General features: G+C 64.6%; 99 protein-coding genes and 1 tRNA gene (2 of these 100 running past the window's edge). 47 read left to right on the top strand and 53 right to left on the bottom strand.

The window, feature by feature from the left end:
• A protein-coding gene (locus AACH40_RS05375; RefSeq protein WP_338644516.1) for a hypothetical protein crosses the window boundary here: on the bottom strand, nt 1-191 show its beginning. Its footprint begins 448 nt before the window's first position; only the first 191 of its 639 coding nucleotides appear in the window; its start codon is at nt 189-191; its stop codon lies beyond the left edge, outside the window.
• Nucleotides 192-505: 314 nt separating this feature from the next.
• Between AACH40_RS05375 and AACH40_RS05380 the strand changes: the two genes are divergently transcribed.
• Entirely contained in the window at nt 506-1,750 is a 1,245-nt protein-coding gene (locus AACH40_RS05380) for a hypothetical protein (protein ID WP_338644518.1), read from the top strand.
• A gap of 90 nt (nt 1,751-1,840) precedes the next feature.
• On the opposite strand, the gene AACH40_RS18880 is transcribed toward AACH40_RS05380, so the two are convergent.
• Together AACH40_RS18880 and AACH40_RS05385 are read right to left on the bottom strand one after the other, a co-directional pair.
• Nucleotides 1,841-2,023 (bottom strand): HGGxSTG domain-containing protein, encoded by a 183-nt coding sequence (locus AACH40_RS18880; protein WP_422394883.1) that lies wholly within the window; start codon nt 2,021-2,023, stop codon nt 1,841-1,843.
• Entirely contained in the window at nt 2,004-3,521 is a 1,518-nt protein-coding gene (locus tag AACH40_RS05385; protein WP_338644520.1) for a terminase, read from the bottom strand. Before AACH40_RS05385 ends, AACH40_RS18880 begins: the two co-directional genes overlap by 20 nt.
• A 190-nt stretch (nt 3,522-3,711) precedes the next feature.
• Between AACH40_RS05385 and AACH40_RS05390 the strand changes: the two genes are divergently transcribed.
• Nucleotides 3,712-4,893 carry a DUF6161 domain-containing protein gene (locus AACH40_RS05390; RefSeq protein ID WP_338644522.1) on the top strand — a complete coding sequence of 394 codons (1,182 nt, stop codon included), beginning with the start codon at nt 3,712-3,714 and terminating at the stop codon, nt 4,891-4,893.
• Between the two features lie 85 nt (nt 4,894-4,978).
• On the opposite strand, the gene AACH40_RS05395 is transcribed toward AACH40_RS05390, so the two are convergent.
• The gene (locus tag AACH40_RS05395) at nt 4,979-5,443 is read right to left on the bottom strand and encodes a surface-adhesin E family protein (protein WP_338644524.1); all 465 of its coding nucleotides are present in this window, start codon (nt 5,441-5,443) and stop codon (nt 4,979-4,981) included.
• Nucleotides 5,444-5,557: 114 nt separating this feature from the next.
• Here AACH40_RS05395 and AACH40_RS05400 point away from each other — a divergent pair, with 114 nt between their 5' ends.
• Complete coding sequence (locus AACH40_RS05400) at nt 5,558-6,139, top strand: recombinase family protein (protein ID WP_338644526.1); 582 nt, start codon at nt 5,558-5,560, stop codon at nt 6,137-6,139.
• Here the strand turns inward: AACH40_RS05400 and AACH40_RS05405 are convergent.
• The 3 genes from AACH40_RS05405 to AACH40_RS05415 all read right to left on the bottom strand — a co-directional run bounded on the left by AACH40_RS05405 (nt 6,136) and on the right by AACH40_RS05415 (nt 9,535).
• Entirely contained in the window at nt 6,136-6,432 is a 297-nt protein-coding gene (locus tag AACH40_RS05405) for a DUF5681 domain-containing protein (protein ID WP_338644528.1), read from the bottom strand. The two genes, AACH40_RS05400 and AACH40_RS05405, sit on opposite strands and share 4 nt — an antisense overlap.
• Nucleotides 6,433-6,620: 188 nt before the next feature.
• Nucleotides 6,621-8,945 carry a bifunctional DNA primase/polymerase gene (locus AACH40_RS05410; RefSeq protein WP_338644530.1) on the bottom strand — a complete coding sequence of 775 codons (2,325 nt, stop codon included), beginning with the start codon at nt 8,943-8,945 and terminating at the stop codon, nt 6,621-6,623.
• Nucleotides 8,946-9,346: 401 nt separating this feature from the next.
• Complete coding sequence (locus AACH40_RS05415) at nt 9,347-9,535, bottom strand: helix-turn-helix domain-containing protein (RefSeq protein ID WP_338644532.1); 189 nt, start codon at nt 9,533-9,535, stop codon at nt 9,347-9,349.
• Nucleotides 9,536-9,645: 110 nt separating this feature from the next.
• Here AACH40_RS05415 and AACH40_RS05420 point away from each other — a divergent pair, with 110 nt between their 5' ends.
• Nucleotides 9,646-9,861, top strand: coding sequence for a hypothetical protein (locus tag AACH40_RS05420; protein ID WP_338644534.1), 216 nt, complete (start codon nt 9,646-9,648; stop codon nt 9,859-9,861).
• Nucleotides 9,862-10,435: 574 nt separating this feature from the next.
• Here AACH40_RS05420 and AACH40_RS05425 read toward each other — a convergent pair.
• The gene (locus AACH40_RS05425; RefSeq protein ID WP_338644536.1) at nt 10,436-10,723 is read right to left on the bottom strand and encodes a hypothetical protein; all 288 of its coding nucleotides are present in this window, start codon (nt 10,721-10,723) and stop codon (nt 10,436-10,438) included.
• Nucleotides 10,724-10,868: 145 nt separating this feature from the next.
• Nucleotides 10,869-11,045 carry a helix-turn-helix domain-containing protein gene (locus tag AACH40_RS05430; RefSeq protein ID WP_338644538.1) on the bottom strand — a complete coding sequence of 59 codons (177 nt, stop codon included), beginning with the start codon at nt 11,043-11,045 and terminating at the stop codon, nt 10,869-10,871.
• Between the two features lie 24 nt (nt 11,046-11,069).
• Between AACH40_RS05430 and AACH40_RS05435 the strand changes: the two genes are divergently transcribed.
• The 5 genes from AACH40_RS05435 to AACH40_RS05455 all read left to right on the top strand — a co-directional run bounded on the left by AACH40_RS05435 (nt 11,070) and on the right by AACH40_RS05455 (nt 17,669).
• Nucleotides 11,070-11,753: a hypothetical protein gene (locus tag AACH40_RS05435; protein ID WP_338644540.1), complete on the top strand. Its 684-nt coding sequence runs from the start codon at nt 11,070-11,072 to the stop codon at nt 11,751-11,753.
• Nucleotides 11,740-12,897: a site-specific integrase gene (locus AACH40_RS05440; protein ID WP_338644542.1), complete on the top strand. Its 1,158-nt coding sequence runs from the start codon at nt 11,740-11,742 to the stop codon at nt 12,895-12,897. The genes AACH40_RS05435 and AACH40_RS05440 overlap by 14 nt, the downstream gene beginning before the upstream one ends.
• A 428-nt stretch (nt 12,898-13,325) precedes the next feature.
• Nucleotides 13,326-15,308 carry a putative nucleotide-diphospho-sugar transferase gene (locus tag AACH40_RS05445; RefSeq protein ID WP_338644544.1) on the top strand — a complete coding sequence of 661 codons (1,983 nt, stop codon included), beginning with the start codon at nt 13,326-13,328 and terminating at the stop codon, nt 15,306-15,308.
• Complete coding sequence (locus AACH40_RS05450; protein ID WP_338644546.1) at nt 15,305-16,105, top strand: hypothetical protein; 801 nt, start codon at nt 15,305-15,307, stop codon at nt 16,103-16,105. The genes AACH40_RS05445 and AACH40_RS05450 overlap by 4 nt, the downstream gene beginning before the upstream one ends.
• A 130-nt stretch (nt 16,106-16,235) precedes the next feature.
• The gene (locus AACH40_RS05455; RefSeq protein WP_338644548.1) at nt 16,236-17,669 is read left to right on the top strand and encodes an amino acid permease; all 1,434 of its coding nucleotides are present in this window, start codon (nt 16,236-16,238) and stop codon (nt 17,667-17,669) included.
• Between the two features lie 70 nt (nt 17,670-17,739).
• Here AACH40_RS05455 and AACH40_RS05460 read toward each other — a convergent pair whose 3' ends face one another.
• Nucleotides 17,740-20,055, bottom strand: coding sequence for a TonB-dependent receptor (locus tag AACH40_RS05460; RefSeq protein WP_338644550.1), 2,316 nt, complete (start codon nt 20,053-20,055; stop codon nt 17,740-17,742).
• Nucleotides 20,056-20,433: 378 nt separating this feature from the next.
• Between AACH40_RS05460 and AACH40_RS05465 the strand changes: the two genes are divergently transcribed.
• Nucleotides 20,434-21,507, top strand: a complete 1,074-nt coding sequence (locus AACH40_RS05465) for a TauD/TfdA family dioxygenase (protein WP_420874030.1) — start codon at nt 20,434-20,436, stop codon at nt 21,505-21,507.
• Between the two features lie 4 nt (nt 21,508-21,511).
• Here the strand turns inward: AACH40_RS05465 and AACH40_RS05470 are convergent, their stop codons facing one another.
• From AACH40_RS05470 to AACH40_RS05485, 4 genes are read right to left on the bottom strand one after another with little or no spacing between them, the layout of a single operon-like run.
• A complete protein-coding gene (locus tag AACH40_RS05470) occupies nt 21,512-22,738 on the bottom strand; it encodes an MFS transporter (RefSeq protein WP_338644553.1) in 1,227 nt (408 codons plus the stop codon).
• The gene (locus AACH40_RS05475; protein ID WP_338644555.1) at nt 22,735-23,550 is read right to left on the bottom strand and encodes a TauD/TfdA dioxygenase family protein; all 816 of its coding nucleotides are present in this window, start codon (nt 23,548-23,550) and stop codon (nt 22,735-22,737) included. The genes AACH40_RS05470 and AACH40_RS05475 overlap by 4 nt, the downstream gene beginning before the upstream one ends.
• 48 nt (nt 23,551-23,598) lie before the next feature.
• On the bottom strand, nt 23,599-24,972 hold the full coding sequence (locus AACH40_RS05480) for an amidohydrolase family protein (protein ID WP_338644557.1): 1,374 nt from the start codon (nt 24,970-24,972) through the stop codon (nt 23,599-23,601).
• Nucleotides 24,973-24,989: 17 nt separating this feature from the next.
• Nucleotides 24,990-25,799 (bottom strand): class III extradiol ring-cleavage dioxygenase, encoded by an 810-nt coding sequence (locus tag AACH40_RS05485; RefSeq protein ID WP_338644559.1) that lies wholly within the window; start codon nt 25,797-25,799, stop codon nt 24,990-24,992.
• Nucleotides 25,800-26,058: 259 nt separating this feature from the next.
• Here AACH40_RS05485 and AACH40_RS05490 point away from each other — a divergent pair, with 259 nt between their 5' ends.
• Nucleotides 26,059-27,330, top strand: a complete 1,272-nt coding sequence (locus AACH40_RS05490) for an MFS transporter (RefSeq protein ID WP_338644561.1) — start codon at nt 26,059-26,061, stop codon at nt 27,328-27,330.
• Nucleotides 27,327-28,232: a ribokinase gene (locus tag AACH40_RS05495; RefSeq protein WP_338644563.1), complete on the top strand. Its 906-nt coding sequence runs from the start codon at nt 27,327-27,329 to the stop codon at nt 28,230-28,232. The genes AACH40_RS05490 and AACH40_RS05495 overlap by 4 nt, the downstream gene beginning before the upstream one ends.
• A gap of 17 nt (nt 28,233-28,249) precedes the next feature.
• Here the strand turns inward: AACH40_RS05495 and AACH40_RS05500 are convergent, their stop codons facing one another.
• Nucleotides 28,250-29,341, bottom strand: a complete 1,092-nt coding sequence (locus AACH40_RS05500; protein ID WP_169492640.1) for an acetamidase/formamidase family protein — start codon at nt 29,339-29,341, stop codon at nt 28,250-28,252.
• A gap of 220 nt (nt 29,342-29,561) precedes the next feature.
• On the opposite strand from AACH40_RS05500, the gene AACH40_RS05505 reads away from it, so the two are divergent.
• The 3 genes from AACH40_RS05505 (at nt 29,562) to AACH40_RS05515 (ending at nt 33,895) form a co-directional block, all read left to right on the top strand.
• Nucleotides 29,562-30,053: a VOC family protein gene (locus AACH40_RS05505; RefSeq protein WP_338644566.1), complete on the top strand. Its 492-nt coding sequence runs from the start codon at nt 29,562-29,564 to the stop codon at nt 30,051-30,053.
• A 156-nt stretch (nt 30,054-30,209) separates the two neighbouring features.
• Complete coding sequence (locus AACH40_RS05510) at nt 30,210-31,409, top strand: aromatic ring-hydroxylating oxygenase subunit alpha (protein ID WP_338644568.1); 1,200 nt, start codon at nt 30,210-30,212, stop codon at nt 31,407-31,409.
• A gap of 146 nt (nt 31,410-31,555) precedes the next feature.
• Nucleotides 31,556-33,895: an acetamidase/formamidase family protein gene (locus tag AACH40_RS05515; protein WP_169492643.1), complete on the top strand. Its 2,340-nt coding sequence runs from the start codon at nt 31,556-31,558 to the stop codon at nt 33,893-33,895.
• A gap of 51 nt (nt 33,896-33,946) precedes the next feature.
• Here the strand turns inward: AACH40_RS05515 and AACH40_RS05520 are convergent, their stop codons facing one another.
• Complete coding sequence (locus tag AACH40_RS05520) at nt 33,947-34,795, bottom strand: oxidoreductase (protein WP_338644570.1); 849 nt, start codon at nt 34,793-34,795, stop codon at nt 33,947-33,949.
• On the bottom strand, nt 34,789-35,481 hold the full coding sequence (locus AACH40_RS05525) for a cysteine hydrolase (RefSeq protein WP_338644572.1): 693 nt from the start codon (nt 35,479-35,481) through the stop codon (nt 34,789-34,791). Before AACH40_RS05525 ends, AACH40_RS05520 begins: the two co-directional genes overlap by 7 nt.
• A 199-nt stretch (nt 35,482-35,680) precedes the next feature.
• On the opposite strand from AACH40_RS05525, the gene AACH40_RS05530 reads away from it, so the two are divergent.
• From AACH40_RS05530 to AACH40_RS05545, 4 genes are all read left to right on the top strand, one after another.
• A complete protein-coding gene (locus tag AACH40_RS05530) occupies nt 35,681-36,811 on the top strand; it encodes an LLM class flavin-dependent oxidoreductase (RefSeq protein WP_338644574.1) in 1,131 nt (376 codons plus the stop codon).
• Nucleotides 36,804-37,460 carry a cysteine hydrolase family protein gene (locus tag AACH40_RS05535; protein WP_240959443.1) on the top strand — a complete coding sequence of 219 codons (657 nt, stop codon included), beginning with the start codon at nt 36,804-36,806 and terminating at the stop codon, nt 37,458-37,460. Before AACH40_RS05530 ends, AACH40_RS05535 begins: the two co-directional genes overlap by 8 nt.
• A 1-nt stretch (nt 37,461) precedes the next feature.
• Entirely contained in the window at nt 37,462-38,889 is a 1,428-nt protein-coding gene (locus tag AACH40_RS05540; protein WP_338644577.1) for an amidohydrolase family protein, read from the top strand.
• Nucleotides 38,890-38,999: 110 nt separating this feature from the next.
• Nucleotides 39,000-40,199 (top strand): CynX/NimT family MFS transporter, encoded by a 1,200-nt coding sequence (locus AACH40_RS05545; protein WP_338644579.1) that lies wholly within the window; start codon nt 39,000-39,002, stop codon nt 40,197-40,199.
• A gap of 33 nt (nt 40,200-40,232) precedes the next feature.
• Here the strand turns inward: AACH40_RS05545 and AACH40_RS05550 are convergent, their stop codons facing one another.
• Together AACH40_RS05550 and AACH40_RS05555 are read right to left on the bottom strand one after the other, a co-directional pair.
• Nucleotides 40,233-41,381 carry an AI-2E family transporter gene (locus AACH40_RS05550; protein ID WP_338644581.1) on the bottom strand — a complete coding sequence of 383 codons (1,149 nt, stop codon included), beginning with the start codon at nt 41,379-41,381 and terminating at the stop codon, nt 40,233-40,235.
• Nucleotides 41,382-41,595: 214 nt separating this feature from the next.
• Nucleotides 41,596-41,790, bottom strand: a complete 195-nt coding sequence (locus AACH40_RS05555; RefSeq protein ID WP_169492649.1) for a hypothetical protein — start codon at nt 41,788-41,790, stop codon at nt 41,596-41,598.
• 421 nt (nt 41,791-42,211) lie between these two features.
• Between AACH40_RS05555 and AACH40_RS05560 the strand changes: the two genes are divergently transcribed.
• The 8 genes from AACH40_RS05560 (at nt 42,212) to AACH40_RS05595 (ending at nt 48,511) form a co-directional block, all read left to right on the top strand.
• Nucleotides 42,212-43,105, top strand: coding sequence for a sensor domain-containing diguanylate cyclase (locus tag AACH40_RS05560; protein WP_338644585.1), 894 nt, complete (start codon nt 42,212-42,214; stop codon nt 43,103-43,105).
• A gap of 92 nt (nt 43,106-43,197) precedes the next feature.
• Nucleotides 43,198-43,509, top strand: coding sequence for an FtsB family cell division protein (locus AACH40_RS05565; protein WP_169492651.1), 312 nt, complete (start codon nt 43,198-43,200; stop codon nt 43,507-43,509).
• Nucleotides 43,510-43,636: 127 nt separating this feature from the next.
• Entirely contained in the window at nt 43,637-45,127 is a 1,491-nt protein-coding gene (locus AACH40_RS05570; protein WP_338644591.1) for a phospholipase D-like domain-containing protein, read from the top strand.
• A 26-nt stretch (nt 45,128-45,153) separates the two neighbouring features.
• Entirely contained in the window at nt 45,154-45,771 is a 618-nt protein-coding gene (folE, locus tag AACH40_RS05575) for a GTP cyclohydrolase I FolE (RefSeq protein WP_169492652.1), read from the top strand.
• Nucleotide 45,772: 1 nt separating this feature from the next.
• A complete protein-coding gene (locus AACH40_RS05580) occupies nt 45,773-46,201 on the top strand; it encodes a PaaI family thioesterase (RefSeq protein WP_338644594.1) in 429 nt (142 codons plus the stop codon).
• Nucleotides 46,202-46,303: 102 nt separating this feature from the next.
• Entirely contained in the window at nt 46,304-46,777 is a 474-nt protein-coding gene (locus tag AACH40_RS05585; RefSeq protein WP_338644596.1) for a hypothetical protein, read from the top strand.
• Between the two features lie 4 nt (nt 46,778-46,781).
• Entirely contained in the window at nt 46,782-47,525 is a 744-nt protein-coding gene (locus AACH40_RS05590; protein ID WP_338644598.1) for a TorF family putative porin, read from the top strand.
• A gap of 89 nt (nt 47,526-47,614) precedes the next feature.
• Nucleotides 47,615-48,511, top strand: a complete 897-nt coding sequence (locus AACH40_RS05595; protein ID WP_338644600.1) for an alpha/beta hydrolase family protein — start codon at nt 47,615-47,617, stop codon at nt 48,509-48,511.
• 7 nt (nt 48,512-48,518) lie between these two features.
• On the opposite strand, the gene AACH40_RS05600 is transcribed toward AACH40_RS05595, so the two are convergent.
• The gene (locus tag AACH40_RS05600; RefSeq protein WP_338644602.1) at nt 48,519-50,093 is read right to left on the bottom strand and encodes a peptidase S10; all 1,575 of its coding nucleotides are present in this window, start codon (nt 50,091-50,093) and stop codon (nt 48,519-48,521) included.
• A 154-nt stretch (nt 50,094-50,247) separates the two neighbouring features.
• Nucleotides 50,248-50,727 (bottom strand): peroxiredoxin, encoded by a 480-nt coding sequence (locus tag AACH40_RS05605; RefSeq protein WP_169492657.1) that lies wholly within the window; start codon nt 50,725-50,727, stop codon nt 50,248-50,250.
• A gap of 186 nt (nt 50,728-50,913) precedes the next feature.
• Here AACH40_RS05605 and ahcY point away from each other — a divergent pair, with 186 nt between their 5' ends.
• The 9 genes from ahcY to AACH40_RS05650 all read left to right on the top strand — a co-directional run bounded on the left by ahcY (nt 50,914) and on the right by AACH40_RS05650 (nt 65,603).
• Nucleotides 50,914-52,371, top strand: coding sequence for an adenosylhomocysteinase (gene ahcY, locus AACH40_RS05610; RefSeq protein ID WP_338645932.1), 1,458 nt, complete (start codon nt 50,914-50,916; stop codon nt 52,369-52,371).
• Nucleotides 52,372-52,542: 171 nt separating this feature from the next.
• The gene (locus AACH40_RS05615; RefSeq protein WP_338645934.1) at nt 52,543-54,882 is read left to right on the top strand and encodes a PAS-domain containing protein; all 2,340 of its coding nucleotides are present in this window, start codon (nt 52,543-52,545) and stop codon (nt 54,880-54,882) included.
• 5 nt (nt 54,883-54,887) lie between these two features.
• Nucleotides 54,888-55,340 (top strand): tRNA (adenosine(37)-N6)-threonylcarbamoyltransferase complex ATPase subunit type 1 TsaE, encoded by a 453-nt coding sequence (tsaE, locus tag AACH40_RS05620; protein ID WP_338645936.1) that lies wholly within the window; start codon nt 54,888-54,890, stop codon nt 55,338-55,340.
• Nucleotides 55,331-56,323 (top strand): aminoglycoside phosphotransferase family protein, encoded by a 993-nt coding sequence (locus AACH40_RS05625; RefSeq protein ID WP_338644605.1) that lies wholly within the window; start codon nt 55,331-55,333, stop codon nt 56,321-56,323. The genes tsaE and AACH40_RS05625 overlap by 10 nt, the downstream gene beginning before the upstream one ends.
• Complete coding sequence (locus AACH40_RS05630) at nt 56,320-57,042, top strand: nucleotidyltransferase family protein (protein WP_338644607.1); 723 nt, start codon at nt 56,320-56,322, stop codon at nt 57,040-57,042. The genes AACH40_RS05625 and AACH40_RS05630 overlap by 4 nt, the downstream gene beginning before the upstream one ends.
• Nucleotides 57,043-57,048: 6 nt before the next feature.
• Nucleotides 57,049-60,027, top strand: a complete 2,979-nt coding sequence (gene addB, locus AACH40_RS05635; protein ID WP_338644609.1) for a double-strand break repair protein AddB — start codon at nt 57,049-57,051, stop codon at nt 60,025-60,027.
• A complete protein-coding gene (gene addA / locus AACH40_RS05640) occupies nt 59,988-63,512 on the top strand; it encodes a double-strand break repair helicase AddA (protein WP_422394884.1) in 3,525 nt (1,174 codons plus the stop codon). The genes addB and addA overlap by 40 nt, the downstream gene beginning before the upstream one ends.
• Nucleotides 63,513-63,572: 60 nt before the next feature.
• Nucleotides 63,573-63,893, top strand: a complete 321-nt coding sequence (gene trxA, locus AACH40_RS05645; protein WP_169492663.1) for a thioredoxin — start codon at nt 63,573-63,575, stop codon at nt 63,891-63,893.
• Nucleotides 63,894-63,971: 78 nt separating this feature from the next.
• Complete coding sequence (locus tag AACH40_RS05650) at nt 63,972-65,603, top strand: M20/M25/M40 family metallo-hydrolase (RefSeq protein ID WP_338644613.1); 1,632 nt, start codon at nt 63,972-63,974, stop codon at nt 65,601-65,603.
• 4 nt (nt 65,604-65,607) lie between these two features.
• Here AACH40_RS05650 and AACH40_RS05655 read toward each other — a convergent pair whose 3' ends face one another.
• Genes AACH40_RS05655 through argJ form a run of 3 tightly spaced genes read right to left on the bottom strand, consistent with a single transcriptional unit; the run spans nt 65,608 to nt 68,278 of the window.
• Nucleotides 65,608-66,414 carry an inositol monophosphatase family protein gene (locus AACH40_RS05655; protein ID WP_338644615.1) on the bottom strand — a complete coding sequence of 269 codons (807 nt, stop codon included), beginning with the start codon at nt 66,412-66,414 and terminating at the stop codon, nt 65,608-65,610.
• Nucleotides 66,415-66,422: 8 nt separating this feature from the next.
• A complete protein-coding gene (locus AACH40_RS05660; protein ID WP_338644617.1) occupies nt 66,423-67,055 on the bottom strand; it encodes a glutathione S-transferase in 633 nt (210 codons plus the stop codon).
• A complete protein-coding gene (gene argJ / locus AACH40_RS05665; RefSeq protein WP_338644621.1) occupies nt 67,052-68,278 on the bottom strand; it encodes a bifunctional glutamate N-acetyltransferase/amino-acid acetyltransferase ArgJ in 1,227 nt (408 codons plus the stop codon). Before argJ ends, AACH40_RS05660 begins: the two co-directional genes overlap by 4 nt.
• A 108-nt stretch (nt 68,279-68,386) precedes the next feature.
• Between argJ and AACH40_RS05670 the strand changes: the two genes are divergently transcribed.
• The 5 genes from AACH40_RS05670 to AACH40_RS05690 all read left to right on the top strand — a co-directional run bounded on the left by AACH40_RS05670 (nt 68,387) and on the right by AACH40_RS05690 (nt 84,666).
• Nucleotides 68,387-68,662, top strand: a complete 276-nt coding sequence (locus tag AACH40_RS05670) for a hypothetical protein (protein WP_338644623.1) — start codon at nt 68,387-68,389, stop codon at nt 68,660-68,662.
• 106 nt (nt 68,663-68,768) lie between these two features.
• A complete protein-coding gene (gene secA / locus AACH40_RS05675) occupies nt 68,769-71,507 on the top strand; it encodes a preprotein translocase subunit SecA (protein ID WP_338644625.1) in 2,739 nt (912 codons plus the stop codon).
• Between the two features lie 180 nt (nt 71,508-71,687).
• Nucleotides 71,688-73,463 carry a ShlB/FhaC/HecB family hemolysin secretion/activation protein gene (locus AACH40_RS05680; RefSeq protein WP_338644627.1) on the top strand — a complete coding sequence of 592 codons (1,776 nt, stop codon included), beginning with the start codon at nt 71,688-71,690 and terminating at the stop codon, nt 73,461-73,463.
• Entirely contained in the window at nt 73,463-81,604 is an 8,142-nt protein-coding gene (locus AACH40_RS05685) for a hypothetical protein (RefSeq protein ID WP_338644629.1), read from the top strand. The genes AACH40_RS05680 and AACH40_RS05685 overlap by 1 nt, the downstream gene beginning before the upstream one ends.
• Nucleotides 81,604-84,666 carry a CHAT domain-containing protein gene (locus AACH40_RS05690; RefSeq protein WP_338644631.1) on the top strand — a complete coding sequence of 1,021 codons (3,063 nt, stop codon included), beginning with the start codon at nt 81,604-81,606 and terminating at the stop codon, nt 84,664-84,666. Before AACH40_RS05685 ends, AACH40_RS05690 begins: the two co-directional genes overlap by 1 nt.
• A gap of 27 nt (nt 84,667-84,693) precedes the next feature.
• On the opposite strand, the gene AACH40_RS05695 is transcribed toward AACH40_RS05690, so the two are convergent.
• The 4 genes from AACH40_RS05695 to AACH40_RS05710 all read right to left on the bottom strand — a co-directional run bounded on the left by AACH40_RS05695 (nt 84,694) and on the right by AACH40_RS05710 (nt 88,584).
• The gene (locus tag AACH40_RS05695; RefSeq protein ID WP_338644633.1) at nt 84,694-85,707 is read right to left on the bottom strand and encodes an inorganic phosphate transporter; all 1,014 of its coding nucleotides are present in this window, start codon (nt 85,705-85,707) and stop codon (nt 84,694-84,696) included.
• Entirely contained in the window at nt 85,707-86,813 is a 1,107-nt protein-coding gene (locus tag AACH40_RS05700) for a DUF47 family protein (RefSeq protein WP_206069418.1), read from the bottom strand. Before AACH40_RS05700 ends, AACH40_RS05695 begins: the two co-directional genes overlap by 1 nt.
• Nucleotides 86,814-86,960: 147 nt before the next feature.
• The gene (locus AACH40_RS05705) at nt 86,961-87,320 is read right to left on the bottom strand and encodes a response regulator (protein WP_338644636.1); all 360 of its coding nucleotides are present in this window, start codon (nt 87,318-87,320) and stop codon (nt 86,961-86,963) included.
• Nucleotides 87,295-88,584 (bottom strand): sensor histidine kinase, encoded by a 1,290-nt coding sequence (locus tag AACH40_RS05710; RefSeq protein ID WP_338644638.1) that lies wholly within the window; start codon nt 88,582-88,584, stop codon nt 87,295-87,297. The genes AACH40_RS05705 and AACH40_RS05710 overlap by 26 nt, the downstream gene beginning before the upstream one ends.
• Nucleotides 88,585-88,979: 395 nt before the next feature.
• Between AACH40_RS05710 and AACH40_RS05715 the strand changes: the two genes are divergently transcribed.
• Nucleotides 88,980-89,243: a hypothetical protein gene (locus AACH40_RS05715; RefSeq protein WP_338644640.1), complete on the top strand. Its 264-nt coding sequence runs from the start codon at nt 88,980-88,982 to the stop codon at nt 89,241-89,243.
• Between the two features lie 85 nt (nt 89,244-89,328).
• On the opposite strand, the gene AACH40_RS05720 is transcribed toward AACH40_RS05715, so the two are convergent.
• Both AACH40_RS05720 and AACH40_RS05725 read right to left on the bottom strand, forming a co-directional pair.
• Nucleotides 89,329-89,403: transfer RNA gene (locus AACH40_RS05720), tRNA-Asn, on the bottom strand.
• A 78-nt stretch (nt 89,404-89,481) separates the two neighbouring features.
• Nucleotides 89,482-90,261: an NAD kinase gene (locus AACH40_RS05725; protein ID WP_338644642.1), complete on the bottom strand. Its 780-nt coding sequence runs from the start codon at nt 90,259-90,261 to the stop codon at nt 89,482-89,484.
• A 120-nt stretch (nt 90,262-90,381) separates the two neighbouring features.
• On the opposite strand from AACH40_RS05725, the gene AACH40_RS05730 reads away from it, so the two are divergent.
• Nucleotides 90,382-91,662, top strand: coding sequence for a GGDEF domain-containing phosphodiesterase (locus AACH40_RS05730; protein ID WP_338644644.1), 1,281 nt, complete (start codon nt 90,382-90,384; stop codon nt 91,660-91,662).
• On the opposite strand, the gene mfd is transcribed toward AACH40_RS05730, so the two are convergent.
• Complete coding sequence (mfd, locus tag AACH40_RS05735; RefSeq protein WP_338644646.1) at nt 91,659-95,147, bottom strand: transcription-repair coupling factor; 3,489 nt, start codon at nt 95,145-95,147, stop codon at nt 91,659-91,661. The genes AACH40_RS05730 and mfd overlap by 4 nt on opposite strands.
• A gap of 38 nt (nt 95,148-95,185) precedes the next feature.
• On the bottom strand, nt 95,186-95,452 hold the full coding sequence (locus AACH40_RS05740) for a succinate dehydrogenase assembly factor 2 (RefSeq protein ID WP_169492677.1): 267 nt from the start codon (nt 95,450-95,452) through the stop codon (nt 95,186-95,188).
• Between the two features lie 120 nt (nt 95,453-95,572).
• Between AACH40_RS05740 and recG the strand changes: the two genes are divergently transcribed.
• A complete protein-coding gene (gene recG, locus AACH40_RS05745) occupies nt 95,573-97,630 on the top strand; it encodes an ATP-dependent DNA helicase RecG (RefSeq protein WP_338645938.1) in 2,058 nt (685 codons plus the stop codon).
• 54 nt (nt 97,631-97,684) lie between these two features.
• Here the strand turns inward: recG and AACH40_RS05750 are convergent, their stop codons facing one another.
• Nucleotides 97,685-98,194, bottom strand: a complete 510-nt coding sequence (locus tag AACH40_RS05750; protein ID WP_338644648.1) for a hemerythrin domain-containing protein — start codon at nt 98,192-98,194, stop codon at nt 97,685-97,687.
• A gap of 472 nt (nt 98,195-98,666) precedes the next feature.
• Between AACH40_RS05750 and AACH40_RS05755 the strand changes: the two genes are divergently transcribed.
• Nucleotides 98,667-98,855, top strand: coding sequence for a hypothetical protein (locus AACH40_RS05755; protein ID WP_338644650.1), 189 nt, complete (start codon nt 98,667-98,669; stop codon nt 98,853-98,855).
• 15 nt (nt 98,856-98,870) lie between these two features.
• On the opposite strand, the gene AACH40_RS05760 is transcribed toward AACH40_RS05755, so the two are convergent.
• Together AACH40_RS05760 and AACH40_RS05765 are read right to left on the bottom strand one after the other, a co-directional pair.
• Nucleotides 98,871-99,224, bottom strand: coding sequence for a thermonuclease family protein (locus tag AACH40_RS05760; protein ID WP_338644652.1), 354 nt, complete (start codon nt 99,222-99,224; stop codon nt 98,871-98,873).
• Between the two features lie 84 nt (nt 99,225-99,308).
• Nucleotides 99,309-99,491: a hypothetical protein gene (locus AACH40_RS05765; protein WP_338644654.1), complete on the bottom strand. Its 183-nt coding sequence runs from the start codon at nt 99,489-99,491 to the stop codon at nt 99,309-99,311.
• 178 nt (nt 99,492-99,669) lie between these two features.
• Here AACH40_RS05765 and AACH40_RS05770 point away from each other — a divergent pair, with 178 nt between their 5' ends.
• Nucleotides 99,670-99,840 carry a hypothetical protein gene (locus tag AACH40_RS05770; protein WP_338644655.1) on the top strand — a complete coding sequence of 57 codons (171 nt, stop codon included), beginning with the start codon at nt 99,670-99,672 and terminating at the stop codon, nt 99,838-99,840.
• Here the strand turns inward: AACH40_RS05770 and AACH40_RS05775 are convergent.
• On the bottom strand, nt 99,837-100,202 hold the full coding sequence (locus AACH40_RS05775) for a hypothetical protein (RefSeq protein WP_338644657.1): 366 nt from the start codon (nt 100,200-100,202) through the stop codon (nt 99,837-99,839). The genes AACH40_RS05770 and AACH40_RS05775 overlap by 4 nt on opposite strands.
• Before the next feature lie 14 nt (nt 100,203-100,216).
• Here AACH40_RS05775 and AACH40_RS05780 point away from each other — a divergent pair, with 14 nt between their 5' ends.
• Nucleotides 100,217-100,711, top strand: a complete 495-nt coding sequence (locus tag AACH40_RS05780) for a hypothetical protein (protein WP_338644659.1) — start codon at nt 100,217-100,219, stop codon at nt 100,709-100,711.
• 16 nt (nt 100,712-100,727) lie between these two features.
• Here AACH40_RS05780 and AACH40_RS05785 read toward each other — a convergent pair whose 3' ends face one another.
• From AACH40_RS05785 to AACH40_RS05860, 17 genes are all read right to left on the bottom strand, one after another.
• Entirely contained in the window at nt 100,728-101,000 is a 273-nt protein-coding gene (locus AACH40_RS05785; protein ID WP_338644661.1) for a hypothetical protein, read from the bottom strand.
• 600 nt (nt 101,001-101,600) lie between these two features.
• The gene (locus AACH40_RS05790; RefSeq protein ID WP_338644663.1) at nt 101,601-102,500 is read right to left on the bottom strand and encodes a hypothetical protein; all 900 of its coding nucleotides are present in this window, start codon (nt 102,498-102,500) and stop codon (nt 101,601-101,603) included.
• A 12-nt stretch (nt 102,501-102,512) separates the two neighbouring features.
• Nucleotides 102,513-105,770, bottom strand: a complete 3,258-nt coding sequence (locus AACH40_RS05795) for an Ig domain-containing protein (RefSeq protein ID WP_338644665.1) — start codon at nt 105,768-105,770, stop codon at nt 102,513-102,515.
• 3 nt (nt 105,771-105,773) lie between these two features.
• Nucleotides 105,774-106,037 (bottom strand): hypothetical protein, encoded by a 264-nt coding sequence (locus AACH40_RS05800; RefSeq protein ID WP_338644667.1) that lies wholly within the window; start codon nt 106,035-106,037, stop codon nt 105,774-105,776.
• Between the two features lies 1 nt (nt 106,038).
• Nucleotides 106,039-106,302 (bottom strand): Rz1-like lysis system protein LysC, encoded by a 264-nt coding sequence (lysC, locus tag AACH40_RS18885; RefSeq protein ID WP_422394885.1) that lies wholly within the window; start codon nt 106,300-106,302, stop codon nt 106,039-106,041.
• Complete coding sequence (locus tag AACH40_RS05805; protein ID WP_338644669.1) at nt 106,205-106,525, bottom strand: hypothetical protein; 321 nt, start codon at nt 106,523-106,525, stop codon at nt 106,205-106,207. Before AACH40_RS05805 ends, lysC begins: the two co-directional genes overlap by 98 nt.
• Entirely contained in the window at nt 106,522-106,791 is a 270-nt protein-coding gene (locus AACH40_RS05810; RefSeq protein ID WP_338644671.1) for a hypothetical protein, read from the bottom strand. The genes AACH40_RS05805 and AACH40_RS05810 overlap by 4 nt, the downstream gene beginning before the upstream one ends.
• Complete coding sequence (locus tag AACH40_RS05815; protein ID WP_338644673.1) at nt 106,788-107,306, bottom strand: glycoside hydrolase family 108 protein; 519 nt, start codon at nt 107,304-107,306, stop codon at nt 106,788-106,790. Before AACH40_RS05815 ends, AACH40_RS05810 begins: the two co-directional genes overlap by 4 nt.
• A complete protein-coding gene (locus AACH40_RS05820; protein WP_338644675.1) occupies nt 107,293-107,745 on the bottom strand; it encodes a hypothetical protein in 453 nt (150 codons plus the stop codon). The genes AACH40_RS05815 and AACH40_RS05820 overlap by 14 nt, the downstream gene beginning before the upstream one ends.
• Nucleotides 107,745-108,023 (bottom strand): hypothetical protein, encoded by a 279-nt coding sequence (locus tag AACH40_RS05825; RefSeq protein ID WP_338644677.1) that lies wholly within the window; start codon nt 108,021-108,023, stop codon nt 107,745-107,747. Before AACH40_RS05825 ends, AACH40_RS05820 begins: the two co-directional genes overlap by 1 nt.
• On the bottom strand, nt 108,020-109,921 hold the full coding sequence (locus tag AACH40_RS05830) for a hypothetical protein (RefSeq protein ID WP_338644679.1): 1,902 nt from the start codon (nt 109,919-109,921) through the stop codon (nt 108,020-108,022). Before AACH40_RS05830 ends, AACH40_RS05825 begins: the two co-directional genes overlap by 4 nt.
• Nucleotides 109,921-110,313: a hypothetical protein gene (locus AACH40_RS05835; RefSeq protein ID WP_338644681.1), complete on the bottom strand. Its 393-nt coding sequence runs from the start codon at nt 110,311-110,313 to the stop codon at nt 109,921-109,923. The genes AACH40_RS05830 and AACH40_RS05835 overlap by 1 nt, the downstream gene beginning before the upstream one ends.
• Nucleotides 110,310-110,999, bottom strand: coding sequence for a hypothetical protein (locus AACH40_RS05840; protein ID WP_338644683.1), 690 nt, complete (start codon nt 110,997-110,999; stop codon nt 110,310-110,312). The genes AACH40_RS05835 and AACH40_RS05840 overlap by 4 nt, the downstream gene beginning before the upstream one ends.
• Nucleotides 111,000-111,041: 42 nt before the next feature.
• Complete coding sequence (locus AACH40_RS05845; RefSeq protein ID WP_338644686.1) at nt 111,042-112,895, bottom strand: hypothetical protein; 1,854 nt, start codon at nt 112,893-112,895, stop codon at nt 111,042-111,044.
• Complete coding sequence (locus tag AACH40_RS05850) at nt 112,888-113,262, bottom strand: DUF6950 family protein (protein ID WP_338644688.1); 375 nt, start codon at nt 113,260-113,262, stop codon at nt 112,888-112,890. Before AACH40_RS05850 ends, AACH40_RS05845 begins: the two co-directional genes overlap by 8 nt.
• Nucleotides 113,259-113,813, bottom strand: coding sequence for a hypothetical protein (locus AACH40_RS05855; protein WP_338644690.1), 555 nt, complete (start codon nt 113,811-113,813; stop codon nt 113,259-113,261). Before AACH40_RS05855 ends, AACH40_RS05850 begins: the two co-directional genes overlap by 4 nt.
• Nucleotides 113,813-114,997 carry the 3' portion of a phage tail tape measure protein gene (locus tag AACH40_RS05860; RefSeq protein WP_338644692.1) on the bottom strand. The gene runs 1,188 nt beyond the window's last position, so 1,185 of the gene's 2,373 nt are visible here — the last part of the coding sequence; its start codon lies beyond the right edge, outside the window; its stop codon occupies nt 113,813-113,815. Before AACH40_RS05860 ends, AACH40_RS05855 begins: the two co-directional genes overlap by 1 nt.

Raw genomic sequence — 114,997 nt, forward strand, 5'->3', positions numbered from 1 at the left:
CAGGCCCCCTCCAGAGCTTCGAGATCGTCACGCAGCTTGGCGAGATGTTCCTTGGCTGCCTTCGTGTCGGCAGACGTGCCGGCGCCCGTCTGTTCCTTCAGGGCTGCAGAGTGGAATTCGCCTTCCGCAAGCTCGATGCCGCGAACGAGCTCAAGCTTGCGCTGCCCGTAGATGTCATGGGTGAGAGCCATCTCAGCGACCTCCCTGCGGACGGGGCGGGGTAGGGGCGCTGTCCTTGCGACCGGGTGCCGGATTGCTCGGCGTGCGGGTGTGGCGGGGAAGCTGGAATGGAGCTGTGGTGGTCGGGCGACCATTGCTGGACGAAGAACGCTTCATGAGATTGCCCTCAGACGGAACGGGGCACCACGCCTCGCTGTCGACCGTCGAGGGCGACGGTAGGGTTTTGCCCGGGGCGCTTGAATCGCGGCATCGAGAACCAGAAAACTCTATTGCTCAAGCAAGCCGGATCAGCTTAGCCTATCGTAGAATACTAGGGGGCGGGACGATGTCATTCACTAATCCGGACTACCTTGACGAACGAACGGGAAACTATTTTGTCGATCATTGGCGGGGGAACCTCTCCTTGCCCGTGTCATATTGGATCAACGGCAGTTTAGTTGTCGCCGTCGTTAGTGGGCTGATCTTCGCCCTGAGCGTTCAGTTCAATCAAAGCAGTTCTTCGCTCCGGATCGTGTCGGTTGCAGCCATTGTCCTGCTGATCCTTGGATTTGGTGTCTGGATATGGGCGATCGTTGGAATCTGGCGCTCAGCATCAAAGCATGAGAGCCGAGGAGGCAACTCGGGTTGGGCTAGGGTCGCGCAAGGCATGGTTGTTCTTGGTGCGCTCAATTATTCAGGGCAGCTCGCAAAGGCCGTACCACAGCTGGCGGAGTTTGGTCAGCTCGCTGCAGGGCGCGATCCGATTGGTAGCAGTGCCACTTTGACAATCGAAGGAGATGCACTCCGTCTCACGGGATTTATATCCGCTGGAACCGCCGACCGTTTCAGGACTGTGTTAAGCGATCATCCTGAAGTTAGGCGAGTTTTGCTAATGTCTCCCGGCGGCCGTATTCGAGAAGCCACCCAAATCGCTGGGACCATCGCCGCAAGGCACATGGACACAATTGCAGTTGGCGATTGTTCTTCGTCCTGCACGATTGTTTTTCTTGCCGGCGCTCACCGTTTCGCTGAAGTCGGATCGTCGTTAGGATTTCACAGCCCTTCAGCCACCTCTATGACTGACAGCGAAGCCCAAACAGCAAACCCAGAGATGCGAAATGCTTATACCAATGCGGGGCTACCTGATTGGTTTGTAGATCGGGCGATGGCAACATCATCAAGCTCAATATGGCGTCCAACAGAGACACAGCTTGTTGAATTGGGAGTGATAAACAGCTTCACCCCCGATCGTGTCGCACGAAATAACGAGGTCGTTGCCAATGGGATCAACACCAATGGCCCGAAAAGAATGGATGGAATCACGGTTTTGACTGGTGCGAAAGCACAAGGGAGCCAGATAACCTACATGCACAAACTTGACGTGCAGATCCCCACAATGTCGAAGAGCGCAATCGAGAGAGTGGGCAAGGGAATTGAATCTACAGCGTGCGCCAGCATTGTTGACCGGCTCTTGATCGAGAGCGGTGGATCCTACGTTTATGAGTATCGCACACCAGATGGCGAACTAGTCGGTCGCTATAAGCTCGACAAGTGTCCGGCGCAGGCCGGGCTGCGGGGCGTATCAAGCTAGAGGCCAAGCAGGGCGGGTATGATTAATGTCTTAGGAGCATCGTCGCCATCACGGTGCGGCTGTGGCAAACGCGCTACTCATTGATCAGGCTTAGCTGGGTGGGGCGCTCGCCGAATACCGCCCATGCTTCCACGCGTTGCGATTGCCTTTGGGCGCCCCGGGCGATTTGCCGCCGTGGAAATGGCATCTACCGTTCGCCATGCCCAAGCGGCGGCACCGCCCACCCGCACGGTTGCGGGCCCCGCACTCTCGACTAGCCATCGAGTTCTTCATACCGGTTGAATTCACGGACAACGCCGTACTCGGTCGGATTGTAAAAATAGGGATTGTCGAGCGGCATCACGTACTCGGCGAAGGTGCATGCAAGGGCGTCCGCATCGTCGGGTGAGGGCATCCCGCGGGCGCGCATCTCCTTCTTGGACTCAAGCTGAATCGATGTCTGATCGCTGGCGTAGCCGTACTCAGGCGCCGTCAGGTCGGCCTCAAGCTCGTCCCAGTCGGGAATAGCCCCGGTCTTGAGCCAAGCCCGCATCTTGGTCCACATCTCAGCTCGCTTGTTTGCCGTGCGGACACGAATGCCCGGCTCGAGTTCTGCCTCTCGACCCTTCCCGCCGAACCAAACTTCCATGACGTTCTGCACGCCAAGCTGACGCAACCGATCGATGACCGCCGCGCCGATGTTGCCGGCGTCGACGAAGATCGCTTGAGGCTTCCACCGCTGGGCTTCCAACGCGATGTCACCGGCAAGGGTCATGGAATCCTGATCGTTCCATCGCCGCCATTCAAGCGAACGGGCGTCGCGCCCGCGGCGGATCGCCAACGTCGAGTGGTCATCGCCAAACCGAGCGCAGTCGACCCCGAAAATGACTGGGTCAGATTCGAGAACCTGCACCTCTCGCTTGCGTGCTGCCTGAACGACGTCGACCGGAATGAACTGGGTTGAGCTGGCACGGGGGAATTGCCCTTTGACGCGGACACGGACGAAATCGCTGTCCTCCCCGTAGGCGTCTATCCAGCGCTGCAACTGCTCTTTGCTCGTGCGCTTTACATTGCGCCCGTCGATCATGCGGTGGCGCCACTGATTGCGGAAACGGCCTACAATTGCCTGATGGAAACGCCCGGTGTTTCGAGTGGGATTTCCATAAGCCAGCCACAGGATTTCTGTGTTCGCGTCAGTCAGGCCACCGCTTGCTGTGTCCCAGATCGCATCGATGATCGAGGAAGCCTCGTCGAACAGAAGCACCACACGCTTGCCGGCGTTGTGCAGGCCGGCGAACGCTTCGGTGTTTCGCTCAGACCATGGGATCGCGTCGATGCGCCAGGTGCGCTCGTGTCCCGTCTCCGTTGAGTGGATCGACGTTGCCTCCAGCACGAACATTTCGCGAAGGCAATCGAACTGGAGGAGGGAGTACCACTTAGACAGCTCTGGCCAGGTCTTCGTGCGGAGCTGGCCCTCTGTGTTCGCTGTGACGACGCCGCGTGTGTCCTCGTGGGTCATCAGCGCCCACAGGATGATCCACGACACCTGGGAGCTCTTGCCGATGCCGTGACCCGATGCGGTGGCGTCCTGAATGACCTTGTACGGGTCCGCACGCAGGTCATTGCCGATCGCCTGCAGCTGCTCCCGCTGCCAAACGTCAGGGCCGTCCTCATTGGCTAGTGATGTGCCTCCGACGCCCCACGGGAAGGCCCAAAGGACGAAACCTAGCGGGTCATGAGTAAAGCGGCCGAGGTCAGCAATAACCTCTTGGCGGACTTCCTGCGGTGTCATTGGTTGCCATCCTGCCTCATTCGCGCAGGATGGTCTCCTCACTCACGGGGTTGAATCGCGGGGAACGTGGTTTGGCAAGCGAGGATGGCTGCGACACTAATTCTCGTTATCGCCGTGCTGTAAGACCAGATTGCTTGTTCTGTTGAATGTTCAGGCTTTAGAGCGTGGCGGGTGTAATTGGAGTGATTCTATGTCAAAGTTTCCGATCTTAATTTCTGATGGATTTGGAAACTCAATGTCATTTGATAGCGCCGACGAAGTGTCAAACTTTGTGGCGTCGGAGCTCGAATCTTGGCGATGGATGCACAAGCCACCTTCAGCCCAGTCACAGTTTGGCAGGGACTATCTTTCACGCTTTAACATTGTTCAGACGTGGATTGCGGCCTTTTCTCAAGGCTCAACCGGCTTGGATACGTTCCGGAATAATCTACAGAGCGTATTCGCCAGTTCGACACCGCAACTCGTGTTTTCCCAATTCTGGCCTGGGACGGCGGTTGCGCAGATCCGTTTTGATCACGGCGACGAGGTCGCCGAGACAGCCCTGATGTGGATTACAGGCCAATCACACCCCAATCTCGCGCGGCTGCAGGACTTCAAGGTATGGCAGGCCATCGCAAATCCCTCCTTCGCATCACACGCCAGCTGGACTGACGAGCAAAGAGCGAAGATCAATGCTTCGCGCGAGATGCAACGCAAGGCAATAGCGCAGCAGCGGGCCGAATATCAGCGTGAGGTTGATTCGCTTCGAATGATAATTGGTGAAGATCGGCCACAATTCCGCCGTCTTGTCGCCCGCGCCATCCGCATTGCATCTCAGCGTGCATCGAAGGTTCAGATTAGAGCTGAGCGCCAGGTAGAACTCATTCAGGACACACGCGCGGCTTACGAGGAACAGATGCGTCTGAAGGCCCCTGTTGAATATTGGGGAGATAAGAAAACGGCGCATGATCGGTCTGCCAAACTCTGGCTCCAGGCCTTAGCTTGGTTCTTGACCCTCTCATTGGTCTTTCTGGGATTAGGGTTCTTTGGCGCATGGACTATTTTGGGAGCCGACAAGCTGAGCGGTCGGCACTTCCTCATTGTGGCATCGTTGGGCGCCCTGCTCACGCTTGTATTCTGGATGGCGAAACTGATCGTGCGTATCTACTTGGGCGAACGCCACTTGGCGACAGACGCCGAGGAGCGCCGAGTGATGACGCAAGCCTATCTTGCGTTGATTAACGAGGGGGCGGCTACAAGCGACGAAAGGGTTGTGATTCTGTCGGCGTTGTTCAAGTCCGCGCAGGACGGGATCGTCAAGGATGATAACTCTGGCGACTTCAGTTTGCCCGCGATCCTGGCGAGCGCATTGGCTGGGAAGGGGCGGACTTAATTTGCTTGGCCAGCGAATTACGCACGCTTGCCTATAACTGGCCGCCGCGCGTGGTGACGAAGCCCCCATCAGGACTTTTGCCGGCTCAGTTAATCGGCGCTTCGCAGATCTGCTTCATTGTCTCATCACCAAGCGAACCTGGAACAACCGGGGTATACGAAGAACCGAGGTCATTCGTCCGGGTAGATGTCTTAATGGCGCTACCATCCTCCCTATAGGATGAAAAGGAATAGAGGTCCCAGGTTTGCTCATCGCAGTTATATCTTTCCAACTGCAAGGCATACGCTTCTTGAGGATTTTCCGGGCGCCTACTAACCACAGACACCCAAGCCTGTCTTACGGAGAATGGGCGTAAAGGAGTCGGTGGCAAATTCCTAATTGAGCTGTATTTTAGCCGCGTTACCTCTCCCCTTCCTGAAGTGGCAACATAACGCCAGTCACTGTCCCACTCACGCGCCAATGCGATAGATGGCAATAATGCCAGCGCAGCTACCGCAAATCTGATCATCTTTTTTGCCCCCTCAACAGCCGTGCCGATAGTATAAGTCAAAAGTTGATCCTTTTGACAGAGGGGTATTCCAGCCATTTTTGTCCTTCAAAAGATACCTTGACGCATTTCTGATAGTGCATCATAAAGTTTGATATCTTTTGATGGAGATTGGCAATGAGCCGCATCGCCTACTTTCGCGTCAGCACGAATGACCAGAGTATCGAATCACAGCGCAGTGCCATGGGCGGGACCTTCGACAAGGAATTCGCCGATGAGGGTGTGAGCGGGGCAACGTTGGCCTCATCACGGCCGGGCTTCAAAGAGTTGCTCTCCTACGTCAGGGAGGGGGACACAATTTGCGTCTACGCTGTCGATCGGCTTGGACGCGACGCACTCGATGTGCAGGCCACCGTTCGGAAGTTGCTGGCCCTTGGCGTTACCGTAGACGTCCATGGCCTCGGGCCCATAGGCAAAGGCGTAGGGGAGCTTATTCTAGCTGTTCTGGCGCAGGTTGCGGATATGGAGCGTCAGAGGATTGCCGAGCGTACTGCGGCGGGTCGAGAAGCGGCCAGAGCCGCGCTCAAGGCCACAGGCAAGACCCACCGCGGCAAGGACAGCTTGGGCCGCCCGAAAGCCGCCAATGGGGCTGAAGTGGTCAAATGGAGGCAGTCCAACAGCGCGAGTATCGCAGAGACGGCCCACCAGTTCGGGATATCTACCGCTAGCGTGTCGCGGTACTGTCGCGCGTTGGCCTAACCGGCCTGCGCAGCACGCCGCCGCGCCTGCTCCAGCAAAGACGCCGCAGCCTCGTCCGACTTCATCTCAATCCCCAAGTCCTGCTTCGGCCGTCCCCAGCCACGGTCCAGCAGCGCAGTAGCAGCTGACACCTTCGCAGCGTCCGAGGCCTCGTCGTTGTCCAGGACGCCTACAAGAGCCTCCACTGCCTTCGCGGTGTGCGTGCGCGCGAGATCCGTCAGCGTACGGCCATCAGGCAGCGTGACCTTTGCTCTTCCACCTGGATTGCCAGACTGCCCTTTCTGAAACGCCATCGATCGACCCCTGAACGTTGAGAGCAATCAGATACCGGAACAGGGCGGGGCGGTTGAATCGCGGAATCGGTAGTTCCAGCAGTTCCAGCAGTTCCGGGGTTTTGAAATCTCCACAAAAAAGAAAGTGAAATGACCTCTTTTTAGAGTGGTGGAACTACTGGAACTCGCACCCCCGAAAATGGCAGATTTCAGCCATTTGCAGGAGTTCCAGTCTGAGGCGCTATGATGCCACGTCCGATAGCATCCTCTTTATCCTTCTGGTGCGCCCTGCGAATTTCAGCAGCGAGAGCGTCATGCTTGGCGGCACTCCAGTGTGAATGGTTGCGGATCGAGTAGGCCCGCTGCGACCCTTGCCCGTCCACCCTGACCCTTGTTTCGATCCGCCTGAAATCGAGGTCGGACAAGGCACGGCGGATGGCGGCCGTGACCTGGCTGCTGCCTTCAAGGAGCGCCGTGATTTCCCAGTTCGTGATAATATCGACAGGCCACTTCGTCGCGATCTCGCTGAGCGTGATGTAGTCCTCATTTTGGCCGACACTGATCAATGCTCGCTTGGCTTCGCTCATCGGTGGCCGCTGCCCCGGCTTGAAGTGCGAGACATCCCGCCGTCGCAAAAATTCGGTCACCGACGCGACGAAGGCCGGATCGGGTAATGCGCTGTAGAGCCGTGCATAGTATTCCTGATCCTTCGGCTCGCCGTCGTGGGAAACAACCCAGAAGCGCCGATCGTCCTCAGTCAGCGGGATTGCGCCGACGTGGTTGGAGAACAGGAGCCACCGACAGCTGTTGTATTCGACGTGCTGTTTCCCGTACTTCGGATTGATCTCGCGATGCTCTACCGTGACCATCTGGCGCAGTGCCTGGGCGTGGCGGTATGTGGCGTTTCCACCCTCGTTAATTTCGTCGACGATCGCCAATATCTTGCGTGAAAGGCGGCCGTTGAACTTGCCTTCCAGCATTGCAACTAGGTCAAGGGACGCAGCGACATATCCGCGCCAGACCCGGGCGAGAACCGATGAGATCCAATTGCGTCCCTTACCGTGCTGCCGGCTAATATGAACCCAGCCATAGTGAGGCAGGACGCCAGGGTGTTGCTCTATGTGCGCAAGCCAGTCGAGAAACTCCTCAGCGTCGGCGCCCCAAAGCCAGTTTATGTGGTCGACAAAAATTGCGGCGCGCGCTCGCCAGTCTGCAGGAGGTTGAGCACGGGTAAATGGAGCCCACATGTTTAGGGCTGGGCGGTTCGAACTAGGCGCGGGAACGATTGTCTCCCCACCAGCCCTGAATGTGATTGTCTCAGCTTCTTTGCGCTCTTGATGCTCGAGCCAGCAATTCACGACCGGTCGCGCCTTCGGCTTTTCGTTTTCCGGCCTGACCCAATGTTTCGAGCCGGCCATGGCATTCTTAAAGTCCGGCAACGCGAGAACGGCTTGCGGCATGCTTAGCGGTGCGACCAATGAACCCTGCAAGATAAGCACATAGTCGCGCAGCATGTCTTCCAGTGACAGAATCTTGGCAGTCGGGATCTCTCTGGTGCCCTCGCCAATTTCCCGGTTCTCTTGCCTTTGCCGCTCGCGCCGTTCTTGCTTATTATCATGACCGTGAGGGGGTTGCTCTGACCGCCGTCGATCATAACCATCCCGCTCCGGTGCACGACGGGGGGTTCCTGCACCGTCGACCAAGCCACGCTCGACCTTGGAGACGACAGCATCTGTCGTCCACGGATCTCGCGGGTTATAGGACGGCATGCCCAGTCCCGCCGCGAGCAGGCGGCCTCTCGCGGTCGACGCCGACAGCTCGCCACCGGCGACAAGTTGCCCGACCTTGAGCGCGGCTTCGTTTAGTGCACACTCCTGCCCGCCATCGGGCGCGCTCCGTACCTTGGCGCACTCATCCTCAAGCGCGCGAAGACCGTAGGCCGTATCCTGCCCGTTCGCCGAACGGCAATCCTGTCGAGATTTCTCTGCAGATCGCTCAGTTTTCTTGAGCAGCTTCCGTAGGGCCGCAGGCGCCTGCTTTGGCTCCCCCTCGCACTCCCACGCATACAGCCGGCCCGAGGGATGCCGCGACGGCGGCACGATGACGTAACCGCCATCGCCACGCACTTCGGCCCCGGGCAGTTCAGGAAAAGGCCATCCAGTCCTCGAATTGAATTGCGCGTTCCGGATCGGATCGCTGGGGTCGTAGGCGAAGTAGAGGTGGTAACCTTTGCCCGTGGTGCAGCGCTTGGTCGCAGGGAGCTCGACCGTGCAAGCGGCCTCAAATGCTGCCGGATCGTCGATGTCCAAAACCCATGCCCCGGACACCTGCCCGGTCGGCAGGCCGATCATTGCGCGGGGCCACTTGCTCCACCAGGCCCGCACTTGTTCCGGATCCGAAGACGCCTCCTTAAAACCGCGCTCGGTGAGCGGACGCTTTGTTTCTGGATGGCAGGGGAAGACCGGCAAGCCGTTGGATGCGTACGCGAGCGCCGCGGCGAGAAGGTCAGGCTGAATCGTGGCTTGCTCAGTCACACGCCACCTTCAACTGCTCGATCGTCAAGAACCACCGGCAGCCCTTGCCGGGCGTCACGCCGACACACTGCGGCGAAGACAAGCTTCAGCGAGCCGATGTCCGTTTTCATCGGACCCTCGTCGAGGAAATCGCGACCGCCGATAATCTCGCCGATCCACTGGCCCCGCTCAGCCGGCCGAACATACCAGGCACGAATGAGACACCTCGCGGGGAATGAGATGACCTGTGCCGGGCCTTTGCGCCAAGGCTGGTACCGCTTTGTCACAGGCGCACTCCTTGCTGGAAGTGCTTGCGGCGCCACGCGGGCCTTGCCCCATGGGCTGGCGCAAGGTAGTACTTCGGAAGGTTCAGTCGAAGATCTAGGGAACGCTCGGCCTTGCCCGCCGGGCGTTTTCGCATTTCAGGCGGCATGTTCGCGCCCCCTTGCTTCGATCCAGCTATTCAGATCATCGAGACGGTAACGGACGCCTCGCCCGTCCGGATGTATCCGGGCAAATCGCGGACCGTCGCCCCGCGACCGCATGGCTGCAAGCGTGCGCTCGGATAGCTTCAGATAGCGCGCCGCTTCCGGAGAAGTCAGGATCTCCATGTTTGCACCTCGTTGGTTGTTGCCAACTGCATGCACGACGACGCTCAGTGCTTGAATCGCGGCTGAGATTGGTCGACGCCGTACGAAGCGAACAGGAATGAATCCTCGTCGTGGGGCAGATCTTCGACCCCGTGGTCGCAGTCCGCGATTGGGCAGCCCGGACCAGTGGAATTGGCTCGGGCCTGCCAGGTGATGACGAAGCTATCTTCGACATCCGGCTGTTCCTCGTCGGGATCGCCGTCTATTTCGTCAAGGCGGTCGATCACGCGCTCGGCAAGGGCCGCAAGTTCGTCCCGCGTAAGGCTTGGGATCGCCTGCTCCAGTAGGGCGAGGGGAAGGGCCGCAGCCCCTCCCGTAGTGTTCGGGCGGGCAGCCATGATCAGGCTTCCGCCGTTTGGCATAACGGCTGCCGCAGGATTTCGGATTGTAGCCTTTGGCCTGCAGGCTCACCCTTTACGCGATATGCTCGGAACTTCGGCCCCATCGGCCCGCCGTCGTGGAACTCCCAACCGCTCCAGCGAGCGCGACTCAACTCGATGACCGTGCCGTCCGGGGCGAACGTTGTTGCCCCCCCAACAACAAAGTCGTGCGTGACATCTCCGTTGAAGTGCCGAATGTCGACGATCGTGCCGGGAGGCACAGGACGTCCGCGCCCATCATGCTCAACCCAATCGGAGCGCATGGTTCAGGCCCTCCCCACCAGGTGCGAGCGAAGGGCACTCCATCCCCCTTTCCCAAGGTGTTCGAGCATCCGCGCTGCCTCGCGCTGCTCAGTGTCTGTGCGACCGAGCAACACAAAGCCGAGGATGAGGCGTCCCTCCGGAGTGACCGTGTAGCCACCGCCGACCTCTGCGAAGTCAGCGAGCCATGCATCGGGTTCGATGGTCTGAAGGTGTGCCATCAGCGTTCCCCCGCGTCCTGCTCGATGTGGAACCGCGCGTAAGCGACGAGGGAGGTCACGCCATCGATCGCCTTGGCGACGAGGCGCGGGGGCAAATCAGTGATCGGGCACCTATCGTTCGGCGGGTAGGTAGGATTTTCAGCGTCTTCGAAGGCGAGCGACAGTGCCTGCAGTAAGGCGTGAGCTTCGTTCAACCGCTCGTCTGCTGCATCTCGGTGGGATACGGCGATTGAACAGCCATTGATGCGGAAGTCCATGGTGGCTTCCTTTGAGATTTGTTCAGTCATTTGCACACTCCATCGCTTTCGGCACCGAGGGTCGGGCCGATGAGTTCGCTTGAATTTCCGAGGGTTTGGTGCGAAAGCTGGAGCGTTCCCGCCAAGGACGCTTCAGCCCCGCCGAGTTACCGCTCGGTGGGGTTGTTGCTTGTGGTCACGCCGCATCCGATCGAAAGGCAGCTTCGAGTTCGGACTTTCGGAAATAGAGCTTCCGGCCCTTGCGGATCACGGGGAGCATCCCGCGCTCGGCCATGTGATAGACAGCGCGAGGCGTCTCTCCGATGTAGTCTGCCGCAGCCTTTGCGCCGCTCAAAAGGTCTTGGGAAAGCATCGCCGATTCCTTGATAGGTGAACGATGTCCTTTCCCTATCTATTCCGCTGGCGTCCGTCAAATGAAAAGGGTATCGATTCCCTATCGGAGGATTCCTTGGCTACAATGCAATTCCAATTTGCCCAGGTGGAGCAAGCGTTGGCTGACATGCACCGTGTTGCTCCCGAGAAGCGTTCAGCCTTTCAAGGGCGCCTAAAGCATTATCAGAAGCAAGGCTTTCCTCCTGGGATCAACACAGGCAGGGGCAGAGCGGCCGTCTATTACGTGAGACACGCCGTGCAGCTTGCAGTCGCCTTGGAGATGAATCAGGTTGGCCTCAACCCCGAGCGCACTGTGCGGATTTGCACGGAGTATTCTGGGCGGATCCAAGGCGCGGTCATGTTGGCGACCTCACGAATGCTTTCGGATGACGCGGAGCCAGTTTTGCTGGTGTTCGACCCAATCGTATTGTCCGACTTGCGAGGGGAGGAAGAGTGGGATGAAACTGAGGCGACGTTTGACGTAAAGGGAGTGGAAGAGTTTCGCATGGGATTGGAAAATCTCGCTAATTTGCGATCGCGGCGATACGCCCTGGTCAACATAAGCGAGGTTATCGATGAGCTGTCCCATAGGCTGGGCGAGGCATCGAAGTACAACGAGTTCGACGTTATGCGGGAAATTCGGGCATCATCCAGCAATGTAGGCGCTTGGCGCGATGGCAATCCGTAAGCGCCAGTGGACGGCCCCAGACGGAAGCGCCAAGTCAGCTTGGCTGGTCGACTACAGAGACCAGGCTGGAAAACGCCGCGCTAAGCAGTTCGCGCGCAAGAAGGACGCCGAAGCATGGCTCGTTGGCGCCGCCTGGCAGGTGAGCCAAGGCGTCCACACCGCAGATTCACAATCAATAACCGTCGCCGAGGCAGCTGACCTCTGGGTCAACAAGGCCGATGCAGAGGGCAGGGAGCGCGGCACGGTCACCCAGTACCGTCAGCTGGCGCAGAAGCATGTGGTGCCGTTCCTTGGCGCCGAGAAGCTGTCGCGCCTGACGCGGCCCGCAGTGGAGGCTTATAGGGACGAGCTGCTGAAGACCCGCTCCAAGGCTATGGCAGGGAAGGCGGTGCGCGCCCTGTCGAGCATCATCACGGAGGCTCAGCGACGAGGGCTGGTGGCGCAGAATGTCGCCAGCGGCGTGAAGGTGGTGCGGCCAGCACGCGAACGCTCAAAAATCGTGATACCGTCTAAGGACGAGCTCAAGGCGATCCTGTCGAGCGCCGGCGACGATCTCCGGCCCATGCTGATGACCGCCATCCTCACCGGCTTGCGATCGTCTGAGCTTCGCGGCCTGCGATGGTCCGATATCGACCTGAAGCAGGGACTGCTTACCGTCGCCCAGCGTGCCGACAAGTTTGGCGAGATCGGCCTACCGAAATCTGCGGCCGGGCACCGTACGATCCCGATCGGCCCTGCTTTGGTGACCGAGCTCAAGGCTTGGAAGCTACGTTGCCCGAAGGGTGAATTGGGCCTCGCGTTCCCCAATACTGCGGGCGGGGTGCAACAATACGGCCACCTCCTGCGCCGCAAGTTCCTGCCGCTACAGATCAAGGCTGGCGTTTGCGATCCTGTCCTGGTCGACGGCGAGCCCAAGCTAGACGCCAAGGGCAATCCCGTGATGGTCGCGCGCTACGGCTTCCACGCACTGCGACACGCAGCTGCAAGCGCCTGGATCAAGCAGCGGATCGACCTCAAGCGCCTGCAGGTGTGGATCGGTCACGAGAGCATTCAGCTCACGCTCGACACCTACGGCCACCTCATTACCGACGCCTCAGGCGATGCCGCACTGATCGCTGCAACACAGGCGGAGTTGTTGGCTTGATGCAACACCAATGCGACATGGATTGAAAAAAGCGTTATAAATCAGCATCTCTAAGACACTTCCTAATCTGGGGGCCATGGGTTCGAATCCCGTCGGGCGCACCAACTCCCCAAAATCCCGCATCCAGATTGCTTGCGCCGCCTCTTGGGCGAGGCGGCAGTAAAGCGTCGTCCCTGCCACTCGCGTCGAGATGTGCCAAAGGCCAGACGGGCAAAGCCGGGAAGGCGCAAGGGTAGATGACCCGATCGAAAGACGATCATTGCGTCTCCGCTGTTTAAACGGGTGAAACAGCTGGTGTTTTGGTGCCGTGAACCGACCCTCATGTGCGAAAGCTGAATTAAACTGTTCTTGCGGCACTGGTCTTTCGCAAGGGATCAACTAAGCATTCGCTGGTCCCGGATTGATGAGAAGATCAGGCTTAAAAAATTATGTCGTCTCCCTGTCAGCAGTTGGTGATCTGTGGGTTTAGTAATTCGCTGACGGAACGGTTCGCGCGACTTGTCTGCTCTGCATCGGGTTTGCCCGCCGCGATCCGCAAGGGATCGGCAACCACGGTACGGCTGAAGCCCAAAGCCACCACGATCACGCATTACGCGCCGGATATCCTTGCCCTGGGGCGCATTGCGAGAAGCCCGGTCGGTCTGGCTGAACAGGTGGCGTATATCGTGCTGGTGCAGGACCCGCGCGATCTGCTGATCGAACGGGACGAGCAAGGGCGCTTCGTGTGGAGTTTCGACCACGCCTTGCGCATATCGAGCGAAGGATTGCCGACCCGCAGCGATCCGGGATTGCTCTTCGTCCACAATGCCGTGGGCAAGGCCAGCCGTGCGCGGTCGCGGATGCTGGTGGTCCGTCAGGAAGATATCGAAGTCCAGCCGGCGCTGGTGGAGGCTGCAGTCGCGCACGTGACGGGCCTTACCTTTACGCGCAGTTTTGCGCGGTTGATGGCCCGCACATCGGAGTGGGCGGACGCGAAGGGCGTGATGGGGGATGAAAAGCCCGCGCTTGACGAAGCGGCGGCGGCGCATCTGGTGCGGCAGTTCAGGCTGGCGCCCGAGCTGTTCGAGGTAATGGAGCAGACCGGCTATGCCCGCGAGGGGCAGCATCTTTGGTTCGAGCGGCTCTGTGCGCGAAACCCGCAAGGCCTTGACGATGCGCATGGAACAATTGTCGGCTTTTTCACCGAAGGGACCCGTTACGAGGCGGAGGCGGAGCGGCTGAAGGCGTCGGTCGAAGCGCTGGGCCTGCCCATCCATCTCGAAAAGATACCGCCCATGACCGACTGGCTTGCGGCCGTTCGGCACAAGCCGATCGTGCTGCGCGAGTTGCGCGAGCGGCTGCGCGGGCCATTGCTCTATGTTGACGTCGATGCGGTCGTGCACTCCGATCCCTGGCCGTATCTGCGTGGCTATCACGCGGATGTGGCCGTGGCCGGTCATCGCGACGAGCAGATCATCAGCGGGACCATCCTGCTGAACGACACGCCGGGCACGGCCCGGCTGATCGAGGAATGGATCGCGGCGCAAGTCGCCAGCCCTGAGGCGTGGGACCAGCATGCGCTGCAGACGGTTGCGCTGTCCACGGAGCCGGACCGCGGGTATCGGGTCGACTTCCTGCCGCCCGAAATGTGCAAGGTGTTCGACCGGCGCTATAACCCACCGGTCGAGGCCGTGATCGAGCATCTCCAGGCGAGCCGGGAGAAAAACGCGGGTTCGGACGACGATACGCTGGCTGCGCAGCTGGCACGGCGCCATGCGCGCATCGCCGAGATCGAAGGTGGCCTGCCCGCAGGAACGCTTGCACCGGCGGGGCCGGTCTCCAGCCTTACCGCTCCGCGGTTCGGCGACCTGCCGCAGACGGAGCGGCTCCTTTCGACCGAAGCGCTTGCCGCCGAACGTGCATCGGATGTGAAGCGATGGGCCAACCCGTCGAACCTCAATGCCAGCTGGTCGCCCCGCGCGGCCGTGGTCGCCAAGCTGCTTCGTCCGGACGACGTGGTGCTCGATCTGGGGTGCGGCCAGATGGATCTTGAGCGCGAGCTGCCACAGAGTGCGCGTTATCTTCCCGCCGACATCGTGTCGCGCGACAGCCGCACACTCTATTGCGAGCTCAATCGCGGCATCGTACCGGACGTGGCGGCGGATGTCGTGACCATGCTGGGCGTTCTTGAGTATTGCCACGATCCCGCTGCGGTGTTCGCGGCAATCGCGGCAAAGTGGCAGCGCCTGGTCCTGACCTACAATCCGGCCGACCTCGATGCTGGCCGCGACCGGCGACTGCACGGTTGGTTCAGCGCGCTCGATTCCGCCGGAGTGGTCAAGCTTGCCACCGAGCAGGGTTTCCAGCTCGAAGCGATCGTGCCGCATGGTGCGAGAGAGAGGATCTACGTGTTCACGAGGCCAGCGGCATGACCCTGCGCGTCACTAGCGTCTATCGCCGCGACGAGACCAACGTGGGCGATGCATTCTGCGCCCCGTCCCGGTACTTCGACATCACGGGCCCGGAACAGGATATCCTCGAACTTGATCAGCAGGGCCTGTCGGGCGTGGTGATCGTGGGCGGGGGTGGACTGATTGCCCAGACATTCGCACCGGCGATGACCGCGCTTGCGGAATGCCGACCCCGGCTGGATGCGCTGATCGGCTGGGGAATGGGCGAAAGCCTGCATGTCGATCGCAAGGGCGGAATGGTGATGCCCTTTGCGGGCGCATTGCCCGACTATCTTGGCGCGTACGATCTGCTGGGCGTCAGGGATTTTGGCACCCCCTATCGCTGGACGCCATGTGCGAGCTGCATGTCGCCAGAATTCGACAGGGTTCGCGATCAACCGACCAAGCCCTTCGTCATCTACGAGCATAAGCGGATCCCCGTGCCGATTGACGGACAGGACCGGCTGACCAATGACGGCAACGACATCAGCGGCGTGCTCGATTTCCTGGCCTCTGGCGAAGTGGTGATCACCAACTCCTATCACGGGGCCTATTGGGCGACGTTGCTGGGGCGCCGCGTGGTGGCCATTCCCAACATGTCGAAGCTGTACCGCCTGAAGCATGCACCCGCTGTCGGCCGTGCCGAGCATTGGCGACAGCTGGCCGAGGTAGCGGTCGCCTATCCCGAAGCGCTTGCCGAATGCCGGGAAGCCAACAGGGCGTTCATGGACGACGTGACGGCACTTTGCCAGCAGGTGGGCGCGGCGGACGCGTCCTGATCGCCGCCGTACGAGTCCACGCCTGCCACCTAGCCGGGATCCCCAGAGCCAACTTGTGTCCGCCTGGCCGGCTGGCTTTCGGACCGGGCCCGCGATAAGCGTTGGCAAAGCAAGGGGATGGACCATACCGATGCGATCATTGTTGCGGCGCAAGGCAATTCCGGCGAGCCATGAGCTGCCCGAGCACCAGCGGCTGGCGCGCACGCTTTCGTGGCCGCATCTGATGGCGATGGGCGTGGGTGCGATCGTCGGGACCGGAATCCTGACGCTGATCGGCGTGGGGGCGGACCGGGCGGGGCCAGCGGTGTTGTGGTCGTTCGTGGTTGCCGGCGTGATCTGCGCCTGCGCCGCGCTTGCCTATGCCGAGATGGCGACCGCGATCCCCGCTTCGGGCAGCGCCTATACCTATAGCTACGCGGTTCTGGGCGAGGTCTTCGCGTGGATCGTGGGGTGGTCGCTGATCCTGGAATACTCGCTGGTGGTTTCCACCGTGGCGGTCGGTTGGTCAGGCTATGCCAATGGTTTCCTGATCGGGCTGGGCGTGCACTTGCCCGACGCGCTGGTGCAGGGACCGACGGTCGAGAACGGTGCGCTGACGCATCTGGGCGTCAATCTGCCGGCGGTGTTCATCATCGCGGTGGTGGCTGCGCTGCTGATGCGCGGAACCCAGGAAAGTGCGCGGATCAACACGGCGCTGGTGGTGCTCAAGCTGGTGACGCTGGCGCTGTTCGTTGCGGTGGCCGCGCCGCACTTCGACGCGGCGAACCTCCAGCCGTTTGCCCCGCATGGCTATGGCAGCACGCCGGGCGAGGGCGGGGTGAAGTACGGGATGCTGGGGGCAGCGGCGATCATCTTCTTCGCCTTCTATGGCTTCGATGCGATCTCCACTGCGGCGGAAGAAGCGCGCAACCCCGACCGCGACCTGCCGATCGCGATCGTGGGGTCGATGGCGGCCTGCACCGCGATCTACATCGTGGTCGCCACCGCTGCCGTGGGTGCGTTACATTACACCGCATTCGGCAAGAGTGCCGAACCACTCGCGCTGATCCTGCGGTCGATCGGCAGCCCGGGTGTGGCCACGGTGGTGGCGGGCGCGGCGGTGATCGCGCTGCCCACGGTGATCCTGGGCTTCCTTTATGGCCAGAGCCGCATCTTCATGGTGATGGCGCGCGACGGGTTCCTGCCCGAAAGCCTGGCGCGGGTTTCGGCGCGGGGCGTGCCGGCGCGGATCACCGGGGCGACGGCGCTGTTCGTGGCCGCGATCGCGGCGCTGCTTCCGCTCGATTTGATCGCGAGCCTTGCCAACGCAGGCACGCTGTGCGCCTTCGTGGCGGTGGCGCTGTGCGTTCTGATCCTGCGCCGGCGCGAGCCCGAGGCGCGGCGGGCGTTCCGCACGCCGCTGGCCTGGGTGGTGTGTCCGGTGGCGATCCTTGGCTGCCTGTACCTGTTCACCGGGTTGCAGGCGATCACGCAGAAGTCGTTCCTGGCGTGGAATACGGCGGGGCTGGTGTTCTACCTGCTCTATGCCCGCCACCGCAGCCTGGCGGGCGCCAAGGCGGGGTGATCCGCAAAAGCTGCAGGCGGACCACCCCGGGGGACGATCCGCCTGCAAATATTTTCAGGTACGGGCCGCTTCAGAAGCGGAAGGCGATGGTGCCGAAGACCTGCCGCGGGGGAATGTATTCCACGCTGGTGGTGCCCGAACCGTAAGGATCGGCGAACTTGTTGCTGATGCCGGCCTTGTCTGTAATGTTGGTGGCCGTAACCGAGAAGGTGAACGGCGAGTTTTCCGGCTGATACTGCACGAACAGGTTGCCGATCGTGTAGGCGGGCACCGTATCGTAGGCGGGCACGTTGAAGATGCGCGAGTTGAACTTGCCGCGGTAGATCACTTCGCCGCGCAGCGTCAGTTCACCCGGACCGACCGGCGCGGTGTAGGTGGCGGCAAAGCTGCCCTGGACGCCGGGTAGTTTGGGGATCTTCTTGCCGTTGGTGTTGGCAGAAGCCCCGATGACCGCCCCGATGATCCGCGGATCGAAGTAATAGGCCGCGGGGTAGCCGAGGGCCGCGAAGGTGGTGGCGCGGATATCCTGCGCAGTCTGCTTGTCGATGGTGTAATAGTCGCCCTTGAACTTGCCCTTGGCGAGCGCGAGGTTGCCGTCGAAGCGCAGTCCGGTGACCGGTGCCCACGTCGTTTCGAATTCGACGCCGTAGGTTTCGGCCTTGGGAATGTTTGCCGTGCCGCCGGCGAAGGGGACCGGATCTTCGGCGGTGAACTGGAAGTTCTTGTACCAGTAGTAGTAGGCCGAGGCGTTGATGCGCAGCGTCTTGTCGAAGAATTCGTTCTTCGAGCCGATTTCGGCCGCCCAGACGGTCTCCTTCTCGTACGCGCTCTTCACGTAGATCGAATCGCCCGCGAAGGTCACGCCGCTGGGCTTGTAGCCCTTCGACCCGGTGACGTAGACCATGTGTTCGGGCGAGAACTGGTATTGCAGGCTCAGCTTGCCGGTGACCGCGTCGCTCTTGGATTCGCGCGGCGGGACCGTGGCGAAATACTGCACCGGCTGCGCGGTGATCTTGTCCCAGTTGTGGCGCGCACCGGCAATGATGTCGAGCTTGTCGGTCGCGTGGATGATGACCTGGCCATAGCCCGCCAGCGTCGAGTGCTGGTAGGGGCTGTTGGTCTGGAAGGTGACGCGCTCTCCGTTCGACGGATCGACCGCGAACCCTGTGGGGGCGTATTCGAGAATGTCCTGCAGCGCGTTCTGGCGCAGGAAGAAGAAGCCCAGCGTCCATTCGATGGACTTGTTGGGCGTGGACGAGAGCGAGATTTCCTGCGTCCACGTGCTCGAATAGTCGCGCCACTTGACGAGGTTGTCGTAGTAGTTGGCGTAGGTGTAGCGATCGTTGTCGCCGGTCTGGTTCTTGTTGAGGTACTGGTAGGCGGTGACCGACTTGAGCACCGCGACATCGCCCAGCGTCTTGGCCATCGACAGGTAGGCCATGCGGGTCTTGGTCTTATAGGTGCTGGGGAAGTCCTGGTAGACGGCGCGCGGGTTGGACAGCGGATCGGCCACGTAGGTGGTGCTGCCGTTCGCGGGATCGGTGCTGCACAGCAGGCACTTTTGCAGCGCGCCGTTGTGATCGGCATCGAACGACTGGCCCGAAAGCGTCAGCGTGAAATCGTCCGACGGCTGCCACAGCAGCGAAACGTGCGCGCCAAGGTTGTCGGCATCGTCGAGCGGATACTTGTCGTAGCCGGGAACTTGCGTCGCATAGCCATAGCCATCGTGGCGCAGGTACTGCACCGTGGCGCGCACGGCCAGCGTATCGCCGATCGGCAGGTTCAGCGTGCCGTAGCCGCGCACGTAGTTGTAGTTGCCGTACGAAACGTTGGCTTCGCCGCTGGTCTCGCCGAGCTTGGGCTTGCGCGTGATGACGTTGACCGCACCGCCTGTCGAGGTCTGGCCGAACACGGTGCCCTGCGGCCCGCGCAGCACTTCGACATGGTCGACGTCGAGCAGGTCCTGGTTGAGCGCGACGACGTGGGCAATGTAGACGCCGTCGATGTGGAAGGCGACGCCGGGCTGCGAGTTGGGGTTCTGGGCGGTTTCGTAGCCGATGCCGCGGATGGCGATGACGCGTTCGTTGCCTTCGCTCTTGGTCACGGTCAGGCCGGGTACGAAGCCGTTGAGATCTGCAAGCTCGGTGGCGTTGCGCTGGCGCAGGGCATCCTGCGACACGGCCGTGATCGACAGCGGCGCTGCCTGCAGGTTCACTTCGCGCTTTTCACCCACGACGGTGATGCTGCCGATGCCCGCATCGTCTGCTGTTGCCGGGATGGCTTCGGTCGACTGGTCGTCGGCGGACACTTCCGCAGCCCGCACGCCCGTGGCGGACAGGGCGAGAAGGGATGCTGTGGCGGTTAACAGGATGGAAGACTTGCGCATGGGTTCCCCCCTCATTGCTGGCTTGATCCATCCCCTCAGGCAGCTTTTGCTGATTGCTCTCCCTTGGCACGCCTTCTGCCGGGCCCGCCTTGACTTGCCCTTTGAATGTCTGCGCGGGAGGGTTGCGGGTCTTGCGCCACTACGCACGATTAATTGACGGTTCCCCCTTGAACGCCGCGCCGCCTGCCACATCCGGCGCGCTTTGCAAATGCCCTATAACACCCTTGTCCGTGCGGGGGCGGGCAAGGCGAGGCGATCGGGATGGAGGCGTAAAGGGATCGGCACAAAATCCTGCGCAGTGCGACAAGAACCGCCCGCGACTGTATGTCACAGGCAAGACCACACGCCATTTGCCATCGTGAGGAAGCAACCTTGTCCGTGACCACGACCTTCGCCCCCGTCCTGACCCGCGCCGCCTGGCGTGGCGACGAGCTGTCCACAGGGCAGGACTGGATCTATGAGCTGGATGGAGCCCAGCTGGCCGAGCTGGAGGCGCTGGGCGCGCGGTTCATGGCGGAAGATCCGGACCTGCGCACCGTCCAGGCCGAGGACTATCCGCTGGTCGCCTGTGCCGAGGCGTGCGAGGCCTGGCGGCAGGAAGTCGACTTCGGGCGCGGTTTCGTACTGGTGCGGGGCCTGCGCGCCGAGCTCTATTCCGACGCGCTGTCGAGCGCGATCTACTACATCCTGGGCCTGCACATGGGCGATCCCATCCGCCAGAACGAGATGGGCGACCTGATCGACCACGTCTACGCAACGTCGGACAAGACCATGGACGATCCGACCGCGCTTTCGTCAAAGGTGCGCGACAAGCTGGTCTATCACTCCGACAGTTCCGACATCGTCGCGCTGATGTGCCTGCGCGGTGCGAAGGAAGGGGGCGCATCGTGCCTGGTTTCGGGAGCGCAGATCTATAACGAGATCCTTGCGCGCCGGCCGGACCTTGCCCCGCTGCTGTTCGAGCCGTTCCATTGGGACTGGCGGCGGCAGGACCACGAAGCGCCCGCCGATACCTATACCTCTCCGATCGTCAGCATCGAGGAGGGCGTGTTCAGCATGTATGCCGGATCGCTCTATATCCTGACCGCGCAGGAATATCCCGGCGTGCCGCAGCTGACCGACGACCAGATCGAGGTGCTGCGCCTGTTCGACGAGATCACCTATGAGCCGGGCATGGCGATCGAGATGGATTTCCGCCCCGGCGACATCCAGTGGCTGTCGAACTATGCCGCGCTGCATGCGCGCACGACGTTCTGGGACTGGCCCGAACCGCAGCGCAAGCGGCACCTGCTGCGGCTATGGCTATCGAGCAAGGGCGTTCGGCCGGTCGTTCCGGGCTTCGGCAAGAACGGCGTTGTCCAGCATCGCGCGGCGCCACGCGACGGTGCGGCAGAACATCCCGATGCATGCTTCCATGTGCGCGGTGCGGCGGTGCCCCGGCTGATTTCCTGAGCTTTCAGACGATCGCGTCCGCGCTCGGGTCCGCCGGCCGGCGGATCAGCGCGGATGCACCGGCGAGCGGCAGGAGCGATGCGGCAAGCGCCCACAACGCCGGGGCGTAGCTGCCGGTCGCATCGGCGATCAGACTTGCGGCCCACGGCCCGGCCGAGGCCGCGCCAGCGAGCGTCCAGATCAGAGCAAGACCTGCGGTCCCTGCGCGGCGGCCGAAGTGTTCGACCAGCATGACGGTGACCGCGAGCGTCACCAGCGCGGTCCCGAGGCCGAAGGCGGGGACGAAAAGCAGCGTCACGGCCGGCCGCGTGGCCAAGGCAAGGGCAGCAAGACCGACCGCCTGCGCGGCGAGGGCAGCGATCAGCATCGCGCGGGTGCCGGTGCGGGCGAGGAGGAAACCGCCGATCGCGGTGGCGGCAGCGCCGAACAGACCCTGCGCGCCCAACGCCGCAGCGCTGGCGCCGGCAGCCCAACCGGCCGTGGACAGGTGCCCCGGCGCCGCGCTGAACACCGTCATCAGCGCGCTCTGGGTCAGGATCATGGCGCAGGCCATCACGCCATAGGCGTAGCTGTGCAGCGCGCGCAGCGGTTGCCGCGGGGCGTCTGCGTTGGCGGGGGGCGCGGGCGGTTCGCGCAGCAGGCTGTGCAGGATGGCGGCGAGCAGCAGGGCGAGCGCCGCCGTGCCGTACCAGTAGCCGCGCCAGCCGAGCGCGGCGGTGGCCGCTTGCGCCGCGATGGGACCGACGGCGTTGCCGAGCGCTCCGGCGGTCAGGTAAAGTCCGAAGCGCGGGCCGGCGCGATCGCCCGACCAGCCCGAGATCATCGTGAACGCTGGCGTGTTGGCGAGCAGCGAAAAGCCGCCCCCGGCGAGCGCCGTGGCGAGGCAGGCCAGGGCCGGTGTCTCGGCCCGCGCCGCGACGAGGAACCCCGTCGCCATCAGCAGTGCGCCTGCGGTCATTGTCCTGCGACCGCCGAACCGGCCGATCGACCAGACCGGCAATGTCGCGGCGATGCAGGCCGCAACGATCATCGCGGTAAACGCAGCCCCGGCCTCGCCCGCGCTCCATCCCCCTTCCGCCGCCATTGCCTGCAACGCCACGCCAAGCCCTGCGAAGACCACGCCCTGCCCGAAGAACAGTGCAAGCGAGCAGGCGATGAACACCGCACGTTCGCGGTGCCGGTATTGGTCTGACGGCAGTTGTGCGGGCGTGGTTGGGAGGGGCGCCCTCACGCCGGCTTTTCGCCGAGGATCTGCACGCGGAAGCCCGAACGCGTTTGCGGGAAATAGTCCCAGATCGCCGAATGCTGGGCGCAGCGGTTGTCCCAGAAGGCGATCGAGTGCGGCTGCCAGCGGAAGCGGCACTGGAACTGCGGGTGCTGCACGTGTTCGAACAGGAACGACAGGATCGCGCGGCTTTCGACCGCGGGCACGTCCTCGATCTGCGTGGTGAAGCCGCGATTGACGTAGATGCACTTGCGCCCGGTGACGGGGTGGGTGCGGATCACCGGGTGGCTGTGGCGCGGCAGCTTCATGCCTTCGGGCGTGATGCCGCCGAAGCCGACCGCCGAATCGTGCACGGCCGTCAGTCCGTCGAGATAGGCCTTCATGCCGGGCGAAAGCGCATCGTAGGCGGCGTACATGTTCGAAAACACGGTGTCGCCGCCGACCGGCGGGATCGTGTGCATGTAGAGCACCGAGCCCATCGGCGGGTGTTCGTCGCAGCTCATGTCCGAATGCCAGTCTTCGCCCGCGACGAACTTGCTGTCCGCGTCGGCGTGGATGATCGTCACTTCGGGGTGGCCGGGCACCTGCCAGGGCTTGGTGCTGGGGGCGATGTGCACGCCGCCGAACAGGTTGGCAAAGCGGATGTGATCCTCGTGCCCGATCTTCTGGTCACGGAAGAACAGCACCAGGCGGTCGGCCATGGCGGCGTGCAGTTCCTCGACCTGTTCCGCCGGGAGCGGCGCGGTGAGGTCGATCCCGGAAACCTCGCCGCCGATCGTGGGGGTAAGGTTGCTGACGGTGATGGTGTTGTAGGACATTGCGGTTTCCTGAAAGGGCGGTTCCGTGAAGAGGGATCGGGTGAACGGTCAGCTTATTGGCCAAGCCGACTGCCGGGGCAGGCCGGAGCGGGCGATCACGCCTTCGGCGGCCGACTGCGCTTCGGCCAGCAGGCGATCTTCATCGATCGTGGTGCAGCGGTAGTTATCGATTACGCGACGGCCATCGACCCACACGCTATGCACCCCGCGCCCATCAGCCGACCAGACGAGCTGCGCCACCGGATTGTGCAGCGGGCGCCATTCGGGCCGATTGGTATCGTGGAGGACGATGTCGGCCTTGTGGCCTGGCGCAAGGCTGCCGATGCTGCCGGCAAGGCCCATCGCGCGGGCTGCGTTGACGGTCAGCATTTCGAGCGCGGCTTCGGCGGGGAACAGCGCGGTATCGCGCCGGGCGTCCTTGAACAGCCCAGCGATGGCGGTGCCGGCGCGCATCAGATCGTGCGTATCGCCGCCGTCTGTGCCGAGCAGGAAATTGACGCCGGCCGCCGCCATTTCAGGGAAAAGGCCGCAGGATGTTGCGCCATAGCCGCCCTTGAGCGCGGCGGCGGGGCAGTGGACCACATGGGTTCCGCTCTGCGCCAGCAGCTCGACTTCGGCTTGATCGACATGGACCATGTGGACGAGCGAGAGGTGTGGGCCCAGCACGCCGATCTCGGCAAGCCATTCGACCGGGCGCTTGCCGAACGTCGCCAGATACCAGTCCGGATCGTCCTGCGCCGGGGCCATGTGCGCGCAAATGCCAAGGCCGTTCTGGCGGGCGAGGGCGGTCGCCGCCTGCCACAGCGGCGCGGTGTTGGTGTTATGGCCGACGAGCAGCGGCCAGGCCGCGATCAGCCGCCCGTCGTCTGGATGCGCGGCGAGATCGCGTTCCAGTGCGGCGATGGCGTCATCGGTCAGCGCGGTCTGATCCTGATCGGGGGCGAATGCGCGGTCCATCGTCCAGCGGCCGATGCGCCCGCGCATGCCGGTGTCGGCCACGGCTTCGGCCACCGCATCGAAGGCGATCAGCGTGCCGGCTTCGAGGAAGGTCGTCGTGCCGGTGCGCAGCATCGAGAGGACGGCAAGGCGCGCGGCGATCGCCTGTTCTTCGGGCGTATGCCCCTGATAAAGCGGGATCACCCAGCGGTTCAGCCCTTCGTCGAAGGGCAGGTGTTCGGGGATGAAGCCCTTGATCAGCGTTTCGGTCAGGTGGACGTGGCCGTTGATGAAGCCCGGCGTCGCCACGAAGCGGCGTCCGTCGATCCGTTCGCGGGCGATGCACTGCGGCTCGATCTCGGCGCGCTTGCCCACTGCGACGATGCGGTCGCCGATCATGGCAATGGCGCCATCGGCGATGACGCGCCGGGTTTGGTCCATCGTTACCAGCGTGGCGCCCGCAATCAGGGTATCGACGTGGATCATGTCCAGTGCGCCGACCCTCAGCCGAAGCGGAAGGCCGAAATATCGGCCATCATCACGTTGTCGGTAAAAGGGCGGCTTCCGGGTTCGTCCCGCGCCGCGCCGGCGGCGACCATCAGCGGGATCAGATGTTCTTCGCGCGGATGGGACTGGCGGCCGGCGGGCGCTTCGGCCCAGTGCGCCAAGGCGGCCCAGCGCGCGTCCGGTTCGGCCGTGACGGCTTCGGTCAGCCAGGCATCGAAGACGGCCGAGGGCTGGGTGGCGGCGGGCGAGAAGAACGCGCGCATGTTGTGGAAGCTCATGCCCGAACCGACGATGAGCACGCCTTCATCGCGCAAGGGGGCAAGCGCGGCACCAGCGCGCAAGTGCTCTTCAGGCGAAAGATCGCGCTTGAGCGAGAGGGGCACGACCGGGATGTCGGCTGCGGGCGTGATCAGCAGGAAAGGGACGAAAACCCCGTGATCGAATCCGCGCGTCGCATCGGTGCGCGCGGGCAGTCCGGCGGCGCCCAGCAATTCGACGATGCGCTCGGCCAGTGCGGGCGCGCCGGGAGCCGGGAAGCTGAGTTCGTAAGTATGCGGCGGGAAGCCGTAGTAATCGAAGATCATCTCCGGCTGCGCGGCGGTGGAGGCGGTGAACGCATCTTCCTCCCAGTGTCCCGAGATCACGACGATGGCCTTGGGCCGTTCGGGCAGCGAGGCGATCAGTCCGCGCAGGAACGCTGCGGTGCGGTCCCAAGCATCGGCCGGGCCGCCCATTGCAGTCCAGTCCATGAAGAAGCAGGGGCCACCGCCGTGGGGCAGGAACAGGGTCGGCATCCTGGTGGTCATCTTGGCGGGCACTCCGTCTGCAACAAGGTGGCGGCGGATCCGTCCGCACGTCCTGCGGCTAGGCGCTAGCCCGCCTGCCGTCTTGATCCGCCGCGCAAGCAAACTTGCACAGCGCGAGCCGCGTTGCCATGCGGCGACTTGACGGTGCACGCCCTTGTTCTTGCTGCAGGCTAAAAGGGTGCGCGCAGGTGCTTTTCAGCGCGGCCCGGCTGGGGTCTATTCGACCAATCAGCAAGGTATCACCCAAGGAAAGCCGCCGATGAGCAAGGCATCTTATGCGCGGTCCGCCGCGCAGGTGGCGGTGGCCGCCACCGTTGCGAACATGGTGTGCATCACCGCCGCGATATCGGCAACGATCGGCGTGTTTCTGGTGCCCATCGCCGAAGAATTCCACTGGCCGCGCGCCGCGGTTTCCGGCGTACTGGGGATGATCTCGATCATCAGCGCGGTGACTTATCCGCTGATCGGGAAGGCGATGGACCGCTTCGGATCACGCTGGCCGCTGCTGATCGGCAACCTGGGGCTGGCCGGTTCGATCGCGCTGCTTTCGCAGGCGAGCGGGACGATCACCGATTTCTACCTGCGCTTTGCGTTGGTCGGGGTGTTCGGCACGCTCGCCAGCACGGGCATGCTGTGCAAGGTCGTGTCGAGCTGGTTCGACGCGCGGCGAGGACTTATGCTGGGCGTAACCGCCGGGGTGGGCAATGGGGTGGGCGCAACGCTGATGCCGGTGCTCGCAGGAATCTTCCTTGCCGCCTATGGCTGGCGCGAAAGCTATGTGTTGATCGGCCTTCTCGTCGCGGCGCTGGGCGCGCCGGTCATGCTGCTGTGGCTGCGCGATGCGCCAGTCGTGGCGCCGTCGCCCGAAGTCGCGGCGCCCGCGGTCGAAGGAATGAGCTTGCGCGAAGCTGCCCAAACGCGCGTCTTCTGGCTGATGCTGCTGGCGGTGGCGGCCGGCGCAGGCGGAATGACCGCGGTGTTCACCCACGTCGTGCCGATGCTTACCGACCACGGCGTTTCGCTGGGTGAAGCGACTGGCGTGCTGGCCGTGTTCGCGCTGGTCTGCGCCGGCTGGCAGGTGGTGACGGGCGCGCTGCTCGATGCGCTGCGCACACCACGCATCGTTGTCCCGATGTACGCGAGCGCCATTGCCGGCCTGCTCTTGTTGCAGTTCGGGCACGGCACTGGCCAGATCATGACGGCGGGCGTGTTGCTGGGGATCGGCATGGGCGCGGATTACGGCGCGCTGTCCTACTTCGTGTCGCGCTATTTCGGGCTGAAGCATTACGGCACGATCATCGGGACATTCTATGCGGTGGTCGCATTCACGCAAGGCGCCACGCCCGCGCTGATGGACGTGAGTTTCGACCGTTCGGGTTCCTACACCATCGCGGCGCTGGCGATCGTCGTGGCGCTGGTTTTCGGGATCGCCCTGTTGACGCTGATGCCGCACCCCGATGCGTTCGATGGCGCAAGCGATGCGGCGCCGGACGAAGGCGCAAATGGCCGCGCGGCGGTTGTGCTCGCATGACGGTTGTGGTGTTCGGATCGATCAACCGCGATCTGGTGATGCGCGTGCCGCGCCTGCCGTTGGCGGGCGAAACGGTTGCGGCCTATGGGCTGGAGCTGCTGCCCGGCGGAAAGGGTGCCAACCAGGCGACCGCCAGCGCATTGCACGGCGCTCCGACTCTGCTGATCGGCGCGGTCGGCGATGATGCGCACGGCGCGGCCATGCTCGCCGGATTGACGGCGGCGGGCGTTGATAGCAGCGCGATCGTGCAGGTCGCAGGGCCGACTGGCCTCGCCCACGTGTTCGTCTCTGACGAGGGCGAGAACCAGATCGTGATCGTCACGGGCGCGAACGGTGAGGCGAGGGCGCCGCTGGCTTTTCCGTCCTGTGCCGATCGTGCCGTCGCGGTGGCGCAGGCCGAGGTGCCGGCGTCTGAAGTTGCCCGCTTCCTTGCCATGGCGCGCGATGCCGGCGCTTGCACGCTGTTCAATCCGGCGCCGGCCAATGCCGATGGGGCGGCGCTGATCGCGCTGGCTGATGTGGTGGTGCTCAACGAAACCGAGCTTGCCTTCTTCACCGGCGGCGATGTGCCCGAGGGCGACGACGCGGTGGAGGCGGCGGCGCGCCGGTTGATGGCGCGGGATCGGCAATGGGTGGTGGTTACGCTGGGTGGCGAGGGCGTGCTCGCCTGCGGTCCCGGCGAAACGCTGCGGATTGCCGCACCGAAGGTCGCTGTGGTCGATACGACCGGTGCCGGCGATACGTTCTGCGGTGTTCTGGCGGCGCGCCTGTCGGAAGGGGCGGGCATGGCGCAAGCGCTGCAGCTTGCCTGCATCGCGGCGTCGCTGTCCGTGCAGCGGGTCGGCGCGGCGGCTTCGATGCCAACCCGCGCCGAAGTGGAGGCGGCGCTCGTCCGGTCCTGACGAGGCGCCGCCGCCGGTTAGCTTATATCCGTGACCGTGCCCTTCTGCGGGAACAGGCGGCGCTCGATCCGGGCGTGGACACCCAGCGTGCCATCGACCACCTGGGTCACGCCAAAGTCCGTCGCCACGCTCATCAGCGAATAGGCATCGTCCTTGCTGAGCCCCTGATGTTCGTGGAGCAGGTGGAGCATGTCCATCGAAGCATTCTTCATGGCCGCGTCGAGATCTTCACCGAAGCCGTGAACGATCCAGTTCTGCGGGGTTTCCAGCAGCGGCGAGGGGAAATCGAAGTCCTTGCGCAGCACGATCTGGAACAGGCAGTTGAGCGAGGATTCGATCGCGGTGCCGGAAATTTCGCCATCACCCTGGCTGACGTGGGGATCGCCGATCGAGAACAGTCCGCCCGCGACCTGGCACTTGTAGTACATCGTCGCGCCCGCGCCGATGCGCCAGTTGTCGATGTTGCCGCCGTGCAGGCCGGGGGGAATGGTGCTGACGGGCTCGTTCACCGCAGGGGCCACGCCGGCGGTGCCGAGGTGCGGGCGTGCCGGGATGGTGATGCCGGGCAGCGCCGGCTGACGATCGCACACCGGGCAGTTGGTGATCGTGCCCGGCACCAGGTACTTGCCGGGAAAGTCATAGGCATAGAGCGCGTGTGCGGTGTTGGCGACCGGGTCCAGCTCGTAGATCGTTACCCGCTCCTTTTCGCCGAATTCCTGGTAGAGGTGTCCCCAGTTGGCGGCGAGATTCGACCCGTAGTTGTTGCGCGGCGTCATCTGCAGGTAACGCACTTCAAGCATGTCGCCCGGTTCCGCGCCTTCCACGTAGATTGGCCCGGTCATGATGTGCACGCCGGGCGCGCGCGTGGTCGGGTCGATTTCGCGGAAGATGCGCTCGACACCTTCGTCGAACATCAGTTCGGGCGCGTCCCCGGCATGGTGGGTGATCGCCTCGGCCATGATCAGGTCGCCCGACTTGACCGTCAGCGCGGGGGCAAGGTCGGGCGAGAAGTAGCCCCAGTGCACGGTTTGCGGTGTCGCCTTGAGATGATGCAGCGCGCCCGGTGCGTGCGTGCCGTGTTCCTTGCCGTGTGAACAGACCAGACCCATGCCTCTGTGCCTCGTTGGTGGTGAGCGGTAAACGGCTGTCCTTGTCGGTCGTGAGCCCCTCTTCGGTCTTGTTCGGGTGCGCCCATAGATTTTGCAGGTGCGAACGATGCGTCCGCGATGGACGTGCAATCAACAATCGAGGCGCGCGCTGCCAAGCCGGCCGGCAGGCCGGTCCGGCACAAGGCGAAACCCAGCAATCGCAACGGAGCAAAGCGCCGCGATGTCCACGCCCAACACCCTGATCTTCGTCGATCTGCCCAGCGACGATCCCGCCGCCGCCGCCAGATTCTATGCCGAAGTGTTCGGCTGGCAGAACGATGAGAAGCCCACGGGCGTCTACCACCGCATGGTGCCGGGCGGGCAGTTCCTCAATCCCGATGGCAGCGAAAGCCAGATCGGCAACCTGCACCTCGGCATCTTCGATGCCGCCAATGCCCGTCCTCACCCCGACAGCGCCGGCGTCGAACCGCGCACGCTTTCAAGCGGGGGCCGCGCCCCGCGCATCTGGATCCTGATCGGCGATGGCGACAGCGCCGAGCGTATCCTTGCGGCGGCAGAGGAGCGCGGGGCGGTGACGCTGTGGCGCAACCATTACTGGCAGACGTTCAACGGCTACAACCACGCCTTCTGCGATCCGTGGGGCAACGAGATCGTGCTGTGGGGCAAGGCCGGGCCCGATCCGCAGGTGCCCGCCGACTACACCCGCGAATAGGGCGGCGACACCGTGGCCCCCGGCGCATACAAGTGCAGCTTCGCGTCAGGGCAGGGATTTCAAGAATCCGTGCCCTGACACGCAAGACCGGACCCGAGCCGGCGATCTAGAGCGGAAGGACGATCCCGAACGGCAACTGATTTCAGGAGACTTCGCGTGCGCCTTCCGTCCGACAGTTTAATCCGCTCGCTCGAAAGTTCGGCCGTCGACCTGGCCGATGCGGAAACCCTGCCGAGCGAATGCTACACCGACGCCGATTTCTACGCTTTCGAGCAGGAAGCGCTCTACAATCACGAATGGCTTTGCGTCGGCCGGGCCGATTGGGTTGCCAACGCGGGCGACTTCTTCACCACGCAGATCATCGGCGAACCGATCATCGTGGCGCGGACCCAGGAAGGCGAAATCCGCGCGATGTCGGCAGTATGTCAGCACCGTGCAATGCTGGTGGCCGAAGGCAGCGGCAACGCGCGCGGCTTCCTGTGCCCTTACCACCACTGGAGCTACGCGCTGGATGGCAGACTGGTCGCGGCGCCGGCGATGAACAAGACCTGCAACTTCGACCGCGCGCAGTTCGGGCTGCCAAACTTCAAGGTGGAGCTGTGGAACGGTTTCATCTTCATCAACTTCGATGCCGATGCCGCGCCGTTGACACCCCGGCTGACGGCTGTTGCCGACGCGATCGCGGGATATGACCTTGCCAGCGCGGAAGGGCCGCGCCCGGATCCCGCGCCGACGTTGCCGTGGAACTGGAAGGTGATGTTCGAAAACAACAACGACGGATACCACGCCAGCCGCCTGCACCACGGGCCGCTGCACGATTTCGTGCCCTCGGGCCTTGCCGAGTTTCCCGACGCCGATCCCGCCGATGCAGGCTTCCTGCGCTTCAACGGCACGCTGCACATGGATGCGAGCTTCAACGCCACGCAGCGGGCTGTGTTGCCGGTGTTCCCCGGCCTTTCCGACGAAGCGCGCATGCGGATGACCTTCGCCAACATCCCGCCGACGCTCAGTCTCGTCATGATGAGCGACATGGTGATCTACCTGATCCTGCGCCCAACGGGGCCAGAGACGCTGGAAATGGACACCGGCTTCCTGTTCGCGCCCGGCGCGATGGCTGACCCGGCGTTCGATCACAAGCTCGACATGAACGTCCGCGCCTCTGGCCATATCATCGCGCAGGACCTGCATGTCGACGAACTGGTGCAGGTGGGTCTGCGATCGCGGTTTGCCCCGCGCGGTCGCTATTCCTGGCAGGAAGGCGCGCAAGGGCAGTTCAATAAGTGGCTGGTGCACCGCTATCGCGAAACCTACGACCGGCTGACCGGCAAGAAGCGGGGTGCGGTCCGGGCGGCGTGACGCCGGACCTGTCTCGTATCCGGACGGATCGCAATACGACAAATCGCGGTGTTGCCGACCGCGTCGCGCGGCGTATGCTGCATTGCACAATAAGCGAAGCCCGAACGGGCTGACGCGGTCGCGCCATCGGATGAGGGACAAGACCCTTGCGGTTTACCACCAATGCCTACCCCCGCGAGCAACGGCAGGACGCCTGGCGCTTTTCGCTGCGCCGCGTTTCGCTCGAACTCGTCGAGGTGGCCGAGGACGTCTATGGCGAACTGGTCAGCTTCACCAGCGGGCAGGGCATCCATTTCTGCCGCATTACCGGCACCGCGCAGCGCCTGGCGATCGATTTCGCGCAGGAGGCACCATGTTTCTGGATCGTCCTGCTGCTGGAAGGGAAACTGACCGCACGGCAGGGCGCGGTGACGATGGACCTTGCTGAAGGCGACATGGTCTATGGCGGGGGCAACAGCCGGACCGAGATTGACCTTCCGGCAGACCATCGCCTTCTGCTGGTCAAGGTGCCGCATGCCTTGCCCGCGCTGCGCTCCCGCTCGGCACTGCCATCGCAGATCAGCAATCTGATCGCGGACGAGGCCATCGGGCGCATGCTCTCGGCGCTGCTGCGTTCCGTGGCGGATACCATCGTCGACGTGTCCGACGATCAGATTCGCCCAGTGGAACTGGCGCTGCCCGAATTCATCGCCGCGACGCTGCTCGACAAGGCGCCGGTCAAGGAACTGGGCGGCGCGGCCGGCGCGCGCGCTGCAATCCTTGAACGCGTGTTCCAGTCGATAGAGATGCGGCTGTCCGATCCCAACCTGTCGATCCACCAGATCGCGACCGAGCACCGCATCTCGCCGCGCTATCTGCAGAAGCTGTTCGAAAGCGCGGGCGAAAGCTTCAGCCAGTTCGTCAAGGTGCGCCGGCTGGAACGTTGCCGGCTGGACCTTGGCAGTCCGCTCCATGCGCAAAGGTCGATCTCGGAAATCCTGTTCCAGTGGGGTTTCAACGATTCGGCCTCGTTCAGCCGGGCGTTCCGCGAACAGTACGGGATGAGCCCGCGCGAATATCGCAAGGTTGGTGCGCTACCCGATGAAAATGCGCTCAATCCCCGGCGCGGCCGCCCCAGCGTGCGGCGCGAGAACGCGCGCGATACCGGCGGCGAAAATCCAGGGGAAGAGCGCGACGATGGCCCCGCGCTATCGTTAGAGGCGGGCGACGCGGTCGAGGATGTGCAGGTCGACGAAGGGCCGGGCGTGCGCCACCACATGCTGCCGGTGCGGCCCGACACGATCCACTGGGGCTATTTCAGCCGGAACCTGAAGCCTGCGCTCAACGTCCGGTCAGGTGACTATGTCACTATCGAAACACTGACCCACCACGCCAACGACGATGCCGAGCGCATGATCGAGGGCGATGCCGCCGCCGAGGCGATCTATCGCTGGACCGCCGAGGGCAAGGTGGTGGACCGGCGCGGGGCGGGGCCGCTTGATGCCTCGGTGGTTGGCCGGGGGCCCGGTGAAGGCTTCGGCGTGCATATCTGCACCGGACCGATCCATATCGCCGGTGCCGAACCGGGCGACGTGGTGCAGGTGCGCATCCTCGACATCGATCCGCGGCCCAGCCGTAATCCGCGCTATCTTGGCCGTGCGTTCGGCAGCAACGTGTCGGCTTACTGGGGCTTCCATTATTCCGACCTGCTGACCGAGCCGAAGCAGCGCGAGGTCGTGACGATCTACGAGGTCGAAAAGGGCCACGGCCAGGCGGTGGCGCATGCGGTCTACAACTATCGCTGGACGCCGCAGAAGGACCCATCGGGAGTGATCCACCCGATGTACGATTACCCCGGCGTGCCGGTCGATCCAGAGACGATCGAGAAGAACTTCAACGTGCTGCGCGACATCGAAATTCCGGTGCGCCCGCATTTCGGCGTTGTCGCGCTTGCGCCGGCGCATGCCGATCTGGTCGATTCGGTTCCGCCCGCCAATTTCGGCGGCAATATCGACAACTGGCGGCTGGGGCCGGGGGCGAGCGTGTTCCTGCCGGTGTCGGTGCCTGGCGGGCTGCTTTCGCTGGGCGATCCGCATGCGAGCCAGGGCGACTCCGAGCTGTGCGGCACCGCGATCGAATGTTCGATGACGGCGGTGATCCAGGTGATCCTGCACCCCGCCAAGGCATCGCAGCCCTACATCCGCGAGCTTGATTATCCGATGATCGAGACCGCCACCGAATGGGTGATCCTGGGCTTTTCCAATCCCGATTACCTTCGCGATCTGGGGTCGAAGGCGCAGAGCGAGGTCTACAAGCGCTCCTCCATCGACAGCGCGATGCGCGACTGCTTCCGCAAGGCGCGGCGGTTCCTTATGACGATGCGGAACTTGAGCGAGGACGAGGCAATCTCGCTGCTGTCGGTGGGCGTGGACTTCGGCATCAGCCAGGTCGCCAACGGCAACTGGGGTGTGCACGCCGTTATCCGCAAGGCGCTGTTCTCGAACTGAAAAAGACGGGCGGACGGCACGGGTGCCGCCCGCCCGCAAGGGTGGATGACTTTACTCCGCAGCCACGGCGGCCGGCTCTGCCGCTATGGCCAGGGTCAGGTCCTGCCAGCGCGCGATCTCGCCTTCGAGCATGGCGAACTCGGCAGTGGCATACTTCAGCGCGTCATCGCCCAGCAGGAGAAGCAGGGGCGGCTCGGGTGCGGCCAGCGCCGAGAGGATCGCGGCAGCGGCGCGATCGGGATCGCCGGGTTCTGCGCCCAAGTGGCCTTGGAGTGTGGCGCGGGCGAGGTGGGCGGTCTCTGCGTAGTCGGCAATGGTCGGCTCGGCTCCGGCGAGCCTTTCGGCGGAAAACGCGGTGCGCAGCCCCCCCGGCGCGACGTTGGTGACCTTGATCCCCAAAGGCGCGACTTCTTGCGCCAGCGTCCGGCCAAGGCATTCGAGCGCAAACTTGGTTGCGCCATAAAGCGCCGTGCCATGCCAAGCGGCCAAGCCGCTGACCGAGGTCACGTTGACGATATGGCCGCTTCTGCGGGCGCGGAAGGAAGGCAGCGCGGCCTTGATCAGCGCCATCGGGCCGAACAGGTTGACCTCGAACAGGGCGCGCGCATCGTCGAGGCTGGTTTCCTCGATCGCGCCAGTAAATCCGCGCCCGGCATTGTTCACGAGGTAGTCCATCGGACCGAAAAGCTGCTCGGCCGTGCGCCAGACGACGCCAACCGCCGCCTCATCAGTAACGTCGAGCTTCATGGCGTGGGCGCGACCGGGGGCGAGCGCGGTGAAGGCTTCGGCGTCGGCCTGGCAGCGCACCGTGCCGATCACCTGATCGCCGCCCGCAAGCGCCGCCTTGGCAATCGCACGGCCCAGGCCCGAGCTTACCCCTGTGACAAACCAGTTTAGCATTGCGAGGCCCCTTGTTCTGCGTGGGACAGGAGTTCCTCCAGTTCGGCCACGGTCTTGACGTCGGCAAAATTCAGGCGCGCCAGCATCAGCGCGGCGTTGTGTTCCGCATCGGTCGGCGCGGCGCAGGCATCGGCAACCATGATCGCGCGGTAGCCCAGCATGTTGCCATCGCGCGCGGTGCTGTCGCAGCAACAGTTGGTCAGCGTTCCGGCGATGACGATGCATTGCGCCTCCAGCCGATCCAGCGCCTGCTGCAAGGCGCCGGCCGGGCACATGAAGGCGCTGTAGCGGTATTTGTCGATCACCGGATCGGCGTCCGCCACGTCCATGCCCGGATGCAGACCGTGCGACGAGGTTCCTGCCCGCATCACGGCGACAGCCTCTGCAACGGCTGGCAACGACAGGTCGTACTGCCAATCGGGCATGGCCAGCGGAGGCGCATCGTCGACTGTCTGCCGCGTCCAAATCACCGGGCATCCGGCAGCGCGGAACGCGGCAGCCAGGCGGTTGACCGCCGGCATGATGTCCATCGCGTGCGGATTGGCGAAGACTTCGCCCGGCTCCATGAAGACGCGCTGCATGTCGATCACGACCAGCGCTGTGCGGGCGCAATCGAGCGCCTGCACGTCGTTCATCGCCCGGCCGCGATCCACGGCCCATTGGGGCAGGTCTGTGACATGCGCCATCGTTTACCCCCGTTACTTGCGGCATTACGCTAGGGCGCGGGCGCGGCTGCGGTCTTTGCACTGCGCGCATGGATTTGGGGCCAGTGAACGATTCATCGCGCTGCGCAAACTTGTGTGCGCAGCATGACAAGAAGGAAGTGGTCGCCGCGCATACCGTGGTGAAGATCCCATCCAGCCCCTCGCGAGCACGGACAAGACAATGACGGAAAGCATTCCCCAACGCGCCGATTTCGGCCTGCCATCCGATACCGGTGGCCGCGACATCGGCATCTTCATGCCCATGGCCAACGGCGGCTGGATCATCTCGAAGAATTCGCCCCGGCTCGACGGGTCGTATGACTACAACCTTGAGGTGGCGAAGATCGCCGATGCGGGAGGGCTCGACTTCATCATGGCGATGGCCAAGTTCCGCGGATACGGCGGGGAGATCGAGCACTGGAAATCGTCGCTCGACAGCCCGCTGATGATGGCGGGCCTGGCGCAGGCGACGACCCGCGTCAAAGTCTGGGCGACCGTGCACACCCTGCTGCAGAACCCGGCGGTGACGGCCAAGATGATCGCCACGCTCGATCAGATCAGCCACGGTCGCGCCGGGCTCAACGTCGTGACCGGGGCCTACAAGGGCGAGTTCGCGCAGATGGGCGCCTGGCCCGAAGGCGTCGATCACGATGAGCGCTACGTCCTTGCGACGGAGTGGATCCAGGGCATCAAGGCGTTGTGGACGCAGGACAGCGTGACCGCCCATGGCAAGTATTTCACGCTCGACGATTGCCAGTCGTTCCCCAAGCCATCGACGCGGCCTTTCCTGGTTTGTGCCGGTACGTCGAAGGCGGGCGTGCGCTTTACCGCCGAGGAAATGGACGCGCTGTTCCTTGCCGGGAACGATCTTGACGAACTGATCGCCAATTCCGCCAAGGCCAAGGCTGGGGCGCTCGAACTGGGGCATGCGATCCGTGCCTATTCGATGATGATCCTGGTGATCGCCGACACCGACGCCGAAGCCGAAGCGATGGTCGAAAGCTACCGAGACGGGCTCGACGAAGGTGCCCTGCACGGGATGCTGCGGGCCTATGGCTTCCTCGACAGCGAGATCGGGAAGGAGAACGACTTCACCCGCAAGGCGCGCTCGGCGCTGATGGCGCCGCATGTCGCGGGCTCTCCGACGACGATCCTCGAGAAGCTGACCGAGATCTTCGAGAAGACCGAGCTCGACGGGCTGATGGTGATCTTCCCCGAATACCTGACGATGCTGCCGATCTTCGCGAAGGAGATCCTCCCCGTGCTGCGCCAGCGTTTCCCCGGCAAGATCAGGGAGGCGGCGCATGTCTGAGGCTGCCGTGATGCAGGCCCTGCCGCACGAGCTGGCACCGGGCGACATGATCGCACCTTCGCGGACCGCGCTCGTCGTGGTCGATATCCAGGTAGACTTTGCTTCGCCCGAAGGCGTCCTGGGGCGTAGCGGGATGGACATGAGCGGCTGTGAAGTCGCGGTCGACCGCATCGAGACGCTGATCGACGCGGCCCGCAAGGCGGGAGCGACGGTCGCCTTCATGCGGGTGATGACCCGGCCCGAAAGCGATTCTCAGGCGCTCAAGACCTGGATGGAACGGCGCGGCACGCCGGGGCACGAAGCCATCTGCCGGATCGGCAGCGGTGGTGAGGACTATTACCGCGTCGCGCCGCAGCCCGGCGACATCGAGATATCCAAGCTCGCCTATTCGAGCTTCCACGGCACCGACTTCGACATGCAGCTGCGCGCACGCGGCATAGACACGCTGGTGGTCACCGGGATCAGCACCGACTGCTGCGTCGATTCGACCACGCGCGATGCCTTCCACCACAACTACCACACGTTCGTGGTGTCCGACGCCTGCGCCACGTTCGACGATGAATTGCAGCTCAATACGCTGAAGGCGTTGTGGCTGCACTGTTCGCTACTGACCACGACCGATGCCGTGGTTGCGGCTTGGGGCGGCTGAAATGCACGAGCCAACCGCATCGTCCCCCGATGGCTTGGGCCCGGTCCGCGCCGATCTGCTGATCCGCAACGCGTGGATCGTCACGATGGACGACGAGCGGCGCATCTATCGCGATGGCGGCCTTGCCATTGCGGGCGATCGCATCGTGGCCGTGGGCCCGAGCGACGTAGTGGAGCGCGCGGTGGTGGCGCGCGAGACGATCGACGGGCGACGGTTCGTGCTCACCCCCGGGTTCGTCAATTGCCACGTCCACATAACCGGCGAACCGATCACGCGCGGCTACGTGCCCGACGACACCGACTGGCGAACCAACGTGTTCGACTGGCTGATCCCCACATACATGGCGCAGAACCCGGCGGAAGAGGCGCTGTCGGCGCAGCTTGCCGCGGTCGAGATGTTGCGCTCGGGCACGACCTGCTTCGTCGAGGCGGGCACGATCATCGACCTTCCGGGCGTTGTCGCCGCGCTGGAGCAGGTCGGAATCCGAGGGCGGATCGGGCAATGGGTGCAGGACCGCGCGTTTGATCCGGCCGAAGACCAGGCGCAGTTGACCGCCGCCGCCATCGGCAGGCTGGAAGACCAGATCGCGCGCTTTCCTGCGCGCGACGATGCGCTGCTGGCGGGCTGGGCCTGCCTTGTGGGGCACAACACCGCCACCGACGAGCTGTGGCGCGCGGCGAGTGCGCTGGCGCTTGACCATGGGCTGGGCGTGACCGCGCACATGAGCCCCGATCCAGCCGACCCGCAATTCTATCTCGAAACCACAGGACGGCGCGCGATCGAGCATCTCGAAGCGATCGGCGTTCTTGGCGATCACGTCTCGCTGACCCACGCGATCCACCTCGACGATGCCGAAGTGGCGACGCTTGCACGGACCGGCACGAGGGTGACGCATTGTCCGATGACCGCGATCAAGGGGGCTTATGGTGCCTCCAGCGCGGGCAAGTTTCCCGAAATGCACGCGGCGGGCGTGGCGATCCAGCTCGGCACCGATGGCGCCAACAACGCCAATGCGCAGGACATGATGCGCGCGATGTACCTGATGGCCGGGCTGCACAAGGATGCCCGGCGCGACGCATCGCTGTTCCCGGCGACTTCGGTGCTCGAGGCGGGGACGATCAACGGCGCGGCCGGTGCGGGGCTGAGTGATCGGATCGGCAGCCTGGCCGTGGGCAAGAAGGCGGATTTCGTAGCGCACGACCGCGACCGGCCCGAATGGGTGCCGTTGCTCAATCCGGTCAACCAGCTGGTGTGGTCGGCAGACGGGCGTGGCGTGCATTCGGTGTGGGTGGATGGGAAGCGGCTGGTGGATGGATATCGCATGACGACGATCGACGAAGAACGGCTCTATTCCGACATCGAGGCAGCGGCCGATGGCATCATCGCGCGAGCCGGCAAAGCGGTGTCCAGTGCGTGGCCGGTGCTGTGAGCGCGGCCATCGCTCAGCCGCCCGCCAGCGCGTCGGACAATCTGCCCGTGGGTGAGCCACCGCGCGGAGCGGCTTCCATCGGCGCGCACCATGCGCCAAGAAGCATGGCCATGCGGCAGTGCCTCCTCCTTGCGTTCAGCGCGCTCTACTTCCTGCTGATGGCGGCGACGTTCAATTCGCTGGGGCAGGTGCTTCCCTACATCGTCGCCGATCTCAAGCTGAGCTGGGCCGAAGCGGGGATGGGTTTCACCCTGCTTGGCACCGCCTGCGGCGCGGCCAGCCTGCTGCCCGCCACGACCATCCGGCTGTTCGGCGTGTCGGTGACGATCGTTCTTGGCGCGCTGCAACTGGTCACGGGCTTTGCCGCCCTTGCGCTGATGACTGGCGTGCCGGCCTACCTTGGCGGCACGCTCTTGCTCGGCATGGGGTTCTGCTTCTGCGGAACCATTCCGGCAGTGCACGTGATCGGCCACGTTTTCGAAGGGCGCCGCTCGACCGCTATCGGGCTCTATTTCACTGCAGGCAACCTTGGTGCGGTGTGCGGCCCGCTGCTGTTCTATGGCGTGCACAGCGCAACCGGGGGCTGGCGTTCGTACTGGTGGATCTGTGCCGTGGCAGCGGCGGCCGTGGGCGGCATCGCCGCGCTGATCAGCCGGATCGACGAACAGGGCCGTAGCCGCGTCTCGCTTGATGGCGAGGGCGGCGCGGCCACGGGATGGACGTTGCGCCGGGCGATGGCAAAGGGGCAGTTCTGGCTGGTGGTCGTAGCCTATACCGGGTGCCTGTTGATCAACACCACGGTTCATTCCTTCGCCTACCAGCACTTGCTCGAAAACGCGGTGGCGGCTGGCACGGCAACCTTGGTGATCAGTGCTGCCGCGCTGGTGGCGGCTGCGGCTGCGGCGCTGGTCGGCCTGGCGGGGCAGAAGGTCGGCCCGCAGCAACTGACCGTCGTCGCGCTTGCGACCCTCGCGCTTTCGTCGGCCGCGCTGGTCTTGCCGACCAACGGCGCCTCGCTTTCGCTGTTCGCGCTAAGCTTTGGCGTAGGGCTGGGGGCCAGCACCGTCAGCACCACGCTGCTTTTGCGCCAGTGGTTCGGCGGACTGGCTTCGCTTGAGCTCTACTCGGTCATGACCGTGTTCTCTACCGCAGCTGCGCTTGGGCCGAGCATTGGCGGTCATCTGCACGATACGACTGGCAGTTTTGCGCCGAGCCTGATCGGGCAGGCCGCCATCGCCGCGCTCCTGGCGGGCGCGGTTGCCTTGACCCGTCCACCCCGCGCGGAGGTAGAGGCGTTGGGCGTCAGCTGAGCCTCGGGCCGACCCCGTCGCGGCTCGATCCTGTCAGGGTGTGTCAGGACCGGCGGGCGGGATGAGGCGCGGATTGATCGGGCCTTGCTGCGATCCGACCCATTCGCGCCACAGCAGGATCAGGCCGGCCATGATGGCGGGCCCGATGACCAGTCCGATCAGGCCCCAGGCTTCCACGCCCCCCAGGATGCCGAGAAGCACCCACACGAATGGCAGCCGCGTCGCGCCCTGGATCAGCACCGGTCGGACGAAGTGATCGGCAACGAACACGACCACTGCACCCAGCGCGACGATGACGATCGCTGTGCCCATCCTGCCAATGGCAAAGAGCGCTAGCCCCGCTGCCGCGATCGCTACGGCGGCGCCGAACGGGATCGTCGCGAGGATAGCCGTCAGCAAGCCGAACAGCGCCGGGTGAGGGACCCCGGCGAAGGCATACGCGACGCCCATCACCACCCCCTCGCCAAGGCCGACGAAGACTAGGCCATTGACCGTGCCTTGCACCGCCCGGATCAGTTGAATGCCGACGTGCTCGCCTGCCGCACCGAAGGCGCGATTGCTCGCTATTCGAAGCGTCTCTTCGATGTTCCTGATGTCTCGCAGGGTGAAGTACAGGCTAACCAGCATGAACCCCACTAGCACCAGCCGGTGCACGGCTTGTCCCGCCAGGCGACGGCCGAAGCCCGCTCCGTTCGCGTGAACCACCGCGTGAGCAAGGCCCGAAAGGGCTTGCGGGTGCCCAAGCTTCTGCTGCCAGACCGGAACGAGCTCGGCGCCGAATGGCAGGCTGGCCAGAAAGGCCGGAACCGGCAGCCCATGCTGCTGGATCTGATCCGCCCAAAGTCCCAGTTCATGCGCATCGGCGATGATCGGTGCCGCTACGACTAGCAACGGCAGAACGAAGACAAGCAGCGTCGCGGCAACAAGAAGCGCCGGGATGAGATCGCGATCGCGCGAGGGCCATCGCGCAGCCAGCCGATCGTACACCGGGCGCAGTGCTATCGCGAAGATTGCCGCCCAGCCCAGCGCCGGCAGGAAGCCCCTGAGCGTGATGAGCCCGGCGACCACCAGGATCAGCACGGCGACCAGTCCTGCACGCCGCTGCGGTCGGGACATTGCCGGTTCGGCGGGGCTCAGGAACGTGCCGGGTCTGGCGATCGGCGGAATGGGATCGGCCGTCATGTTTGTCCTTTGATGACCCCTTGATAAATCGGCGGGCCGCTGAACCGTGTCACACGGTGAACTGAAATATACTGGCCCCAAGCGCTTTGCACCTCACCCGGTTCCGCGAATCCAGGCGGCGCATGCGTTGCTCCGTCGCAGCAAGCTAACGGACGTCATCCGCGAACCAAAGCGGCCTTCGATGCTGGGGCGGAGGGGATGGGCCTCTGCGCAATTAGCGCAGGTCGGCCGCCTGGAAACTGCCCGGGCAGGTTTCGCCTGAGTCGTCCTTGTGGGTGCGCGGATCGCGGCGGAACGAGCCGTCTTCAAGCCGCGTCCACTTGCCCGCGGTATGCTTTCCGCAGACCACGCAAACCGCCCAGCGTTCCTTCTGGTCTTTCATTTCGGGCGTCAGGAAGCGTGGCGTCATCAAGGGAAGTGCGATCCGGTCTGGTTGTTTCAAACCGGTATGGACTGGCCTTCGGGGCTGCAAGCGAGCCTGCATTAATTGTCTACGAATGCACCAAGCATCCAGCTGAAAATCTCTTTGGTTAGTAGAGTTTTAACTGCCTTCAGCAGGCTTTGGGCAAGGATTGCGGCGCAGGCTTCGCAGCATGGTTGCCCAAAAGTTAACGATTACGGGTGCGATCACCAGTGTCGCAGCGGCTGGCGCCCCACCTTCCGCCCAAGGACAGGACTTCGCTCCCCGAACGCTGGTGTTGCGGCCATCGAGCAAATTCGAACTAGCCAATCCGATCGTCGCAGCGGGTACGACGGCGCTCATCCTGCTTTTCGCTTGCGCCTTGCCGCTGGCCAGGCTGTCATTGCGACGGCGGGAGCTTGAGCGCCAGTTGCTCGAGGCTGAAGCGCGATATCGCCTGCTTGCCAACAGCACGAGCGAAGTGGTGTTGCGCGCCGATATGGACGGCACGGTGACCTATGCTTCGCCCGCGGCGGCCAGCATCGGCCTTTGGCGTGAAGGTGGCCCGATTGGCGCAAACCTGCTGGATCTTGTCGCCCCGGAACGAAGCGGGGATCTAGGCGCGGCGCTGGACGAGGCTGTGTCCGGGCAGAGCGATGCGGTGTGGCAGGAATTCCATCTTGTCGGCGCGGAGGGCAGCGAGGGCTGGTTCGAAGTGCGCATCCAGCCGCTGGAAGACGCCGACGGGACGACCCGGTCGGTAGTGGCGAACCTGCGCTCCATCGCCGAGCGCAAGCAACTGGAAGATCAGCTCTACGAAGCAGGGTTGACCGATGCCCAGACGGGCCTGTCCAATCGCCGCGCCTTCATCGCAATGCTCGAACATCATCTTGGTGAACAATCGGGTGGCTGCATCGCGCTGTTCGATCTCGATCATTTTCGCGCTCTCAACGATCGCCATGGCCACCTGGTGGGGGACAAGGTTCTGCTGCTGTTCGCCAATCTGCTTCGGTCGCTGGTGCGCGGTGGAGATACCGTGGCGCGGATCGGCGGAGAAAAATTCGGCGTGCTGCTGCCGGGCGCCAGCACGGAGCAGGCGGAAACCGTCGTCGCCCGCGTGCTCAGCTCGCTTTCGGGAACCACGCGGGCCGTCGACAACGTCATCGTGCGTGTGTCAGCAAGCGCGGGCGTCGCGCGTCTGGGTGGCACGGCGGACGAGGCGCTGCGATCGGCCGACCTTGCCCTGCAAGTGGCCAAGGCCAAGGGTCGCGACCGTCTGGAACTTGCGCCACGGCTGCGCATCGAGCGTCATTCGCGCTGGTAGGAGTCGTATCTGCGACGAAGTGCGGCGTTTCCCCGGCATTTCGACCGAAACATTGTTGAATCGGGCGAACTTATGTGATTCTGTGACAAACCATGACGCGTCGTCGTTCCCATCTCCGGCTCCCTCGCGAAAGCCTGACCCAGACACTGGCGCTCGTGGCGCTGCTGCTGCTGGGCGCGGTCGGCATTGCGGGGCCAAGCGGACTGCTGGCATGGGGCGAGAACGCCAAGCTGCTCGATCAGCGGCAGAAGGAGCTGACAAAGCTTACGCTCGAGCGCGACCGGCTCAAGAACCGGCTCAGCCTGCTCGACCCGCGGCATGCGGATCCCGATCTCGTCGGCGAACTGCTGCGTTCGGACCTGAACGTGGCGCACCCTGACGAGCTGGTCATTCCGCGCCGGTAACGCGTTCTTCAAGGGAACGCCGCGCCCCGCGCGCCGTTTGGCGCTCAAACAAGGGGCATGCGCAAATGATGGTTCAGCGAAGCTGCGTGACTGGCGCTGACAAGCGCCGCGTTGCATAGTCGTGGTCGTGGAGAGGACAGATCAGGGCGACCTTGCAGCGCCAACCGCTTCGGTCTGGCGCTATGCGCGCGCATCGCGGGCCCATGTCGTTGTTGATGCGGCCGACTATTTCGCACTGATGCGCGGTGCGATGCTGGCCGCGCGCCAGCGCATCCTGATGATCGGCTGGGATTTCGACACGCGCATCCTGATCGGTGACGGTCGGCGCTGGTGGAACCTGCCGCGCAAACGCATAGCGCCCGCGCGGCTTGGTGCATTCGTCGTCTGGCTGGCCAACCGGAACAAGCCGCTGGAAATCAAGGTACTGAAGTGGAACTTCGGCGCGCTGAAGGCTGTGTTCCGCGGGTCTATGATCCTCGACCTGCTGCGCTGGTGGAAGCATCCGCGCATAGGCTTCAAGCTCGACAGCGCGCATCCGCTGGGCTGCAGCCATCACCAGAAGATCGTGGTGATCGACGATCGCTTCGCCGTGTGCGGCGGTATCGACATGGCGGGCGATCGCTGGGACACCAGCGACCACATCGAAAACGACCCCCGCCGCCGCCGCCCTGGCGGAAAGCTCTACGGCCCGTGGCACGACTGCACGATGCTGCTCGAAGGCGAAGTGGCGAAGGTGCTTGGCAACTATGGCAGAACGCGCTGGGAGCAGGCAGGTGGACGCCCGATGCCCGCGTGCAAGCCGCAGGACGAGACGCCGTGGCCCGAGGATATCCACGCCGAATTCAACGATGTCGAGCTTGGCATCGCGCGGACCCGGTCGCAGTACGGCAACGCTGCCGAAGTGCGCGAGATCGAGGCTCTGTTCGTCGAACATATCGCGCGGGCCAAGCGCTTCATCTACGCGGAAAACCAGTACTTCGCCTCTCGCGTGGTGGCCGAGGCGATTGCCGAGCGTCTGGCGCGTCCCGACCCGCCCGAGATCGTGCTGGTGATGCCCGAAAGCAGCGATGGCTGGCTTGAACAGGCGGCGATGGACGGCGCGCGCATCCGCCTGTTCCGCGCGATCCGCGAGTCTGACCACGCCGGGCGATTCAGCATCTGGCACCCGTACAACGCGGCTGGCACGCCGATCTATGTGCATTCCAAGCTGACCATCGTCGATGACGAGATCCTTCGCGTCGGCTCTGCCAACATGAACAACCGCTCGATGGGACTCGACAGCGAGTGCGATGTGTTCATCGACTGTGCCCGCCCCGGCAATCATCATTGCGGAGAGGCGATCATGCGCTTGCGCCTGCGCTTGCTTGCCGAACATTGCGGTTTGTCGAGCGAAGCGGTAGCGGACCTTGTCGAACGGCACGGTTCGATGGCCGCCGCCATCGAGGCCGTGCCGGCAACGGGCAAGAGCTTGCGCCGCTTCATTCCGCGCGAATTGAGCGAGGCCGAAAAGGCGCTGGCCGATGCCGAGGTGCTCGATCCCGAGCGCCCGGAGGAAATGCTGGCGTTCTACCGGCGCGGCGGCCTGTTCAAGAGCCGTATCCTGCGCCGGCCGCGTTGAGCGAAGAGAAGGCTTTGGGAGGCAAGATGGCGCACGATCACCTGCACGATGAAGACGATGACGATCTGGCGCGCGGCAAGGAGCCCGTTCCGCATGACGTGCAGGAGGCAATCCGCACCCTGATCCGGTGGTCGGGCGACGACCCCGCCCGCGAAGGCCTGCTCGATACGCCCAAGCGTGTGGCCCGCGCATGGAAGGAATACTGTCAGGGCTATGGCGAGGACCCTTCCGCGCATCTAGCGCGTCAGTTCGAGGAAGTCGGCGGCTATAACGAGCTGGTCCTTCTGAAGGATATCCCGTTCCAGTCGCATTGCGAACATCACATGGCGCCGATCGTGGGCAAGGCGGCCATTGCCTACCTGCCTCGGCACAAGGTTGTCGGCATTTCCAAGCTGGCGCGCGTGCTGCACGCCTATGCCCGCCGTCTGCAGATCCAGGAACGGCTAACCAGCGAAGTCGCACAGTGCATCTGGGATGCCCTCAAGCCGCATGGCGTCGCCGTGGTGATCGAGGCGCAGCACGGCTGCATGACCGGTCGCGGTGTGCGCACGCCCGGCGTCGGCATGGTCACCAGCCGGCTGATCGGCACGTTCCTCGAAGACAATCGCAGCCGCAAGGAAGTGCTCAGCCTGATGGGCTACTGACATGGCCGCCCCGGTACCGGTCATGGAGATGGATGCGCTGCAGCAACTCCTGCTCGGCGCTTTCCCGGTCGAGGTGCATGGACGCCTCGGCCGCGTGGTGGATTTGGTGCCCGGACGCCTGCGGATGCGGCTCGATCCTGGGCCTGAAAGCCTGCGTCCGGGTAACCTCGTGTCCGGACCCACGCAGATGGGGCTGGTCGACGTTGCGGCCTATGCCGTCGTCCTTGCGCATATCGGGCCGCAGCCGATGGCCGTGACGAGCAGCCTCACCATCAACTTCCTGCGTGGCGCCACGCTTGCCCCCGTCTTCGCCGAAGCCGTGCTGCTGAAACTGGGACGCAGACTGGCGACGATCGACGTGCGCCTCTGGCAGCACAATGCAGATACGCTCGTCGCGCAGGCTACCGCGATCTACGCGCTACCAGCCTGACCGTGTGGAAATAAAATAAAACAGCGCAGGCATTTGGCGGACACTCCTGCTGACCATTCGCTGTTCCCACAAAGAGCCTGCAACGGCCTGGGAAGGAGCAGAATGATGAAGGCAGCCGCACGCATTACCCTCGTTTTGGTGACCGCAGGAATCGCAGTCGCCACCCCGGCCAGCGCGGCTGAGCCCGTCGTGCATGAACGCGTGATAGAACACGCCTCGGGCGCCGTACCGACCACTTGGGTTGGAACGCCCGTCGTCACCGCGCGTCAGGTCGGTTCACCGGGGGCGGCGGGGCGGCCGGCAAGCCTTCGCTGCATCTGGCGGGTCGACCTCGAAATCGTGCGGACAGCGCGGATGACGTCGGGAACGTCGCTCAACTCGACCATCCGATCGGCGAATGTGTTCCAGACCGTGCGACCGGGATGGTGTGCCAGCGAGAGGAGTGCCTTCGCCGGGAAGGCCGCGGCGCGCGACGGCGCGTTGCAGGCCCGCTTGCGCGATCACGCAACGCAGGACACGAAGGCGGTGATGGCGCAGGCCGATGCAATGGTCCGCGCCACTTCCGCAACGGGATGATCCAATGAAACACGCCTCCGCCATCGCCCTTTCCCTGCTCGCGCTCGGCAGCGCGCTACCTGCCCATGCGCAAGTGGCGCTCAGCGGCGGCATCGAAGCCGCCACCGACGAAGTGCGGCGGGGGATCGGCTGGAGCGATGGCGAGATCACCGGATCGGTCGACGGCAAAGCCGAGATCAGCGGCTTCGACGCTTCTGCCCGCATTGTCGCCCTGCGCGGATCGGATCGCCACGGCGGCGCGGATGCCGTGGGCGATCTTGAGCTTGGCAAGCAGTTCGACGCGGGCGGGTTTTCCTTGCGCGGCTCGGTGATCGGCCATGTGTTCACCGGGGCCGACCGGCGCATGGACTATGTCGAACTGGGCCTTGGCACCCGCTATTCGATCGGACCGATCGACCTCGGGGCCGGCGCCGTGTTTGCGCCGAGCCAAGCGGCGATCGGTGGACAGAACCTCTATCTGCATGCCGATGCGCGCGCAGGTCTGCCCGCATTTCCGGTCAGCTTGTCGGCAGGTCTTGGCTACACCACGGGTAGTGGCAGCTCGCCCCGCGCCGCCCGGTTGAGACCCGGTGGTGACTACGCCGATTGGCGCGTCGGGCTGCAATACACGCAGTTTCCGTTCACCGTGGGGATCGATTACGTCGGCAACGACATCAACCGCGCCAAGGCGGAAAGCGATCCGTCACCCTATGCCGACGGTCGCCACGTCGGCGACAAGGTGGTCGCGCGCATCCGGTTCGGCTTCTGAAGCCGCCTTTTTAGCACCCCGATTGACAGCGGGAAGGCCAAACCTGAATCTGGTGCTCCATGGTTAACCGGGGGCCCGTGATGCAGCGAATGTCCAGACCATCTCTTGCGAGCGCGATCGCGGCATCTCTGATGGCAATCGGCGGGGCGCCGGCGATGGCGGGCCCGCCGCCCGCAAGCCTTCCGGCCTCGATCTACACCGATCCGGCACCCGACCCGACCAATCCAGCGCGCATGGTAGTGCTGCACATCCGCTCGGGCGGGGTCGAGATCAACGGCGTTGCCTACCTTGCATCGGGCGCCGGGAAGCATCCCACGGTCATTGTCTGTCACGGTCTTCCCGGCAACGAAAAGAACCTCGATCTGGCGCAGGCCCTGCGGCGGCAGGGCTGGAACGCCATCACCTTCAATTATCGCGGATCGTGGGGAAGCCCGGGTGCTTTCCGGTTCGCCCAGAACCTCGAAGATGCGCGCGCGGTGTTCGCCTTCGTGCGTGACCCGGCCAATGCCTCCCGTCTGGGTGTCGATCCCGATCACGTGGCGATGGTCGGCCACAGCATGGGCGGGTGGGTCACGGCAATGACCGGCGCGGCCGAGCCAGCGCTCAAGGGGCTGGTCATGATCTCGGCGGGCGATTTCGGTCTTGTCGGCAAGTCACCGCGCGAAGGCAGGGTCAAGCTGATGGCCGACAACAGCGAAACGCTCGCCGGCACCGATCCCGAGATGATGGCCGATGAACTGGCCGCGCACGCCAGCGAATGGGATTACGCGATCAAGGCCGATGCGTTGAAAGCAACACCGCTGCTGGTGCTGACGTCGGACGACGGCCTTGCCTCCCATGGCGACGTGCTGGTTGAGGCGGTGCGCAAGGCCGGCGGGCGAAAGGTCGTGACGGCCCACGTTCCGACCGATCATTCCTGGTCCGACCGCCGGATCGAGCTCGAGGCGCGGGTCATCCGCTTCCTCGAGCCGATCCTCGATCGCTAGCCGATGGTCACCGGCGCGTTGTCTGATCGTACCATGCGGCAACGTCGTCGTGCATGTGCGTCAGTTCGCGTGGATTGAGATAGACCATGTGTCCGCTCTCGTAATAGCGGAAGCTGATGTTCTTTCTGAGCTCCGGCGTCAGGCCCATGTGCGCGACGTCGTACTCGGTGGAGTAGAACGGGGTTGCGGCGTCGAAGTAGCCGTTGAGGAACAGCACCTTCAGATCGGGATTGACACGCATCGTAGAGGCGAGGTCGACGGCCGTGTTGGGCGAGGGCTGGGGGTAGCGGTCACCCGGTGCGCGGTGCTTCCAGTCCCAGTCGAACGAGCCGTCCCGAGCCGATAGCTTGTACGGCATATCTGACTTGTAACCAAGCACTTGTGACGCGTAATTACGGAATCCTGCGAAGTAGGCGCCCGTGATGGCGGTGCTTGCAGGATCGTCCTCAGGGCTGTCGGCATTGGCGTCGGCTACGTTGAGCAGGTAGCGCGTATCGAGCCGGCCGGTGGCGACGCCCCGGTCGCGCAGCAGTTCGGTCTGGAAGTGGCCCAGGCTGATCCTCAGGTTGGATCTGAGGATGTAATCCTCGGACAGCCCGGTGTAGGCCGCCATCTGTCGGGCCACGGCACGCTTTTCCTCGTCCGGCACGGCATCGCCCTTGGCCAGCGCCGCGGCATATGGGCCTGCGACGAAGGCGCGCACATCGGCCAGGAACTGTTCGAGATTGGCCGGACTATTGGGCACGCGGTTGTGATACCAGGCGGTCGCGGCATACGTCGGGAACAGGATCTGGTAGTTCTGGTCGTATCCCGGCTGGCGGACGCCATAGTTCAGGATCGTCGACAGCAGCACGATCCCGTCCACGCTCATGCCGCGCTCTTCGAGCAAGGCGCCCACGGCACCCGATCGCAAGGTGCCATAGCTTTCGCCGAACAGTACCTTTGGGCTGGCCCAGCGGTTGTACTTGTCGACATAACGCATGATGCCGCGGGCAAAGGCATCGGCATCCTGGTCCACACCCCAGAAATCCTTGCCGGTCTTGTCGCCCAGCGGCCGTGACCAGCCCGCACCGATCGCGTCGATGAAGACGAGGTCGGTCTTGTCGAGCAGCGAATCCGGGTTGGGGCGAACGGCGTAGTCGCGCGGAGCGACGTAAACCGGGTCGTTGGTCGCAACCCGGACAGGGGCGAAGCTGCCCATGTGCAGCCATACCGTGGGCGAACCGGGCCCGCCGTTGTAGAAGAACGTGACCGGCCGGTTGCCGCCGCCATCGCGGGTATAGGCGGTGTAGAACATCGATGCGACCGGCTTGCCGTCGTCATCGCGGATCGTCAGCGTCCCGGCCGTCGCGGTGTAGCCGATCTTCGCGCCGCGCACCGTCACGCTGCCCTTGCTGGTGCTGGCCAGTTCCTCCACCGGCGGGCGGACCCAGGCCTTCTCGACGTCGGCCTTCAGCGCCTCGGCGCGGTTCTTGGCGTCGGACTTGGTGTCCGATGGCTTTTCCTGGGCAAGGGCGGGGGTCAGCAGGGAAGGGGTGAGGGCAGAGGCGGCAAGCGCTGCTGCGGCAAGCAAAGATCGCATCACAGGTCCTTGATATGTTTATCAAAGTTCCAGCCATGACGGGCTGGTCATGGTGCGATGCTTGGCTTCGGCGGGTTACAATTGCAACCGCCTTCTAAAGTTTGCGGTGGGGACGAGCGGTCTCGCCCCCACCGCACAACTTGTCAGGGCTGCGTCAGAGCTGTTCGAGCATGTGCTCGGCCGAGGAGACCTTGAAGTCGCCCGGAGCTTCGACGTTCAGCTGTTCGACAACACCGTCGTTGACGATCATCGAGAAGCGCTGGCCGCGGGTGCCCAGGCCAAAGCCCGACCCGTCCATGGTCAGGCCTACGGCCTTGGCAAAATCGCCGTTGCCGTCGGCCAGCATGGTCACGTCGGCCGAACCCGAAGCAGCGCCCCAGGCCTTCATCACGAACGGATCGTTGACAGCGGTGCAGGCGATCTCGTCGATGCCCTTGGCCTTGAGATCGGCGGCCTTGTCGACGAAGCCGGGCAGGTGCTTGGCCGAGCAGGTGGGGGTGAAAGCGCCGGGCACCGAGAACAGGGCGACGCGCTTGCCGGCGAAGTATTCGGCGCTCTGCACCGCTTCCGGGCCTTCCTGCGTGGCCTTGACCAGCTTCACGTCAGGCAGCTTGTCTCCAACCGAAATCGTCATCCCCATTTTTCCTTTCCTGTCGAACTTTGCCAAGTTCGCGTGTGTGAGCGATGTGGATATAGGCCGGGGTTGTGACAGCGCAACTGCGTGGTCAGCGTGAAGGAAGATATAAAGCTTTCTTTATATCGCCATTGCGCGCGCTGCCGCGAACGATTAAGGCGCGAACCCATGGTGCCTGTCCGAGGGATGGGCGATGCAAATCTGCTTTCAGGAGACAGCCGCGTGGCCACCCCCGCCCCCCAGACCGCCCAGAACGACTTCGTGATCGCCGACATCGGGCTTGCCGACTTCGGCCGCGCCGAGATCGCCATTGCCGAAACCGAGATGCCCGGCCTGATGGCCCTTCGTGCCGAATACGGCGCCGCGCAGCCGCTGAAGGGCGCGCGCATCACGGGATCGCTGCACATGACGATCCAGACGGCCGTGCTGATCGAGACGCTGGTGGCTCTGGGCGCCGACGTGCGCTGGGCCACCTGCAACATCTTTTCGACCCAGGACCACGCTGCTGCGGCGATTGCGGCCGCGGGGATCCCGGTCTTCGCCATCAAGGGCGAAAGCCTGGCCGATTACTGGGACTATGTCGGCCGCATCTTCGACTGGGATGACGGCACCGGCCAGACCGCCAACATGATCCTGGACGATGGCGGCGATGCCACGATGTTTGCGCTGTGGGGCGCACGTGTCGAAGCGGGCGAGGCACTGTTCGAACCGAGCAATGCCGAGGAAATCGAGTTCGTCCGCGCGCTGAAGGAATTCCTCAAGCGCAAGCCCGGCTACCTCACCGCGTCGGTGAAGGCGATCAAGGGCGTGTCCGAAGAGACCACCACGGGCGTCCATCGCCTGTACCAGATCGCCAAGGACGGCAAGCTGCCGTTCCCCGCGATCAACGTGAACGACAGCGTGACCAAGTCGAAGTTCGACAACCTGTACGGCTGCAAGGAATCGCTGGTCGACGCCATCCGCCGTGCAACCGACGTGATGCTGGCGGGCAAGGTCGCTTGCGTCGCCGGTTTCGGCGACGTGGGCAAGGGAAGTGCCGCGTCGCTGCGCAACGGCGGCGCCCGGGTGATGGTCACCGAAGTCGATCCGATCTGCGCCCTGCAGGCGGCCATGGAAGGCTATGAAGTTGTGACGATGGAGGAAGCGGTGACCCGCGCCGACATCTTCGTCACCGCCACCGGCAACGAGGACGTGATCACCGCCGAGCACATGAAGGCGATGAAGCCGATGAGCATCGTGTGCAACATCGGCCACTTCGACAGCGAGATCCAGATCGCCGCGCTGTCGAACTACAAGTGGACCGAAGTGAAGCCGGGCACCGATCTCGTCGAGTTCCCCGACGGCAAGCAGATCATCATTCTTGCCAAGGGCCGCCTGGTGAACCTGGGCTGCGCGACCGGTCATCCGAGCTTCGTGATGAGCGCGAGCTTTACCAACCAGACGCTGGCGCAGATCGAACTGTTTACCAAGAACGGCGAATACGAGAACCGCGTCTACGTGCTGCCCAAGCATCTCGACGAAAAGGTCGCTGCGCTCCATCTCGAAAAGCTGGGCGTCAAGCTGACCAAGCTGTCCGACAAGCAGGCGGCCTACATCGGCGTAACCTCGCAAGGGCCGTTCAAGCCGGATCATTACCGTTACTGACACCTTATCCGCCGCCAGCGTGCGGACCGATACCGGAAGGGGCTCCGCAGCAATGCGGGGCCCCGTCTTGCATGCGGCGGGGCCGTTTTGCGCAAGGGCCGCACGTTCCGCTGCAATTCGGCGTCTATCCCGGATTGCATTGCAGGAAGGCGCCGCTTAGCGATGGAACCAATGTTGCTTAACCACACCGCGCTGGTCGTCATTGCCCTTTTGCTGGCGGCTTGGACGTTGGCGGCGCTGTGGGCGATCGTGGCGGCGCGGCAGAAGCTGCGCAAGGCCGATGCGGCACAGCGGCTTGCACGCCGGCTGTCGCGCATGGTCGAGGAAGCGCCTGCGCTGCCGTTGCTGGTGCGCGCCGACGGCCGGATCGAGGGCCCTTCGCGGCTGGCGGGCTGGCTCGGCCTGGATGCGATGCCCCAATACCTGAGCGAGCTTGACGGCGAGGATCGCGGCTTCGACGAGGTGCAGCTTTCCAAGCTGGGCGATGCGGTGCGCCGTGCACAAAGAACCGGAGCGCCGTTTCGCCTCGCGCTTCATCCGCGGGGCGGGCGCAGCCTTGGGGCGACCGGGCATCTGGCGGACCCGCAGATCGCGCCGGGTGGCGCGGCGGTTGTGTGGTTCTTCGACTTTTCCGAAAGCGAGGAAGAGCTTGGCCGCCTGCGGGCCGAAGCGCAGCAGGCGCGATCCGATTTCGCGGGGCTTTCAGGCCTGATCGAAGCGGCGCCGCTGCCGATGTGGTTCCGCGATGCGGGAATGCAGCTGCGGCTGGTCAACAGCGCCTATGTCAAGGCAGTGGGCCTGCGCACGGCGGAGGACGCGGTGGCGCAGGGGGTAGAACTGGTCGAACCGTCCGACGGGCTGACCGCAGCGCAAGTCGCCAAGCAGGTCCATGCCCGCAAGCAGGCAGTCACGCGCATCGTATCGGCAACGATCGGCGGTCAGCGCCGATCGCTTCGGGTTTCGGATCTGCCACTCGGGGACGAGGGTGTTGCAGGCTACGCCGTCGATATCGAGGAAATGGAGGAGCTGACCCGCCAGTTCCGGCGTTTCCGCGATGCTCAGAGGCAGATGCTCGACACCCTGTCGGCCGGGATTGCGCAGTTCGACGACAAGCGGAACCTGGTCTTCGCAAACCAGCCGTTCCTGCGCATCTTCGCCATCCCGCAGGCTTGGGTGGTGGATACGCCGCCATTCGACCGAGTGCTGGACCGCATGCGCGATGCCGGCCGCTTGCCCGAAGTGCGCGATTTTCCCGAATGGCGGCGCGAACGGCAGGGCTGGTTCCTGTCGAGCGCCCCGCGCGAGGAACCGTGGCACCTTTCGGACGGAACCCATTTGCGCGTGGTCGGCCAGCCGATGCCGGATGGTGGACTGCTGATGATCTTCGAGGATCGCACCGAGCAGCTCCAGCTTTCGGCGACCCGCGACACGCTGCTGCGCACCCGCACGGCTACCTTTGACAACCTTTTCGAATCGCTCGCGGTCTTCGGGCCCGACGGCAAGCTGCAGTTGTGGAACCGGCGCTTTGCCAACGACTGGGCGCTGGAGGAGGATTTCCTCGCAACGCATCCGCGGGCCGACGCGCTGCTCAATCGCATCGCCGGGAAATTGAAGCGCGCGGCGCAAGTCGGCGTGCTGGCCGACGTGATCCAGGCCGCCACGCTCGAGCGCAAGGGCAAGAGCGGGCGCATTGCCCTTGGCGACGGGCGCCAGCTCGAATTCGCGGGCGTGCCGCTGCCCGATGGCAACGGCCTTCTGACCGTGCTCGACATCACCGATTCCCAGAAGGCTGAAGCCGCCTTGCGCGAACGCAACGCCGCCCTGATCGAGGCCGATGCGGTGAAGACGCGGTTCATCGCCAACATGAGCTATGAATTCCGCACCCCGCTGACCTCGATCGGCGGCTTTGCCGAACTGCTCGCAGCCGGGATCGCCGGCGACCTGACGCCACAGGCGCAAGAATATGTTGCGGCGATCCTGACCTCGGTCGAGCGGCTGGGCCAGCAGATCGAAAACGTGCTCGACCTGTCGCAGAGCGAAGCCGGAACGCTTCCCATCGCGCAGGAGCAGGTGCCGCTGTTTCCATTGCTGACGTCGGTCGTCCAGGAGCGTGCCGAGAAGATCAATGCTGCGGGGCTTTCGCTCGATCTGCGCGGGAGCGATGCGATCGGGGCGGTAACGGGCGATACGCGGCGCCTGCAACGGGCTTTCGGCGAGCTGGTCGACAACGCGATTGCGGCGACGCCACGAGGGGGCTGGATCCAGATCGACTGTTCGCGTCGCGGCGGAAAGCTGCAGGTCGTCGTTTCAGACAACGGCAGCGGGATGGAACCGACCAAGCTGGCACGCGCGCTTGAAGGGCTGAAGATCAGTGGTGACGGCCGCATGGTCGAGCGCCGCACGGGGCTTGGCCTGCCGCTGGTGCGCCAGCTGATCGAAGCGCATGGCGGCACGCTGGAATTGCTGTCCGAACCGGGCGAGGGCACCAGTGCGGTGGTGACGCTCCCGTGAGCAGGGTGGTGGAAGTGCCGCTGCCCGACCTCGATGCGAGCGCGGCGCTGGCCGACCGGATCGCCGGGCGCCTGCGCGCGGGCGATGTGGTCGCGCTCGAAGGAACGCTTGGCGCGGGCAAGACCACCCTGGCACGCTCGATCGTCGCGGCGCTGGGGTACGAGGGGGAAGTGCCGAGCCCGAGTTTCGCGATTATCGAGGTTTACGATCCGCCTGCAGTGCGCCTGCCGCTGGTCCATGCCGATTTCTATCGCCTGGACGATCCGGCCGAGGCGGAGGAGATCGGGCTCGACGACTATCGCGAAGGCGCTGCGCTGCTTGCGGAATGGCCCGAGCACGCAGGCGGTTTCTCGCATGAGGCGAATTGCCTGACCGTCCGTCTGGAAATGCGGGAAAAGGGGCGCACGGCCATTGTCGAGCCCGGCCCTGGTTGGCTAGAGCGGGGGGCATGGACTTGAGCATTCCCGCTGGCGTCGAACCGTTCCTGGCCTCTGCCGGCTGGGCCGGGGCGGTTGTCGAACCTTTGCCCGGAGACGCCTCGTTCCGGCGCTATTTCCGCATCCGCCGTTCAAATGGCACCGCCATGCTGATGCACGCGCCGCCGCCGCACGAGGATCCCGAGCCGTTCATCCGCGCGGCCAAGTGGCTTGACGCGAACAGCCTCAACGCTCCGCAGATCCTGGCCGAGGAAGCGAGCGAGGGCTTCGTCTTGCTGCAGGACTTCGGCGAAGTGCGGATGCGCGAATACCTCGACGCCTGGCCGCAGGACGAGGAGGAGGTCTATCGCTACGCGATCGATGCGCTGATCAAGCTGCACCGCCTGCCGCCGGGGCCCTTCACCGGCTACAACCTTGCCGAATACCAGCGCGAGGCGCGACTGTTCATCGACTGGTTCTGTCCGGCACAGTCGCTCTACGTCGACAGCCGCGCTTATGCGCAGGCCTGGGAGGAAGTGCTGCTGCCGCTGCTGCCGCGCCAGCGCCCGGGCGTGACGGTGCTGCGCGATTATCATGCCGAGAACATCATGCTCGACGGCGGGCTGCACCGGCAGGGGCTGCTCGATTTCCAGGACGCGCTGACCGGCCACTCGGCCTATGATCTCGTGTCGCTGTTGCAGGACGCTCGGCGCGATGTCTCGCCCGATCTCGAGGCCAAGATGTTCGATTACTATGTCGGTCAGGCACAGCCGGGCGATGACTTCCTGGCGGACTATGCCCGCCTTGGCGCGCAGCGAAACATCAAGATCGTCGGGATTTTCGTTCGTCTGTGGAAACGTGACGGCAAGGCCCGCTATCTCGATTACATTCCCCGGGTGTGGGCGCTGCTTGAACGCGATCTGGCGCATCCCGCGCTGGCGCCCGTGGCGGCGTGGTTCGACCAGTACATCCCGGCCGCGTTGCGTGATCCCGCGGGCATGCTGGGCGGGAGGTTCGAGGTATGACGAAGCCGCTGGCCAGCGACGTGGCGATGGTGCTTGCAGCGGGCCTTGGCAAGCGCATGAGGCCGCTGACCGCCAGCCGGCCCAAACCGCTGGTGCGGGTGGCGGGCAGGCCGCTGATCGACCATGCGCTCGACAAGCTGGCCGAGGCGGGCGTGGCGCGGGCGGTGGTCAACGTCCACTACCTTGCGGACCAGATGCGCGCGCATCTCTCGCACCGCAGCGGACCGGCGATCACGATCTCGGACGAGACCGAGCAGTTGCTCGAGACCGGCGGGGGAACGGTCAAGGCGCTTGACCTGATCGGCGCGGACACGTTCTTCAGTCTCAACAGCGACAACATCTGGCTGGATGGCCCGCGCAACGTGTTCGCAGCGCTGAGCGATGCCTGGGACGAGGCCAAGATGGATGCGCTGCTGCTGGTGGTAAGCCATGCGCAGGCGTTCAACTACGATGGCGTGGGAGACTTCCACCTGGGGCCGCTGGGCGAGGTCACCCGGCGCAAGCCCGGGCGAGTGGCGCCTTACATCTTCGCGGGGATACAGCTGCTGTCGACGCGGCTGATGCGCGATGCGCCGGCCGGACCCTTCTCGTTCAACCTGCTATGGAACCGCGCGATCGAAGAGGGGCGGCTGTTCGCGCTGCCGCACACCGGGTTGTGGTACGAAGTCGGCGCGCCCGCGATGATCGCGCCGACCGAGGCCGCGCTCACCGGCGGTTGACGACAGGTGGCTGAGGGCCGCCCTTCGGTCTATTCGATCGCTGCGCACCGGGGCTTTGCCGATGCGCTCGTCGCAGGGCTGATCCCGCGTTATCGCGAGGAAGGGCTCGGTCTTGCGCGGCTGACGCTGCTGCTGCCGAGCAGGCGTGCGATCCGGACCGTGACCGAGGCGTTCGTCCGCGCGAGCGGCGGTGGGTTGCTGCTGCCGCGCATGGCGGTGGTGGGCGACCTCGATCTCGATGAAACGCTCGGGCCCCTGCTCGATCCGATCGGGGCGGGGGCGGACATCCCGCAGGCGGTCGATCCCGTGGTGCGCCTGCTGGCAGTAGCGCAGATGCTGCGCGAGGAGCTGGGCGATCAGGCGCCGGGCGAAGCCGGGCTGATGCGGCAGGCGCGGGTGCTGGTGCAAAGCATGGACCGGCTGGCGGTGGAGGGGGTTTCCCCGGGGAAACTTCTTGACCCCGAAGTCATCGGACTGGTTGGCGACCTGTCAGAGCACTGGCAGGAAAACACGCGGCTGTTTGCACGGGTGCTGGCGCGCTGGCAGGCCGAACTGGACGGGATGGGGCGGATCGACGCGCCCGAGCGGCGCAACCGGCTGCTGGCGCATGCGGCGCAGCGGTGGAAGGCGAAGCCTCCCGCCCATCCGGTGGTGGCAGCGGGGGTTACGTCGGCGTCCCCGGCGATCGCGCGGCTGCTGCGGGTGGTGGCGGACCTGCCCGAAGGCGCGGTGATCCTGCCCGACCTCGATCTCGCGCTCGACGCGGACGTCTGGGATGCGCTGGGCGTGGCGGGTGCGCCCGAAGAGCCGGGCGGGCCGCCGTTCGGGCGCGGCGACGTGACGACGCATCCGCAGTATCATCTGAAATTGCTGCTCAATCGCATGGGTGTGGCGCGGTCCGAGGTGCAGCCGTGGCACCGCGCCGGGCTTGCGGCCGCGCCGCCCGAGCGCAGCCGCGCGATTTCCAACCTGTTCCTGCCGCCCGAGGCGAGCGCGGCCTGGGTTTCTCTGCCGCCCGAACAGCGCCGGCTGTCAGGCGTGCGGATGATGGAGAGCGCGAACCCCGAGGAAGAAGCGCAGGCCATCGCGGTGCTGGTGCGGCAGGCGCTGGACGTGCCCGAAAAGCGCGTGGCGGTGGTGACGCCCGACCGCGGCCTTGCCAACCGCGTGGTGGGGCACCTGCAGCGCTGGAACATCGGCGCGGATGATACCGCCGGACGGCCTTTACCGCAGACGCCGGCTGGGCGGTTGTTCCTGCAAATTGCCGAGTGCTGGGCCGAGCGCGCTGCGCCGGTGCCGCTGCTGGCGCTGCTCGGCCACCCTCTGGTGCGGCCGCAGGCTCGCGCCAGCTGGCTTGAGCGCGTGCGCGAGCTTGATCTTGTGCTTCGCGGACCGCGCCCTGGTCCAGGCGTCGAAGCGGTGCGCGATGCGGTGCAGGCACAGGGCAAGCGCTATCCCCGTCTGCGCGGCTGGTGGGACGAGGTCGAGGCGCTGCTGGTGCCGATGCTGCTGGTGCATGAGCCTTTGCCGCTGGGCGCCACCCTGGCGATGCTGTCCGAGGCGGCAGAAGCTTTGTGCGGCGAGGGCGTGTGGGCCAATGCCGACGGGCGCAGCCTGGCTGCTTTCGTGGAGCAGTGGAGCGAAGCGGCGGCACGGGCCGACCTGATCGTCGATCCGCTGGAATTGCCGGCGCTGTTGCGCGACGCGCTGGACGAGGTGGCTGTCCGGCCGGCTTATGGCGGTCATCCACGTCTCGCCATCTACGGCCTGCTTGAAGCACGGATGAGCCGGGCCGATCTGGTGATCTGCGCGGGGCTGACCGAAGGCACCTGGCCCGCCGCGCCCGCGCCGGACCCGCTGCTGGCGCCGCCGGTGCTGCGCGCACTGCGCATTCCGGGCGCGGACTTCCGCATCGGTCTTTCGGCGCACGACCTTGCCGCCGCGCTGGGTGCGCCCGAAGTGGTCTTGAGCCATGCCGCGCGCGATTCGGCGGGTCCGGTGATCCCGTCGCGCTTCCTGCTGCGCATCCGCGCCATGCTGGGCCGCCAACTGGTGCGCGAGGACGAGGCCGTGCGGCTGGCCCGTGCGCTGGACCGGCCGGACAAGGTGGAGGGGGCATCGCGTCCCGAGCCCGTGCCCTCGGCCGAGCAACGGCGGGTGGAGATCGCGGTCACCGCGCTCGACCGGCTGCGCGGCGATCCCTACCAGTTCTATGCGCAGGCGATCCTTGGCCTGCGCGCGCTCGACCCGATCGATGCCGATCCGACCCCGGCGTGGCGCGGTACGGCGGTGCACGCGATCCTGGAGCTGTGGCACAAAGCCGGGGGCGTGCCGGGACAGCTGATCCCGCTCGCCGAGCAGAAGCTTGCCGAAATGAGCGCGCACCCGTTCATGCGCGCACTGTGGCAGCCGCGCCTGCTGGCGGCGCTTGCGTGGATCGAGCACGAGCAGGACACGCTGCTGGGCGAAGGGCGCGAGGTTCTGGCTGTCGAAGCCAAGGGCGCCATCCATATCGACGGTGTGCGCATCCATGGCCGGGCGGACCGGATCGACCGGCTGGCCGACGGATCGCTGGCGGTGATCGACTACAAGACCGGAATGCCGCCTTCGGGCCGGATGGTCGAGCAGGGCTTTGCCTTGCAGCTGGGCCTGATCGGCCTGATCGCGCAAGGCGGCGGCTTCGATGGCGTGGCGGGCGTGCCCAATGTCTTCGAATACTGGTCGCTCGCCCGTAACAAGAACCGTGGCTTCGGCTATCGCAGCGAGCCGGTGAAAGACGGCAAGAAGCAGGCAGGCATCCCGCGAGAGGACTTCCTGCCCGAGACCGAACGCTACCTCAAGGAAGCCATCGGACGCTGGATCCTGGGCAGCGAGCCGTTCACTGCGCGGCTCAACCCGGACCTTCCGGGCTACACCGACTATGACCAGCTAATGCGGTTGGACGAATGGCAGGGCCGCGACCTGAAGGGCGGAGGCGCCGCATGAGCAAGGTCTATCCGCTGCAGGGCAACCAGGCGCGCGCGGTGGCGCCCGATCGCACGGTGTGGCTGTCGGCCTCGGCCGGCACGGGCAAGACGCAGGTGCTTTCGGCCAGGGTGCTGCGGTTGCTGCTGCAGCGCGATGTCGAGCCCGAGAACCTGCTGTGCCTGACATTCACCAAGGCGGGCGCTGCCGAAATGGCGACCCGCGTCAACGAGGTGCTGGCAAGCTGGGTACGCCTGCCAGCGACAGAGCTGGCACTGCAACTTAAAGCGATTGGCGCGGGGATTGATCCGGAGACGCAGGCGCGTGCGCGCAGCCGCTTTGCCGCGGTGCTCGATTGCCCTGGAGGAGGGCTCAGGATCGAGACGATCCACGCGTTCTCGCAATGGTTGCTCTCGGCCTTCCCGGTCGAGGCGGGGCTGCTGCCGGGCACGCGCGCGATGGAGGATCGCGACCGCGATCTGCTGGTGCGGCAGGTGCTGGCCGATCTGCTGGTGACCGCGCAGGAGCAGGGCGATGAGACGCTGCTCGATGCGCTGTCGGACTTGTCATTGCGGATGGCGCAGGACCAGATCGAGGCGTTCCTGCTGCGCTGCGCCGGCGCGCGCGAGCTGTGGTTCGGGACGAGCGGCTGGACCCCACCGCTCCGCCCGCGGATCAATCGCGTGCTGGGGCTGGAGGCCGACGAGGACGGATCTGGCCTTGCCGCGATGTGCGCCGACGATGCGTTCGATTGCGCTTCGGTGCGCTGGTGCATGGAGGCCAACGCGGCGTGGGCCACGGCAACGGGCGTGAAGGCGGCCAATGCGCTGGGCGACTGGTTGGCGGGCGCGGCACCGCAGCGGCTCGCGGCGCTCGACCACTTGGCCGAGGTATTCCTGACGAAGGAGGGGAGTCCGCGCTCCTTCACCAATATCGCCAAGAAGCACCCGGAGTACGAGGGCTACGCCAGCCGCGTCATCGCCTGCATCGAGACGGTGCGCGAGCGCAAGGCGCTGGTCGAACTGGCCGCGATGCTCGAACCCGCGCTCACGCTCGGCCGTCGCTTCGCGCTTGCCTGGGACGAGGCCAAGGCGCGCGAAGGGTTCATCGATTTCGACGACCAGATCCGCACCGCCGCCGCGCTGCTGACCGAGAAGGCGAGCGCGGAATGGATCCGCTACAAGCTCGACCGGCGCTTCGACCACATCCTGGTCGACGAGGCGCAGGACACCAATGTGGCGCAGTGGAAGATCGTGCTCGACGGGCTGGTGCAGGACTTCTTCACCGGCGAGGGCCAGCACGCCGAACGCATGCGCACGCTGTTCGTGGTGGGGGACTACAAGCAGGCGATCTTCCGCTTTCAGGGGACGAGCCCGGAAAACTTCGCTGCCGCCAGGGAGCGCGTCGCGAGACAGTTGCGCGGACTGGCCGAGGTACTGGGCGACGAGACGCGCGAGCTTCTGGGGCTTGGCCTGGGGCAGTCCTATCGCACAGCCAACCCCATCCTTGCCTTCGTCGACAGGGCGATCCGGCTGATCGGCCCGGCGCGGTTCGGCCTGCCCGAGGAGCCGGAACCGCATGTCGGCGAGGACCGCCCGGGCCAGGTGGTGCTATGGCAGCCGGTTGGGCTGGAGCCCGGCGCCGAGGGCGAGGACGACGAAGGCGAGGCTTTGGAAGAGGGCGGCTGGTTGTCGCGGCCCGACCGGCTGATGGCGGACCGGCTGGCGCGGCAGATCCGCGCATGGCTGGAAAACGGATTTCCTTTGCAAAAAGGCAGCCATCGTTTGGCGACGCCGGGCGACATCATGGTGCTGGTGCGCAAGCGCAAGGACCTTGCCGGGCTGATCGTGGCGCGGCTTCATGCGCAGGGCGTGCCGGTGGCGGGGGTCGATCGCCTGCGGCTGGGCGCGCCGCTGGCGGTGAAGGATCTGATCGCGGCGCTGCGCTTTGCCGCGCAACCGCTGGACGATCTCAACCTCGCCGCGCTGCTGGTTTCGCCGCTGATCGGGTGGAGCCAGGAACAGCTGCTCGCCCATGGCTATCGCGACAAGGGCGCGAGGCTGTGGGAGCACTTGCGCGAGCGCGAGGGGCCGGAGACCTTCGCGACGATGGAGCGGCTGCGCAGCCTGCTGACCCGCGCCGATTACCAGCCGCCTCACGACCTACTGCACTGGTTGCTGGTGGGCCCCTGGGGTGGGCGCAAGGCGCTGGTCGCGCGGCTGGGCAGCGAAGCCAACGATCCGATCGACGAACTGCTCAATGCCGCGATGGCCTATGCCGCGTCGAACGTGCCGAGCCTCGTCGGCTTCCTGCAGTGGTTCGACGCGGGCGAGGGCGAGCTGAAGCGCGAGGCGGGCAAGCCGGAGAACCTGGTGCGGGTGATGACGGTGCATGGCTCGAAGGGGTTGCAGGCGCCGATCGTGATCCTTGCCGATGCCGCGGACGATCCGGACCAGTCGATCGCGCGCGGCGGTTCGATCGAGGAGGTCGTGCTCGATGCGCGGCGCGAGGTGCCGCTGCCGGCACTGCGGAAGGAAGAGCGCGTCGGGCCGGTGCGCGAGGCCGAGGCGAAAGTCGCTCGCGAAGAGCGCGAGGAACACTGGCGGCTGCTCTACGTGGCGATGACCCGGGCCGAGGAGGCGCTGTTCATCGGCGGCGCGATGGGGCGCAAGCGCAAGGAATTGCCCACCGACAGCTGGTATGCGCAACTTGAGCCGCTGTTCGGTACCGACGGCTGGATCGAGGATCCGCTCTGGGGCGGGCGCAAGCAGGTGGGCAGCCTGCCGCCGATGCCTTCGGGTGTGGCCGAGCCTGCGCTGACAGCGCCGGGGCTGGTGCTGCCCGAGGTGCTGGTGCGGCCGATCGGGCCCGAGCCCAAGCCGCCGCGCCCGCTCGCGCCGTCGTCACTGGGTGAGGACGAGGCGCCCGATCCGCCGGTGAAGCCGGGGCCGGGGATGCTGCGCGCGGCGCAACGCGGCACGCTGATCCACAAGCTGATCGAGCGGCTGCCCGAACTCGCGCCGGACGAGTGGCGCGGCGCGGCGCTCGGCTGGCTGGCGCGGGCGGCGGAAGAGTTCGATGCAGACGAGCGGGCGGGCATGGCAGATGCGGCGATCCGCGTGCTGTCGCATGGCGGCTGGCAGGACGTGTTCGGGCCGGGGTCGTTGGCCGAAGTGCCGGTGGCGGCGCTGGTCGGCACGCGCATCGTCAGCGGCACCATCGACCGGTTGCTGATTACGCCGAAAAAGGTGCGCATCGTCGATTTCAAGACCGGCCGCCGCCCGCCGTTGAGGATCGAGGACATCCCGGGTGCGTATTTGCGGCAGATGGCCGCCTATGTTGCCGCCTTGCGCACGATCCATCCCGGCAAGGCGGTGGAAGCCGCGCTGCTCTACACCCTTGCGCCGGCGCTGTTCGTCCTGCCCGATGCGCTGATCGAGGCGCAGAAGCTGGAGCTTGGCCCGAAGTTGGAGCTTGGGGGCGCGCAGGAAAGCTTTGCCGGATGATTGGTTGAAACAGGCCGCCTGCGGATTAGATTGCACACAAACGAAACAGGAGTTCCTTCGATGTCCACCAAAGCCGTGACCGACGCCACCTTCGCCAGCGAAGTGCTGGGCTCGGACAAGCCCGTCCTCGTCGACTTCTGGGCGGACTGGTGCGGCCCGTGCAAGATGATTGCGCCGGCGCTTGAGGAAATTTCCGAAGAACTGGCCGACAAGCTGACCATCGCGAAGATGGACATCATGGAAAACACCGGCGTCCCCGGCGAGATCGGCGTCCAGTCGATTCCGCTGCTGGTGCTGTTCAAGGATGGCAAGCCGGTGGCGCAGAAGCTTGGAGCCGCGCCGAAGAGCCAGCTGAAGGGCTGGATCGAAAGCGTCTTGTGACAATGCGCTGATTGCCGGTTGGCAAGGCCGATGAGGGGTGCAAGATTGCCGCACCTCTCATCGGAGATGCTCAAGTTTATGAAAATTCAGGTTATGCGCCGCCTTGCCATGTCGTCGGCGGCGGCTCTTGCGATTTGTGCGGCAGCGCTCCCGGTTCGCGCCGCGACCGACGGCGACAGCGCCGCGATTGCCCGTATCATCGACGAAGGCATGAACCGCAGCCAGGCGATGACCACCGCTTCTGCGCTGATGGACCGCATCGGGCCGCGTCTCACCAATTCCGAAAACCACCGCAAGGCGGAAGCCTGGGCGATGGATCTGCTGCGCGCACAAGGCGTGCCGACGGTGCGGGTCGAGCCGTTCGATTTCGGCGTGGGCTGGAATCTCGACAGCTATTCGGTGGCGATGGTCAGCCCGCGACGGCTGCCGTTGACGGCGATCCCGGTCGCGTGGTCGCCGCCAACGTCGGGCACGGTGCAGGCGCCGGTGGTGATCGCGCCGATGTCGCGCGAAGAGCATTTCGCGGAGTGGAAGGGCAAGCTCGCTGGCAAGATCGTATTGGTTTCGCTGCCCGGGCAGACCAGCGAGAGCAAGGAGCCGGTTTTCGAGCGCTACACCGACGCACAGCTTTCCGAGCTCGATACCTACACGAAGCCGGTGTTCGATCCAAATGCTGCGGCCGTGCAGGTGCGCAACCGCCGCTTTCAGGGCAAGCTCGCCGCGTTCCTGAAGGCCGAGGGCGCCGTGGCGATGGTCAAGATGAGCTATCGCGACGGGATGCTTGTCCATGGCGAGGGCTATGACTTCCAGCCCGGCCAGACGCTGGCGCTTCCGGCGATCGAGCTGGCGCAGGAGGACTACCGTCGCCTGGTCCGACTGGCCAAGACCGGCGCGGCGCCCGAAATCGCCATCAGCGTTGCCGCCCGCTATGACGAGAGCAATCTGCGCGCCGAGAATGTCGTGGCCGAAATTCCCGGCAGCGACCCCAAGGCTGGTTACGTCATGGCCGGCGCACACTTCGACAGCTGGATCGCGGGCGATGGTGCGAGCGACAATGGTGCGGGCAGCGTGACCGTGATCGAAGCCGCGCGTCTGATTGCAAAACTTGGCGTCAAGCCGAAGCGCACCATCCGCTTCGTGCTGTGGAGCGGTGAAGAACAGGGCCTGCTCGGCAGCCGCGCCTATATCGAGCAGCATCTGGCGACCCGCCCGGTCGATCCGTCGCTCAAGGGCTACGAATCCTATATCGCGTGGCGCAATGCCTATCCGATCAAGCCCAAGGCCGAGTATGGACAATTGAAGGCCTACTTCAACATGGACAACGGATCGGGCCGGTTCCGGGGCATCTACAGCGAAGGCAACCTGGGCGCGGAGAAGTTGCTGAAGGAATGGCTATCGCCTTTCGACATGCTGGGCGCGGACAAGCTGGTGGTGAGCAAGACCGGCGGCACCGACCACGTGTTCCTTCAGGCGATCGGTCTTCCTGGCTACCAGTTCATCCAGGATCCGCTGGACTATGAAAGCCGCGTGCACCACTCGAACCTTGATACGGTGGACCACATGCGCGGCGACGACATGCGCCAGGCCGCGGTGATCATGGCGGGGATGCTGTGGCAGGCGGCGAACAGCGACAAGGAACTGCCGCGCGCGATCCTGCCCACGCAGCCGGTGCCGACTGATCCGTTCAAGGTGCGCGACCCGGCGCAGTGATGGCTTAGTACCCGGCGCTGCTACGCTTGACAAATTGGTCGAACAGGGCGGGCGAAGAGGCTGCAAACAGGCCTTTTTGCCCGTACTGGTCGGTACGATAGGCGCTGCCGTCGGGACGCAGGGCTCGGCCGCCCGCCTCGTTGACGAACAGCACGCCGGCGGCGTGGTCCCAGGGTAGGGTGCGTTCGAACACCGATATGTCGTTCACGCCGAGAACCAGGCGGGGATACTGTTCGGCGGCACAGCGGGGGATATCGACCAGCGTGTAGTGCGGCGCCACCTTGGCCTTCATAGCCTCGCGTTCCGCCTGATCGAGGAACATCAGGGAAATCGCCGCAACCGGCGGTTCCTGACCTGTCGTGCGTGCAGTGACGCGCTCGCCGTTGACGTAAGCACCGGCGCCCTTGTGCGCAGTGCAGAGCCGATCGGACAGCGGATCGTAGATCCAGCCGGAGAGGATTTCGCCCTTGTCGGCCAGCGCCAGCAGCATGCCGAAAGGCGGCTTGCCGACGGCGAAGTTGTTGGTTCCATCGAGCGGGTCGATGACCCAGCAAAGGCTGTCACCTAGACGATCCAGCACGGTCGCATCGGCATGGGCGGCCTCCTCGCCGACAATCGCGGCTTCGGGCAGGAGCCTTGCCAGACCCTCAGCCAGCATCGCTTCGCTTTCGGTGTCGGCGATGGTGACCATGTCATCGGCGGCCTTGGCCACGACCTGATCGGCGGTCAGCTGCTGATAGCGGGCCAACAGCGCCGCCTTGGCCGTCCGCCGCAGGAGATCGGCCACGGCGGTATCGAGTGCCTGGGTCATCGCGAGTCTCACGTAAGAGGGATCATCACCTGCTCGGCATAACCGGGCCGTTCCTTCAGACGGGCGTACCAGTCGGAAAGGTGCGGAAGGCTGGGTCGGGCGATGTCGATCGAGAAGTAGGTGTGGGCATAGACGCCCATCGGAATGTCGGCGATGCCGAAACGATCCCCGGACAGCCATGCGCGGCGGGCGAGCTCGGCATCGAGCAGGGCCATCATCCCTGCTGCGCTCTGGCCCGAAGCGGCGACGGCGGGATCGCTGCGGTCCTTGCCTTGCCGGACGCATCCGAGGAAGGCGTCGCGCTGTGCGTCTGCGAACTGGAACTGCCAGTCCATCCATTTGTCGCCGGCCGCGCGAATGGCCACATCCTGCGACCGAAAGGACGGCGCATGGGCATCGGCGAGATAGCGCAGGATCGCGTTCGATTCCCACAGCACGATGCTCCCGTCCTCGATCGTCGGGACAAGGCGATTGGGGTTCATCGCGAGGTATTCTGGTGTGTAGCCGAACGTGCCGCCGATATCGTGGCGCACGAACGGGAGCTCCATTTCAACCAGCGCCCACGCAACCTTCTTGACGTTGTGCGAGTTGAGGCGGCCCCACAGGATGATGGGATCGCCGGGAGGCCGGGTGGCGCTCACGACCGGTAATCGGCGTTGATCGAGATGTAGCCATGGGTGAGGTCACAGGTCCACACCGTGGCACGGCCATCGCCCAGGCCAATGTCGACCTCGATCGAGATTTCGCGGCCCTTGAGGTGCGCGGCGACTGGCGCTTCGTCATAATCGGCAAGCGGCTGGCCGTCGCGCGCGGCCCAGGTGCCTCCGAAGCCGATCGACAGGCGATCGCGGTCGGCAGGCTCCCCGGCCTTGCCCACAGCCATGACCACGCGGCCCCAGTTGGCGTCCTCTCCCGCGATCGCGGTCTTGACCAGCGGAGAATTTGCGATGGCTAGGCCGATGCGGCGGGCGCTTTCGTCACTGACTGCACCCGAGACGCTGACCGCGATGAACTTCTGCGCGCCTTCGCCATCCTTGACGACGAGATGCGCGAGCTGGCGGCAGATATCATGCAGGGCCGCGGCAAACGCATCGGCGCCGGGGCTGTTCGCGTCCACCAGCAGCGCATTCCCGGCCTGGCCAGTGGCTAAGGCAAGTACGGTGTCGCTGGTCGAAGTGTCGCTGTCGACGGTGATGCACGAGAAGGTGCGCAGGTTTGCCGCCGAAAGGCTTTCCTGCAGGAACGCAGGCGAGACGGCGGCATCGGTAAAGACATAGCCCAGCATCGTGGCCATGTCGGGCGCGATCATGCCGCTGCCCTTGATGATCGCGCTGAACGTGACCTTCGTGCCGCCGATCATTGCGGTGGCGGTCGCGCCCTTGGCAAAGGTGTCGGTGGTGCCAATGGTTCGGGCGGCCTCTTCCCAGCCGCAAGGCTCGGCGACGAGCGCCGCTTCGATCCCGGCGCGCGCCTTGTCCTTGGGCAGGGGGACGCCGATCACGCCGGTCGAGGAGACGAACACTTCCTCTTTCGCGCAGCCGAGCCTGTCGGCCACTTGCGCCATGATCGCTTCGACTGCCTCGCGTCCGCGATAGCCAGTAAAGGCGTTGGAGTTGCCCGCATTGACAACCAGCGCGCGGGCCTTGCCGAGCTTGGCGTTCTGGCGCCCCAGGTCAACTTCCGAGGAGCAGCAGACGTTCTTCGTGAAGACGCCGGCGACTGCCGTGCCCTCCGCCAGTTCAACGTAGGTGAGGTCGCAGCGACCCCAGTCCTTGTAGCCGGCTCGGGCGACCCGCGGGGTGACACCGGCAATGGCGGGAAGCGGGGGGAATGGCGTGGCGAGCGGGGAAATGGCGTCGGACATGACGGTGCGGGTAGCGCGTGGGCGGCCGCTCTTCAATGTACGAACGCAGCGGTAAAACGCGTTTCAAGGTGGACGAGTTGCAATTGCTTGCCTATCTCGACGCGCACGATGCGCTTGCTGCTTGTTCTTCTGGCCATGCTGACCGGCCTCTCGTTGCCCCAGGCGGCGGCGGTGGCAGCTGCGCAATCGGAAGTAGCCGGACAGGGCTTACAGAGCGCGGCCGCAGTCGTCGCAGAGCCGGCGCGAGCAGCCTGCCCGGTACGGGCGCGCGAAGCATCGCCGCCGCGCCGATTTGTGGCGCAGCAGCGCAAGCCGGTGTGGTTGCCCGTGCCGGCACTCGCCAGCGGGTGCGGGTTCGAGCTTTCCGACCGGTCGCGCCAGTAAGGCTGCGCTTGCCCGTTCGCGGGCACCATTCATCGCGTTGATCGTTTGCGCATGCGCCCGATGACCGGCGCCTTGCGCCACCCCATAGACAAGCAGGATTTCCATCATGTTCGGCGCACTCGCCAAGTCCCTGTTCGGTTCGTCCAACGACCGTTACGTCAAGTCGCTCGATAAGCTGGTTCGCCAGATCGCGGCCTATGAGCCCCAGATCAAGGCGCTGACGGACGCCGAACTTGCCGCGCAGACGCCCAAGTTCCGCGAGATGCTCGCCGGTGGCGCGACGCTCGACCAGATCCTGCCCGAAGCCTTTGCCACGGTGCGCGAGGCATCGGTCCGCACCATGGGCATGCGCCACTTCGACGTGCAGATGATCGGTGGCATCGTGCTCCACCGCGGCGAGATCGCCGAAATGCGCACGGGCGAGGGCAAGACCCTCGTCGCGACGCTAGCGGTCTATCTCAATGCCCTGGAAGGCAAGGGCGTCCACGTCGTGACGGTGAACGACTACCTGGCCCGCCGTGACGCCGAGACCATGGGCGTGCTGTACAACTTCCTCGGCCTGACCGTCGGGGTGATCGTGCCCAGCCTGAACGAGGAGCAGCGGCGCGAGGCGTACAATTCGGACATTACCTACGCCACCAACAACGAACTCGGCTTCGATTACCTGCGCGACAACATGAAGCATGAGCGGGGGCAGATGGTGCACCGGCCGTTCAACTTCGCGATCGTCGACGAAGTCGATTCGATCCTGATCGACGAAGCGCGCACGCCGCTGATCATCTCTGGCCCGACCGACGACAAGAGCGATCTCTACGTCGCGGTCGACGCGGTGGTGAAGACGATCGATCCGGCACTGTACGAGGCCGACGAGAAGACCAAGAACATCTCGCTGACGGAAGACGGCGTCGAATGGGTCGAGCGCGCGCTGGAAGGCGCCGGGCTGCTCGTCGGCTCGAACCTCTATGACGTCGAGAACACGATGGTGGTCCACCACCTCGACCAGGCGCTCAAGGCCAACGTGATGTTCAAGCGGGACATCGACTACATCGTCAAGGACGGGAAGATCGTCATCATCGACGAGTTCACTGGCCGCATGATGGACGGCCGGCGCTGGTCGAACGGCCTGCACCAGGCGGTGGAAGCCAAGGAGGGCGTGCGCATCGAGCCCGAAAACCAGACGATGGCTTCGATCACGTTCCAGAACTACTTCCGCATGTATCCCAAGCTGGCCGGCATGACCGGCACGGCGGCGACCGAAGCGCCGGAATTCTTCGACATCTACAAGATGAACGTCGTCAGCATCCCGACAAACGTGCCGGTGCAGCGGATCGACGAGGAAGACGAGTTCTACAAGAATACCACCGACAAGTTCCAGGCAATCGCCAAGCTGATCCGCGAGAAGAACGAGATCGGCCAGCCGGTGCTGGTCGGCACGGTGTCGATCGAGAAATCGGAACTGCTGTCGGAATATCTGCGCAAGGAAGGCGTGAAGCACAACGTGCTCAACGCTCGCTTCCACGAGATGGAAGCGCACATCGTGGCGCAGGCGGGCCGGCTCGGGGCGGTGACGATCGCGACCAACATGGCCGGGCGCGGCACCGACATCCAGCTCGGTGGCAACATCGAGTTTCGCATCGCGGACGAACTGGCCGACGTGACCGACGAAGCCGAGCGCGAGGCGGGCGAGGCCCGCATCCGTGCCGAAGTTGCGGCGGAAAAGGCCAAGGTGCTCGAAGCCGGCGGGCTGTGCGTGATCGGTACCGAGCGCCACGAAAGCCGCCGCATCGACAACCAGTTGCGGGGTCGTTCGGGCCGTCAGGGCGACCCTGGCCTTTCGAAGTTCTACCTTTGCCTCGAGGACGACCTGCTGCGCATCTTCGGGCCGGACACGTTGTTCGCGCGGATGATGAACAGCAACCTGGCCGATGGCGAGGCGATCGGATCGAAGTGGCTGTCCAAGGCGATCGAGACCGCGCAGAAGAAGGTTGAGGCGCGCAATTACGACATCCGCAAGCAGGTCGTCGAATACGACGACGTGATGAACGACCAGCGCAAGGTGATCTACGAGCAGCGGGCCGACATCATGGACGCCGACGCGGTGGGCGATGTTGTGGCCGACATGCGCAACGACACCGTCAACTCGCTGGTTGGCGATGCCTGCCCGCCGGGATCGTATCCCGAGCAGTGGAATATCGAGGGCCTGCGGGCGCGAATCCAGGATGTTCTCGGCATCGACGCGCCGTTCGAAGCGTGGATGGAGGAGGACGGCGTCGAGCCGGAACTCATCGAGGAGCGGATCGCCGCGCTGGCGGAGGCCAAGATGGCCGAGAAGGTGGCCGAGATCGATACCGAGGCCTGGCAGGGACTTGAAAAGTCGATCCTGCTCGAGCGGCTCGACCACCACTGGAAGGAGCACCTGGCGACGCTGGACGCGTTGCGTCAGGTGGTGTTCCTGCGTGCCTATGCGCAGAAGACGCCGATTAACGAATACAAGCAGGAAGCATTCGGCCTGTTTGAACGCATGCTCGATGCAATCCGCGAGGATGTGACCCGCATTCTGATGACCGCCGAATTCCGCATGCGGGCGCCCGAGGAGTTCCAGTTGCCGGAGCTTCCCGACTTCCTGACCAGCCATATCGACCCCTTCACAGGCGAGAACGACGCGCAGGCAATCCCCGGCGCTGCGGCCATGCTGGGCGCCATGGCAGCGCAGGGGCCGGATCAGGCGGCAGCTGCCGGGCAGGCGGGCGACAACCCATATGCGGGTCTCGATATCAGTCGAAACGCCCCGTGCCCCTGCGGTTCGGGCCAGAAGTACAAGCATTGCCACGGCGCACTTGCCTGAAATATCGGCGCGCGACATTTGCTTAGGGTTTGATTTGTTGCTGTAATCGCCGATCTGGCGAGTGGTTGCTACAATCGCTCGCCAAATGGCGTTTGACTCGCGTTGCAGAGCGTTGCTAACGACCCGAAAATAAAACGAAAACGGGCCGCGTCGAATGTTCTGGCGACGACGGGGGCGGCGATGGCCGGCAAGGCGAATGGGTCCGATTGGCTGAAGTGCGCTTCGGTTGGCGGTTTTGGCATGGGCATCGCGGCGTTTTGCGCCGCATTTCAACCTTCGGTGGCGATGGCACAATCGGTGCCGACGACGGCAGGCGTGCCGTCACGCGACCAGCTGCAGGGTGTGACCGGGGAACCGGCCCAGCCTGCGCCACCGCGCCTCAACATCGAAGGCGGGATCGAGCGTTCCAGCTGTCCGCTGGCTGATCCGCAATATGCAGACATCAAGGTCTCGATCAATCACGTCACGTTCAACGGACTGAAGGGGGCAAGCGCCGAGGAACTTGATCAGGCGTGGAAGCCGTTCGCCGGGCGTCCGCAGCCGATCGCGACCCTGTGCGAAATCCGCGACGCGGCTGGCACCATCCTGCGCAACAAGGGCTACCTGGCCGCGGTACAGGTACCCACACAGCGGATCGAGAACGGTGAAGTGCGCATGGAGGTGCTTTACGCCCGGGTCACCGCGATCCGTGCGCGGGGCGAAACCCGGGGTGCCGAGCGCAAGCTGCAGGAATACCTGAGCAAGCTGACCAAGGACGAGATCTTCGATCGCAACGCGGCCGAGCGCTACCTGCTGCTGGCGCGCGACCTTCCGGGCTATAACGTGCAATTGACGCTGCGCCCCGCCGGTACGGCACCGGGCGACCTGATCGGCGAGGTCAGCGTGCTTCGCGTGCCCTATGTGGTCGATCTGTCGATCCAGAACCTTGCTTCGCGGGCAACGGGCCGATGGGGCGGGCAGGTGCGGGCACAGGCTTTCGGCCTGACCGGGCTGGGCGACGTGACGACGCTGTCATATTACGCGACGGCCGACTTCACCGAGCAGCATATACTTCAGGCAAGCCACGAGTTCCGGCCGGGGAGCGAAGGCCTGACCATAGGGGGGCAGTTCACCTATGCGTGGACCAAGCCGGACATCGGGCCCTTGCCAGGCGGGATCGAGCTGAAGGCCCGCACATTGTTCGCCAGTCTTTATGCGCGCTACCCGCTGGTGCGTTCGCAGCGCGCCAATGTGTGGCTTTCCGCAGGGTTCGACCTTGCAAACCAGAACGTCGACCTGATCGGTCCGCTGACCCGCGATCGCCTGCGGGTGCTGTGGAGCCGCCTGGATGTAGATGCGATCGATACGTCGCGCGCCTTGCCCGGGTGGCGCGCCACCGGGTCGGTGGAGTTGCGGCAAGGTCTCGACATACTCGATGCCTCGCATGGCTGTTCTGGCGCCGCGTGCGCTGGGCAAACGCCGATAAGCCGGGCCGATGGGCGCCCTGATGCAACGGTGATCCGCGCCCAAGGCGAATTCGAGAAGGTCGTCGGCAAGGTTTCGTTCGCGCTGCTGCCGCGCGGTCAGTACGCCTTCACGCCCCTGCTGGGCTTCGAGGAGTTTTCGGGCGGCAACTACACCGTCGGGCGCGGTTACGATCCCGGCCGGATCGCAGGCGACGACGCGCTGGGGCTGTCGCTCGAACTGCGTGGCTCCCGCCTGGCCATCGGCCGCGGCGAGGTTCGCGTCCAGCCTTACCTGTTCGGCGATATTGCGTGGGCCTGGAACAAGCACGTGCGTGGGGCGGATCGGCTGATTTCGGTTGGCGGCGGTGTCCACGGTGAACTCGGCGCACGCTTCCGGCTCGACGCAACGCTCGCGGTGCCGCTCGAAGGGACCCGCCTCAATCCCAAGCGCCCGGACCCGCGCTTTCTCCTGACGCTCACGACCCGGCTCCTGCCCTGGAGGACCAACTGATGCCCCGCAACCGCAGCCGTGGCGAACTCGTCGCCGTATCGTCGCTCGCGTTGGCGACCGCACTCGCCAGCGGGGTCATCGTGGCGCACGCCCAGTCGTTCCAAGGCACCGGGGAGGTCGTTGCTGGCTCCGCCTCGATTTTTGCCACGGGCAGTACGACCGACATTACCGTCAGCAGCCCGAATGCGGTGATCAACTGGACCCCGTTCGACGACGCCAACGGTGGCGGGCCGATCGCCTTCCAGCCGCAGGGCACGACGACCACCTTCACCAACAACAGCAGCGCCGTGAGCGACTTTGCCGTCCTCAACCGCATCCTGCCGGCAGATCCGACGCGGGCAATCCAGTTCGACGGGACGGTCATCTCGCAGTTGCAGACCGGCTCGGGAACAGTGCGGGGTGGAACGGTCTTCTTCTACAGCCCCGGCGGTATCCTTGTCGGACCACATGCGGTGTTCGACGTGGGCAATCTCGGCCTGACGACCTCCGACCTGCCCTTTGACCCTCAAAGCGGCGCCTTTTCGACCAATGGCGTCTTTTCGTTCCAGCAATCCCAGGCCGGTTCGCTGATCGATATCGCCCAAGGGGCACAGATCAGCGTTGGCGCGGCGGGGCCGGACAACAATTCCTATCTCGTCATGGTTGCGCCAAGCATAACGCAGGCGGGTGCCATCGACGTCAACGGTTCGGCCGCGCTGGTGGCGGCTGACGCCGCGACCATCGAGTTTTCGCCAAGTGGGCTGTTCAGCATCCGCGTGGACCAGGGCACCAGTGCATCGGGCACGGTACTTGCCAGCTCGGGATCGATCGGTGGCGCTGCGGGAAGCTCCAGCACGTTCGTGCACCGCATCTACATGGTTGCCGTGCCGCGCAACGACGCCATCACGATGGCCATCACTGGCGCCAACTCGCTGGGCTTCGACATTGCAGGCGCGGCCGATGTAGTTGGCAACACGGTGGTTTTGTCCGCGGGCTATGACGTCCAGGGCGGTGTGATCGATTCGGCCGCTTCCGCGGGCGGCGGCAGTGGCAAGACCGATCTCCTTATCGGCGGCCCGATCACCGCCACTTCCGCTGTCGATGCCAAGTCTACGGGTGTCGCATCGGTTTCCGTAAATGCCGGCGAGAGCGCCACGTTTGCATCGGATCTTACGCTGCAGGGTGCCCTGCTGCCGACTGGCAGCCCCGGGATTGCCGCACAGGTGCAGGTTGCAGGCAGTGGTTCGTCGCTCAACGTCGCCGGCAATCTTTCGGTCGTGTCGATCGATACGGCGAGCATCCTGGGCACAGGCGTCAACGATGTGAGCGGGGCGGCTGTCACGGTGGACGGCGGCTCGCTGAGCGTCGGCAATACCCTGACCGTCCGGGCCGACCGCGCGGGGCTGGTGGACAGCCCGCAAACAACGGCAGGATCGGCGACGCTTTTCGCCACCAACAACGCGCAGGTTTCGATCGGCTCGGGCCTTCAGCTCAGCGCCAATGGCACCGGATCCTCGCCCAGCAGCGCTGCAGCGGCGGGCAACGGGCAGGGGGGCGTGGCGCAACTGTCCTACGGCAATGGGGCGAGTGTCTCGGCAGGCTACATCGATATTGCCGCTGAGGGCGTTGGCGGCGAGATTTCAAGCGGCTATGCGGGCGGCAACGGCCTTGGCGGAATGGCCAGCATCGATGCCTTCACAGGGGGTGGTACGCTGACCGTGGGCGGTAGCGTGCAGATTACCGCAGGCGGCACCGGCACATTCGGATCGGATTGCATCAGCTGCACCATCGAAGGGGGCAGCGGAACCGGCGGGACCGCGGCATTTTCCGTGTCGGGGGTTCAAGCCCATACGGTGAGCATCGGTTCCGATCTGACCATCGCGGCCAACGGCCTCGGTGGCGATGCGGCGACCGGCAATGCGGGAAGCGGTACGGGCGGTACCGCGAGGCTATCGACGAGCGGTCCGGCAATCACGTTCGATGTTTCGGGATCGACTCTTGTGACGACGGACGCATCCGGCGGAGAATCGCTCGGCACGTCGACTTCGGGCGCGGGTGAGGGTGGTCTCGCTCAGGTCATCAACAACGGTGCGGCGCTCAGTTCCGGGGCGTTCACGGTCAGCGCTTCTGCACAGGGCGGAAGAAATATCTCGGGCGGATTTGGCGGGGCCGCCACCGGCGGTGATGCCCAAATTCGCATAGGTACGGGCGGAGGCTCGATTATTTCCGGCGCGGTCAATATCACAGCAATTGCCGATGCCGGCGGTGCGGGCGAAGGGTATGTCGGGATCGGCGGAGACGGTCAGGGTGGCGCGGCGACGCTGGATATCGTGGCCGGGAACGTGGACTTCGATTCCCTCGTCGCGGACGCCACTGGCAATGGTGGCCCAGGGGCCGAGGGCGCGGGTGACGGCGCGGGCGGTTTGGCGGCGATCCGCGCCACAGGCGGCACTGTCACGATCGGGGGTGACGTCTCGATCCTTTCGCTCGGGCGAGGGGGCGTGGCCGACAGCGGCGGACTTGGCACGGGCGGGGAAGCGCTGATCTCTGCGGAGGGTGCCACCCTGACGTTCGGGGGCAGCGACGGACTCGTCACGATCGATGCCAGCGGCACAGGCGGCTATGGTCATGTCTCTTCCGGAAGCGGCACGGGTGGTTATGCCCACACGACCGCCAACAACGGAACGATCGCCTACAACTTCGGGCTCGTGCTGGAGGCCTCCGGCCGTGGCGGCAACGGCATCGACGGTATTGGTGGCAATGGGGGCGATGGCGGCGTCGGCACCGGCGGAACGGTGCTGCTCGATGCCCAGTCCAGCAATCTGGGGCCGTCCTCGATTACGGGGACCAATTTCACGCTCGTCGCGGGGGGCAGCGGCGGTCGGGGTGGGGCAGGCGCCAACGTGAGCGTGCCGGCCGGCGTCCTGACGCCGGGCGCAGGCGGGGGCGGCGGCAGCGGTACCGGGGGCACCATCGTGGTCAACACCGGCGTGGGCAACGGCAGCTTCACGCCCGACGTGCTGACCGTGGACGCTTCGGGCTACGGTGGCCTTGGTGGAAACGGCGGTGACGGCGATTCGATCAACGGACCTGCGGGCGGAAACGGCGGCGCGGGTGGCGCGGGCACAGGCGGCAACGTGCAATTCGACAGCAACGGGGCGCTGGGAAGCGGGACGCCTTCAGGCAAGCTGCTGGCCGGCAGCCTATCCGTCTCTGCGACTGGCTCTGGCGGTGCAGCGGGCGCCGGTGGTGCAGGGACAAGCGCGGGGACTTCGGGCAACGGCGGCAGCGGCACCGGCGGCGTAATCACGCTGAAGGCCGACCGCGGCGGTTCGCTGTTCCAGGTCGACGGCAATACGGTCCTGCTGACCACCGGAACCGGCGCTTCGGGATCGGGAACGGCGATCGGCGGCGCGGGCACCGGTGGCAGCATCGTTCTGGTTTCTCAAGGGGCTACGAACGGCAACCAGATCAAGCTGGCCAGTCTTTACGCCGATTCGGGGGGCGTCGGTGGCAATTCGCTCACCGGCGATGGGGGCACAGGGACAGGCGGATCGGTGCAGCTGCTCGTCAGATCGGGCCTTGTCCTTTCGGCCAGTACGATGACCTTGCGGGGCGCGGGCTTCGGCGGCAGCGCCGATGGCGCTTACACCGGCGGCAAGGCCTATGGCGGCAACGTCAATGTGGAAGCCCACACCGGGTCGACCCTTGTGGTCACCGGAGGGATCACGCTCGATACCGGGGCCGTCGGCGGAGACAACATCTCGCTGGGCGGTAGTGGCGGCGATGCGGCGGGCGGGACGTCTGCGTTGCGCAGTGTTGGGGGCGCGATCACGATCGGCGCGGAAGCTGTTGTCGGCGCGAACGCGTTTGGCGGTACCGGCTACCAGTTCGATGCCGCGGGCCATGGCGGCGCTGCCAGCGCTGGAGCAGCGTCCATCAGCGCCGGTAGCGGACAGGAACTGGGCAACGGAGGCTCGATCGACATCAGCGGTCCGGCAAGCGTCACCTCCTATGCCTCGGGCGGGGCGGGCGGTGCTGGCGGCAACGCAACTTCGGGGGCGGCAGGTGTCTATGCTCGCAACGGCTCGGTCGTCATCAATACGCTGCTGGTGGATACACGGGCTCTGGGGGGCGCCGGCGGTTACGGTGGAGCCGGTGGTTCGGCCAACGCGGGCGCGGCGACCATTTCGGCGCAGAACGCTATCGCCGGGATCGGCAGGATCAACCTGACATCGGCAACGGTCCTCGCCGACGGGATCGGCGGTGCAGGCGGTGACGCGCCGGGCGATACCGGGCCGACCGGCGTTGGCGGGAACGGCGGCAGTGGCGTCGGGGGCAATGTGCTCGTGCTGGGCAGTGCCGGAAACGGCCAGCTCACCGTAGGTTCGCTGTTCGCCAGCGGCAACGGGACGGGCGGTGTCGGCGGCATCGGCGATTACAACGACTTCAGCACCGGCGGGCCCGGCGGAAGCGGCGGCAACGGCACCGGCGGCTATCTGCAGATCGGCACTGAAAGCGGCATCGATACCGGTTCGCTCAACATCGGCTTTGCGCAGTTTGGCTCGGTCAGTGCAGCAGCGAATGGTTCGGGCGGCAACGGTGGCGCGGGGGGCGTGGGCTCGCAGGGGAACGGCGCGGGCGGCAATGGCGGCAACGGCACCGGCGGCAGTGCCGTGCTGCTGGTCCGCGGATCCAATGTCACGCTGACGGCGAACGGCTCGTTCGACGCAAGCGCCTACGGCGGCAATGGCGGCAACGGCGGTACGCAGGGCAATGGCGGCAATGCTGCGGCAGACGGTGCGGCGATGCTCGTGACCAGCCGTTATCTCGTCGATGCCCAGCGCGGATCGGTCAATGCGCAGAACCTGACCTTTACGGCCACTGCTTCCCAAGGGCTTGGCGCGGTTGACGGCACTGCCTCGTTCCTGGGCCAGCCGCTCAGCCTCGACGTGCGCAACAGCGATGTGACGGCGCAGTCGATTTCCATGACGGCCACCGGCCCGGCCCAGACCGGGGTCCTTCCTTCGAAGATCAGTATCGTCAACGGCAACGTGTCGCTTACGAACGGCTTCCAGTTCATCACGCCGGGCGAAATCTCGGTCGCGCTCGATGGCAGCAGGCTGACCGCCGACCACGCCCGACTTGAAGCCGGAAACTGGGTGGAATCGGGCGTCGCCGTCACGACGCCCGGATCGATCGAGGCGGTAAACGCGCTCATCGTCTCAAGCCAGGGAGACATCATCGGCGATGTTTCGTTCAAGGCGGGCTCCGGCATTCAGGTCAACGCGTCCGGCTTGATCCGGTTGTTCGATCTGGATGCGACGGGCGATCTCGACGTCTCGGCCGGCGGCACGATCAGCCTGCGCAATCTTGCGGCGACCGGTCTCGTTTCGGTCGTCGGCAATGGCGCGGTTGCCCTCGGTTCGGTCGATGCGAACAATGCTGTCAGCATCTCCTCGGCCGGCACGCTTGGTATCAGCGGGTCGGTGACGGGCGTCGACCGCGTGGCGCTGGTGTCCAGCGGCGCGCTGACCGCGCATGATGTGACGGTGCTCGGCTCGAGCAATCCGTCGTCGCTGCGCGAGCTTGTCGTGCAGTCCGATGCGGCGGTGACGCTGGGCAACACGACTGCCGGATCGACGCGACTGTTCGGCGCAGGTACGCTCAACGTCGGGACCTTGACCGGCACCGACATCGCGCTGCTGGGCGGTGGCGACATCGCGCTGGGTGGCGCGACAGCATCGGGCCGGCTGCTGCTCGCCGACTATGCCATGGCCTCGGCCGGCGGTTCGCCGCGGGGCGCGAGCTACAACTACGATGCGCTGTTCACGGCGAGCCCGGTGCGGGCGAGCGGTGCGATAACCGCGACTGGTCCATTGGCGGCGGCTTCGTTGACCGCGACGACCACCAAGGCGCTGCAACTTGGCGCGGTCCAGACGACGGCGGCCAATGGCACGCTGGTGCTGGACGCCGGTGGAGCGGTCACGTTGGGCCAGGTCACGGCTGCCGGAACGGCGACCATCACAAGCGGCGGGATCCTGTCCGCGAGCAGTGTGGCCGCTGGCGGCGACCTTGCGCTCACCGCGACTGGAGATGTGACCACCACAAGCAGCACATCGCCGGGTCTTGCTGGAGCGGTGCAGGCGGCGGGAGCGGTGGCGATCACCAGCAGTGGTGGCAACATCACTGTCGGCAATGTGTCTGCGACGGCGGGCGCGATCAACCTCGCGGCAAAAGGCGCGCTCGCGAGCGGCGACCTGACCGGGAGTGGCGGAGTCCGCGCGACCGCGGGCACCACGGCGATCGTCGGTAACGTTGCAACTGCGAATGGTGACATCACGTTGAGCGCGAGCGGAGCCTTGTCGGCCGCGACACTGTTGGCCGGTCGGGGCGCGATCACGCTGGACACCAGCGGCACCGCCGATGTTGGCGCGGTGACCGCCTATGGGTCGATCGTGGCGAATATTGGCAGCAATGCGCGCTTTGCCAGCCTGTCGAGCCAGAATGCCGGCGTGCAGGTGCTTTCTGGCGGTACCCTCTCGTCGGGCCAAGTTTCCGCGAGCACCGACATTGCGCTTGTCGCCTCCGGCGATCTTTCGCTGAGCGACATCGTCGGCCGGGATATGGCGCTACTCGCGAGTGGCAACGTCGTCGTCAATGCAGTGGTGTCGGGCAGCACCATGATCGGGTCCTCATCGATACTGGCTGCCGGAACCCGGGCAGGATATATCGACGTCTCGACGCTCACTAGCGCTGCGCCTGTCCGGGTTGGCGGCTCGATCGTGATGGCCAAGGCATCGGGCGGGCGATTCTCGGCGGCCTCCACGGGCAAAGCCGAGCTCGGGCAGATCGACATGTCGCAATCGATCGCTGTGGACAGCGGCGGCACCGCGATTATCAACGCGCGCTGGGCCGCGCCTTCGATCACGGTTTCGTCCAACTCCATCGCGATCAACACGGTTGCCTCCAATGGCGAGCCGCTGGGGCTCGATGCCGGGACGACGGGCGCGATCCTGTTGCGCTCGCTGAGCCAGGACGGCGTCACGCTGGGCGACGGGTTCGGTGTCACCGAATGGACCCTTTCGTCGGCCGAGTGGGCGCTTATCCGCAGCGGTTCGGTGACGGTCCGGGGGCTGGATGGCCAAGCAGCGGTGGACCTGCATATCGGCAATCTTGTCATCACCGGGCCGATGGCCGGGAGCACGATCGACGATCCCAACGGCACCGTGCGCTTCGAGACGGTAAATGACGCCGGGGTCATCTCGGGCGGGATCCGCATTCTTGGCAATGTGGCTGCCAGAGGATTCCTTTCGACCAACGCGCTGGAATTCGCCACCGGCCGCTTCGAACTTGATGCGGCCACCGGATCGCTGGCGATCTACGGCAGTGGCACCACGCTGACGGGCACGTTGCGCATTTCCGCGGACGGGATCCATGTTGCCAGCGGCACCATTCTCGACAAGCTCCAAGCCGATATTGCCTACGCTGGACTGGAGGCCGATCTTACGCAGCCTGCCTCTGTCCAGCGGCCTGATGGTGTTCTGTCTGCGGCTGCCTTCGACTTCACTGTCGGTCGCAGCCTTTATGTCCAGAACACGGGGACGACCGATATACCGGCAGGTTTCCTGACGGCTGCGGACGGCTTCCGCATCGGGCCGGCCGGGTCGATTCCTGTCAAAATGATCGTCAACGGCGCGTTTCTCGACGGGGCGAGTGTGGTTACCGGGAAGGATGCTTATGCGGTGTTCCGGCAGACCCACGCGCAAATTGGCTTCTTTGACGCGGGAAGCAGTGTGGACGGCTGCCTGATTACGGTGACGGCTTGCGGCGTAACGACGGTGGATGTGCCCATTGAAGTCGTCGGGCCGACGGTTTCGACGCAGATCCAGCTTTTGGGCCAGGCCGGGCTGGGCAACACACCGGCCTTCGACGGTGGCCCGGGCGATTTTGATCCGGCCAACGCGACCAGCGATCCGACAGAGGAGGAGCAGCAGGCTGCGAACGAAGCTGCCGGCGCGCCGATCGCGCCGCCGACGCCGCTGATCGACATTCGCCCGCTCAACCCGCCGTCTCATATCGAGGAGCCGGTCGCCGGCAGTGGGAACCCGGCATTGGTCGGATCGCCGGTCAACGAAAACAGCGCCGAGGGAGGACTGTGATGCGCGCGCGACTTCTCGGGACGAGCCTTGCTGTGCTCGCGCTGGCCATGCCTGCAATGGCGAGTGCCAAAGCCCCGCCGCTTTCGATCCGCAATTCGTTTCGGATCGGTTCGTCGGGCGTGATGTGCACCGCGCAGAATGCGCCGGCCGATGCGCGGATTTCGGGCATGTTCGACCGTTCCTATCGTCTGACGTGCCGCGATGCAGCCGGCGCCGTCGGGTCGCTGATTGCGGTTCGGCGAGAGGTCGCGCCGGCGATGGAACCGAGCGCGCTGCCCGGCGTGGCACTGGATTGCGCCCAGCCGGGCTCCGCAACGATCGAGGGGCTCGGTGATGTACTGAGCCTTGCGTGCAGGGATCCGCGTTCGCGCGTCGATTACCGCCGCTATCTCGTCAGGCGCGGGGGTGTTTCGTATTTCGTCGAAGGCCTCGCCGGCTACGACCCCGCGTTGCGGCTTGCGCTAGCAAGCGTCGCAACCGACAGCCCGGTCCCGGGCGAAGTGCGCGTGGCGAGCACCGAGGTCTCGGATCCGGCAGCGTTCGCCCGCGTACAGGCTGGGCAACTGGATCAGTCGGGTGCGCGCGACGAAGGCTATCTGCGCAACAACGGTGGCAGCTTTGCCGAGTCTGCCGAATTCTTCGAGGCGCTATCCGCCCGCGATCGCAAGGGCGATACGGGGGATCTGGCCGAAGCGCTTGCCAACCAAGGACTGCAGCAATCCAATCTCGGCAATTTTGCGGCGGCGAAGCGTCTTTTCGAGCAGGCTCAGTCCGCGCTGGCAGCTGATGATGCGGTGACCCAGAGGCGCCTGCGAAACTATCGTGCGATGGACCTGCTCAACCAGAAGAAGCCCGATGCCGCGCTGGCGCAGCTGGCCAGCCCGGTGCCGCCGGTGTCGGCCAACTTCGATCGCGACAAGCTCGCCATGGGCGAAATCAACTTGCCGCTGTCCGAACAGATCAACCGCGAGAACGACGCCCTGCTGCGCCTGGGTGGCGCGGATCCGGGGCTGACGGCGACCGAACGCGCCGAGATTCTGGATGCGCAGGGCGTGGCGCTTTCGGGTACGGCGCAGCGCTTGAAGGGGAGGTATGCCGATGCGCTGGAGAAACTGGCCGAGGCCGACCGGCGCCTGACCATGGTGCGGGGCGGTCGGGTCGATTCGACCGGCTGGATGCGGTCGGAAATCCAGATCGAGCAGGCGCTGCTGAACGAGGCGCAGGGCCGCAAGGATCAGGCTGCCGCCGATTTCGACCGCGCGATAGCCACGCTGGCTGCGGCATTTCCGCAATCGCCGGCCTTGCTGGCCGCGCAGGCGCGCAAGGCAGCATTCCTGGGCCGGGCCGGCGATGCAGCCGCGGCAAAGGCGCTTTATGCGAGCGTCGTCGACCAGAGCGCGATGGTCAGCGACAGCGGGGCGACCTTGCGCGACATGCTTTCGCCATACCTCGGGCTGCTGGCCAAGGACGGCGACGCGACCAGCGCAGCGTCCATGTTCATCGCGGCGCAGGTGCTGCAGCGGCCAGGCGTTGCACAGACGCAGGCGGTGCTGGCGCGCGAACTGTCGGAAGGCAACGACGATGCAGCCGCCCTATTCCGCCTGTCGGTCACGCGCAGCCGCGATATTGCCCGCACGGATGCGGAAGTGACGCGTCTGAGCGCGCTTGCGACGCCGTCCGCGCAGGAGCAGGCAGCGCTAGCCGCCGCCAAGGATACGCTGGCGTCCCTGCAGCGCGATCAGACCGAACTGGTCAGCAAGCTCGCTGCCTATCCGCGCTACAATGTGCTGGCGCCGCAGCGGGTTACGCTGGCCGAACTGCAGCAGTCGCTGCAGCCGGGAGAGGGCTACTACAAGCTTATCGCGGTTGGGGAGGATCTCTACGCGTTGTTCGCCACGGCGGAGGGGGCGCAGACCTTCAAGCTCGATCTGGACCGTCCGAAGCTTGCCGTGCAGGTCCAAGCCATCCGCGATTCGATCGTAAAGGTCGAGAACGGTCGGCAGGTGAACTACCCGTTCGACCTCGACCGTGCCCGCGATCTCTATCGCACGCTGTTCGGGCCGATCGATCGGCAGTTGCCCGCAGTGAAGCACCTGGTGTTCGAGCCCGACGCGGCCATGCTGCAGCTTCCACCATCGGTTCTGGTGACCGACGACAAGGGGATCGCGGCCTACAAGAAGCGCACCAAGGCGCCCGATGCCGACGCGTTCGACTTCACGGGCATCGCTTGGCTGGGGCGCGGTCGCGAGGTATCCATCGCGGTTTCCCCGCGTGGTTTCCTGGATCTGCGCAAACTTGCGCCCTCGCACGCGACCAAGCCCTACCTCGGCCTGGGGCATAACGCGGTGCCGGCGTTCCGCCCGGTGACCGCCGTTGCCGACGAATGCGACTGGCCCTTGGTGACCTGGCAGCGGCCGATCTCGGCGGATGAGCTTGTCTTTGCCAAGCAGACTATTGGCGGGGCGAGCGATGTCCGCACCGACATGGCCTTCAGCGATTCCGAACTCCTGTCCGACCGGACGCTCGACCAGTATCGCGTGCTGCACTTCGCAACACACGGCCTGGTGACCGCGCCCCGCGCCGATTGCCCGGCGCGCCCGGCGCTGGTGACCAGCTTTGGAGATCAGGGCTCGGACGGCCTGCTGACCTTCCGCGAAATCTTCGATCTGAAGCTCGACGCCGATCTGGTGATCCTGTCGGCATGCGACACCGCCGGCATGGCGACGGTGGCCGCGAGCCGTGAGGCGGGGGTCACGACGGGGGGCAACTATGCGCTCGATGGCCTTGTCCGCGCCTTCGTTGGCGCGGGCGCGCGGTCGGTCATCGCCAGCCATTGGCCGGTGCCGGACGACTTCGACGCGACCAAGCGGCTGATCGGGGGTGTTGTCGGAGCCAAGCCGGGCGAGCCGCTGGCGCAGGCGCTCGAGGAGGCGCAGGTCAAGCTGATGGATGATCCAAATACTTCGCACCCGTTCTATTGGGCCGCGTTCATCATCCTGGGCGATGGTGCAAAGCCATTGGTGCAGGCAGGTCCAGCGGCCACACGGACGGCGGCGCGCTGATGCGCGTCCGCCGCCGCCCCAGCGCGATCAAAACAGCAGCGTGAGGCTGTAGAACAACGCACCGACGGCCGCCGAGGCAGGAATCGTGATCACCCAGGCGACCACGACGTTGCCGGCAACGCCCCAGCGCACGGCTGAGGCGCGGCGCGCGGTTCCGGCGCCTACTACGCAGCCGGTGATCGTGTGCGTGGTCGACACCGGGATTCCGAGCAGCGAAGCGCTGAACACCATGATCGAGCCGCCCAGCGAGGCGCTGAACCCTTGGTGGTGCGACAGCTTGGTGATGCGGCTGCCCATCGTTTCGATGATCTTCCAGCCGCCCGCCATGGTGCCTGCCGCCATTGCGATGTAGCAGCTGATCGCAACCCAGTGCGGCACTGCAAATTCGCCCTTGAGATAGCCGGTAGAGAACAGCAGCACCGTGATGACGCCCATCGTCTTCTGCGCGTCGTTGAGGCCATGGCTTACCGAATAGGCGGCCGAGGACAGCAGGTGAAGCGAGCGGAAGCTGCGCTCTGCTGTCTTGTTGCGTGCCCGCGCGAACAGCCAGCTCGAAATCAGCATGATCAGCATGGACAGGACCATGCCGAGAACCGGAGACAGGACGATCGCGATCAGCGTCTTGTTGAGGCCAGACCATTGGATGCCGGTAAAGCCGGCGTGCGCTACGCCTGCACCGACGATGCCCCCGACGAGCGCATGGCTCGACGACGAGGGAATTCCCTTGAGCCAGGTGACGACATTCCAGAACATCGCGCCCGCCAGAGCGCCGAACACAACGGCGGGAGTGACGAGATCCTTGTCGATAAGGCCCTTGCCGATGGTTTCAGCAACCTTGTGGAGGCTGGGAAACATGATCGTGAGGAAGTACGCGGCAAAATTGAAGCTGGCGGCGAACAGCACGGCGGGAACCGGCTTGAGTAGCTTGGTCGATACCACCGTCGCGATGGAATTGGCCGCGTCGTGCAGGCCATTTAGGAAGTCGAAGGCCAGCGCCACCAGCACCAGTCCCGCGAGCAGGGGGAAAGCTAGCTCGTGCATCAGGCGTGGTCGATCACGATACCGTCGATCTCGTTCGCCACGTCTTCGAACGCGTCGACGATGTACTCGAGATGCTTGTAGATTTCGCGTGCGACGATGAATTTGATCGTGGCGCGTTCGCCATGTTCCTTGAACGCGCGCTTCAGGCCCTGCCGGTGGATTTCGTCGGCGTGATTTTCCATGCGGACGAGCCGCTCGGTCAGTTCGTGAAGGCGCGTGCCGTTGCGGCCCACATCGCGCAGCAGCGGCATGGCTTCCGCAACAAGGCGCGCGGCATCGACGATGATCGCGCCCATGTCCTTCATTTCCTGCTCGAATTCGCGGACTTCGTACAAGTCGATGGCTTGGACGGCCCCCTGCATTTCGTCGATGGCATCATCCATCGCGCCGATCAGGCTGGTGATCGCGCTGCGGTCGAACGGGGTCAGGAAGGTTTCGCGGACGGTGCGCAGCATCTCGCGGATGATCTGGTCGCCATCGTTTTCGCGTTCGATCACTTCGCGGATGTGATCGGCGGAGTTGCCTGTGCCCTGCAGCAGGCGTGCTAGCGCGTCGGCGCCGGTGACAATCGTCTGGGCGTGGGCCTCGAACAATTCGAAGAAGTTACCGGTCTTCGGAAGAAGACGCTGGAACCAAGCGGACATCTGGAAAATCCTCGATTTACGGGCGACTTGCGCCAGCATGCTGGTGCGGCGCGTAGCCGCCTGGAATTCGTTGGGGGCGAAGCTGCGCATCAGTTCGCGAAGGTCAGGCTCGTCGACTTTTTCCGCAGCCTCGGCGAGGGTGAACCAGCGCCGCTCGCGTTGGCTGGCCTCTTTCCAGGCTTCGAGTTCGTCGGTCACGGCAAGCGGGAAGACGTCGACGTCGACCATTAGAGAGGCGCCGCTGCCCTTGCGCTTGCGATAGCGATAGGTACCGAGCGGCACGGGGCAGACCAGCCCGCGTACTCCGGCTTCCTCTTCCGCCTCGACCGCGGCGGCGGCGTGGCCCTCAAGCCCCGTGATCCCGTTGCCCTTGGGAACGACCCAGCGCCCGGTGCCTCGCGACGTCACCAGCAGGACGCGCACGGAGACGTCGGTTCCGCTTCCATCGGTGCGGTAGGGCAAGGCAGCAATCTGCTGAATGGCGGCTCTCCGGGGAAAAGCGGAAGCACCTGACTAAGCCATCCGCACGATTCGCGCGCAGCAAATGACGAGCAGAAAGACCTCTGTCAAACTTTGGTCAAGAATTGGCCGGGTCTTCGTGTTTCCGCGCTATTGCGAAACGCCGAGCGTTGCGAGTGCTTGTTCCAGATCCCGGCAAAGATAAGGCTTGGACAGAAATATCGAGCCGGCGACCGGTTTCGTTTCGTTGCCAGCGTACCCGCTTACGTAAATGACGCCGATCTGGGGGCGCATGTCACGGGTAAGGCGAGCCAATTCCCATCCATCGATGGCCCCGGGCGTTCGAATGTCGGTCAGCAGACAGTGGAGCGGCGTGCCCGATGATATGATGGTCCAGGCTTCCTCACAGGTGTTCGCGGCAATCACATCAAACCCGAGATCTTCCAGATCGGCCTGAGTCATTGCCCGCAGCAGTGGCTCATCCTCAACCAGACAGATTGTAGATGCCATCAGTTCCCCCGTCAGTCGGCATAAACAGGCGCACCGTCGTTCCGGTTCCCGGACTGGTTTCGATTTCGAGGCGGCCGCCCATCTGCTCAACGGAGCCGAACACCTGGCTCAGTCCAAGCCCCGTCCCCTTGCCAACTTCCTTGGTGGTGAAAAAGGGTTCCATCGCCCTTTCAAGTGTGGCGGAATCCATTCCGCAGCCGGTGTCGGCCACGCGTATCTCCACCAGCGCAGGAGCGGCAAGTCGCGTGCCGATGGTGATGGTGCCGCTCACGTCGATGGCATCGCGAGCGTTCAGGCCCAGGTTCAGCAGCGCCATTTCGAGCTGCGAGGCGTCGACAAGGCAGGGCGGCAGATCGTCGGCAAGATCGAGCGCCACTTCGATACGCGGACCCACGGTCTCGTCCAGCAGGTCGGCGGATGCACGGGCGATAGCGTTGATGTCGTGCGGCTGGCGCTGCAGGGGCTGCTGGCGGGTGAAGGCGAGCAGTTGATGCGTGAGCCTGGCCGCCCGCTCCGCGCCCTGTAGGGCGTTACCGATGGCCTTTTCGCCTTCCGGGGTTCCCGTTCCCTTGCGCTGGGCGCGATCGATGTTGCCGATGATCACGCCCAGGAGGTTGTTGAAATCGTGCGCGATGCCACCGGCCAGTTGGCCGATCGCCTGCATCTTCTGCGACTGGCGCAGCATTTCCTCGGCCCGCGCGCGTTCCAGCACTTCCTGCCGAAGCGCCTCGTTCACGCGCTCGAGCTGGGCGGGCGAGGGAATCGCGACAAGATTGGGCAACAGCCGCAGCAGGAGAACCGCCGTGACCAGCGATGCCATTGCGGTCACGACCTTGACCAGCGCCTCCCAGCCGTAAGCAGGGATCCACAGCGTCACGATCGAAAGAACGTGCGTCATCCCGCAGGCCAGGATGGATAGCCCGAAAGCTGCTAGCATCCAGCCGAACTTGATATCGCGCCGCATGGCGAGCAGCCGGAACAGCAGGATCGGTATTGAAAAATAGCAGGCAGCGATGACAGCGTCGGCTGCGACATGGGTCCAGATTAACGCGGGATCCCACAGCAGGCAGTAACCGTGTGGTGCCAAGCCCCTCACTGCAAGGAAAGTTTGTAGGTATTCCAGCACGTTAGTCTCTCCGTCCATGCGACGAAGGCGATGGACCCGAGTCCGATGCGTACGCGAGTTTTGGAAAGGAATCGATGCCTTTGGGGGGCAATCGGCAGGATAGCCCGGACAAGATCGGCAAGTCTGCCAATCGCCCATAACCCTCGCCGGGAGCGAGCAAGGGCGCCCGGATGGGTTCGATCTTTCCTTTCCTACACGCGGCTTCGTTGTTCTGCTTCAGGTGCGCTCGGGGTGACGCTTCGGTGCGGAAAATATCGCGACCCATACGCTCGGTCGTGAACGCTGGCAGATAGGATGGCCGCCGATGTTTAGCCTTTTGAGCCTCGCGCGTTATCGTACCGCGATCTGATTGATGGCGTGCCTTGTGCTTGCGGTCGCGCTGTCCATCGGGCTGCAGCATTCGATCGACCGCGCCGTGAAGGATGATCGCGCGCAATCGGCCGCGAGAGTCCTAGAGCAGGGCAAGCGCGCGGACGATGCGGCGGGCATCGTTTCCGCGTCCCGAGCAGCCAGGATTCAGCAGGAGAACGAAGATGTACGGCAAGCTGCGGCAAGCGGTGATGATCCCCTTGGCGATGGCTTGCGCCGCCTGCGGGCAAGCGCGCATCGGAACGATCAAGCCGCCCGCTGATCTCCTCGCCTGCGCGGACGAGCCCGTGGCACCCGATCTGCCCGGACGCGATCAGCAGGCCAGACGGGACGCGATGACGCTGGAATACATCTTGTCGCTGCGCTCGGCCTGGGGCGATTGCCACAGCAAGCTCTCAGGCATCGCGGCCTGGTCATCGTCGCAATGAGCATGGGAAAAGGCGATCACAGCGTGATCGCGCAGGGCGCACGAGAACGGAAGTTTCTGCTCTCGGCCAGCTTTCCGGATGGAAATGGCTCCCTGAGTAGGATTCGAACCTACGGCCGCTCGATTAACAGTCGAGAGCTCTACCGCTGAGCTATCAGGGAGCAGCCCCGGTTGCCCGGGGCAGGTGGGCGCTAATAACAGGCGATTCCGGTTTGGCAAGCGCCTGATGCGATGTTTTTTCAGACCATGAACTGCTCGGCGAAAATGCGCTCCTCGAGGCTCTGGCCGCGATCGAACAGCAGTGTCAGCCGATTGTCGGGGGCGGCGACCACGCGCACTTCGCTGACATCACGCACTTCGCGCTGATCGGCAACAACCGACACAGGACGCTTCACGGATTCGCGGGCGCGGAACACGATCTCGTAAGTTTCGGGCAGGATCGCGCCGCGCCAGCGGCGGGGCCGAAACGGACTGATCGGGGTCAGTGCCAGCATGTTGGACCCGAGAGGCAGGATCGGGCCGTTTGCCGAGAGGTTGTAGGCGGTTGAACCGGCAGGTGTCGCCACCAGTACGCCGTCGCAGGCGAGTTCGGGAATGCGCACCTTGCCGTTGACCGAAACCTCGAGCTTCGCGGTCTGGCGCGTTTCACGCAGCAGCGAAACTTCGTTGATCGCCCATGACGTTGCTGTTTCGCCGGTGTTCGTCGTCGCCTCCATGCGCAGCGGCGCGACGGCGATCGGCCGCGCCTTCGCAACGCGCTCGGCGATGCCGCGGCTCGACTTGTGCTTGTTCATCAGGAACCCGACGGTACCGAGGTTTAGCCCGAACACGGGAATGTTGGGTCCTTGCTCGAGCATCTGGTGCAGCACCTGGAGCATGAAGCCGTCGCCGCCCAACGCCACGACCACATCGGCCTCTGCGGGCGAAACCCAGTCGTGCAGCTTGCTCAGGGCTTCCTCGGCCTCCTGCGCCCGGTCGGTGGGCGAAGCGAGCAGCGCGAGGCGCTGGCTTTCGGGCATTGGTCGATCGTCCCTGTCTGTCGCAATTTCCGGCGGGTGATATGGAGCGCGCCAAACTGGTGCAATGCCAAAACAGCGAGTTGGTGATTTCAAGCAATTCTTCGCTTATGCGCAGTGCCGATGAAACGGGCTCTGGCTGAATCCGAACGAGACGTCCTGACCGGCTTGCCGGGGGCTGCAGGCGCGCGCGACTGGCTCGATGCAGCGGGCCGCGATGGTTTCGTCCAGGCGATGCAGGTCAGCCTGCAGCGGCTCCAGACCGTCAATCTCGCCTATGGCATGAGCGGTGGCGATCTCGCACTGGTCGAAGTGGCGCAGCGCATGGCCGATTTCGCTCTGGAGGAACTTGGGCCCGAAGCGCTCGTCGCTCGCAGCGGCGGCGCGGAGTTCATCATCGCCTCGCCCTTGCCGTTGAGCAGGGCGCGCTGGCACTGGCTGGCCGAGGCGCTAGGGCAGGCAATCAGCCGGCCGATGACGCTTGACGGCGAAGCAATCCGGCTGCAGCCGCGCACCGCCCTTATCCGCGGCCTGACGGGCGAAGGCGGGGCCGACCTGCTTGACCGGCTCGATCAGGCGAGCCTGGAACTGCTGCGTTCGCCTGCGCGCCGCATCCTCTGGGCCGATGGCAGCCATCCGGCGCGAGGCCAGAGCGCGGCCAGCCTCGAGGCCGAGCTCATCGGTGCGCTCCACCGCGACGAGATCACGGTGCTGTTCCAGCCGCAGTTCGATGTCGCAAGCGGGGCGCTGCATGGCGCCGAGGCGCTGGCGCGCTGGGAGCATCCCAAGTTTGGCCGGATCGGAGCCGAAACCCTTTTTGCGGTGGCGGAGCGCGGTGATCTCGTCACCCAGCTGACCGAGCATGTGGCGCAACGTGCGCTCGCTGCCGCGTTGACCTGGCCGAATACCTTGCGTCTTTCGCTCAACGTCACGGCCGAGGATTTCGCGCTGGGTCGTTTCGCCGAGACGATGGGTGCGCTGATCCGCAATTCCGGATTCGCGCCCGACAGGCTTACGCTGGAAATCACCGAGCGTACCCTGATTGCCGATTTCGAGGATTGCGCCACGGCCATCGCCGATCTTGCCGAAGACGGTGTTCGGGTTGCGCTCGATGATTTCGGCACCGGCTTTTCCAACTTCCGCGCCTTGAAGGCACTGCCGATCGACGCGCTCAAGCTCGACCGGTCGCTGGTCAAGGACATCGCACGGGATCGCCGGGACCGGGCCATCGTGTCGGCGATGATCGCGATGGCCCGCGCGCTCGACATGAAGATCGTGGCCGAAGGAGTCGAAACCGAAGCGCAGCTCGGCGTGCTGCGTGAGGAAGGCTGCGACATCTTCCAGGGCTTCCTGCGTGCAGGGCCGCTCGCCGCCCAGGACGTGACCGTGCTGGCCGAGCTCTAGGCCGCCTTCTTCGTCGCGCGCCGTGCGATTGCCGACAGGCCCTTGGTCAGCTGGACCAGGCCGTTGAGACGGCTCTCCGGATTTCCCCATGCGCGCTGGATGACGAGCTTGTTGTCCGGGCGCAGCTTGGCGACGCCGTTCAGACGTTCGACATAGCCGATCAGCCCCATCGGATCGGGGAAGTCGTCGTTGTGGAACGAGACGAGCGCACCCTTGGCGCCGACATCGATCTTGGCGATGCGCGCCTCGATCGCCTGCCGCTTGATCTCGATCAGCTTGAGCAGGTTCTGCGTCGGGCCGGGGAGGGGGCCAAAACGGTCGATCATCTCGGCCGCCAGAGCCTCGACCGCGTCTGCGCCTTCAGCATCGTTCATGCGACGATAGAGCGCCATGCGCACGGCAAGGTCGGGCACATAATCCTCAGGGATAAGGATCGGCGCATCGACGGTGATCTGGGGGCTGAGCGTGTCCCGTTCCTTCATCGCCGCAAGGTCGCCCGCCTTCGCGGCCAGAATCGCGTCCTCGAGCATCGACTGGTAAAGTTCGAAGCCGACTTCCTTGATATGGCCCGACTGTTCGTCGCCCAGCAGGTTGCCGGCGCCACGAAGGTCGAGGTCGTGCGTGGCCAGCTGGAATCCCGCGCCCAGCGAGTCGAGATCGCCCAGGACCTTCAATCGCTTCTCGGCGATTTCCGACAGTGCCTGGTCTTCCGGGAAGGTGAGATAGGCATATGCGCGCAGCTTGCCACGCCCCACGCGCCCGCGCAGCTGGTACAGCTGAGCCAGACCGAACCGCTCGGCGCGGTGCAGGATGATCGTGTTCGCGCTGGGAATATCGATCCCGCTTTCGACGATCGTGGTCGAAAGCAGCACTTCGTATTTCTTCTCGTAGAAGGCGCCCATGCGGTCCTCGACCTCGGTCGGGGTCATCTGGCCGTGCGCGGTCACGAAGCGGACCTCGGGCACGTTCAGGCGCAGCCATTCCTCCAGCTCGGGCATGTCGGCGATGCGTGGCACCACAATGAAGCTCTGCCCGCCGCGCTGGTGCTCGCGCATCAGCGCCTCGCGCATCACGACATCGTCCCAGGGCATGACGTAGGTGCGCACGGCGAGGCGGTCGACCGGTGGTGTCTGGATCGTGGAAAGCTCGCGAAGGCCCGACATCGCCATCTGCAGCGTGCGCGGGATCGGCGTTGCGGTGAGGGTGAGGACATGGACGTCCGCCTTCAGCTCCTTCAGCTTTTCCTTGTGGGTCACGCCAAAGCGCTGTTCCTCGTCGACAATGACCAGGCCAAGGCGCTTGAACTCGATCGATTTCGACAGCAGCGCATGCGTGCCGATGACGATGTCCATCGTCCCGTCGGCAAGGCCCGCCTTGGTCGTCGCCGCTTCCTTGGCGGGCACGAGGCGCGACAGGCGTCCGATATTGAGCGGGAAGCCGTTGAACCGTTCGACGAAGCCCGCGTAGTGCTGCCGCGCCAGCAGCGTCGTCGGCGCGATCACGGCGACCTGCTTGCCGGCCATCGCTGCGACGAACGCCGCGCGCAGGGCCACCTCGGTCTTCCCGAAGCCGACATCGCCGCATACCAGCCGGTCCATCGGCTTGCCCTCGGCCATGTCACCCAGCACGTCCTCGATGGCGCGCTCCTGGTCCTCCGTCTCGTCCCAGGGGAAGCGGTCGACAAACGGGCCGAAGCTGGCCGGATCGGCGGCAAGGACATCGGCTTGCCGCAGCGCGCGCTGCGCCGCGGTGGCCATCAGGCCGCCCGCCATCTCCAGAATGCGCTCGCGCATCCGCGCCTTGCGCCGCTGCCAGGCCTCTCCGCCCAGCTTGTCGAGCGCGACGCCATCGTTCTCTGCGCCGTAGCGCGAGAGGACGTCGAGGTTTTCGACCGGGATGTAAAGCTTGTCGCCACCGGCGTATTCAAGCTGGACGCAATCATGCGGGGAATCGCCGACGCCCACGGCCTCGAGCCCCAAGTACCGGCCGATGCCGTGCTCCATGTGCACGACGAGATCGCCCGGATTGAGCGCGGACAGTTCGGCCAGGAAGGCATCAGCGTCCTTACGCTTCTTCTTGCGGCGGACCAGCCGGTCGCCAAGGATGTCCTGCTCGGTCAGCAGCTCCAGTTCGGCATTGGCGAACCCCTGCTCCAGCGGCAGGACCACCGCAACCGGCTTGCCCTTGGCCGCAATCCCGAGCGCTTCCTGCCACGTGTCGGCCAGCGCCAGCGGTCCCTTGCCGGCATCGCCGAGAATCGATGAAAGCCGCGCGCGAGACCCGGTGGTGTAGGCGGCGACGATCGGCTTGAGACCGCGCGTGCCCAGGGCGGCAAGATGCTTGACCGCCGCTTCATAGACGTTGGCGCCCTGCGCGCGCTCGGGGGTAAAATCGCGGCTGCTCGAAAAGCCGAAGTCGACGGTCTGCTTCGAATCCGGTTCGGCAAAGATCGTGGCACGATGCACCGGCCAGCCGGCGAGCGCGCGCTCGAATTCCTCCCGCGCCAGATAGAGCGCGTTCTCGCCCAGCGGGCGATAGCTGGCTCCGCCGCGACTGACGCTCTCGATGCGCGCTTGATGGTAGTCGGCAATGTCGGAAAGCCGCGAATCCGCTGCCTTCAGCGCGCCGGCATCGATCACCACCAGGTCGTCATCGGCCGAAAGGTGATCGAACAGCGTGACGAGACGGTCCTCGAAAAGAGGCAGCCAGTGCTCCATGCCCGCGAGGCGACGCCCGTCGCTCACCGCCTGGTAGAGCGGATCGCTGGTTGCATTGGCGCCGAACATCTCGCGATAGCGGCTGCGGAAGCGCTTGATGCTGTCTTCGTCGAGCAGCGCCTCGCTGGCCGGGATCAGCAGGTGCGTCTCGACCGGCTGGACCGAACGCTGCGTGCCCGGATCGAACAGACGCAGGGTTTCAAGCTCGTCGCCAAAGAAGTCGAGCCGCAGGCCGTGATCGAGGCCGGTGGGATAGATGTCGAAGATCGAGCCGCGCACGGCATATTCGCCTGCATCGACCACCGTATCGGTACGGGTATAGCCTTGCCGCTGCAGCAGAGCGATCAGGCTTTCGCGGCCGATCTCTACGCCCGGCGTCAGAAGGCGCGTCGATTCCCGTATGCGGAAGGGCGTTAGCACGCGCTGCAGCACTGCGTTGATCGTCGTCACCAGCAATTGCGGCCGATCACGCTTCTGTTGCAGCTTCTGCAGGGCGGCAAGCCGTCGCGCGCTGATCGACAGGGCGGGGCTTGCGCGGTCGAACGGCAGGCAATCCCACGCCGGGAAATCGAGAACGTCGAGTTCAGGGGCGAAGAAGGCGGCGCTTTCGACGATCGCGCGTGCGGCGCTGTCGTCCGGCGCGATGAACACCGCGCGGCCCTTGGCGGCACGCGCAAGGTCGGCCAGCACCAGTGGCTGCGCGCCACGGGCGATGGAGGACAGGGTTAGCGGAGTCTTGGCCGAAAGGACCTTGGCGATGTCGGACATTGGTCAGGAAATGCTCGCGCTGCGCGATGGCTCCCGCCTCAGCGCGGGATATCCACGTAATCGAGCTTGCGCATCGCGTCCATCATCGTGCCCTGATACTCTTCCGGAACGGAGAGAGTGCCGAGCGCCCAGCCCATGATGTCGACGTCCTCTTCCTCGATCAAAGTTTCGAACCAGGTGACCTGCGCTTCGTCCCAGCCGGCGTGGAAGCGGTCGAAATAGCATCCGATCATGTAGTCGGCCTCGCGCGTACCCCGGTGCCAGGCGCGGAACTTGAGGCGGCGAAGTCGGTCGGGCTCGATCATGGCAGGCGCGTTATTCCAAGCGCGCGGCATACTCAAGGGCAGCCAACGGGCAGGTGCGCCCGTCACCGACCGCGAACCTGCCCTTGGCAGGGCACCTGCGTTCCGCTTATGTCCGCCGCGATGCGCCCCGACCTGCTCAATCCGCTGTTCGCCGAAACCGGCAGCCTCAAGGGCGTGGGGCCCGGTCTGGCGCGGCCGCTGGAAAAGCTGGGCCTCAGCAGGGTGCGGGATCTGGCCTATCACTTGCCTGACCGGTTCGTGACGCGCCGCGCCGTTGCCAACCTCGACGAGGCGAGCGTCGGCGAACAGATCGTTGTGGCGCTGACGGTGCGCGAGCATCGCGGTGCGTCGGGGCGCGGCCCTTATCGCATCCTTGCCGATGATGCGCTCGGCAACGTCGTGGCCCTCGTGTACTTCGGCCGCTCGTCCTTCACGGCCAAGAAGCAACTGCCGGTTGGCGAACGGCGGTGGGTTGCGGGCAGGCTCGACCAGTTTGGGCAATCGCTCCAGATCGTCCATCCCGATCATGTCGCCGAAGACGGCGCCGGGCTGATGGGACAGCTCAACGAGCCGGTCTATCCGCTGTCCGAGGGGCTGACGCAGGGCCGTATCCAGGCGCTCGTGCACCAGGCGATCGGCCTGCTGCCAGACCTGCCCGAATGGATCGAGCCCGGTCTCGTGGCGAAGCAAGGGTGGCCCGTGTGGAAGGACGCGGTGGTCGAAAGCCATCGTGCGCAGCATCCGGCGGCGCGCGATCGGCTGGCCTATGATGAACTGCTGGCGAACGCGCTCGCGCTGATGCTGGTTCGCTCGGCCAACCGCCAGCGCAGCGGAACGCCGCTGGTGGGCGATGGCAGGCTGCGGGCAAAGCTCAACCTGCCCTTTGCCCTGACCGGCGCCCAGACTCGCGCCATTGCCGAGATCGAGGGCGACATCGCGCAGGGCGCGCCAATGCTCCGCCTGCTCCAGGGCGATGTCGGCTCGGGCAAGACCGCGGTCGCGCTCCATGCGATGCTGGTCGCGGTGGAGGCAGGCGCGCAGGCCGCGCTGCTGGCTCCCACGGAAATCCTTGCGCGCCAGCATGCCGAGACGTTGACGCGGATGGCGACAGGCACCGGCGTCACGATCCAGCTGCTCACCGGGCGGGACAAGGGCAGGGCGCGCGAATCGATCCTCATGGGCCTGCTCGACGGGTCGATCGACATCTGCGTCGGCACCCACGCGATCTTCCAGGATGCGGTGGCGTATCGTAATCTCGGCCTTGTCGTGATCGACGAGCAGCACCGCTTCGGCGTCGGTCAGCGGTTGATGCTGACGCAGAAGGCGCGCCGCACGCCGCATTGCCTGGCCATGACCGCCACGCCCATCCCGCGTACCTTGACGCTGGCCCAGTACGGTGAAATGGACGTCTCGCGACTGGACGAGATGCCCCCCGGTCGGCAGGCGATCGACACACGGGTGGTTTCGCAGGAACGGCTTGCCGACGTGATCGATGGCATCGGCCGCCACATCGCCACCGGCGCGCAGGCCTACTGGGTGTGCCCCATGGTCCGCGAGCAGGAGACCGAGGACCTCGCTGCGGCCGAGGCTCGTCACGCGCTGCTGCAGGAACGCTTCGGCGATACGGTGGTGCTGGTCCACGGGCAGCTGCGGCCCGAGCTGAAGGACGCGGCGATGGAGCGCTTTGCCCGGGGCGACGCGAAACTGCTGGTTGCGACAACGGTGATCGAGGTGGGCGTCGATGTGCCCAATGCGACGCTGATGGTGATCGAACAGGCCGAACGCTTCGGCCTTGCCCAGTTGCACCAGCTGCGTGGACGCGTGGGACGCGGCAGCCAGAAGTCCACGTGTTTGCTTCTGCGCGGTGAAGCGCTTTCCGAAGTCGGGCGCGAGCGGCTCGCCCTCATGCGGGAAACACAGGACGGATTCCAGCTTGCCGAAGAGGATCTGCGGCTGCGCGGCGGCGGCGAACTGCTCGGCACGCGGCAGTCGGGAGATACCCCATTCCGCGTTGCCGACTTCGAACAGATCGCGCGGCTGCTTCCCCTCGCGCATGATGATGCGAGGCTGCTGATGGAGCGCGATGGCGGCCTCTCGTCGCCACGCGGCGAAGCAGCGCGCATCCTGCTATACCTGTTCGAGCGAGACTGGGGCGTCCAGCTGCTGCGCGGAGGCTAAGACGCCCTGGCAAGGTTTCCCTCACTAAGGCGTCTTGTCCCCTGGCCGGGATGATCAGGCGGCGAGCTTGACCACGCTGACCTGCGCCGGCGGCAGTTCGCCGGTCTTGGCCTGCGCCATCAGCTCGGTCTTGCGCGCGAGCATCTGGTCGCGCAGCTCCACCATATCGAGGCCGGTTGCGCGGGCTTGCGAAAACATGCCCTCGGACCGCGCTTCTTCCTCATGGACGTGGTGCTTGATCTCTTCGGACAGCACCTTGATCTTGGCGTCGAAGAAATCGTCCTCTGGATCGCTGGCCATGATGTCATTGATCAGCACCTTGGCGCCGTCGTGCTCGACATAGGCTTCGGTCCAGGTTTCCTGTTCGATCTTGCCCTTCAGCGCAGGGTAGAAGATCTCTTCCTCGATGATCGTGTGGATCTTCAGCTCATTGCAGATCTGCCGGGCGAGGTCCGGCTTTTTCGCGTCAGATGCGGTTTCGTACTTGGCGAACAAGTCCTCGACCTTGCGATGATCTGCCTTCAGCAGTGCAATGGCGTCCGAATAGGTGGGGGATTTTGGCACGGGCGGTCTCCTGTTCCGTCCGGCGCGTGGCAGGCGCCGTTCGTCCAGACAGTGCGCCAAAGCGTGCAAGGTTCCGAAAGTGCTTGGGAACAAACGAAAAAGCCGCCCCGAAGGACGGCCGTTCGTTCATCGCCAGAAGATGAAGTGGTCGGGGAAAGAGGATTCGAACCTCCGGCCCCTGCCTCCCGAAGACGTAGAACCTGACGGCATTCCGTGGTTTTTCGTGCCGTTCGACGCTGAACCGGTGCCCTATCATGGCGTCTGTTCACGCCTCGTTCCGGTCCAAGGTTCATTTCGTGGCTTCGGCCCCTGTCTGCGGGGTGAAGTATGACCGCCGCGCTCTACATCATCGCCGCGCTCGCCAGCATGGGAGCCAAGACCAACCTTGCCCCGAATTAATCCGCCTTTCATCGTCCCACTGGCCCGTCAGGCGCATCCTCACCGCGGCAATTCTGCCTGAGAGGATGGACCGATGAAGAAGCTGCTTACCGTCGCGCTGTTCGCGATTTCCGCCGTCGCAATCCCGATGACTGCCGACGCCGCGCCCTGCAAGGACGCCAAGGGTAAGTTCACGAAGTGCCCGCCAGCCGCTGCCAAGGCAGCCGCCCCAGCAAAGGTCAAGCAGTGTCGCGACGCGAAGGGCCGCTTCAAGAAGTGCTGATCAATCGGGCCTTGCCTACTGCCACCAGCGGGCGAGGCCCAACCCCACCAGATAGGCGCCAGCGTCCTTCCCGCCCACGGTGATGCGGGCCAGCGTGCGCCCATACTTGTCCTGCCCAAGCCGTTCGATCCGCGCGTGCCCGCCGGCCAGGAACTGCTGCAGTGCATCGCGCGCGGCATAGCCGCTCTTGTAGTCGCACCAGCCAAATGCCTTGCGATAGTCGTGGCACTTGGGGCTGTCAGGCAGCTCGGGCGCGTCGATGTTGGCAATGCGGATTCGCTCCGCACCGCATCGGATCGTGTCGCCATCGTGGACGGAAGGGGTGGCGCACAAGGCCGCACCGGCGGCTAGGATCTGAATCAGGCTCATTCGCCCCATCTAGCGTTTTTTGCAGACCAATCGGCCCCTACCGTTCCCACGAAAGGCAGCAGAGGGGTGTATAAATGATCGATTTCAGGAGACGATCTCCTCCGGAATTTCGAGCCTGTCCATGGCCATCTGAACGTAAGCTCCTGCAATCTGGTCTATTTTGTCCTCGTCCAGAAGCGAGATCGCCTGTCTAAGGCAGCCAATGACGTCGAGCCGGGTGCATCGGCTATCGGCGTTTCGCGTCATCAAATCGTTCTGATTGGTCATATCAAATCTTATTATCCCATCCGGCTGTCGCACACTGACAAAAGACAGCACCATTTCCGCCGGATTAAACTCTTGGCCCCGCCGAACCCGTCGCCCGAACGCTGAAATTAAAGGAGATTGTAACCTCGGCGAGCGGTTGCACTGGACGCATGCAACATCCTGCGCAAACTACCCGATCATGGATGGCCCAGCAAAGCATGCCGCCGCTCATCTCGAACAAGCGCTCACTCACCTCGAGGCCGCGCTGATCTATTGGCAGATCGGTAGCTGGCGCAAGGAATTGACTGATCTGTCCGAACGCCTCGCCATCGTTATCGATGAAGGCGGTCCGATGCCGTCGGTCGCCTAGTCGTACATCACCGGCACGATATTCGGGCGCTTCCTGCCGCAGCCCTCGCAACGCAGAAGCTGGCGAACAGACTGCAAATCGCGCGGGAGATTGCGGCGCTGGATTACCACTGACAGGCTCAACGCCTTAAGCAGCGCAACTCGGCCGCATTGCTCGCAGGTGACGCGAAGGTCCATACCGTGCCGGACCAGGTCTGCAATCGTATCGAGCCGCTTCATTCCCATCGCGACACGAGAACGAATAAGGAACATTCGCGCAATCGATTCCATTTCAAAGGGGGCGAGATTGCTCCATTTAGGCAATGGCTGACCTTGAGAATGGCGAGGAAATCGATAAGCCCCCACGCGCGCAAATTCGCGCAATACAGGGGAATCACATGAAGTTGTTCGGCTTTGCAGCCATGGCCAGCCTGATGGCTGCCGCAGTTCCAGCCTATGCCCAGACCGAAACGGCCACCCCAGCAGCGATGGCTGCGGTGACCCTTCCTACCAGCACTGTCGTTTCGGTCACGCCGGAACAGGAAATTTCGTCGAAGAAGATCGAGCTGGGCCAGAAGGTTGCGTTCCGGGTCGTCAACGACGTGACCGAACAGGGCAAGGTTGTGATTCCGCGCGGCTCGCTTGTCGAAGGCACGATCAGCTTCAAGACCGGCAAGGCGATCGGCGGAAAGTCGGGCAAGTTTGAAGTCACCTTCAACAAGGTGAACGTGCGTGGCAAGGATTACGCGCTGCGCGGCGTCCACCGCCAAGAGGGCAAGGGCAACACCGTTGCTGCCGTATTCGGATCGATGTTGGTGAGCGGCCGGTCGGCTGTGATGCAACCTGGCCAGTACGTGGACGCCTTCACCGCCGAACCGATCCCCTCCGCCTGACCTTAGGGCGGGCCTGCTACTTGGGCGAGGCCCGCCCAACCCACGCCGCGATCCCCGAAAGCTTGCTGTGGCAATCGCCCCAAGCCGATCGCAGTGAAAGGATGTATTCCAGCGTGATGGTATCGCGCCGCGCCTGCTGATCGCGGCCGGGAAGATCCGGGGCGACCGGTTCGTCGGCGCAGGTGACCAGATCAGCAAGCGGCTTTATCGTCGCGACGCGCTCCTGCCCGCAGGCTGCGCAGGCCATCGCCAAGGGGATCATCACCGCTAGCCGCAGCTTGCCGAGCATTGTCGTTTTCCTTTTCAGTTTGCGGTGCTTTGGACGCGGCGACTTTGCCGGCAATATCGTCGGCCCGCTTGCCCTGCTCGAGCGCCCTGGTGTTGGTTGCCGCACGGTCCACCACGACTGCGCGGTCAACGTAGTGCTGCAGGCCGAACCATAGCACGGCAGTGATTGCCAAGCCCGCGATAACGGTCACGCCTGTCCGCGAAATCATCAGTGGCGATAAGCCGAACATTGCCTGGGTCTCCTAAGGCTGGGACCTCGTTGCCGCGGCGGATTCGTGCGTGGGCCATTCCAATTGCGGTAGGCGAAGCGGAGCAGCTGCCCAATGGAACCGGGATTAAGGGTTAGCAAAAGTACGTGCCCGACATTTCCTCAGCCTAAACCATCATTTGCTAGGCATGTCCTCGCCGGACAGAGGGCAAACTTCCGGCACCCCATGCTCTCGAACACCCGGACCCGTTGCATCAAGGTCCGGGTGTTCACTTCTCCTAGATCGCGTCGTTCACCGTAGGGTACAAATCACCTCACGGTGCCCCCGATTATAGGAGGGGCAGTGTTGGAGCCAACGCCGTTGCCAGCGGCTGAGATGGACCAGACGGCCATTTAGCAGCCGGCGCCGAACTGCACCGAGCCGCCGCCGGTACTTTTCACTTTCCCGGTCCAGCCGGTCAGGTCGCAAGCCTTGATGACCAGCTTGGCACCCTTCTCGGACTGGACCAGGGCACCGCCGCCGATCGCGACCAGCTTGTCGATGACGTAGCTGCCGCCGTTGCCGCTGATCCAGATATGCGCCCATCCGGGATTGACCGAAGTGAGCGTCGAGGCGGTGCCGGTTCCCCACAACCGGAAACTGCGGTGGCTGACGTTGCGCGCAGTGACGTTCTCAAGCCGCAGGTTGGTCGCCTTGCAGTCCACCGCGCCGTCGGTGATGTCCTCGATCACCACGTCGCGGATCGTGACGTTCCGCGCCCCGCGCTCGCAATCGATCCCGTCTGCATTCGGGTAGCGGGCGGGCCGCGCGTTCTTGAAGCCGGCGATGTAGCCGCGCTCGATCAGGATGTCGTGCGGGGTCTCGGTGGCCCTCATCCCGAGCTGGATGCCCATGGGATAGTCGTTCGTGTCGGTCGAGCCGACATAGCGGATCGCGAAGTCGCGGATGGTCCAGCGGGCACTGTTTCCCCGGACGAAGATCCCGCGCTTGGTGACGTTCGCGGAGATCCGCTTGATCGTCACGTCATTGATTGTCAGCGCGGCCGACTTCTTCGGGGTGGCGAACATGCGGCCTTTGTCGAGAACGATGTCGCTGATGTTTACCCCGCTGGTCGACAGCGGGAACGCGTCCATCGCACGGATGGCCCGGACCTTGCTGGTGCTCCGGTAGGCGATCTGTCCGCTGGGCCCGAAGTCCTTTGCCCGCGTGACAATCGGAGGAGCGGGCGCAACGGCGGTCTGCGCGGCCAGCGGTGAAGCTAGCAGCGCGAGGAGAAGAATGAGGTAGCGCATTAGTGCTGATCCTTACATCATAGTGGCGAAGAACTGGCCAAGTGTCTTGTCCATGTATGTGGGCATGACGATGACCCGCTTGATTGAGCCGGTGAAGTTCCGATCGCCTCCTTCACGGCCACCGACGAGCAAGCTGGAAAGCTGCGACGAAAGGTTGCCCGCCATGTTCACACCTGTGCCGCTGCTAGTCGCTGTGTTGTCAGAGAGGCGCGTACCCTTGCCGCCCGCTGTCAGCGCCAGTCGCGTGTTGGCGGCCACGGTGTTGTGGGTTTGCGTCGTGGTCGTTCCGACGTTGCTCCCCCCGGTGAAAGCTTGCGCGATTATCATCGCGTCTGTTCCCCACGACAGGAGCATTATTTCATCGGTCGCTACCCCGTCGTTTCCGTCATCGAGTGCAGCGATCCACTGAGAGTTTCCGCTGGGCAAGGTCCCTGTCTGTACCCAAGCGGCAATGGTGGCCCCGACGCTCGGATCAATGGTTGAGGGAAGCGCGACCCGGTGGTTGGTGGCACCAGCGCCCCACTTGGTTACGCGGCTGTCAGCCTCGAAAGCCGCTAGCGACGTGAAGACGCTGCTCCCGATTCGGAAGATGCCAAGGTTGTAGTTGAGGTCCACCAGCGGCGTGAAATACGGCACGAACGGGGTGCCAACCAAACCGCTGCCTGCCTTCACACTGTAGGACAGCTTGGCGATCCGCTCTTGTGACGATGCCGCAACGCCCTTGACCATGATGAACGGGTAGTACGTCTTGGTCGGGTCAAGGAACGACACCGGCCCGGCAGAGAAATCGCCAGCTTCAACGCCCTGCGACAGCCACACGATACGCCCGGTGCGAACATACCAGCGCAGCCCGTAGTCCTTGTTCTGCTTGGAGTAGTTGAAGCCAGCGGCCCCAGCAGCAGAGTTTTCCGCCAGCGAGCCGAAGCCAGGGCCAGTCGTGTCCACCTGCGTGGAGTAGCGCGTGCCACCAAGGTTGAGCGTCTTGTAAAGCCGGTGAGCCGAGCCAGACGGATGGCTTTCGACGTACACACTATCTTTCGTCAAGACGGTGTTGTCCGCTGGGGCCGAGGTGAACCCGAGTGCGAAGTGCCGCGAGTTGGTGATCAGCGAAATCAGGTTCTCGACTTGGATATCGACGTATTCCGTGCTGTTCGGGACGAACCCGTTGCCAAACTCGAAATGCTGGTCGGTCGCCGCAATCGTGGCCGTCTTACCCAGTCCGCCGTAGGCGAAAGAAGGCGTGCCAACATCGACCGCCGTGAAGCCAGCAGGGATGGCGGTAGCAGTGGTGTAGTCAGCCACGTAGCTCGTGCGGCCAGCTGGCGGCGACTGCGTAGGCAGGGAGAACACCATTTCCGGGCCGTTTAGCGGGGACGTGATGACGTTGATCCCGTTGTTGCTGTCAGCAGCATTGCGGCCTTGGCTCATCGCGAACACGCGCGTGCTGTCGATTGAGATGATGTTGCTTATGCCCACCGCCATTTGATCGTAGGTTCCTGCCGCGCCCGTCGCTAGAAGCTGCGTGCCTTGGGAAATGACGTAACGCCCATCATCCGAAATCAACGCCTCAAAGGGCGAAGTAGTGGTCGGGTTCGTCCCGAAGCTCGACGTGCCCCATGCGGAGACACCCGCCCAGCCCTGGCGCGTCATGCGAAGTGCGGAGGGTAGGGCTGCGAGATAGGGGCCGTAAGTGCCGGGAGGCGGACAAGCATCGGTGACGGGGCCAGCCTGTCCACCCACCGGGCCTAGCCAGGTCCACGCCCCCTTCGGGTCGTTAGCCCCCCACATGCCTAGCTGCCCATCCGACGAGCCTTCGACCAGCGAGTAGCCCATCCAAGGGTAGGGCACTCCGGAGAGGCCGGGGTTGCGATACCATTTCAAGTATCCGGTATGCTTGTTCGCGTCTGAAGCGACAGAGCCGATTTCCGGCGACGGGACGAGAAGGAAAGCACCGCCTCCGTCATAGGTGAAATTAAGGCCGTTGGTGCTGTAGGCCCGCAACGAAAGCTGACCGTTCCAGCCTGCAATAATCCCTGCCCGCACCTGATAGGTCATCATGTAGGAGCCGTCGTCGAGGCGGTTAACCCACGCCGTTTCGGTCTGCGACGAGCCAGGATGAATGAAGATCGGGTTGCCTGCGGGCTTGGGGCCTGTGACGTTGGCGAACCATCCGGCGGCCAGCGCCTCGTCATAGGTTTTCCAGTTCGCCGCGACGCCTGGATCGCCGTAGCAGCAAATCAACCAGATACCGCCCGCCCCAGTGTCGTGGTCGGTCGAGAAGAAGGAGAGGTAGTCGACCTTGCCTGCATACATTGGGTCAGAGCGAACATCGACCAGGCAGGGAGAATATGGGCCAAGGCTGGTCGTGCCCATGCCAAGCCCATCGCGCGTGTACAGCGGCGTCGATTGAGCCCGGCTGAAATTGTAAGCCGGCGCCATGATCGACGACGACGACGAGACGACGATGGAGACCGGCGTGGTGCGCGGAGAGTTTGCGGCCCCCGCCAGCGTTTCCACCAACGAGAAGTTGTAGGTTGCGGGAGTAGTCGGCGTACCGGTGATCGTCCGAGCCGCACTGTTGAGCGTCATGCCAGGCGGAAGCGTCCCGGAAACCGTGATCGTCGAACCCAGCGTTGCGTTGTTGATGTTGATCGTCGCCGCAGAGCCTTGCGGGGCGAGCGTGGTCGAAAGCGCCAGATCCACAAGATTGACCGCGCCCGCGGTGCTGAACGTTACATCGACCGTGGCAACCGACGCCCCCGCCGCGCTGATCGTGAATGTCTGCGCGCCTGCCGAAGCTGCGGTAAGGCCGACCGATACCTTCCAGCCTGCCGCCTCCGAACCAGAGATAACCAAGCGGCCATCGTTCGGGCTGATCGTTGGCGTTTGGCCGGTCGGCACGTTCGACAGGTTCGCCAAAAGCGTGCCGGGTGTTGCACTGGTCGAGACGGTCGCGGTCGAGGGCGAAGCCGCCATCGCGTATTGCCCGGTTAATGTAACAGGGATCAGCACGCCGACACCATCTGCTTGCGTGACGCGGGCGACAGCAGAAATGCTCGAACCTGCGGCCAAAGCCGTGGATATGGATGCGGTGAGCTGGCTTCCCGATGAACCAAATGTAATGGCTGTCGAGCCGCTATCCCGAGCCACTGTGAGCGGGGGCGTCAAACCGGTTGCCCAAGCACCAACAACGCCAGTGCCGGACAGGAGGTAAGCGGACTTAGCGGTCGGCGCACCGGAGCCGCGGGCGCTGGCGTTGATGATCCGCATGGCTCAGTCCGCCGTCGCGCTCAGAGCAGTGCCGACCGGGCCGCGGGCCCAGACCTTCGCCGACCCGCTCTTGTCGTAGTACGCCTCGTTCCGCGCGAGGTTGTGGTAGGCGTCGACGGCATTGTTGGCCGGAGCTGCGGTTGTGAACGCGATCTGTAGCGCCTCAGGCCCGAGGCACTGCCACGTCACGCCTGCAACCGAAGCCGCTGCGCCTTCCACGCTCTTCCAAGTGCCATCCATCACGACGAATACTTTGGGAGTCGCCATTTCAGTTCTCCTTGGCCCAGGCTGCAAGCCCGGCAATCTTGCTGTGACAGTCTCCCCACGCGCTGCGCAGGGAGAGCAGGTAATTCAGCGTCATCGCGTCACGAACGGCTTGCTGATCGCGCCCCGGCAGGTCCGGAGCTGTCGGCTCGTCGGCACAGGCGAGCAAGTCAGCGGGCGGCTTGATCCTTTCGATTCTTGTTGGCCCGCAGGCTGCGCAGGCCATCAGCAAGGGGGTCATCAGAGCGAGCCGCAGCTTGCCGTGCATCTTCGGTCTCCTGTTGAATTGTCGCGGCGGTGGAAGCGGCCACCTGTCCCGCCGTGTCGTCGGCCTTCTTGCCGACTTCGAGCGCCGCTTGGTTGGCTTGCGCGCGGTCATCCTGCACCGCGTCGCGAACGTAGAGTTGCAGGCCGATGTAGAGCGCCACGAAGGCCACAAAGATCGTCAGCGGGAGCCAAAAACGGCGGGCGAGGGCGATGATCTGGATCATGGTTGCGTCTCCACAGGGACGGGCGCGTCAGGGCCGTTGACCACTGATACCGGCGCAGGTTCGCCATCCTTCGCCTTGCCGGCCGAGGACGACCCGAGCCAAAAACCGAACGCCAAGGTGGCGAAGCTCTTCCAGGTCCCGACGACATCGCCCCGGAGAGCCGCGTCGGCGGTCCAACCAAAGACCCAAACCGAGAAGCCGAAGTATCCGAGCACGGCGAGCAGGCTGGCCCCGACGACGATCTGCAGGTGGGGGATGCGGGTCACTTGCCCATTCCCAGCGCAAGCTCTTCGGTCTCGTCGGTGCGCCGCAGCCAGCCGCGTCCGAAACGGTCAAAGGTCGACAGCGAGAAATAGTAGCCGCGCCGCGCGCCCTGATATCGCAGGATCAGCGCAGCGAGCCCCTTGCGAGCGATGAATGCCTGCACTGCGGCGAGCGTTGCCGGGCCGATCTTGCCGTCGTCGTCAGCGCCCACAAGCGCCTGCAGAAGGCGTGCGGCGCGATTGGGCCCAGCGTTCACCGCGAAATCGAACAGGCACAGGTCAAGGCCTGCTACCAGGTGGTCGCCCTTTACCGCGTCCCAATATTGCGCCTTGTAAAGGGGGGCGACGGCGACGCGCGTAAGGTTGCGCATCACGCTTTCGCTGGCAGGGGTCTTGGTCCATTCCTCCCAGGTACGGCGAGTGACGCCCAAATTGGTCATGCCCCCCGGGTCCTTCGGGTCATTCACGAAGCCGCCTTCGTGGCCGAGGATGATCGTGAGGCAGTCAGCAAAGCTCATCCGCTTGTCCTTTCTTGAGGGCTTCGGCGGCAACAGCGGCGTCGATCTCGACGGCCAGAACCGCCATGTCCTTCGGGATGCTTTGATCGAGCGGGAACGCCATCTTCATGCCGGGGCTGGTTGCCAGCAGGACTGCCTTGAGGTGATCACGCTCGTGGCGGGCTACCGCATGCTCGTGCTGGCATTCGGCCAGCTGGCCTTTGAGATCGACGATTTCGATCTCGGCCGCGGACAGCCGCTTTGCTACGCGCCCAACTTCCTCGCGCAGGTTCTCGATGATGAACCGGGTATCGGAATCAAGCCTGTCCGCCCGCCGGTCCATTCGTCCCCCAATGAATTCAAATACCCACTTGAGGGCGAAGAAGACGCCGCCAAGACCGGCGCCCAGGCCAGCCCCGCCGCCGAGCACCCGAGCTGCTTCGTCGAGCCAGCCGGGCATCAGATCAGCCCTGCTACGAGGCAGGTGCCTAGCGACGGGACGATCCAATCCAGCCACTGATCCGCCTTCGCCCAAACCCTGAGGTCAAACGGTCCCCACCACGGCATGTTCGCGCGGCGACATTCCCCGAACTTCTCGATCCAGCGATATTCGGCCTGAGTGATTTCGCGCCCGATGAAGAAGGCCGCGCCGAATGCGGCACCGGCCCACCAGTTGCCGGTGGCGAGCCCGATTGCTGCCTGCGTGACAAGCGCCTGCAAAAGGTGAGACCAGGTCATACGTACTGCCCGCCCGTCGCCGTCGAGCCGGCGGTATCGCCCGGGAAGAAGGTCGCCGGGGTCGATCCGTTCGTTTCGATGATGCCGCCCGATCGGGCATCGTACTTCTTGCCCGTCGCCGAGCCCGTGAAGGTGCAGCCCTGCGCGCGGATGACGGATGCCTGTTCAACCTTGGCGAAGGTGCCGACGTTGGGCGTGCCGGTGAGCGTGACCGTTCGATCCTTGATGTCGATGACGGTGCCCATCGCCGCATACAGATGAGCGGTGGCAGAGCCTGAGATTTCGTAGTTACCGGTTGCGAGCGCGCGCGCGCCCTGTGTCGTCACCACATGGTAAGCTGAGGCGACAAACTTGACGTTCTCCCAGGTCATCTCGGATCCGCGACTGGCCGAGAGCGCCGACTTGCCCGCGCCGCCGATCGTCATCTGGCGGTGGTTCCAAACCGTCGTCAGCGCCTTCGACACGAAGCTCGAAACGCTGGTGTTGGCCGGTCCGGCGCCTTCGATCGTGACGCCGAAAAAGCGGCACTGGCGAAGGATCACATCCTCGGCATAGGTGCCGGCGGCCACGGTGATTTTCCACCCTGCATCCGGGTCGGACGAGGCCACATAGCCAGCTTCGTCATAGGGGAATTTCGAGAGACGGTTCACCGCGCCCTGAACCGTCTTGAACGCCTCGTCGGCGGTGTTGCCGAAGCCGCTGTTCGTGTCGTCGCCGTCGCTGCGGACGTAGAAGGTCCGCTGCTGCATCTTGTCCTCGGCGATGATCCGGCCGCCGGTCATCACGACAGGTTCGGCGCCGCCCGTCCATTTGCCGGTAGTCGAAGAAACCTGGAGTGTGCCGCCGATGTGGACCGTGATGCCGCCGGTGGCCTTGCCTACGATTGTGCCGCTGTCGAGGTGCACCGACGCGTCGTTGATGCCCCACAGATACGTTCCGAACGGCACCGGGGTGCCCGCCACGCCGCCAAGCGCGAAGGTCAGGGTCTGGTCGGAAAAGGAGACGAGGCTCCGCTTGGTCGCATGGACAAACGAATTGGAACCGCCAGAAACCGAGACGGGCCCGACCGCGCGAACCACGGCATAGGCATTGGTCTGAAACGTCTCGGTCGCGCAGGCGCCAATGTCGACGTTGCGCATTTCCAGATAGGCGTGGTCGCTGGCACTGATGCCGCTACCGCTGGCCGTGGTCTTCAGCTGCATGCCGGCGATCAGCGCGGTCGCCTTGTCACCCATCCGCAGCGCATCGGCATTCGTCGGGTTGATGACTACCGACGTCGGCGAGCTTTCGTTGCCGATGATGCGCAGGGGCTGGTTGCCGTTGTCATAGGCGTTGAGAAGCTTGCCGAAGATTTGCATGCCGGCATTGTAAATGCCGTTCGCCACCTGGATGGTGACGTTGTAGCCGTTGCAATCGAGGGCATACGCCGCGTTGATCGCGCGCTGCAGCGTCTGGAAGGCGCCGCCTGAAGTGTTGGCCAGGCCGTTATTGCTGTCGTTGCCGTTTGTCCTGACGTAGAAGGTGCGCGAGCTCGTCAGCTTTTCGCGAACCAAGGCCGAGAGCGTCGCAACCGCAGCGTCCACCGCCGCCATCGTTGCGAATTCCCATTGCACCACACCGGTGCCGGCGCTGTTCTTGTAGATGTAGGATCGTCCGCCGGTCACGACGCCGAAGAACTGCCCGTTGCTGGTCGCGGCAATCCCGGCGGCGACGCTGCTGTAATAGCTGCCCAGCGCAATCCCGTTGAGAATGTCGAGGATCGTCGATGCCTGAGCGGCAGAGGTCTGCGCGGCATTTCGCGCCGCGATCGTGGCGGCGACGAGCGGGTTCAGCGCGTCTGAGCCGAAGGGGACAACCTTGATGCGGCCATCGGCGGTCGAGACGATTGCATCGGCCATCAGAGTTGCGTCGAGCCTCCGTGAATAGTGAACGGGCCCTCAAGCCAGCGGGTTTTGAGGCCACCAGGAGCCGTGACCGTCAGATCCCAGACGAGCTGCAGATCGGTGCCGCGAGGGTTGGTGAAGGGCAGCGCCCGGATCGTCGTGTCGGCGAACAGGAGCGTGACGGTCGAAGTCGGAACACCATCGGTCGTCGTCACCGAGACGGAGACGCCTTCTTCACCAGCGGCGGCATTCGCCAAAGTGATCAGCGCAGGGTCAGGCGCATCACGATAGGCTCTAACCTGCGCCCGAAAGGACGCGGAGGCGAAATCGTAGCCGACGAAATCGAGGTCGACCCTGCCCGGTTGCCAGCGGTTGACCACGACCGCCAATTGCCCGGCGAGCATCATGCGTAACCACTCCCCGCGACAGGGAAGTGCTCCACGAACCTGATCGCGGAGCCGGTTGCGTAGCCCATGCTGGAGGGAGACCGCATCTCGCCGTCGAGCCGCATGACGCAACGCGGATCATGGAACTCGACAGGCCGTCCGGCGGTCGTCGCCTCACGAAGCGGGTGGGACAGGACGATGGTTGCCGAGACGCCGTCCTGGCTGACGACATCGTCGATCAGGTAAGCGCGATGCCGCAACGTCGCGTGATCGATCGACAGCCACATGCCAGCGCGGAGCGGCGCGGGAAGAAAGCTGATCGCGAGATTGAGCGTCGTTGCGCGAAGCGCAGCATCGGCGGCAAGGGTGACGCCGCTCTCGCCCGTCGCGTACTCGGCTTCGGTCCACCACGGCAGGGAGAGAGGGGTGCGCAGGTCGGTGGCGAACTGGTGACGCAGGTCGCCGAGCGGCACGATCACAGGCACGACGCCGCCCTTGAGCACGGAAGCGCATGCCTTCCACGCAAGGGCAAGCTCGGTGTCGTCGAGATAGGGGTCGCTGTATTGCGCAAAAACGCGCCCGCCGCCGTCCACCGCGACAACGTCTTCGTTGCCCGAGAGAGCGGTACCGCCGGTGATGATCCGGCGCTCCACATCGGCCTCGATGTCGGAGAACGAAAAGGCATATGTGGGGAAGACGCGCATCACGAGAGAAGGCGTAGGGGAGGGGTGAGCGGCGCTTTACCGCCGTCAGGTGACGGTCACCGTCGCGGATGCAGACCAAGGCGAAAGCCGGCCATCACCGACACGATAAGCGACCTCTACCTCGATCGTCTCGCCGCTCGGTACAGGCCCGACCTGCAAGGACACTGGCGTGCCGGGGTCGGTATCCGAATAGCTCGCATCTGCTCCCCAGACCGAAGCACCGTTGATGCGCCAATGCGCGTACCAGGTGAGGTCGGTCCGGTCCGGCGCATCGACGTCAAGGTCGAGGTACTTGAGCCCGCTCACGGTCGTTGCGGATGCCGATGCGATGGTGGGTGTCTCGAGCGGAGACGGCGCTATGCGATTGCCCTTCGCTGCTGGATCGCCTTCCTCGGTAGTCGGGTTCCAGTTGTCGATGTTGGGATCGGCTTCGACCCACTCAAAGGTAACGCCGCCGCTGAGCGAGCGTGAGAGCGCAGTGATCTCCGCAACGCCGTCGAAGAATACGGCTCCTGCCTCCTCGATGCGCAGGTTGACGAAGCGCTCCCCACGCGCGACGCGGCCGGCGATGTTGGTGGTGACGGTACCACGGTTCGGCGCATTTATCCGCGCCATCTTCCGCTTGGCGAGGAAGCGCGCCTGAGCATGGCTTGGGCACTGCGATTCTAGTGTCTGCGACAGCACCTGGCCGCGCTCGGCGATGTCCGCCTCGTCGCGCCATGGATCGCATTCCACGGTGTTGTAGTCGTGATCGGCGGACACGTAGCTGCAGACCAGCTCGTTGACCGCCTGGTCATCATCCACCGCGCCGCCGTTCCACGTATAGGAGACGATCTCCTCTGGTCCGATGCTGACAGCCGGTGCGATGAACTTGCCGGCATAGATGACGATCGCACCGTCGGCGCGCGGCGCCATCCAGCCATCGAAAGTCGACAGCAATGCGGCTTTCACACGCTCGTGCGCATCGGTGTGCTTGTGGGCGAGGCAGGCCCGGTACTTCGCTTCGGTACCGCCAGCCTTGAGCGTGCGGGCCTCGTTGCAGACTGCTGCGGCCGCGATCCAGAATGAGAGGGTGGGAGCAATCTTGCGGTTCCACCATTCCGTGCGCAGGGCGAGCAGTTCGGCAGCATACCCGGCATCCGATTTCGGTAGCGCCGGTCGTGGCCCTTCGCGCACCATCATGTAGTGGAGCAGGTGGCGAACCGGGTTCTCGGTCGCCGTCCAGGTCGATTCATCGAGCGGCGATGCGCCGGCAGGATCGGGGCAGGCCTGCCAGTCGGCAACGATCGACGGGGTTGGCGGGGTCGATTGCGGGTAGACGTCCTGAAAGTCCTCGGCCTTCACCGGCGCGCAGGTGAGCGCCATGAGGACGACACCGTCGCCGCGGTGGTTGCTCGTCCAGACCGTGGGTCCAAGCAGGCTTCCGATTGCGGAGATTGGCGTTCCCGGAGTGGAGCCGTCGGTGCTGTAGAAATTGACCTTGCCGCCGCCATATCGCCCATCGGTGCCCGCGCTGACAGCCGACCCCGATACCGTAATGGCATCGTCGTTGAGGTAGCGCTGAACAAGTGCGCTCATCTTGCCATCGTGCACGGCGTAGACATCGACAGCGGTACCGTTGGATCCCGATGAAGCCCACGGCGCGCCGGTCGCTGGGTCGGCGGTTTCGTAGAGGATGGATGCCCCCCATAGACGCATGCGACCGTAAGCTGAGACGCGCTCGGGGCGGGGCTTCTTGACGGAAGTCTCGGCTGTGTCCGGCTTTGGCGGGGAACTGAGCACAGCACTGACGAAGTTCGAGACCCCGTTAGCGATCAATGCGATCCCGGCCGGGTTACCCGTCACCACGAGGGCGATGCCAGCGATGGTCTGGATAATGGAGCCGAGCACCTTACCCATAGCGCCAGACCTTCCAAACGCACTCGCGTTCGACCGATGCAAAGGCAAGCCCGCGATCGGCAACAAGCGCCCATCGCTTCCCCGTGAAGATGGCTCCGGCTTGATGGCCCAGCACAGACACTACACCGATATCGCCCTCGCGCGGGTCATTCACCCCGACCAAGCCCACTGAGCTCGCAGCGATTTCGAACGCCTCGACTAGGTCCGTCGCCTCGTCGTTGCCGTCGTACGTCCCGCGAAAGTCGGCCATAGGATCGGGCAGGCCGCGCCACATCAGCCACGCGGCGGGGAAGGTGCAGCAGTCCCAGACGCCGATTTCGCGCCGGCGATGCGCCACTTCTTGCAGGAACTCGCCGAGCTCGGTCATTTTGGGCCCCAACGGCGCGTCGTGCCCACGCTTATCCCGGCGACGTGGCTGAAAATGGCGTCCGTAGGATAGTCGCGACGCTGATCTGCGTCGGTGAAGAAGGCGTTGGGTGCGCGGCGTCGCTGCGTGTCCCCGGTTACAACGGTAAGGGTCAGGCTGCGAAGCCGACCCCGTTCGGTCGCTTGGCTGCCGACCGAAAGACTGCGCCCTTCGCCCGACCATTCCCAGAGCACGCTGACAATTTGCCAGTGCTCATCGAAGATGACCCGGCCGATCCACACCGGCGCACCCAGGATCTGCGGCGCTTCCTCGGTCGCCAGTGCAAGCGTATCGGGCGAAACCCCTGAGAGCGTAATGTCCAGTCGCTGCGCCTTGCCGTTGATGAGGCTTTCCAGGTCCGGAATGTTCACGAGCTCGCCCGCCCCTGGGAACAAGGTGGGGGCAGGCAAAACGCCATCCGCCGGGACGATCAGGTTGCCGTGGCCACACCAGAAGTTGGCCGGGTCGTCGGTCTCGATGCGGAAGAGGTAGGATTCGCGATAGCCGGGCATCAGTAGCCGTCGCGCTGGTATTGGTCGGAGCGAGCAGGCACCGCTCGCAGGGTGGCCTGTGACGCCTGAGCATCCATCTGAGCAGCGCGCCGGAGGATCTGATCGGAAAGGTCGCTGGCAAACCCATCGGGCGTGACGGAGTTTCGCGCATCGACGTTGACGTGGAACACGCGCTGAGCCCCGCTGCCGCCGACTAGCGAATTCATGCGACCCAGCGGGATGACATGCCCGCCGCCGAGAGGCCGGAATCCCTCGACGCGACCGGGTGCAGATGCCTCGTTCACGCGTACGACTTGACCCGGCGCGACATAGCCGCCGGAGGCTCGGCCGAAGATTGCAGTGCCGATAGAGGAGATGAATCCCCCGATCCCGCCGCCACTGCCGCCTTGCGAGGATGCCTGCGAAAGCGCCTCGGCCAAGGGCTTCATGATGACTTGATCGATCAGCAGGTTGATGAGGCCCGACAGCAGCGGGTCTTTGACGCCGAGCGTCTTCGTAATGCCGTCGTGAATGCTGTCCCGGAACGACTGCAGTTCGTCGACGACCAGACTCTCGACTCGGTCATTGATGTTCTCGCCGTCGGTCTGCAGGCCGCGCAGGTATTGATCGAGCGGCGATGCGTACTGGTCCTTGAGCGCCGTCTGCTGATTGGGCTGGATCTGGTCCAGAGCGGCGAGGCGTGCTCGACCCTCGGCGGCTTTCGTCGGGTCACGGCTATCGGCGAGCAACTGTGCGTCGGCGCGTTCCTGCGACTGCCGCAAGTCGAGAATGCGCTTTTCCAACTCGTATTGCTCGGAGCGGACGCGCGCGATCCGCAATGCAGCGTCCGCAATGTCGTTGGCGTTTTTGTTGCCGGCAGTTTCGAGGCGATACTTCTCTTCCGCGAGATCGGCGGTCTTGTCGGCGTGCGCATTGGCCTTCTCGGCTGAAATCGCCGCTGCCTTGTCCGCGATCAGGCGCTTCCTCTTGGCCGCCGTGAGGCTGTCATCCGTTTCGACCTGGCGCGTATACGAGGCGAGCTCTTCGTCGAGCGCCGCGACGATCGCGTCATATTTCTGTTCGATCGATCCGGTGAATTCCGCCTCGGCGCGCAGGCGATCAACGCGCAGGTGCCCGAGCTCGTCCTGGTAGCGTGCTTCATCGGCAGCGGCGTTTGAGGTCGAGTGCGCTCCGCTCGCTCCGCC

The sequence above is a fragment of the Novosphingobium olei genome (assembly GCF_037076535.1).
Taxonomy (GTDB): Bacteria; Pseudomonadota; Alphaproteobacteria; order Sphingomonadales; family Sphingomonadaceae; genus Novosphingobium; species Novosphingobium olei.

What these genes read in the sequence shown, in the direction of transcription:
- recG (WP_338645938.1), top strand. Translation starts at nt 95,573, where the DNA reads ATGCGCCCCGACCTGCTCAATCCGCTGTTCGCCGAAACCGGCAGCCTC.
- AACH40_RS05795 (WP_338644665.1), bottom strand. Translation starts at nt 105,770, where the DNA reads ATGCGGATCATCAACGCCAGCGCCCGCGGCTCCGGTGCGCCGACCGCT.
- secA (WP_338644625.1), top strand. Translation starts at nt 68,769, where the DNA reads ATGTTCGGCGCACTCGCCAAGTCCCTGTTCGGTTCGTCCAACGACCGT.
- AACH40_RS05495 (WP_338644563.1), top strand. Translation starts at nt 27,327, where the DNA reads ATGACGGTTGTGGTGTTCGGATCGATCAACCGCGATCTGGTGATGCGC.
- AACH40_RS05540 (WP_338644577.1), top strand. Translation starts at nt 37,462, where the DNA reads ATGCACGAGCCAACCGCATCGTCCCCCGATGGCTTGGGCCCGGTCCGC.
- argJ (WP_338644621.1), bottom strand. Translation starts at nt 68,278, where the DNA reads ATGTCCGACGCCATTTCCCCGCTCGCCACGCCATTCCCCCCGCTTCCC.
- AACH40_RS05805 (WP_338644669.1), bottom strand. Translation starts at nt 106,525, where the DNA reads ATGATCCAGATCATCGCCCTCGCCCGCCGTTTTTGGCTCCCGCTGACG.
- AACH40_RS05445 (WP_338644544.1), top strand. Translation starts at nt 13,326, where the DNA reads ATGTCGTCTCCCTGTCAGCAGTTGGTGATCTGTGGGTTTAGTAATTCG.
- AACH40_RS05820 (WP_338644675.1), bottom strand. Translation starts at nt 107,745, where the DNA reads ATGCCCGGCTGGCTCGACGAAGCAGCTCGGGTGCTCGGCGGCGGGGCT.
- AACH40_RS05455 (WP_338644548.1), top strand. Translation starts at nt 16,236, where the DNA reads ATGCGATCATTGTTGCGGCGCAAGGCAATTCCGGCGAGCCATGAGCTG.
- AACH40_RS05755 (WP_338644650.1), top strand. Translation starts at nt 98,667, where the DNA reads ATGAAGAAGCTGCTTACCGTCGCGCTGTTCGCGATTTCCGCCGTCGCA.
- AACH40_RS05520 (WP_338644570.1), bottom strand. Translation starts at nt 34,795, where the DNA reads ATGCTAAACTGGTTTGTCACAGGGGTAAGCTCGGGCCTGGGCCGTGCG.
- ahcY (WP_338645932.1), top strand. Translation starts at nt 50,914, where the DNA reads ATGGGCGATGCAAATCTGCTTTCAGGAGACAGCCGCGTGGCCACCCCC.
- AACH40_RS05430 (WP_338644538.1), bottom strand. Translation starts at nt 11,045, where the DNA reads ATGCTTTCCCAAGACCTTTTGAGCGGCGCAAAGGCTGCGGCAGACTAC.
- lysC (WP_422394885.1), bottom strand. Translation starts at nt 106,302, where the DNA reads ATGCACGGCAAGCTGCGGCTCGCTCTGATGACCCCCTTGCTGATGGCC.
- AACH40_RS05680 (WP_338644627.1), top strand. Translation starts at nt 71,688, where the DNA reads ATGGCCGGCAAGGCGAATGGGTCCGATTGGCTGAAGTGCGCTTCGGTT.
- AACH40_RS05655 (WP_338644615.1), bottom strand. Translation starts at nt 66,414, where the DNA reads ATGACCCAGGCACTCGATACCGCCGTGGCCGATCTCCTGCGGCGGACG.
- AACH40_RS05825 (WP_338644677.1), bottom strand. Translation starts at nt 108,023, where the DNA reads ATGACCTGGTCTCACCTTTTGCAGGCGCTTGTCACGCAGGCAGCAATC.
- AACH40_RS05390 (WP_338644522.1), top strand. Translation starts at nt 3,712, where the DNA reads ATGTCAAAGTTTCCGATCTTAATTTCTGATGGATTTGGAAACTCAATG.
- AACH40_RS05850 (WP_338644688.1), bottom strand. Translation starts at nt 113,262, where the DNA reads ATGACCGAGCTCGGCGAGTTCCTGCAAGAAGTGGCGCATCGCCGGCGC.
- folE (WP_169492652.1), top strand. Translation starts at nt 45,154, where the DNA reads ATGGCGCACGATCACCTGCACGATGAAGACGATGACGATCTGGCGCGC.
- AACH40_RS05500 (WP_169492640.1), bottom strand. Translation starts at nt 29,341, where the DNA reads ATGGGTCTGGTCTGTTCACACGGCAAGGAACACGGCACGCACGCACCG.
- AACH40_RS05800 (WP_338644667.1), bottom strand. Translation starts at nt 106,037, where the DNA reads ATGGCGACTCCCAAAGTATTCGTCGTGATGGATGGCACTTGGAAGAGC.
- AACH40_RS05480 (WP_338644557.1), bottom strand. Translation starts at nt 24,972, where the DNA reads ATGATCCACGTCGATACCCTGATTGCGGGCGCCACGCTGGTAACGATG.
- AACH40_RS05550 (WP_338644581.1), bottom strand. Translation starts at nt 41,381, where the DNA reads ATGACGGCCGATCCCATTCCGCCGATCGCCAGACCCGGCACGTTCCTG.
- AACH40_RS05695 (WP_338644633.1), bottom strand. Translation starts at nt 85,707, where the DNA reads ATGCACGAGCTAGCTTTCCCCCTGCTCGCGGGACTGGTGCTGGTGGCG.
- AACH40_RS05780 (WP_338644659.1), top strand. Translation starts at nt 100,217, where the DNA reads ATGAAGTTGTTCGGCTTTGCAGCCATGGCCAGCCTGATGGCTGCCGCA.
- AACH40_RS05715 (WP_338644640.1), top strand. Translation starts at nt 88,980, where the DNA reads ATGTACGGCAAGCTGCGGCAAGCGGTGATGATCCCCTTGGCGATGGCT.
- AACH40_RS05400 (WP_338644526.1), top strand. Translation starts at nt 5,558, where the DNA reads ATGAGCCGCATCGCCTACTTTCGCGTCAGCACGAATGACCAGAGTATC.
- AACH40_RS05425 (WP_338644536.1), bottom strand. Translation starts at nt 10,723, where the DNA reads ATGACTGAACAAATCTCAAAGGAAGCCACCATGGACTTCCGCATCAAT.
- AACH40_RS05435 (WP_338644540.1), top strand. Translation starts at nt 11,070, where the DNA reads ATGTCCTTTCCCTATCTATTCCGCTGGCGTCCGTCAAATGAAAAGGGT.
- AACH40_RS05415 (WP_338644532.1), bottom strand. Translation starts at nt 9,535, where the DNA reads ATGGAGATCCTGACTTCTCCGGAAGCGGCGCGCTATCTGAAGCTATCC.
- AACH40_RS05760 (WP_338644652.1), bottom strand. Translation starts at nt 99,224, where the DNA reads ATGAGCCTGATTCAGATCCTAGCCGCCGGTGCGGCCTTGTGCGCCACC.
- AACH40_RS05590 (WP_338644598.1), top strand. Translation starts at nt 46,782, where the DNA reads ATGAAACACGCCTCCGCCATCGCCCTTTCCCTGCTCGCGCTCGGCAGC.
- AACH40_RS05785 (WP_338644661.1), bottom strand. Translation starts at nt 101,000, where the DNA reads ATGCTCGGCAAGCTGCGGCTAGCGGTGATGATCCCCTTGGCGATGGCC.
- AACH40_RS05770 (WP_338644655.1), top strand. Translation starts at nt 99,670, where the DNA reads ATGGATGGCCCAGCAAAGCATGCCGCCGCTCATCTCGAACAAGCGCTC.
- AACH40_RS05815 (WP_338644673.1), bottom strand. Translation starts at nt 107,306, where the DNA reads ATGAGCTTTGCTGACTGCCTCACGATCATCCTCGGCCACGAAGGCGGC.
- AACH40_RS05585 (WP_338644596.1), top strand. Translation starts at nt 46,304, where the DNA reads ATGATGAAGGCAGCCGCACGCATTACCCTCGTTTTGGTGACCGCAGGA.
- AACH40_RS05405 (WP_338644528.1), bottom strand. Translation starts at nt 6,432, where the DNA reads ATGGCGTTTCAGAAAGGGCAGTCTGGCAATCCAGGTGGAAGAGCAAAG.
- AACH40_RS05605 (WP_169492657.1), bottom strand. Translation starts at nt 50,727, where the DNA reads ATGACGATTTCGGTTGGAGACAAGCTGCCTGACGTGAAGCTGGTCAAG.
- AACH40_RS05475 (WP_338644555.1), bottom strand. Translation starts at nt 23,550, where the DNA reads ATGTCCTACAACACCATCACCGTCAGCAACCTTACCCCCACGATCGGC.
- AACH40_RS05460 (WP_338644550.1), bottom strand. Translation starts at nt 20,055, where the DNA reads ATGCGCAAGTCTTCCATCCTGTTAACCGCCACAGCATCCCTTCTCGCC.
- AACH40_RS05440 (WP_338644542.1), top strand. Translation starts at nt 11,740, where the DNA reads ATGGCAATCCGTAAGCGCCAGTGGACGGCCCCAGACGGAAGCGCCAAG.
- mfd (WP_338644646.1), bottom strand. Translation starts at nt 95,147, where the DNA reads ATGTCCGACATCGCCAAGGTCCTTTCGGCCAAGACTCCGCTAACCCTG.
- AACH40_RS05730 (WP_338644644.1), top strand. Translation starts at nt 90,382, where the DNA reads ATGAAACGGGCTCTGGCTGAATCCGAACGAGACGTCCTGACCGGCTTG.
- AACH40_RS05545 (WP_338644579.1), top strand. Translation starts at nt 39,000, where the DNA reads ATGCGGCAGTGCCTCCTCCTTGCGTTCAGCGCGCTCTACTTCCTGCTG.
- AACH40_RS18880 (WP_422394883.1), bottom strand. Translation starts at nt 2,023, where the DNA reads ATGAAGAACTCGATGGCTAGTCGAGAGTGCGGGGCCCGCAACCGTGCG.
- AACH40_RS05385 (WP_338644520.1), bottom strand. Translation starts at nt 3,521, where the DNA reads ATGACACCGCAGGAAGTCCGCCAAGAGGTTATTGCTGACCTCGGCCGC.
- AACH40_RS05595 (WP_338644600.1), top strand. Translation starts at nt 47,615, where the DNA reads ATGTCCAGACCATCTCTTGCGAGCGCGATCGCGGCATCTCTGATGGCA.
- AACH40_RS05630 (WP_338644607.1), top strand. Translation starts at nt 56,320, where the DNA reads ATGACGAAGCCGCTGGCCAGCGACGTGGCGATGGTGCTTGCAGCGGGC.
- AACH40_RS05855 (WP_338644690.1), bottom strand. Translation starts at nt 113,813, where the DNA reads ATGCCCGGCTATCGCGAATCCTACCTCTTCCGCATCGAGACCGACGAC.
- AACH40_RS05710 (WP_338644638.1), bottom strand. Translation starts at nt 88,584, where the DNA reads ATGGGCGATTGGCAGACTTGCCGATCTTGTCCGGGCTATCCTGCCGAT.
- AACH40_RS05615 (WP_338645934.1), top strand. Translation starts at nt 52,543, where the DNA reads ATGTTGCTTAACCACACCGCGCTGGTCGTCATTGCCCTTTTGCTGGCG.
- AACH40_RS05725 (WP_338644642.1), bottom strand. Translation starts at nt 90,261, where the DNA reads ATGCCCGAAAGCCAGCGCCTCGCGCTGCTCGCTTCGCCCACCGACCGG.
- AACH40_RS05835 (WP_338644681.1), bottom strand. Translation starts at nt 110,313, where the DNA reads ATGATGCTCGCCGGGCAATTGGCGGTCGTGGTCAACCGCTGGCAACCG.
- AACH40_RS05535 (WP_240959443.1), top strand. Translation starts at nt 36,804, where the DNA reads ATGTCTGAGGCTGCCGTGATGCAGGCCCTGCCGCACGAGCTGGCACCG.
- AACH40_RS05685 (WP_338644629.1), top strand. Translation starts at nt 73,463, where the DNA reads ATGCCCCGCAACCGCAGCCGTGGCGAACTCGTCGCCGTATCGTCGCTC.
- AACH40_RS05450 (WP_338644546.1), top strand. Translation starts at nt 15,305, where the DNA reads ATGACCCTGCGCGTCACTAGCGTCTATCGCCGCGACGAGACCAACGTG.
- AACH40_RS05555 (WP_169492649.1), bottom strand. Translation starts at nt 41,790, where the DNA reads ATGACGCCACGCTTCCTGACGCCCGAAATGAAAGACCAGAAGGAACGC.
- AACH40_RS05485 (WP_338644559.1), bottom strand. Translation starts at nt 25,799, where the DNA reads ATGACCACCAGGATGCCGACCCTGTTCCTGCCCCACGGCGGTGGCCCC.
- AACH40_RS05845 (WP_338644686.1), bottom strand. Translation starts at nt 112,895, where the DNA reads ATGGGTAAGGTGCTCGGCTCCATTATCCAGACCATCGCTGGCATCGCC.
- AACH40_RS05380 (WP_338644518.1), top strand. Translation starts at nt 506, where the DNA reads ATGTCATTCACTAATCCGGACTACCTTGACGAACGAACGGGAAACTAT.
- AACH40_RS05705 (WP_338644636.1), bottom strand. Translation starts at nt 87,320, where the DNA reads ATGGCATCTACAATCTGTCTGGTTGAGGATGAGCCACTGCTGCGGGCA.
- AACH40_RS05790 (WP_338644663.1), bottom strand. Translation starts at nt 102,500, where the DNA reads ATGCGCTACCTCATTCTTCTCCTCGCGCTGCTAGCTTCACCGCTGGCC.
- AACH40_RS05530 (WP_338644574.1), top strand. Translation starts at nt 35,681, where the DNA reads ATGACGGAAAGCATTCCCCAACGCGCCGATTTCGGCCTGCCATCCGAT.
- trxA (WP_169492663.1), top strand. Translation starts at nt 63,573, where the DNA reads ATGTCCACCAAAGCCGTGACCGACGCCACCTTCGCCAGCGAAGTGCTG.
- AACH40_RS05580 (WP_338644594.1), top strand. Translation starts at nt 45,773, where the DNA reads ATGGCCGCCCCGGTACCGGTCATGGAGATGGATGCGCTGCAGCAACTC.
- AACH40_RS05830 (WP_338644679.1), bottom strand. Translation starts at nt 109,921, where the DNA reads ATGGCCGATGCAATCGTCTCGACCGCCGATGGCCGCATCAAGGTTGTC.
- addA (WP_422394884.1), top strand. Translation starts at nt 59,988, where the DNA reads ATGGCAGGGCCGCGACCTGAAGGGCGGAGGCGCCGCATGAGCAAGGTC.
- AACH40_RS05600 (WP_338644602.1), bottom strand. Translation starts at nt 50,093, where the DNA reads ATGCGATCTTTGCTTGCCGCAGCAGCGCTTGCCGCCTCTGCCCTCACC.
- AACH40_RS05690 (WP_338644631.1), top strand. Translation starts at nt 81,604, where the DNA reads ATGCGCGCGCGACTTCTCGGGACGAGCCTTGCTGTGCTCGCGCTGGCC.
- AACH40_RS05505 (WP_338644566.1), top strand. Translation starts at nt 29,562, where the DNA reads ATGTCCACGCCCAACACCCTGATCTTCGTCGATCTGCCCAGCGACGAT.
- AACH40_RS05670 (WP_338644623.1), top strand. Translation starts at nt 68,387, where the DNA reads ATGCGCTTGCTGCTTGTTCTTCTGGCCATGCTGACCGGCCTCTCGTTG.
- AACH40_RS05625 (WP_338644605.1), top strand. Translation starts at nt 55,331, where the DNA reads ATGGACTTGAGCATTCCCGCTGGCGTCGAACCGTTCCTGGCCTCTGCC.
- AACH40_RS05765 (WP_338644654.1), bottom strand. Translation starts at nt 99,491, where the DNA reads ATGACCAATCAGAACGATTTGATGACGCGAAACGCCGATAGCCGATGC.
- AACH40_RS05525 (WP_338644572.1), bottom strand. Translation starts at nt 35,481, where the DNA reads ATGGCGCATGTCACAGACCTGCCCCAATGGGCCGTGGATCGCGGCCGG.
- AACH40_RS05650 (WP_338644613.1), top strand. Translation starts at nt 63,972, where the DNA reads ATGAAAATTCAGGTTATGCGCCGCCTTGCCATGTCGTCGGCGGCGGCT.
- AACH40_RS05490 (WP_338644561.1), top strand. Translation starts at nt 26,059, where the DNA reads ATGAGCAAGGCATCTTATGCGCGGTCCGCCGCGCAGGTGGCGGTGGCC.
- AACH40_RS05740 (WP_169492677.1), bottom strand. Translation starts at nt 95,452, where the DNA reads ATGATCGAGCCCGACCGACTTCGCCGCCTCAAGTTCCGCGCCTGGCAC.
- AACH40_RS05565 (WP_169492651.1), top strand. Translation starts at nt 43,198, where the DNA reads ATGACGCGTCGTCGTTCCCATCTCCGGCTCCCTCGCGAAAGCCTGACC.